102 protein-coding genes, 1 pseudogene and 1 riboswitch (1 of these 104 only partly in view) are annotated in these 111,879 nt (G+C 74.0%); of the genes and pseudogenes, 41 read left to right on the top strand and 62 right to left on the bottom strand.

What is annotated here, in order from left to right:
* Window positions 1-139: 139 nt before the first annotated feature.
* The gene (locus ABZ495_RS12160) at window positions 140-790 is read left to right on the top strand and encodes a TetR/AcrR family transcriptional regulator (RefSeq protein ID WP_359804333.1); all 651 of its coding nucleotides are present in this window, start codon (window positions 140-142) and stop codon (window positions 788-790) included.
* Between the two features lie 6 nt (window positions 791-796).
* Here ABZ495_RS12160 and ABZ495_RS12165 read toward each other — a convergent pair whose 3' ends face one another.
* Complete coding sequence (locus ABZ495_RS12165) at window positions 797-2,182, bottom strand: sulfite oxidase (protein ID WP_359835581.1); 1,386 nt, start codon at window positions 2,180-2,182, stop codon at window positions 797-799.
* A gap of 392 nt (window positions 2,183-2,574) precedes the next feature.
* Between ABZ495_RS12165 and ABZ495_RS12170 the strand changes: the two genes are divergently transcribed.
* From ABZ495_RS12170 to ABZ495_RS12185, 4 genes are all read left to right on the top strand, one after another.
* Window positions 2,575-3,366 (top strand): alpha/beta fold hydrolase, encoded by a 792-nt coding sequence (locus ABZ495_RS12170; protein WP_359804331.1) that lies wholly within the window; start codon window positions 2,575-2,577, stop codon window positions 3,364-3,366.
* Between the two features lie 60 nt (window positions 3,367-3,426).
* On the top strand, window positions 3,427-3,813 hold the full coding sequence (locus ABZ495_RS12175; RefSeq protein ID WP_329490632.1) for a MerR family transcriptional regulator: 387 nt from the start codon (window positions 3,427-3,429) through the stop codon (window positions 3,811-3,813).
* Between the two features lie 163 nt (window positions 3,814-3,976).
* Window positions 3,977-5,614, top strand: a complete 1,638-nt coding sequence (locus ABZ495_RS12180; protein WP_359804330.1) for a BCCT family transporter — start codon at window positions 3,977-3,979, stop codon at window positions 5,612-5,614.
* Window positions 5,615-5,749: 135 nt separating this feature from the next.
* Window positions 5,750-5,929, top strand: a complete 180-nt coding sequence (locus tag ABZ495_RS12185) for a hypothetical protein (RefSeq protein WP_359804329.1) — start codon at window positions 5,750-5,752, stop codon at window positions 5,927-5,929.
* A gap of 120 nt (window positions 5,930-6,049) precedes the next feature.
* On the opposite strand, the gene ABZ495_RS12190 is transcribed toward ABZ495_RS12185, so the two are convergent.
* Window positions 6,050-7,741 carry a DUF2398 family protein gene (locus ABZ495_RS12190; RefSeq protein ID WP_359835582.1) on the bottom strand — a complete coding sequence of 564 codons (1,692 nt, stop codon included), beginning with the start codon at window positions 7,739-7,741 and terminating at the stop codon, window positions 6,050-6,052.
* A gap of 225 nt (window positions 7,742-7,966) precedes the next feature.
* Here ABZ495_RS12190 and ABZ495_RS12195 point away from each other — a divergent pair, with 225 nt between their 5' ends.
* Window positions 7,967-8,731, top strand: coding sequence for a lysoplasmalogenase (locus tag ABZ495_RS12195; protein WP_359804327.1), 765 nt, complete (start codon window positions 7,967-7,969; stop codon window positions 8,729-8,731).
* Window positions 8,732-8,811: 80 nt separating this feature from the next.
* Here ABZ495_RS12195 and ABZ495_RS12200 read toward each other — a convergent pair whose 3' ends face one another.
* The 7 genes from ABZ495_RS12200 to ABZ495_RS12230 all read right to left on the bottom strand — a co-directional run bounded on the left by ABZ495_RS12200 (window position 8,812) and on the right by ABZ495_RS12230 (window position 16,403).
* A complete protein-coding gene (locus ABZ495_RS12200; protein ID WP_359804326.1) occupies window positions 8,812-9,426 on the bottom strand; it encodes a hypothetical protein in 615 nt (204 codons plus the stop codon).
* Window positions 9,427-9,596: 170 nt separating this feature from the next.
* On the bottom strand, window positions 9,597-10,400 hold the full coding sequence (locus tag ABZ495_RS12205) for an exodeoxyribonuclease III (protein WP_359804325.1): 804 nt from the start codon (window positions 10,398-10,400) through the stop codon (window positions 9,597-9,599).
* A 131-nt stretch (window positions 10,401-10,531) separates the two neighbouring features.
* A complete protein-coding gene (ggt, locus tag ABZ495_RS12210; protein WP_352295148.1) occupies window positions 10,532-12,319 on the bottom strand; it encodes a gamma-glutamyltransferase in 1,788 nt (595 codons plus the stop codon).
* Between the two features lie 94 nt (window positions 12,320-12,413).
* Window positions 12,414-13,475, bottom strand: coding sequence for an ROK family glucokinase (locus tag ABZ495_RS12215; protein WP_359804341.1), 1,062 nt, complete (start codon window positions 13,473-13,475; stop codon window positions 12,414-12,416).
* Between the two features lie 41 nt (window positions 13,476-13,516).
* On the bottom strand, window positions 13,517-14,359 hold the full coding sequence (locus ABZ495_RS12220) for an ATP-binding cassette domain-containing protein (protein ID WP_359835584.1): 843 nt from the start codon (window positions 14,357-14,359) through the stop codon (window positions 13,517-13,519).
* The gene (locus ABZ495_RS12225) at window positions 14,356-15,387 is read right to left on the bottom strand and encodes an ABC transporter permease (protein ID WP_359804323.1); all 1,032 of its coding nucleotides are present in this window, start codon (window positions 15,385-15,387) and stop codon (window positions 14,356-14,358) included. Before ABZ495_RS12225 ends, ABZ495_RS12220 begins: the two co-directional genes overlap by 4 nt.
* Entirely contained in the window at window positions 15,384-16,403 is a 1,020-nt protein-coding gene (locus ABZ495_RS12230; RefSeq protein WP_329490622.1) for a substrate-binding domain-containing protein, read from the bottom strand. The genes ABZ495_RS12225 and ABZ495_RS12230 overlap by 4 nt, the downstream gene beginning before the upstream one ends.
* A 356-nt stretch (window positions 16,404-16,759) precedes the next feature.
* Here ABZ495_RS12230 and ABZ495_RS12235 point away from each other — a divergent pair, with 356 nt between their 5' ends.
* Window positions 16,760-17,851, top strand: a complete 1,092-nt coding sequence (locus ABZ495_RS12235) for an alpha/beta hydrolase-fold protein (RefSeq protein WP_329490621.1) — start codon at window positions 16,760-16,762, stop codon at window positions 17,849-17,851.
* Between the two features lie 62 nt (window positions 17,852-17,913).
* Here ABZ495_RS12235 and ABZ495_RS12240 read toward each other — a convergent pair whose 3' ends face one another.
* Window positions 17,914-19,506, bottom strand: a complete 1,593-nt coding sequence (locus ABZ495_RS12240) for a helix-turn-helix domain-containing protein (RefSeq protein ID WP_352295142.1) — start codon at window positions 19,504-19,506, stop codon at window positions 17,914-17,916.
* A 424-nt stretch (window positions 19,507-19,930) separates the two neighbouring features.
* Here ABZ495_RS12240 and ABZ495_RS12245 point away from each other — a divergent pair, with 424 nt between their 5' ends.
* The 5 genes from ABZ495_RS12245 to ABZ495_RS12265 all read left to right on the top strand — a co-directional run bounded on the left by ABZ495_RS12245 (window position 19,931) and on the right by ABZ495_RS12265 (window position 26,741).
* Window positions 19,931-20,818: an FAD binding domain-containing protein gene (locus ABZ495_RS12245; protein WP_359835586.1), complete on the top strand. Its 888-nt coding sequence runs from the start codon at window positions 19,931-19,933 to the stop codon at window positions 20,816-20,818.
* On the top strand, window positions 20,815-21,300 hold the full coding sequence (locus ABZ495_RS12250) for a (2Fe-2S)-binding protein (RefSeq protein WP_359835588.1): 486 nt from the start codon (window positions 20,815-20,817) through the stop codon (window positions 21,298-21,300). The genes ABZ495_RS12245 and ABZ495_RS12250 overlap by 4 nt, the downstream gene beginning before the upstream one ends.
* Complete coding sequence (gene pucD, locus ABZ495_RS12255) at window positions 21,297-23,669, top strand: xanthine dehydrogenase subunit D (RefSeq protein ID WP_359804321.1); 2,373 nt, start codon at window positions 21,297-21,299, stop codon at window positions 23,667-23,669. Before ABZ495_RS12250 ends, pucD begins: the two co-directional genes overlap by 4 nt.
* Before the next feature lie 319 nt (window positions 23,670-23,988).
* Complete coding sequence (locus ABZ495_RS12260; RefSeq protein ID WP_359835590.1) at window positions 23,989-25,473, top strand: NCS2 family permease; 1,485 nt, start codon at window positions 23,989-23,991, stop codon at window positions 25,471-25,473.
* A gap of 83 nt (window positions 25,474-25,556) precedes the next feature.
* The gene (locus ABZ495_RS12265) at window positions 25,557-26,741 is read left to right on the top strand and encodes an XdhC/CoxI family protein (RefSeq protein WP_359835591.1); all 1,185 of its coding nucleotides are present in this window, start codon (window positions 25,557-25,559) and stop codon (window positions 26,739-26,741) included.
* Window positions 26,742-26,765: 24 nt separating this feature from the next.
* Here ABZ495_RS12265 and ABZ495_RS12270 read toward each other — a convergent pair whose 3' ends face one another.
* The 17 genes from ABZ495_RS12270 to ABZ495_RS12350 form a co-directional block, all read right to left on the bottom strand.
* Complete coding sequence (locus tag ABZ495_RS12270) at window positions 26,766-27,059, bottom strand: hypothetical protein (protein WP_329490613.1); 294 nt, start codon at window positions 27,057-27,059, stop codon at window positions 26,766-26,768.
* A 109-nt stretch (window positions 27,060-27,168) separates the two neighbouring features.
* The gene (locus ABZ495_RS12275) at window positions 27,169-27,789 is read right to left on the bottom strand and encodes a LysE family translocator (protein ID WP_329490612.1); all 621 of its coding nucleotides are present in this window, start codon (window positions 27,787-27,789) and stop codon (window positions 27,169-27,171) included.
* Between the two features lie 48 nt (window positions 27,790-27,837).
* The gene (locus ABZ495_RS12280; protein ID WP_359804318.1) at window positions 27,838-28,041 is read right to left on the bottom strand and encodes a cold shock domain-containing protein; all 204 of its coding nucleotides are present in this window, start codon (window positions 28,039-28,041) and stop codon (window positions 27,838-27,840) included.
* 98 nt (window positions 28,042-28,139) lie between these two features.
* Window positions 28,140-29,054, bottom strand: a complete 915-nt coding sequence (locus ABZ495_RS12285; RefSeq protein WP_359804317.1) for an SDR family oxidoreductase — start codon at window positions 29,052-29,054, stop codon at window positions 28,140-28,142.
* A 177-nt stretch (window positions 29,055-29,231) separates the two neighbouring features.
* Window positions 29,232-29,648, bottom strand: a complete 417-nt coding sequence (locus ABZ495_RS12290; protein ID WP_359804316.1) for a PIN domain nuclease — start codon at window positions 29,646-29,648, stop codon at window positions 29,232-29,234.
* Window positions 29,641-29,838, bottom strand: coding sequence for a type II toxin-antitoxin system VapB family antitoxin (locus ABZ495_RS12295; RefSeq protein WP_359804315.1), 198 nt, complete (start codon window positions 29,836-29,838; stop codon window positions 29,641-29,643). The genes ABZ495_RS12290 and ABZ495_RS12295 overlap by 8 nt, the downstream gene beginning before the upstream one ends.
* A gap of 78 nt (window positions 29,839-29,916) precedes the next feature.
* A complete protein-coding gene (locus tag ABZ495_RS12300) occupies window positions 29,917-31,638 on the bottom strand; it encodes an SDR family oxidoreductase (protein WP_359804314.1) in 1,722 nt (573 codons plus the stop codon).
* Window positions 31,635-32,519, bottom strand: a complete 885-nt coding sequence (locus ABZ495_RS12305) for a M24 family metallopeptidase (RefSeq protein ID WP_359835593.1) — start codon at window positions 32,517-32,519, stop codon at window positions 31,635-31,637. Before ABZ495_RS12305 ends, ABZ495_RS12300 begins: the two co-directional genes overlap by 4 nt.
* 14 nt (window positions 32,520-32,533) lie before the next feature.
* Complete coding sequence (locus ABZ495_RS12310; RefSeq protein ID WP_359804312.1) at window positions 32,534-33,622, bottom strand: PDR/VanB family oxidoreductase; 1,089 nt, start codon at window positions 33,620-33,622, stop codon at window positions 32,534-32,536.
* A 19-nt stretch (window positions 33,623-33,641) separates the two neighbouring features.
* Window positions 33,642-34,556: a metal-dependent hydrolase gene (locus ABZ495_RS12315; RefSeq protein WP_329490604.1), complete on the bottom strand. Its 915-nt coding sequence runs from the start codon at window positions 34,554-34,556 to the stop codon at window positions 33,642-33,644.
* 204 nt (window positions 34,557-34,760) lie between these two features.
* Window positions 34,761-35,540, bottom strand: a complete 780-nt coding sequence (locus ABZ495_RS12320) for an IclR family transcriptional regulator C-terminal domain-containing protein (protein ID WP_359835595.1) — start codon at window positions 35,538-35,540, stop codon at window positions 34,761-34,763.
* Window positions 35,541-35,805: 265 nt separating this feature from the next.
* Complete coding sequence (locus ABZ495_RS12325) at window positions 35,806-37,266, bottom strand: catalase (protein WP_359804311.1); 1,461 nt, start codon at window positions 37,264-37,266, stop codon at window positions 35,806-35,808.
* A 54-nt stretch (window positions 37,267-37,320) separates the two neighbouring features.
* Window positions 37,321-38,586, bottom strand: a complete 1,266-nt coding sequence (alc, locus tag ABZ495_RS12330; protein WP_359835597.1) for an allantoicase — start codon at window positions 38,584-38,586, stop codon at window positions 37,321-37,323.
* Window positions 38,583-39,962 (bottom strand): allantoinase AllB, encoded by a 1,380-nt coding sequence (allB, locus tag ABZ495_RS12335; RefSeq protein WP_359835599.1) that lies wholly within the window; start codon window positions 39,960-39,962, stop codon window positions 38,583-38,585. Before allB ends, alc begins: the two co-directional genes overlap by 4 nt.
* Window positions 39,963-40,076: 114 nt before the next feature.
* Window positions 40,077-41,219 (bottom strand): glycerate kinase, encoded by a 1,143-nt coding sequence (locus ABZ495_RS12340; protein WP_359835601.1) that lies wholly within the window; start codon window positions 41,217-41,219, stop codon window positions 40,077-40,079.
* Between the two features lie 349 nt (window positions 41,220-41,568).
* Window positions 41,569-42,456 carry a 2-hydroxy-3-oxopropionate reductase gene (locus tag ABZ495_RS12345; protein WP_329490598.1) on the bottom strand — a complete coding sequence of 296 codons (888 nt, stop codon included), beginning with the start codon at window positions 42,454-42,456 and terminating at the stop codon, window positions 41,569-41,571.
* A gap of 58 nt (window positions 42,457-42,514) precedes the next feature.
* Window positions 42,515-43,357: a TIM barrel protein gene (locus ABZ495_RS12350; RefSeq protein ID WP_359804307.1), complete on the bottom strand. Its 843-nt coding sequence runs from the start codon at window positions 43,355-43,357 to the stop codon at window positions 42,515-42,517.
* Between the two features lie 228 nt (window positions 43,358-43,585).
* On the opposite strand from ABZ495_RS12350, the gene ABZ495_RS12355 reads away from it, so the two are divergent.
* The 7 genes from ABZ495_RS12355 (at window position 43,586) to ABZ495_RS12385 (ending at window position 49,492) form a co-directional block, all read left to right on the top strand.
* Entirely contained in the window at window positions 43,586-43,840 is a 255-nt protein-coding gene (locus ABZ495_RS12355) for a thiamine-binding protein (RefSeq protein ID WP_329490596.1), read from the top strand.
* Window positions 43,837-44,217: a helix-turn-helix domain-containing protein gene (locus tag ABZ495_RS12360; protein ID WP_329490595.1), complete on the top strand. Its 381-nt coding sequence runs from the start codon at window positions 43,837-43,839 to the stop codon at window positions 44,215-44,217. The genes ABZ495_RS12355 and ABZ495_RS12360 overlap by 4 nt, the downstream gene beginning before the upstream one ends.
* A 225-nt stretch (window positions 44,218-44,442) precedes the next feature.
* A complete protein-coding gene (gene uraD, locus ABZ495_RS12365) occupies window positions 44,443-44,946 on the top strand; it encodes a 2-oxo-4-hydroxy-4-carboxy-5-ureidoimidazoline decarboxylase (protein WP_359804306.1) in 504 nt (167 codons plus the stop codon).
* A gap of 84 nt (window positions 44,947-45,030) precedes the next feature.
* Window positions 45,031-45,366: a hydroxyisourate hydrolase gene (gene uraH, locus ABZ495_RS12370; RefSeq protein ID WP_329490593.1), complete on the top strand. Its 336-nt coding sequence runs from the start codon at window positions 45,031-45,033 to the stop codon at window positions 45,364-45,366.
* Between the two features lie 26 nt (window positions 45,367-45,392).
* A complete protein-coding gene (gene pucL, locus ABZ495_RS12375; RefSeq protein WP_329490592.1) occupies window positions 45,393-46,307 on the top strand; it encodes a factor-independent urate hydroxylase in 915 nt (304 codons plus the stop codon).
* Between the two features lie 391 nt (window positions 46,308-46,698).
* Window positions 46,699-48,036 carry a nucleobase:cation symporter-2 family protein gene (locus ABZ495_RS12380; protein WP_359804340.1) on the top strand — a complete coding sequence of 446 codons (1,338 nt, stop codon included), beginning with the start codon at window positions 46,699-46,701 and terminating at the stop codon, window positions 48,034-48,036.
* 70 nt (window positions 48,037-48,106) lie between these two features.
* Entirely contained in the window at window positions 48,107-49,492 is a 1,386-nt protein-coding gene (locus ABZ495_RS12385) for an 8-oxoguanine deaminase (protein ID WP_329490591.1), read from the top strand.
* A 227-nt stretch (window positions 49,493-49,719) separates the two neighbouring features.
* On the opposite strand, the gene ABZ495_RS12390 is transcribed toward ABZ495_RS12385, so the two are convergent.
* Window positions 49,720-50,106: a gamma-glutamylcyclotransferase gene (locus ABZ495_RS12390; protein WP_329490590.1), complete on the bottom strand. Its 387-nt coding sequence runs from the start codon at window positions 50,104-50,106 to the stop codon at window positions 49,720-49,722.
* 145 nt (window positions 50,107-50,251) lie between these two features.
* Window positions 50,252-51,904: a malate synthase A gene (aceB, locus tag ABZ495_RS12395; protein WP_359835603.1), complete on the bottom strand. Its 1,653-nt coding sequence runs from the start codon at window positions 51,902-51,904 to the stop codon at window positions 50,252-50,254.
* A gap of 202 nt (window positions 51,905-52,106) precedes the next feature.
* Here aceB and ABZ495_RS12400 point away from each other — a divergent pair, with 202 nt between their 5' ends.
* Window positions 52,107-52,904 (top strand): IclR family transcriptional regulator, encoded by a 798-nt coding sequence (locus ABZ495_RS12400; RefSeq protein ID WP_329490588.1) that lies wholly within the window; start codon window positions 52,107-52,109, stop codon window positions 52,902-52,904.
* Window positions 52,905-53,128: 224 nt separating this feature from the next.
* Window positions 53,129-53,629 carry a hypothetical protein gene (locus ABZ495_RS12405; protein ID WP_359804303.1) on the top strand — a complete coding sequence of 167 codons (501 nt, stop codon included), beginning with the start codon at window positions 53,129-53,131 and terminating at the stop codon, window positions 53,627-53,629.
* A 66-nt stretch (window positions 53,630-53,695) separates the two neighbouring features.
* On the opposite strand, the gene ABZ495_RS12410 is transcribed toward ABZ495_RS12405, so the two are convergent.
* The gene (locus ABZ495_RS12410) at window positions 53,696-54,970 is read right to left on the bottom strand and encodes a glycoside hydrolase family 16 protein (RefSeq protein WP_359804302.1); all 1,275 of its coding nucleotides are present in this window, start codon (window positions 54,968-54,970) and stop codon (window positions 53,696-53,698) included.
* Window positions 54,971-54,974: 4 nt separating this feature from the next.
* A riboswitch (cyclic di-AMP (ydaO/yuaA leader) is annotated at window positions 54,975-55,098 on the bottom strand.
* A 415-nt stretch (window positions 55,099-55,513) separates the two neighbouring features.
* Here ABZ495_RS12410 and ABZ495_RS12415 point away from each other — a divergent pair.
* On the top strand, window positions 55,514-55,843 hold the full coding sequence (locus ABZ495_RS12415) for a hypothetical protein (RefSeq protein WP_359835605.1): 330 nt from the start codon (window positions 55,514-55,516) through the stop codon (window positions 55,841-55,843).
* A gap of 91 nt (window positions 55,844-55,934) precedes the next feature.
* Here the strand turns inward: ABZ495_RS12415 and ABZ495_RS12420 are convergent, their stop codons facing one another.
* Together ABZ495_RS12420 and ABZ495_RS12425 are read right to left on the bottom strand one after the other, a co-directional pair.
* On the bottom strand, window positions 55,935-57,077 hold the full coding sequence (locus ABZ495_RS12420; protein WP_359835606.1) for an alpha/beta hydrolase-fold protein: 1,143 nt from the start codon (window positions 57,075-57,077) through the stop codon (window positions 55,935-55,937).
* Window positions 57,078-57,377: 300 nt separating this feature from the next.
* Complete coding sequence (locus ABZ495_RS12425; protein ID WP_329490582.1) at window positions 57,378-57,998, bottom strand: TetR family transcriptional regulator; 621 nt, start codon at window positions 57,996-57,998, stop codon at window positions 57,378-57,380.
* 300 nt (window positions 57,999-58,298) lie between these two features.
* Between ABZ495_RS12425 and ABZ495_RS12430 the strand changes: the two genes are divergently transcribed.
* The 3 genes from ABZ495_RS12430 (at window position 58,299) to ABZ495_RS12440 (ending at window position 60,758) form a co-directional block, all read left to right on the top strand.
* The gene (locus tag ABZ495_RS12430) at window positions 58,299-59,063 is read left to right on the top strand and encodes an SDR family NAD(P)-dependent oxidoreductase (protein ID WP_359804300.1); all 765 of its coding nucleotides are present in this window, start codon (window positions 58,299-58,301) and stop codon (window positions 59,061-59,063) included.
* A 160-nt stretch (window positions 59,064-59,223) separates the two neighbouring features.
* Window positions 59,224-60,324, top strand: a complete 1,101-nt coding sequence (locus ABZ495_RS12435; protein ID WP_359835608.1) for an FHA domain-containing protein — start codon at window positions 59,224-59,226, stop codon at window positions 60,322-60,324.
* Between the two features lie 41 nt (window positions 60,325-60,365).
* Window positions 60,366-60,758, top strand: coding sequence for a hypothetical protein (locus ABZ495_RS12440; RefSeq protein ID WP_329490579.1), 393 nt, complete (start codon window positions 60,366-60,368; stop codon window positions 60,756-60,758).
* A 597-nt stretch (window positions 60,759-61,355) separates the two neighbouring features.
* On the opposite strand, the gene ABZ495_RS12445 is transcribed toward ABZ495_RS12440, so the two are convergent.
* From ABZ495_RS12445 to ABZ495_RS12465, 5 genes and pseudogenes are all read right to left on the bottom strand, one after another.
* Window positions 61,356-62,315 carry a phosphotriesterase gene (locus ABZ495_RS12445; RefSeq protein WP_359804298.1) on the bottom strand — a complete coding sequence of 320 codons (960 nt, stop codon included), beginning with the start codon at window positions 62,313-62,315 and terminating at the stop codon, window positions 61,356-61,358.
* Window positions 62,312-62,728, bottom strand: coding sequence for a carboxymuconolactone decarboxylase family protein (locus ABZ495_RS12450; protein WP_359804297.1), 417 nt, complete (start codon window positions 62,726-62,728; stop codon window positions 62,312-62,314). The genes ABZ495_RS12445 and ABZ495_RS12450 overlap by 4 nt, the downstream gene beginning before the upstream one ends.
* A 14-nt stretch (window positions 62,729-62,742) precedes the next feature.
* On the bottom strand, window positions 62,743-63,363 hold the full coding sequence (locus ABZ495_RS12455) for a DUF4865 family protein (RefSeq protein WP_359835610.1): 621 nt from the start codon (window positions 63,361-63,363) through the stop codon (window positions 62,743-62,745).
* A 77-nt stretch (window positions 63,364-63,440) separates the two neighbouring features.
* Window positions 63,441-63,566, bottom strand: a pseudogene (locus tag ABZ495_RS12460) (TetR/AcrR family transcriptional regulator); the annotation flags it as partial.
* Between the two features lie 137 nt (window positions 63,567-63,703).
* The gene (locus ABZ495_RS12465; RefSeq protein ID WP_359835612.1) at window positions 63,704-64,723 is read right to left on the bottom strand and encodes an LLM class flavin-dependent oxidoreductase; all 1,020 of its coding nucleotides are present in this window, start codon (window positions 64,721-64,723) and stop codon (window positions 63,704-63,706) included.
* A 418-nt stretch (window positions 64,724-65,141) separates the two neighbouring features.
* Here ABZ495_RS12465 and ABZ495_RS12470 point away from each other — a divergent pair, with 418 nt between their 5' ends.
* Entirely contained in the window at window positions 65,142-66,131 is a 990-nt protein-coding gene (locus tag ABZ495_RS12470) for an aldo/keto reductase (protein ID WP_359804294.1), read from the top strand.
* 250 nt (window positions 66,132-66,381) lie between these two features.
* Here the strand turns inward: ABZ495_RS12470 and ABZ495_RS12475 are convergent, their stop codons facing one another.
* The 6 genes from ABZ495_RS12475 to ABZ495_RS12500 all read right to left on the bottom strand — a co-directional run bounded on the left by ABZ495_RS12475 (window position 66,382) and on the right by ABZ495_RS12500 (window position 72,386).
* Window positions 66,382-67,458: an LLM class flavin-dependent oxidoreductase gene (locus ABZ495_RS12475; protein WP_359835614.1), complete on the bottom strand. Its 1,077-nt coding sequence runs from the start codon at window positions 67,456-67,458 to the stop codon at window positions 66,382-66,384.
* A gap of 4 nt (window positions 67,459-67,462) precedes the next feature.
* A complete protein-coding gene (locus ABZ495_RS12480) occupies window positions 67,463-68,368 on the bottom strand; it encodes an ABC transporter substrate-binding protein (RefSeq protein WP_352291142.1) in 906 nt (301 codons plus the stop codon).
* 55 nt (window positions 68,369-68,423) lie between these two features.
* Window positions 68,424-69,197 carry an ABC transporter ATP-binding protein gene (locus ABZ495_RS12485; protein WP_359835616.1) on the bottom strand — a complete coding sequence of 258 codons (774 nt, stop codon included), beginning with the start codon at window positions 69,195-69,197 and terminating at the stop codon, window positions 68,424-68,426.
* Entirely contained in the window at window positions 69,194-70,000 is an 807-nt protein-coding gene (locus ABZ495_RS12490; RefSeq protein WP_329492337.1) for an ABC transporter permease, read from the bottom strand. The genes ABZ495_RS12485 and ABZ495_RS12490 overlap by 4 nt, the downstream gene beginning before the upstream one ends.
* Window positions 70,001-70,128: 128 nt before the next feature.
* A complete protein-coding gene (locus ABZ495_RS12495; RefSeq protein ID WP_359835618.1) occupies window positions 70,129-71,151 on the bottom strand; it encodes an ABC transporter substrate-binding protein in 1,023 nt (340 codons plus the stop codon).
* A gap of 152 nt (window positions 71,152-71,303) precedes the next feature.
* Window positions 71,304-72,386 (bottom strand): ABC transporter substrate-binding protein, encoded by a 1,083-nt coding sequence (locus ABZ495_RS12500; protein WP_359835620.1) that lies wholly within the window; start codon window positions 72,384-72,386, stop codon window positions 71,304-71,306.
* Between the two features lie 555 nt (window positions 72,387-72,941).
* On the opposite strand from ABZ495_RS12500, the gene ABZ495_RS12505 reads away from it, so the two are divergent.
* Window positions 72,942-73,724 carry an IclR family transcriptional regulator gene (locus tag ABZ495_RS12505; protein WP_359835623.1) on the top strand — a complete coding sequence of 261 codons (783 nt, stop codon included), beginning with the start codon at window positions 72,942-72,944 and terminating at the stop codon, window positions 73,722-73,724.
* 76 nt (window positions 73,725-73,800) lie between these two features.
* On the opposite strand, the gene ABZ495_RS12510 is transcribed toward ABZ495_RS12505, so the two are convergent.
* The 6 genes from ABZ495_RS12510 to ABZ495_RS12535 form a co-directional block, all read right to left on the bottom strand.
* Entirely contained in the window at window positions 73,801-74,619 is an 819-nt protein-coding gene (locus tag ABZ495_RS12510; protein ID WP_359835625.1) for a winged helix-turn-helix domain-containing protein, read from the bottom strand.
* A gap of 82 nt (window positions 74,620-74,701) precedes the next feature.
* Entirely contained in the window at window positions 74,702-74,830 is a 129-nt protein-coding gene (locus tag ABZ495_RS12515) for a hypothetical protein (RefSeq protein WP_329490566.1), read from the bottom strand.
* 660 nt (window positions 74,831-75,490) lie between these two features.
* On the bottom strand, window positions 75,491-76,039 hold the full coding sequence (locus tag ABZ495_RS12520) for an ATP/GTP-binding protein (protein WP_329492336.1): 549 nt from the start codon (window positions 76,037-76,039) through the stop codon (window positions 75,491-75,493).
* 70 nt (window positions 76,040-76,109) lie between these two features.
* Entirely contained in the window at window positions 76,110-76,439 is a 330-nt protein-coding gene (locus tag ABZ495_RS12525; protein WP_329492335.1) for a DUF742 domain-containing protein, read from the bottom strand.
* 146 nt (window positions 76,440-76,585) lie between these two features.
* Window positions 76,586-77,005, bottom strand: coding sequence for a roadblock/LC7 domain-containing protein (locus ABZ495_RS12530; protein WP_329490565.1), 420 nt, complete (start codon window positions 77,003-77,005; stop codon window positions 76,586-76,588).
* Complete coding sequence (locus ABZ495_RS12535; RefSeq protein ID WP_359835627.1) at window positions 77,002-79,959, bottom strand: nitrate- and nitrite sensing domain-containing protein; 2,958 nt, start codon at window positions 79,957-79,959, stop codon at window positions 77,002-77,004. The genes ABZ495_RS12530 and ABZ495_RS12535 overlap by 4 nt, the downstream gene beginning before the upstream one ends.
* A 571-nt stretch (window positions 79,960-80,530) precedes the next feature.
* Here ABZ495_RS12535 and ABZ495_RS12540 point away from each other — a divergent pair.
* The 3 genes from ABZ495_RS12540 to ABZ495_RS12550 all read left to right on the top strand — a co-directional run bounded on the left by ABZ495_RS12540 (window position 80,531) and on the right by ABZ495_RS12550 (window position 84,923).
* Window positions 80,531-82,360, top strand: coding sequence for an AMP-dependent synthetase/ligase (locus tag ABZ495_RS12540; RefSeq protein ID WP_359804287.1), 1,830 nt, complete (start codon window positions 80,531-80,533; stop codon window positions 82,358-82,360).
* A gap of 213 nt (window positions 82,361-82,573) precedes the next feature.
* On the top strand, window positions 82,574-83,722 hold the full coding sequence (locus ABZ495_RS12545) for a polysaccharide deacetylase family protein (RefSeq protein ID WP_359804286.1): 1,149 nt from the start codon (window positions 82,574-82,576) through the stop codon (window positions 83,720-83,722).
* 322 nt (window positions 83,723-84,044) lie between these two features.
* Window positions 84,045-84,923 (top strand): nitroreductase/quinone reductase family protein, encoded by an 879-nt coding sequence (locus ABZ495_RS12550; protein WP_359835630.1) that lies wholly within the window; start codon window positions 84,045-84,047, stop codon window positions 84,921-84,923.
* A 123-nt stretch (window positions 84,924-85,046) separates the two neighbouring features.
* Here the strand turns inward: ABZ495_RS12550 and ABZ495_RS12555 are convergent, their stop codons facing one another.
* The 4 genes from ABZ495_RS12555 to ABZ495_RS12570 all read right to left on the bottom strand — a co-directional run bounded on the left by ABZ495_RS12555 (window position 85,047) and on the right by ABZ495_RS12570 (window position 88,417).
* Window positions 85,047-85,826, bottom strand: coding sequence for an SGNH/GDSL hydrolase family protein (locus tag ABZ495_RS12555; RefSeq protein WP_359804338.1), 780 nt, complete (start codon window positions 85,824-85,826; stop codon window positions 85,047-85,049).
* A 319-nt stretch (window positions 85,827-86,145) separates the two neighbouring features.
* Window positions 86,146-86,508, bottom strand: coding sequence for a glyoxalase (locus ABZ495_RS12560; RefSeq protein ID WP_359835632.1), 363 nt, complete (start codon window positions 86,506-86,508; stop codon window positions 86,146-86,148).
* Window positions 86,509-86,512: 4 nt separating this feature from the next.
* Entirely contained in the window at window positions 86,513-87,322 is an 810-nt protein-coding gene (locus ABZ495_RS12565; RefSeq protein WP_359835634.1) for a hypothetical protein, read from the bottom strand.
* A gap of 204 nt (window positions 87,323-87,526) precedes the next feature.
* Window positions 87,527-88,417, bottom strand: a complete 891-nt coding sequence (locus ABZ495_RS12570) for a hypothetical protein (RefSeq protein ID WP_359835635.1) — start codon at window positions 88,415-88,417, stop codon at window positions 87,527-87,529.
* A gap of 546 nt (window positions 88,418-88,963) precedes the next feature.
* Here ABZ495_RS12570 and ABZ495_RS12575 point away from each other — a divergent pair.
* On the top strand, window positions 88,964-90,133 hold the full coding sequence (locus tag ABZ495_RS12575; protein WP_359804281.1) for an exonuclease SbcCD subunit D: 1,170 nt from the start codon (window positions 88,964-88,966) through the stop codon (window positions 90,131-90,133).
* Window positions 90,130-93,180, top strand: a complete 3,051-nt coding sequence (locus tag ABZ495_RS12580; protein WP_359804280.1) for an SMC family ATPase — start codon at window positions 90,130-90,132, stop codon at window positions 93,178-93,180. The genes ABZ495_RS12575 and ABZ495_RS12580 overlap by 4 nt, the downstream gene beginning before the upstream one ends.
* Before the next feature lie 67 nt (window positions 93,181-93,247).
* Here the strand turns inward: ABZ495_RS12580 and ABZ495_RS12585 are convergent, their stop codons facing one another.
* Window positions 93,248-93,469, bottom strand: coding sequence for a hypothetical protein (locus tag ABZ495_RS12585; RefSeq protein ID WP_359835637.1), 222 nt, complete (start codon window positions 93,467-93,469; stop codon window positions 93,248-93,250).
* A gap of 252 nt (window positions 93,470-93,721) precedes the next feature.
* Between ABZ495_RS12585 and ABZ495_RS12590 the strand changes: the two genes are divergently transcribed.
* On the top strand, window positions 93,722-94,324 hold the full coding sequence (locus ABZ495_RS12590) for a DUF1990 domain-containing protein (RefSeq protein ID WP_359835638.1): 603 nt from the start codon (window positions 93,722-93,724) through the stop codon (window positions 94,322-94,324).
* Window positions 94,325-94,499: 175 nt separating this feature from the next.
* On the opposite strand, the gene ABZ495_RS12595 is transcribed toward ABZ495_RS12590, so the two are convergent.
* Window positions 94,500-94,937: a YjbQ family protein gene (locus tag ABZ495_RS12595; RefSeq protein WP_329490552.1), complete on the bottom strand. Its 438-nt coding sequence runs from the start codon at window positions 94,935-94,937 to the stop codon at window positions 94,500-94,502.
* 254 nt (window positions 94,938-95,191) lie between these two features.
* Window positions 95,192-95,458, bottom strand: coding sequence for a hypothetical protein (locus ABZ495_RS12600; RefSeq protein WP_329490551.1), 267 nt, complete (start codon window positions 95,456-95,458; stop codon window positions 95,192-95,194).
* Between the two features lie 799 nt (window positions 95,459-96,257).
* Here ABZ495_RS12600 and ABZ495_RS12605 point away from each other — a divergent pair.
* Window positions 96,258-98,456 (top strand): CDP-glycerol glycerophosphotransferase family protein, encoded by a 2,199-nt coding sequence (locus ABZ495_RS12605; protein WP_359835640.1) that lies wholly within the window; start codon window positions 96,258-96,260, stop codon window positions 98,454-98,456.
* A 162-nt stretch (window positions 98,457-98,618) separates the two neighbouring features.
* Here ABZ495_RS12605 and ABZ495_RS12610 read toward each other — a convergent pair whose 3' ends face one another.
* Window positions 98,619-98,831, bottom strand: coding sequence for an EF-hand domain-containing protein (locus ABZ495_RS12610; protein WP_329490549.1), 213 nt, complete (start codon window positions 98,829-98,831; stop codon window positions 98,619-98,621).
* Window positions 98,832-99,068: 237 nt separating this feature from the next.
* Here ABZ495_RS12610 and ABZ495_RS12615 point away from each other — a divergent pair, with 237 nt between their 5' ends.
* Complete coding sequence (locus ABZ495_RS12615) at window positions 99,069-99,737, top strand: lysophospholipid acyltransferase family protein (protein WP_359804277.1); 669 nt, start codon at window positions 99,069-99,071, stop codon at window positions 99,735-99,737.
* 41 nt (window positions 99,738-99,778) lie between these two features.
* Here ABZ495_RS12615 and ABZ495_RS12620 read toward each other — a convergent pair whose 3' ends face one another.
* Window positions 99,779-101,596: an ABC transporter ATP-binding protein gene (locus tag ABZ495_RS12620; protein ID WP_329490547.1), complete on the bottom strand. Its 1,818-nt coding sequence runs from the start codon at window positions 101,594-101,596 to the stop codon at window positions 99,779-99,781.
* Window positions 101,597-101,839: 243 nt separating this feature from the next.
* A complete protein-coding gene (locus ABZ495_RS12625) occupies window positions 101,840-102,613 on the bottom strand; it encodes an SDR family oxidoreductase (protein ID WP_329490546.1) in 774 nt (257 codons plus the stop codon).
* A 189-nt stretch (window positions 102,614-102,802) separates the two neighbouring features.
* Here ABZ495_RS12625 and ABZ495_RS12630 point away from each other — a divergent pair, with 189 nt between their 5' ends.
* The 4 genes from ABZ495_RS12630 to ABZ495_RS12645 all read left to right on the top strand — a co-directional run bounded on the left by ABZ495_RS12630 (window position 102,803) and on the right by ABZ495_RS12645 (window position 105,942).
* On the top strand, window positions 102,803-102,991 hold the full coding sequence (locus tag ABZ495_RS12630) for a hypothetical protein (RefSeq protein ID WP_329490545.1): 189 nt from the start codon (window positions 102,803-102,805) through the stop codon (window positions 102,989-102,991).
* Between the two features lie 94 nt (window positions 102,992-103,085).
* A complete protein-coding gene (locus ABZ495_RS12635; RefSeq protein WP_359835642.1) occupies window positions 103,086-103,898 on the top strand; it encodes a hypothetical protein in 813 nt (270 codons plus the stop codon).
* On the top strand, window positions 103,895-104,833 hold the full coding sequence (locus tag ABZ495_RS12640) for a hypothetical protein (RefSeq protein ID WP_359835644.1): 939 nt from the start codon (window positions 103,895-103,897) through the stop codon (window positions 104,831-104,833). Before ABZ495_RS12635 ends, ABZ495_RS12640 begins: the two co-directional genes overlap by 4 nt.
* A gap of 5 nt (window positions 104,834-104,838) precedes the next feature.
* Window positions 104,839-105,942: a serine hydrolase domain-containing protein gene (locus ABZ495_RS12645; RefSeq protein WP_359835646.1), complete on the top strand. Its 1,104-nt coding sequence runs from the start codon at window positions 104,839-104,841 to the stop codon at window positions 105,940-105,942.
* A 53-nt stretch (window positions 105,943-105,995) separates the two neighbouring features.
* Here ABZ495_RS12645 and ABZ495_RS12650 read toward each other — a convergent pair whose 3' ends face one another.
* The 3 genes from ABZ495_RS12650 to ABZ495_RS12660 are packed head-to-tail and all read right to left on the bottom strand — an operon-like array spanning window position 105,996 to window position 109,464.
* Window positions 105,996-106,889 (bottom strand): SDR family oxidoreductase, encoded by an 894-nt coding sequence (locus ABZ495_RS12650; RefSeq protein ID WP_329490541.1) that lies wholly within the window; start codon window positions 106,887-106,889, stop codon window positions 105,996-105,998.
* Window positions 106,886-107,833: an alpha/beta hydrolase gene (locus tag ABZ495_RS12655; protein ID WP_359804272.1), complete on the bottom strand. Its 948-nt coding sequence runs from the start codon at window positions 107,831-107,833 to the stop codon at window positions 106,886-106,888. The genes ABZ495_RS12650 and ABZ495_RS12655 overlap by 4 nt, the downstream gene beginning before the upstream one ends.
* Entirely contained in the window at window positions 107,830-109,464 is a 1,635-nt protein-coding gene (locus ABZ495_RS12660; protein WP_359804271.1) for an NAD(P)/FAD-dependent oxidoreductase, read from the bottom strand. The genes ABZ495_RS12655 and ABZ495_RS12660 overlap by 4 nt, the downstream gene beginning before the upstream one ends.
* Window positions 109,465-109,665: 201 nt before the next feature.
* Between ABZ495_RS12660 and ABZ495_RS12665 the strand changes: the two genes are divergently transcribed.
* Together ABZ495_RS12665 and ABZ495_RS12670 are read left to right on the top strand one after the other, a co-directional pair.
* A complete protein-coding gene (locus tag ABZ495_RS12665; protein WP_359804270.1) occupies window positions 109,666-110,529 on the top strand; it encodes a MerR family transcriptional regulator in 864 nt (287 codons plus the stop codon).
* 410 nt (window positions 110,530-110,939) lie between these two features.
* Window positions 110,940-111,879: the 5' portion of an MFS transporter gene (locus ABZ495_RS12670; RefSeq protein ID WP_359835648.1), read on the top strand. It continues 431 nt past the right edge of the window; the window shows 940 of its 1,371 coding nt (coding positions 1-940); it begins with the start codon at window positions 110,940-110,942; the stop codon falls past the right edge of the window.

Here is a 111,879-nt window from a genome sequence, read left to right on the forward strand (position 1 = left end):
ACGAGACCAACCACAAAAAGTTGATTTACGCAGGCCTTCTGTAAATCCCGTCCGCCGTCCACCGGTGGACGGCGGACGAACGCGGGGCGACCGGTCGGCGTCATACTCCTGAGCGGTTCCGAGCCGTATCATGGTGCGGGTGACCAAGGTTGACCTGTCACCACGACCGGTGGAGGCGATGTCTCCACGTCAGCTCGAACGCCGCGAGTCCCTGATCGCGGCCGCGCTCGCCCTGGTGAACGAGATCGGTGTCGAGCGGCTGCAGATGAAACAGGTCTGCGAGCGGTCCGGAGTCGCCCTCGGGACGGCGTACCGCTACTTCTCCTCCAAGGACCACCTGCTGGCCGCGGCCATCGCCGAATGGCACCGGCTGCTGCTGGCCGACCTGGTGGCGGAGCTGCGCGGACCGCGGGCCGGGCTGGGGGCCACCGACCGGGTGGTGCGCTTCGTACGCGGAGGCATGCGCGCCTACCAGCGCCAGCCCGAACTGGCCCGGCTCCGGGTGGCCGTCGCCGCCTCCACCGACCCCTTCGCCAGCGAGGCGCTGCAGGGCATGGCCCGGGCCGACAGCACCGCGCTCCAGGCGGTGATGGCCGAGGTGCCGGCCGCCGCGAGCGACCTGGTGCGGCACATCGTCGGCCATGCCTGGCAGGGCGAGCTGACCGCCTGGGTGACCGGCCGCACCACGCTCGGCGACGCCCGGCGGCGGCTGGAGGACGTGGTGCGGCTGGTGCTGACCCCGTACGAGACGCCGTACGAGGCGCCGTACGAGGCCAGCCCCACCGGCTGAGCTGCGTCAGGCGACCGTCACCGGGTGGACCACCACCGCGTCGAACAGGTAGCCCTCGCGGTTGAACACGGACGTCGCGGGCTGGGTGTTGCCGCGGCGGTCGGTCGCGCGCGCCCGCAGCTCGTACGGGCCGGTCCGGTCCGGGCGCCAGTCGAGGCTCCAGCGCGTCCAGTTGTCGGCGCGCGGCTCGTCCCGCAGCTCGGCGCGGTGCCAGCGCCGGCCGCCGTCGGTGCTCACCTCGACCCGGCGGACCGGCGCCGCGCCCGACCACGAGCGTCCGTACAGGCGGTGCTCGCGGCCCGCCGCCAGCACCGCGTCACGGGCGAGTTCGAAGGCGCTCTTCACCACCTGGGTGGTGACCGGCGCACTTCCGCCGGCCGGGTAGTCAGGACCGAACATCCGGTAGAAGTCGGTGTTCCAGGGCGAGTACAGCGGCTGGTCGGCGACCTCGATCGAGCCGACCCACTTGATCGAGGCGATCCCGATCCAGCCCGGCACCACCAGCCGCAGGGGCGCGCCGTGGTCGGGCGTCAGCGGTTCGCCGTTCATCTCGTAGGCGAGCAGCACGTCGTCCAGCGCCTTCGCGACCGGCAGCGGGCGGCGCACCCGGCCGAAGTCGACGCCACCGCTCACGTACGCGGGGTCGAGGCCGCTGGGCAGCACGTCCACCGCGTCCCGGGTCAGCCCGGCCCGGTGCAGCACCTCGGACAGCCGCACGCCGCGCCACTGGGCGGAGCCGACCCCGCCGAGCGTCCAGGGGGTGCCGGGCACGGGCTGGTTCTGCTGGGTGGCGTAGAAGCTGCGGCCGTTGCCGGCGCACTCGATCAGGGCGCTGATCCTGGTCGAGGGAAGGGCGCGCAGGTCCGCCAGGCCGAACTCGACCGGCCGCCCGGCGTCCGGGCCGCCGCGCAGGCCGCTGCCGAAGAGCCGCAGCCGCCAGCTGTCGGCGTCGATGACCGGGGTACTGGTGTGGTTGCGGACGAAGAAGCGCTCCACCGGGACGTGCCGGCCGATCGCGCCCTCCGCGTCGCGCAGCGCGTCCCAGCGCATCTCGGCGTTGGTCCCGCGCGGGAGGAACCACTCGGCGGGCAGCGGCTTCACGATGCCGGGCACGGGGGACACCGTACCCGCGAGGGCCGTGGGCGGCTCGGCAAGCGCTCCCGGCGCGGCGGTCGCGGTCCGCGCCCGGGCGCGGTCCGGGACGACCAGCCCGCCGGCGGCGGGTGCGGCGAGCACCCCGGCGGCGGTGAGCATCCGCAGCAGGGTCCGGCGCTCGACGCCGTCGGCGCGGGCCTCGCCGGCCGACCACTGCCGGCGGCGGAGCCGGTCGTAGGCGGCCTCGCCGGGGATCGGGCTCGCGGGGGTGGTCCGAAGGGGGTTCGCGGTGGGCACGGGCACACTTCCGTTCGGTTGCGGCGGACGGTCGGGCGGGCCGCGCGGCCGGGCGGGCGGGGACGGGGGCGCCGACGGCGCGGGTCCGCTCCGGCCCGGCGCGGGGCGCGCGGGCGGGGCTCAGCGACAGCGGTCGGTGCGTCTGGCGCGGCGGGCGACGGCCCGGCGGGCAGCGGCGCTCCGGACCGGGGCGGCGGTCCGCCCGGTCGGTCTCGCGGCGCTCGGGCCTCCGGTCACGCCCGGATCATACGATCGCGAACCGTGTCGCGTCCGCCGATCCCGCCGATCGACGCCGCGCGGACGGTTCGGCCCGCACCGGTCTTGACCTTCACACCGGTGTGAACTCCTAGCGTGCCGGTCACCGAGCCATCCAGGTGAACAGGAGCCCCGCCATGACCGAGCCGTCCCCCGCCACCCCGCCCGCGCTGGCCCGGATCGTCCGGGGCTCCGGCCCGGGCCTGCTGCTCGCGCACGGCGCCGGCGGCAGCGCCCGGGACAACTGGGGGCCGCTGCTGGACGACCTCGCCGCCCTCCGCACCGTCGTCGCACCCGACTTCCCCGGCTCCGGCGACACCCCGTTCGAGCCGGCCGGGCCCTCGCTCGACGAGCTGGCGGACCGGCTGGTCGCCACCGCCGTCGAGGAGGGCCTGGAGAGCTTCGACCTGGCCGGGTACTCGCTCGGGGCCGCCGTCGCCGTCCGCGCCGCCACCCGGCACCCGGCCCGGGTCCGCTCGCTGCTGCTGCTCGCCGGGGTGGCCGGCGGCGACCACCGGCTCCGGCTCACCGCCGAGCTGGCGGCCGGCCTGGCCGACCACCCGGAGCTGCTGGCCCGTTTCGTGCTCGCGGTCGCCTTCGGCGAGACCTGGGTCGACGCGCTCACCGCCGAGCAGCTCGCGGACCTGCGCGCCGTGCTTCTCGCCCCCGTCCCGGCGGGCTACCGCCAGCAGTTCGGCCTGGCCGGCCGGGTGGACGTGCGCGGCGACCTGGCCCGGGTCACCGTGCCGACGCTGGTGATCAGCACCACCGAGGACATGCTGGTCGCGCCGAGCCAGCACCGCGCCCTGGCCGAGGGCATCCCGGGCGCCCGGCTGGTCGAACTCGCCAGTGGCCACCTCCCGGTGGTCGAGCGCCTGCCCGAACTGCGCGCGCTGCTGCTGGACTTCGTGACCGGTCGGCCGGCGTAGCGACGGCCCCGCCGCGTCCGGGCCGGGAACAGCCCGGCCCGGACGGGCGTTCGCCCGGTCATGCGCATCGGAGAACTCGCCCGCCTGACCGGGGTGTCCACCCGCCTGCTGCGGTACTACGGGGAGCAGGGGCTGCTCGAACCGGACCGGTCGGCCGCCGGCTACCGCGAGTACCGCGAGGGAGACCAGATCCGGGTGCGGCAGATCCGCGGCCTGCTCGCGGCGGGCCTGTCCACCCGGGTGATCGCCGAGATCCTGCCGTGCGCGAGCGGCCCCGTCCCGGCCCTGGAGGCCTGCCCCGACCTGCTCGCCACCCTCCGCGGCGAGCTGGCCGAACTCGACACCCGGATCGCCGAGCTGACCCGCAGCCGGCAGGCCCTGGCCGGGTACCTGGACACCGCCGCCCCGACCACCGGGCCCTCCGCCCGCGCGTACGCGGCCGCCTGACGACCCGCGGCCCGGTGCGCCGATCCTCGCCCTGACGGCCCGTCCGGTCGCCTCTCCCCGGCGTGCCCTCCCCCCGGCACCCCCGAGGACTGGACATAGTACGACATGTATCTATTTTCCGATCGTGTCGCCGACCGTCCAGTACGCCAGGAGAGGGACCTTCATGAGCAGCCAGCCACCAGGCCCGGACGAACCCGCCGCGACCCTCCCCGTCGACCGGACGGTGTTCGGCGTCAGTGCCGTGCTGGTGCTGGGGGTGGTCGCCTGGGGCGTCTTCGCCGAGGACTCGCTCGGCCGGACGTCCGACACCGCGCTCGGCTGGGTGCTGCACAACTTCGGCTGGCTGTTCGTGGTCGCCGCCGACGTCTTCCTGGTGCTCACCGTCCTGCTCGCGTTCAGCCGCTTCGGCCGGATCCGGCTCGGCCGCGACGACGACGAGCCGGAGTTCTCCACCCTCGCCTGGGTCGCGATGATGTTCAGCGCCGGCATGGGCATCGGCCTCATGTTCTACGGCGTCGGCGAACCGCTCCAGCTCTACGCCGCGCCGCAGCCCGGCTCCGGCCTGGAGCCGCAGAGCCCGGCCGCCGCCCAGCAGGCGCTGGAGTTCTCGCTCTTCCACTGGACCCTGCACCCCTGGGCGATCTACGCGGTCGGCGGCCTGGCACTCGCCTACACCACCTTCCGCAAGGGCCGGGGCAACCGGATCTCCGCCGCCTTCGTCCCGCTGATCGGCGAACGCGGCGCGAACGGCTGGCCCGGCCGGGCGATCGACCTGCTGGCGGTGTTCGCGACCGTCTTCGGCTCGGCGACCAGCCTCGGCCTGGGCGCCCTCCAGGTGGCGGACGGCCTCGGCTTCATCTCCTCCGTCGAGAACACCGAACGCACCCAACTGGTCATCATCGGCTCGCTGACCGCCGCCTTCGTCCTCTCCGCCTTCTCCGGCGTGCACAAGGGCGTCAAGTGGCTCTCCACCTCGAACGTCGTGCTGGCCTCGCTGATCATGCTCTTCGTCTTCGTGTTCGGCCCGTCGGTCTTCGTCCTGGACGCGATCCCGTCCACCGTCGGCGGCTACCTCTCCGACCTGGTCGCCATGTCGACCCAGACCGGCGCCTTCACCGACGAGAGCTGGCTCGGCTCCTGGACGATCTTCTACTGGGCCTGGTGGCTCTCCTGGGCGCCGTTCGTCGGCACCTTCATCGCCCGCATCTCGCGCGGCCGGACCATCCGGCAGTTCCTCACCGGCGTGCTGCTGGTCCCCAGTGGGGCGACGGTGGTCTGGTTCTGCGTGATGGGCGGGACGGCGATCCGGCTGAACTCCACCGGCGAGGCCGACCTGGTGGCCACCATCCCCCAGGGCGCCGAGGCCTCGCTGTTCGAGATGCTGCGCTCGCTCCCGCTCGGCTCGGTGACCAGCGTGATCGCGGTCCTGCTGGTGATGACCTTCTTCATCACCAGTGCCGACTCCGCCTCGCTCGTGCTCGGCTCGCTCTCCAGCCGGGGCTCGCTGCACCCGCGCACCTGGCTGGTGGTGGTCTGGGGCGTGCTGATGGGCGGGGTCGCCGCCGCGCTACTGCTGGCCGGCGGGCTCACCGCGCTGCAGAACGCCACCATCCTGGTCGCGCTGCCGTTCGTGGTGGTGATGCTGCTGCTCTGCGTCGCCCTGGTGAAGGAGCTGCGCGAGGATCCGGCGGCCGGGCCCTCGCGGTTCCACGCCGCGCACGGTCTGCGGGACGCCGTCCGGGTGGCCGTCGGCGAGGCGATGGCCGACGCCCGGCGGGGGCCGCGACCGCCGTCCCGGTGACCGCCCCGGATCTGCCCCGCCCCGGGGCGGGGCGGGGCGGGGCGGGGCGGATCCGGCACGAACCGACGCTTGGCCCCCATCCGGACTTCACCCGCGCGTACCGCTCGTTCACGCCGCCCTGGAACGCTCCCTGTCATGAACGCCAACCCTCCGGCGACCCTCCAGGATCCGCGCTTCCCGCTCCCGCAGCGCCACCGCCGCTTCCTGGCCTGTACCGCCGTTCTCGCCTCCATCGCCCTCGGCACGCTCGGTGTGGGAGCCACCGTCGAAGCCGCCCAGCACGGCCCGCTCACGGCGGCCACCGCCCGACGATGACCCGCTGATCCCGCCGCCCTCCGCGCCCGACCCCAGGCACCGCCGTCCGGCCCACCGGCCACGGACGCGGTGCTTCTGTCGTTCCCGGCGCGCGACCCGCTCGACGGCGGGCCGGTGCGCTCAGGCCCGCTGCTCCGCCCGGGGGCCTGACGGGACCCCCACCGGGGTCTCCCGGCGGGAGTGCCGGCCCGTCCCCGGGGCCGGCCGCAGATCGGGCGCCGGAGCGAAGCGGGCGGCGGGGGCGCGCAGCAGCCAGCCCGGCGGCCGGGTGCCGCGCGGCGCGGGGGTGATCAGGCCCATCCGGTGCAGCAGGTCGAGGGCGTCGCGGCGCAGCGCGGTGCGGTCGGCGAGGTAGTCGCGCCGCCAGCCGGCCGGCAGCCCGTACTCGTCGGCGATGTCCCCGAGGACGCCGTCTATCAGCGCGTCCGGGATCGGGACGTCCGCGCCGGTGGCCTCGCCGGGGAGCGGCCGGACCTCCTCGACCAGGCGCTCGACCAACAGCAGGGCGGCCTGGGCGAGGGTACCGGCCCCGGGCAGGGCGAGGTCGGTGAGTTCGTCGGCGGGGTCGAGCAGGGCGACCCCCTCGGCCCGCAGTTCGGCCTCCAGGCCGAGGAACTCGGCGAGCGCCGCCGGGCCGGTCCGGCGGTGGAGGTCGAGCCAGTCGCGCTGGTCCGCGGGCAGGTCGGCGGCGAGCACGGCGGGGGTCTCGGCGAGGCGGCGGCGCACGGCGGTGCCAGGCTCGGCCCCGGCGGCGCGGCGGATCAGGTCGGCGGCGTCGTCGGCGAGGGCGGGCGGACCCGCGGGTACGGCGCGGGCCAGCTCCCGGTCGACCGTCAGGACGACGCCGTCCGCGCTCCGGTCGGCGGGTATCTCGCCGAGCACCTGCCAGTCGGCCAGTGCGGCGAGCGCCATCGCGAGGTCGGCGGGCGTGGCGGCCCGACCGGGCGCGGCGTCCCGCATCGCCGCCAGCAGGGGACCGAGCGGGAGCCGTTCGGGGGCGTCCACCAGCAGGGACAGCGCGAGGGCGAGCTGGGCGTAGCCGCCGGGGGTGAACGGCGCGCCGGTGCCGGGGTGTTCGAGCCGGCGGGCGGCGCCGGGGCCGAGCCCGGCCTTGTAGAGGCGGGCGTGCCAGGGGCCGACCACCAGGCGGTAGCCGAGCAGGGTGTCGAACTGGCCGGTCAGCCAGTCGCGGTGACGCCGGATCAGCGGGAACCCGTCGGCGTGCGGCCCGGAGGCGGTGACCAGCGGGTGGGCGAGCAGCAGCCGGGCGGCGATCCGGCGCTCGGCGGCGGCGGAACGGTCCTGCGCGCCGGCGGCCGAGCGGGTCGGCTCGGGCTTGCGGTGCTTTCCGGGCAGACCCGGCTTGGCTCCTGAGCGGACGACGGGCAGCGCCCCCTCGTCCCGCCGGGCCCGGCGCTGGCGGCGCGCCGGCCGCGGCTCGCGCACCCGCAGCGCGGCGGGGGCGTGCGCGGTGGGACCGTGCCACCAGCTGACGGCGTCACCGGCCGCCGCCTCCGGACCGGTCACCGGCTCGGCCGGGACGCCGAAGTGGCGGGCCGGGTAGAGGCCGAAGGTGGCGACGCAGAGGTCGTCGGCGGTCCCGGGATCGGCCTCGGCGAACCAGTGCGCCAGCCGGAGCAGCCCCGGATCGGGCGAGAGGACAGCCCCTCCGGTCTCCTGCGGAGCGTCAGGACCGGCTTCGCGTACGGCGACGACGGCGACGGTGGTGCCCTGCCCCGCCCCGCCCGTGCGCCCGTCCGACGTGCCGCCGGCCACCCGCGTGGTGCCGGCCGCGTACTCCTGCTGCTCCATGTCGTGGACCAGACTAGACGGTGGGCGCGGCCGCCGGTGGCCCCAACCGGAGCTCGCGGCGAATTGGTCCGCGCGTACCCCGCCGGAGCGGCCCCGGCCGTCGGCGCGCGCCGGCCTACGCCCGGGTAGTACTCGCGGGTAACCCGGCCTTCCCCGGACGGACCCGGTCGCCTAGGGTGCGGACGAACGGGCCGCCCGCCCCCACCCACCGGAGGACACCGCCGCATGAGCATCCGCACGACAACCCGCGCCGTCCTCGGCGGGCGCCTGCGCTCCGCCACCGGGCTGCTCACCGGCTTCGCCGCCACCTCGGCGGCCCACCTGGGCGCGCTGCTCACCGACACGCCCGCCCTGCGGCACGCCACCAAGCCGACGCTGATGCCGCTGCTGGCCGCGCACAGCGTCACGGCCGCCACCGCGGCCGGGCGGGAGGCGCCGAAGCTGCTGGCGCCCGCGCTGCTGCTCAGCGGCGGCGGGGACGTCCTGCTCCAGCTCGGCGACGACACCGCGTTCCTGGCCGGGATGGGCTCCTTCGCGGCGGCGCACGTCTGCTACGTGACGATGTTCGTCCGGCAGGGGGCGCTGACGGACCGGCGGCGTGCGCTGATCGTCACGGCCGCGTACGCGACGGCCTGGGCCGTGATGGTGGGCCGGCTCTGGCCGGACCTCGGCAGCCTCCGGGCGCCGGTGGCCGGGTACAGCCTGCTGCTCGCCTCGACCGCCGTCACCTCGGCCGGGCTGGGGTGGCGCACCGGCCTCGGCGGGGCGCTCTTCCTGCTCTCCGACACCCTGATCGCCACCAAGCTCGCGAAGTGGCGCGAGCTGCCCGGGCACCAGTTCTGGATCATGGCGACGTACCTCCTGGCCCAGTACCTGCTGGCCTCCGGCCTCCTGCGGGCCGCGGAGGCGCCGGAGACCCCGCGGGCTCCCCGGGCGTCCACGGCGGCCGGGGTCACCGGGGGCTCCGCGGCCCGGGCCGCGACGGCCTGAGACGGGCCGGTGCCGCCGGACCGACCGGTCCGGCGGCACCGTGGGGCGGGCCCGAGGGCCCCCGGGTGCGGGGCGCGCCTTCAGGCGGACCCGGCGCCGCCGCGTCGCCGCAACAGCCAGAATCCGCCGATACCACCGACCACCAGCGCCGCGCCGCCCGCCAGCTCGGCGGGGTCGGCCGCGACCGAGCCGCCGAGACCGGTCTGCACGGCGCCGTGCGGAGCGACCTGCTGGCTGCCCGCACCGGACTGGCCGAGCGAGCCGGCCCACTCCCCGGCCGCCTTGCCCCACTCGCCGAGGCTCTGGCCGGGCGAGGAGGAGGCTCCGGAGGACGCGGCGACGGTGGTCACCGTGACGCTGGTCGAGAAGGCGGCGCCGTCGGGGCAGGTGCCGTCGACCTTGCTGTCGCCGCCGGCCTTGCCCGCCAGCCGCGCGGAGCCGGTGTGCCGGCCGTCCGATCCCAGGGTGAGGGTGGCCGGGCCGCCCTCGAAGGCCTGGGAGCTCGCGGTGATGGTCTTGGCGTCGGGCTTGTCGGACTTCTCGCAGGAGACCGTGACCGTCACGGTCTGGCCCGGTGCGGCCTGGGACGGGCTGACCGTGGCGGCGCCGTCCTTGGCCAGCGCGAGGGGGGCCGTCAGGCCGGTCAGCACCGTCGCGCCGATCAGGGCGGCGGCGGCCGTACGCGTGGGGCGCATACCGGAACCTCCGGGATTCTCGGGCGCGGCCGGGGACTCCGAAGTCCACGTGATCGAACAACCACACCCAGTCATTCACCGACGGTAGGCACACACCCGGCGCCCGGCCACCGCTCTGGCCCGTTCGGGCGAGCCGCCGCTACGGGGCGTGACGCCGGGCCCGGCCGGGCTCAGAGGTCCAGGTCGACCACGACCGGGGCGTGGTCCGACGTCCCCTTGCCCTTGCGGGCCTCGCGGTCCACATAGCTGTCCGTGACGGCGTCGGCGAAGGGCTTGTTGGCGTAGGTGAGGTCGATCCGCATGCCCCGGTTCTTCGGGAAGGCCAGCTGGCGGTAGTCCCAGTAGGTGTACGGGCGGTCGTACTTCAGCGGGCGGGGCACGACGTCCTGCAGACCGGCCTCGCCCAGGGCGGCGAGGGCGGCGCGCTCGGCGGGTGTGACGTGCGTCAGGCCCTCGAAGGCCGCCACGTCGAAGACGTCCTCGTCGGTCGGGGCGATGTTGAAGTCCCCGAGGACGGCGAAGGGGCGCTCCCCCGCGGCGTCCTCCAGCGAGGCCAGGCGCAGGGCCTCCAGCCACTCCAGCTTGTAGCGGTAGTGGGCGTGGTCCACCTCGCGGCCGTTGGGCACGTAGACCGACCAGACCCGGACCGGGCCGCAGGTGGCGGCGATGGCCCGCGGCTCGGTGTCGGGCAGCAGGGCGCCGTCGGCGAGGAAGCCGGGCTGGCCGGGGAGGTCTCGCACCACGTCCTCCAGACCGATCCGGGAGACGACGGCCACGCCGTTCCACCGGCCGGTGCCGTACGCGGCGGTCTCGTAACCGAGCTCGCGGACCGGCTCGTACGGGAAGGCGTCGGTGGAGCACTTGAGCTCCTGGAGGCAGAGCACGTCCGGCTTGGCGCTCTCCAGCCATTCCAGCAGCTTGGGCAGCCGCGCGGTGACGGAGTTGATGTTCCAGGTGGCGATGCGGACGGTCACGGCGGGCGGCCTTCCCGGTGGTACGGACGAGGGTGGGCGCCCGGCAGGACGCCCACCCCGAATCTACCGCCCGGCACCGACAGGCCCGTGGGCCCGCGGGCCCAGGGGCCACCGCCGTCAGGCGTCGGGCGTCAGGGCGCGGGGCGCACCACCGCCGCCGCGCCGCCGCCGCGCCGCACCGGCTCGGCGGCCGCCACCCAGCGGCCGTCCGGCAGGCGCTCGACGCCGGTCGCGGCGCCGATCTCGGGCGTGCTGGTGAACACGTGGCCGAGCGCCTCCAGCCGGGCCCGCTCGGGCAGGTCCAGGAAGGCCGGCTCGGCCTGGGTGGCGGCCGTGTTGCGCTGGCTGGCCCGCGGCGCGGCGATCGCCTGCTCCAGGCCGAGGCCCCGGTCCAGGCGTCCGAGCAGGACCTGGAGGGTGGTGGTGATGATGGTCGCGCCGCCGGGCGAGCCGGCCGCCAGCACCGGCTCGCCGTCGCGCAGCACGATGGTCGGCGAGAGCGAGGAGCGCGGGCGCTTGCCCGGCCCGGCGAGGTTCGGGTCCGGCACCCCGGGGGTCAGCGGGGTGAAGTTGAAGTCGGTCAGCTCGTTGTTGAGCAGGAAGCCCCGGCCGGGGACGGTGATGCCGCTGCCGCCGGTCTGCTCCAGCGTGAGGGTGTAGGAGACGACGTTGCCCCAGCGGTCGGCCACGGTCAGGTGACTGGTGCTCAGGCCCTCGTAGGGCTCGGGCTGGGCCGCGCCGGTGTTCGCGCAGTCGGCCGGGTGGCGCGGGTCGCCGGGGGCGAGCGGGCTGGTGAGCGCCCGGTCGGGGCTGATCAGGCAGGCCCGCGAGGCGACGTACCGGGGGGAGAGCAGCTCCTTGGCCGGGACGTCGGAGAAGGCCGGGTCGCCGACCCAGCGGTTGCGGTCGGCGAAGGAGATCCGGGAGGCCTCCAGGAAGTGGTGGTAGTACTGCGTGTCGTCGTACCGGCCGACGTCGCCGTCCTCCAGGATGCCGAGCGCCTCGCCGACGGTGGTGCCGCCGGAGCTGGACGGGGCGATCGAGTAGAGGTCGTAGTCGCGGTAGGCCACGTGGGTGGGCTGCTGGCGGCGCACCTGGTACGCGGCCAGGTCGGCGGCGTCCACCTTGCCGGGGCGGGCGTTGCGCCCGGAGGCCGGGTCCACCGGCGGGTGCTGGATGGTCCGGACGATGTCGGCGCCGAGGTCGCCCCGGTAGAGCGCCGCGGTGCCCTGCTCGCCCAGCTGGCGGTAGGTGGCGGCGAGCTCGGGGTTGCGGAACGTGGAGCCGACCGCGGGGAGCTTGCCGCCGGGCAGGAAGAGCTTCGCGGTGGCGGGGAAGTCCTTGAACCGGTCCTGGTTGAGCGCGGTCTGGTCCTGGAAGGTCTGGTCGACGGTGAAGCCCTGCTCGGCGATCCGCCGGGCCGGCTTCAGCGCGTCGGCGAAGGAGCGCTTGCCCCACTGCCGCACGGCCGTCTCCCAGGTCGCCGGGGAGCCGGGCACGCCGACCGACAGCCCGCTGGTGACGGCGTCCGCGAAGGCCAGCGGCTTGCCGCCCTCCAGGAAGAGCGACGCGTCGGCCGTCCGGGAGGCCGTCTCGCGGCCGTCGATGGTGGACACCCGGCCGCTGTCGTGGTCGTAGTAGACGAAGTACCCGCCGCCGCCGATGCCGGCCGAGTACGGCTCGGTGACACCGAGCGCCGCCGCGACGGCGACGGCGGCGTCCACCGCGTTGCCGCCCTTGCGCAGCACCTCGATGCCGGCCGCCGTGGCGTCGGCGTCCACGCTGGCCACCGCGCCGCCCCAGCCCACCGCCTCGGGCACCTTCGGCGGCGGGGCTGCCGCCCCGGCCGGCCCGGCGGCGGAACAGACCAGGGCGGTGGCAAGCAGGAGCGGCGGGGCGATTCGGGCCAGAGCTCTCATCCGGAGGCCTCCTGAGTAGACGTCAACTCCGTTGTTTCACAGGAGGCATGGCCCGGACAACAGGGCGCCGCGACTACCGGCGGGTAGTCCGGCGCTACAGCACGCTGCGCTCCACCCGGCGCCGCTTGATGGTGCGGAAGCGGCGGGCGACCTGGCGGGCGAGGTCGGCGGCGCCGACCAGGCCCGCCTCGTTGCCCAGGGCCGCGTGCGCGATGGTCGCCTCCGGCCGGAAGCCGCGCCCGGTGAGGGTGCGACGGAAGGCGTCCCGGGCCGGGGCGAGGAGGAGGTCGCCGGCCTCGGAGACGCCGCCGCCGACCACGAAGCGGCCCGGGTCCAGGGCGGCCGCGAGGTTCGCGATGCCGACCCCGAGCCAGGTGCCGACCTCGTAGAGCAGCTCGACGGCGGTCGCGTCACCGGCCCGGGCGGCCTCGGTGACCAGCGGGCCGGTGATGCCCTCGACCGCGCCGCCGGCCCTGGCCAGCAGCAGCTGGACCACCGGCGACTCCTCGGCGACCAGCTCGCGCGCGTCGCGCACCAGGGCGTTCCCGGAGGAGTACTGCTCCCAGCAGCCCCGGTTGCCGCACGGGCAGCGGTGGCCGCCGGGCACCACCTGCATGTGCCCGAACTCCCCCGCCAGCCCGTACTTGCCCCGGTCGACGTAGCCGTCGCGGACCACCGCGCCGCCGATGCCGGTGCCGAGGGTGAGCATCACCATGAGGTCCTCGCCGCGCCCGGCGCCGAACCGCCATTCGGCCCAGGCCGCCGCGTTGGCGTCGTTCTCGACGATCACCGGGAACCGCAGCCGCTCGCTGAGCGCCTGCTGGAGCGGTTCGTTGCGCCAGTTCAGGTGCGGGGCGAAGAGCACCCGGGAGCGCTCGGCGTCCACCCAGCCGGCCGCGCCGATGCCCACCGCGTGGACGTCGTGGCGGTCGGCGAGTTCGAGCACCAGCTCGACGATGACGTCCTCGACGACCCGGGGGCTCTTGCTCTTGTCGGGGGTGTCGGTGCGCAGCTTCTCCAGCACCTTGCCCTCGCCGTCCACCACACCCGCGACCACCTTGGTGCCGCCGATGTCGACGCCGATGGTGGGCAGCCGCAGGAGGCCGGCGGGCAGGGCCCGGCGGCGGCGCTCGGCCCGCGGGCCGAGGCCGAGCAGGCTGGGCAGGACCGGTGGCCGGGAGGCGGCGTTGGGGGTGGTCACGGCTGCGGACGCTCCTCACGGGGATCACGGGAGTCACGGGAGTCACGGGGTTCACGGGTGTCGGTGCCCGGCCGGGCCAGCTCGTGCGAGAGCTCCTCCAGGTCGGAGCCGCCGGCCATCTCGGTGGTGAGCTCCTCCAGGCCGATCTCCGCCCGCGGGTGGCTGCCGGCCATCCGGCCCCGCTTGAGCAGGGTGAAGTGGTCGCCGACCAGGTAGGCGTGGTGCGGGTTGTGGGTGATGAGCACCACCCCGAGGCCGGCGTCGCGGGCGGCGGTGACGTACTTGAGCACCACCCCCGACTGCTTGACGCCGAGCGCGGCGGTCGGCTCGTCCAGGATCAGCGCCTCGGCGCCGAAGTGGACGGCCCGGGCGATCGCCACGCACTGGCGCTGGCCGCCGGAGAGGGTGCCGATCGGGCGGTCGACGTCGTGCAGGTCGATGCCCATCCGGGCGAGCGCCTCCCGGGTGGTGGCGCGCATCCCGTCGGCGTCCAGGCGCAGTCCGCCCCAGCGCCGCAGGCCCCGTTCGGAGCCGAGGAAGAAGTTCCGCCAGACGGGCATCAGCGGGACGACCGCGAGGTCCTGGTAGACGGTGGCGATGCCGCGGTCCAGCGCCTCGCGCGGGGAGCCGAAGCGGACCTCCTCGCCGCCGACGGTGAAACGGCCCTCGTCGTGCCGGTGCAGCCCGGCGATGATCTTGATCAGGGTGGACTTGCCGGCGCCGTTGTCGCCGAGCACGCAGCTGATCTCGCCGGCCCGCAGGGTGAGCGAGACGTCCTGGAGCGCCCGGACGGACCCGTAGGTCTTGCCGACGCCTTCGAGGCGGAGCAGCTCGGTCATCGCGGTCCCCGTTCGGCGCGGCGCTTGACGAAGGTGTTCAACAGGGCGGCGAGCAGCAGCATCGCACCCAGGAAGAACTTGAACCAGTCGGGGTTCCACTGGGCGTAGATGATGCCCTTGCTCGCCATGCCGAAGATCAGCGCGCCGAGCGCCGAGCCGACCACCGAGCCGTAACCGCCGGTGATCAGGCAGCCGCCGATGACGGCCGCCACGATGTAGATCAGCTCGTTGCCGACGCCCTCGCCGGACTGCACGGTGTCGAAGGAGAACAGCAGGTGCTGGCCGAGCACCCAGGCGCCGAAGCCGACGCCGAGGTAGAGCACCGTCTTGGTCCGGGCGACGGGCACGCCAACCGCCCGCGCCGCGGCCGCGTCGCCGCCGACCGCGAAGATCCAGTTGCCGAAGCGGGTCCGCAGCAGCACCCAGCTGCCGACCAGCAGCAGGCCGAGCCACCACCAGACGGTGGCCTTGATCGTCAGCCCGCCGACGGTGACCTCGGAGGCGAACAGCCAACGGCAGGCGCCGAAGCCCTCCATGTCGGAGATCGGCTTGGTCGAGACGGTGCCGGAGACCAGCTTGGTGACGCCGAGGTTGGCGCCGGTGAGCATCAGGAAGGTGCCCAGGGTGACGATGAAACTGGGCAGCTTCGTCCGGCTGAGCATCCAGCCGTTGAAGCCGCCGACCGCCAGCGTCACCAGCAGCGAGACCAGCACGCCGACCCAGGTCACCGCGGTGAGCTGGTAGGACACCATCGACGAGGTCAGCGCGGCGGTGGTGACCAGCACGCCGGCCGACAGGTCGAACTCGCCGCCGATCATCAGCAGCGAGACCGGGACGGCCATGATCCCGATGGTGGAGGCCGCGTACAGCACGGTGCCCAGCGAGGAGACCCGCAGGAACGGTTCGGCGACCGCGGCGAAGACCAGGAAGACCGCGGCGGCGGCGATCAGCGCCCCCAGTTCGGGGCGGGCGAGCACCCGCCGCAGCGCCGCCGGGCGGTCCTGGACGAGGAGGTCGGTGGTGCTCAACGCGTCCCCCTCGCGACGTACTCGGCGAGGGCGTCGGCGTCGTCGCGGGTGAGGATCTGCGGCCCGGTCAGCACGGGCTTGCCGCCGCCGAGCATGTCCAGGTTGGAGCGGTAGAGCCAGAGCAGGTCGACGCCCTCGTAGCCCTGGAGGTAGGGCTGCTGGTCGACGGCGAAGCCGACCGAGCCGGACTTGAGGCCGGCCACCACCTGGGTGCCCAGGTCGAAGGTGTCGAGCTCGACGGGGCGGCGGGCGTCCTGGATCGCCTGCAGTCCGGTGGCGGCCATCGGCCCGGAGAGGGTCAGCACGGTGTCGATGGCCGGGTCGGCCTGCAGCTTGGCGGAGACGGCGGCCCGGGCGTCGGGCATGTTGACGCCGTCCACGTAGAGCACCTGGAAGGCCCCGCCGGCCTTGGACTGGGCGCCGGAGCAGCGCTGCTCCTGGCCGACGTTGCCCTGCTCGTGGATCACGCAGAGGACGTTCTTGCGGCCCCGGCCGGCGAGCTCGGTGCCGGCCGCCTGGCCGGCGGTGGACTCGTCCTGGCCGATGTGGGTCAGCGCGCCGAACCGGGCGGAGTACTCCTGGCCGGAGTTCACGGTGATCACCGGGATGCCGGCCGCCTTGGCCTTGCCGAGCACGTCGCCGAGCGCGTCGCCCTTGGCGAGGGTGACCAGCAGGCCGTCGACCTTCTGGTCGATGGCGGCCTGGACCAGCTGGACCTGGTTCTGGGTCTGGGCGTCGTTGGAGTACAGGAAGGTGATGTTGTCCTTGGCGGCGGCCTGCTCGGCGCCCTTGCGCACGGTGTCCCAGAAGGCGTCGCCGGCGCCGGCGTGGGTCACCATGGCGATCTTCCAGCGCGGGGTGGTGACGGCACTGCCACCGGCGGCCGCGGCCTGGCTGCGGGCGTGCTCGGCGCGGAGGCCTCCGGTACTGCTGCAGCCGGCCACGGCGGCCAGCACGGCGAGGACGGCGCAGGCGGGCCGGAACCGGCGGAAGGGGCGAAAGCGGGTTGTGCTCATCCCCATAGTCTCGCTGCCCGCCGCGCGCGGCATCGCACCGCCTCGCCCGCCGCCCGGATCCGCCCGGGCGGTATCGTGCCCCCGGTGGCGTTCCTGGGAGTCCGCTGGGTGCAGCGTCCGGGTGCGGGCCGTCAGGGTGGCAGACTGGTGCGGGCCCCAAGAGGGAACAGCGCCGAAACGTGATGTTCCTCTCAGGTTCCTTACAGATTCGGACGGCAACCGATCCCGCGTTCCCGACCGTCTGATGCCATTGGAGCGCGTTCCGGGCGAGTGGGGCCCCGGACGGCTTTGAACCCGGATACGAGAATTTGATGCAACTGACAGGCACGCCATTCCTCATCTGCACGATCGTCCTCGTGCCGATCTCCATCGCGGCGGCCCTGCTGCTCTGGGGAAAGGTGCGCGGGCCGAGGCCGGTGCAGGTCCTTTCCAGGCTTGCCATGATCGTCTTTTGCCAGATCACCGCCGTGACGACGGTCTTCGTCATGGTCAACAACGCCAACCTGATCTACGGCAACTGGGACGACCTGCTGGGCACCGGCAACCACGTCCGGGCCGTGCCCTCCGTCCCCCCGGCCGAGGCGGGCGCCGGCGGGGCCCAGGCCGGCGGCGACGCCGCCAAGCAGCCGCCCAAGGTCCACCAGCAGTTCCGCAGCGTGGACGACCCCAAGGTGCCGAACGACGTCCAGAAGACCGACCTCAAGGGCCAGCTGTCCGGCGTGGACGGCGAGGTGCTGGTCTGGCTGCCGCCGCAGTACCACGACCCGGCGTTCAAGGACAAGAAGTTCCCGGTCGTCGAGCTGATCCCGGGCTTCCCCGGCTCCTCCTCCACCTGGTACGGCACGCTCAAGGTCTCCGAGCAGCTCAAGCCGCTGATGCAGGAGGGCAAGGTGGCGCCGTTCATCCTGGTCTCGCCGCGCACCCTGCTGCTGGGCAACAGCACCGACGCCGGCTGCACCGACGTGCCCGGCAAGGTCAACGCGGACACCTGGCTGACCCGCGACGTCCCCCAGATGGTGCTGGACAACTTCCGTGCCGAGCCGTCGGCCGACCGCTGGGCGGTGGCCGGCTACTCGGCCGGTGCCCACTGCGCCGCCAAGCTCTCGCTGGCCCACCCCAACCGCTACCGGGCCGGCATCAGCCTCTCGGGCTACAACGACCCGGCGGTCGAGAAGTCCTCACTGGTCGGCAAGGACGCCCAGCTGCGCGAGGCGAACAACCCGGTCACCATCGTGAAGACCGCCGCCCAGCCGCCGAAGGTCGCCCTGTACATCAGCGGCAACAAGGGCGACGGCTACGAGGACGGCCAGGCGATCGCGGCCGTCGCGAAGGCGCCGACCACCGTCCAGGTCCAGGAGACCACCGGGCCGCACTCCAGCGACGTCTGGAAGAACATGGTGCCGGGCGTCTTCCAGTGGCTCACCTCGATCATCCCCGTGCAGCCGTAGTCACGCGGAAGGGTCCGCCCCGCACACCGACGGTGTGCGGGGCGGACCCTTTCCGTGCGGGCTCAGGCCAGTTCGAGGGCCAGGTAGAAGTCCACCCGGTCCTCCAGCCGGGAGAGGTCACGGCCGGTCAGCTCCTCGATCCGGCCGATCCGGTAGCGCAGCGTGTTGACGTGCACGTGCAGCTGGGCGGCGCAGCGGGTCCACGAGCCGTCCGAGCGCAGGAACGCCTCCAGGGTGCGGACCAGGTCCGCCTGGTGCTCGATGTCGTAGGCGATCACCTTGTCCAGCAGCCGGCTGCGGAACGCCCGGCGGACCTCGTCGGGCACCGCGGCCAGCAGCAGCACGTGCGAGGCCAGCTCCTCCGGGCCGGCCACGCAGACCCGGCCGACCCGGGCGGCGGCGATCCGGCGGGCGTGCCGGGCCTCCTCCAGCGCGCCGCGCAGGCCGCCCGCCTCGGAGGCGGGGGCCGACACGCCGAGGGTGATCCGGCCCTCCGAGCCGAGGCCCGCCTCCAGCGGGGCGAGCAGCTCCCGCAGGGTGTCGGCGGGCACCGCGCTGTCCAGCGCGGGCAGCACCACCACCGCGCCGGTGCCCGCCCCCGCGACCAGGGCGCGGTCGGTGGTGCCGTTGAGAGCTTCCTCCAGGATCAGCCGCACCGCGCCCTCGGGCAGGCCGGTGCCCTCGGCGCTGAGCACCAGCCAGGAGCCGTCCGGCGACTGCGGCTTGGGCTCGGGGTTCTCGTACCGGGCGGCCATCGCCGAGGAGGCGTACAGGGTGCGGCTGATCTCGCCCGGGTCGGCGTCGCGCTGGAGCAGCGTCAGCACCTCGTCGGCGAGGCGGCGGCGCAGCCGGCGGCCCTCGTCGCGGCGGTGCCGCTCGGCGGCGACCAGCCGGGCCAGGTTCTCGGCGAGCTGCTGGCGCTTGGTGGTCCATTCGGTGACGTCGCCGGCCACCGCGAGCACCCAGTCGGCGAGCGGCGCCTGGACGTCGTCGAGGGCCGGGGCGGGCAGCAGCGAGTAGGAGCCGTTGGCCAGCCGGGCCCGGTGCGGGGGGCGGCGGCGCTGGCGCTGGGCGCCGAGGTGGGCGCGGACCAGCTGGTCGCGGTCCTCGGCGGAGAGCCGGTCGGCCGGGCCGGCGATCACCGCGCCGGTGGGCGTGAGCACCCAGCAGTCGAGGTCGAGGTCGCCGCCGAGGAGGTCGAGGACGGCGTCCAGTCCGCCGCCGCCGGCCGCGGAGACCAGCAGCCGGTGGCGGTCGACCAGGGCGGCCAGGTCGGCGGCGCGGTCGGCGGAGACCTGTCGGCCGATGAACTCGGTGACGGTGCCGAAAGCGATGTCGTCGGGTACCGCCAACAGGGGCATCCGGTGCCGGCGACACGCGTCGACGAGGTCCTCGGGGACGGGGCCGACCTCGGCCTCGCCGGCCGCGAGGGCGACCGCGCCACCGGCCACGATGGTCCGCACGAAGCGTTCGGAGTCGGCCGGCCCGGTGCGCCAGAGCATGCCGGTGAGCACCAGCTCGCCGCCGTGCAGGTAGCGGCCCGGGTCGTGCAGGTCCGTGGTCATCACGCCGCTGACCTGCCGGTCGAGCTCTTCCTCGGCCGCGAGCAGGCGCAGTCTCGGGGCTCCGGGGGCGAGCAGGTCGCGGACACGCATCCGGGACTCCTTACGGGCTTGGGGTGGGGGTGAGGGGGCCCGAGCGCGCGGTCCGGGGGTCACAGTGTGCCCGAACATCCGTGCTCGGTGTTACGTCCCAACGGACGCCCGGATCACGGGGTCATAGCTTGGGAATCACGGCCGGATTACGGTCGTAGGCAGCACCCGGAAATCAGCTGGGCTGCGAGATTCTCGTCCTTAGAGGAACGTACAGGATGCCGGGCGGGACCACAGCCGGGGCTTCATGCCATCGGTGACTGCCAGTGGGCCCCGTCACAGAGGTTCACTGGCCACACGCCGCCGGACACACCCCGGTGACCAGGACCCGACGCGGAGGCGACGAAGCGGACAGCGCGGTCCGAACACCGAGTTCCGGGCACTGTGCCCACCCGTCCGGCCGGCAACGACTTGAGGAGACACCCGCATGGAGTTCCTTCGGCCCGCTACCTGGGACGAGGCACTCGCGGCGAAGGCTGAGTACCCGACCGCGCTGCCCATCTCGGGCGGTACGGACGTCATGGTCGAGATGAACTTCGACGTGCACCGGCCATCCGCGATTCTCGACCTGAACCGCATCACCGAGCTCACCGAATGGTCGAACGACGGCGACGTCGTCCGGCTCGGCGCCTCCGTCCCCTACTCCCGGATCATCGACGAGCTGTCCGGTCCGCTGCCCGGCCTCGCGCTGGCGGCCCACACCGTCGGCTCGCCGCAGATCCGCAACCGCGGCGGCGTCGGCGGCAACCTCGGCGGTGCCTCCCCGGCCGGCGACGCGCACCCCGCGCTGCTGGCCGCCGGCCGCGACGTGTTCGTCGAGGCGGACTCCGTGCGCGGCACCCGGATGATCCCGATCGACGAGTTCTACGTCGGCGTCAAGCGCAACAGCCTGGCGGCCGACGAGCTGATCAGGGCCGTGCACATCCCCGTCGCGGACGGCCCGCAGCAGTTCTCCAAGATCGGCACCCGCAACGCCATGGTGATCGCGGTCTGCGCCTTCGGCTTCGCGCTGCACCCGAAGAACGGCACCGTCGGCACCGGGATCGGCTCGGCCGCCCCCACGCCGCGCCGCGCCGTCGAGGCCGAGGAGTACCTGCGGGGCGTGCTCGCCGAGCGCGGCCTGTGGGAGTCCGGCGAGCTGCTGGGCGCCGAGGTGATCCAGCGGTTCGGCGAACTGGTGAAGTCCGCCGCCTCGCCCATCGACGACGTCCGCGGCACCGCCGACTACCGGCGGCACTCGCTGGCCGTGATGGCGCGCCGCACGCTCACCTGGACGTGGAACGACTACAGCAAGCAGATCAGGAGCGCGGCATGAGGGTCACTTTCACCGCCAACGGCAAGCCGGTCGAGGCCGACGACGTCTGGGAGGGCGAGAGCCTGCTCTACGTGCTGCGCGAGCGGGTCGGCCTCCCGGGCTCGAAGAACGCCTGCGAGCAGGGCGAGTGCGGCTCCTGCACGGTCTACCTGGACGGCGTCCCGGTCTGTTCGTGTCTGGTCGCGGCCGGCCAGGTGCAGGACCGCGAGGTCCGCACCGTCGAGGGCCTGAGCGACGAGCAGGGCGAGCTGAGCCTGGTCCAGCAGGCCTTCATCGACGCCGGCGCCGTCCAGTGCGGCTTCTGCACGCCCGGCCTGCTGGTGCAGACCGACGCGCTGCTGGCGAAGGACGCCCAGCCGAGTGACAACGACATCCGTGAGGCGCTGTCGGGCAACCTCTGCCGCTGCACCGGCTACGAGAAGATCATGGACGCGGTGCGGCTGGCTTCCGCCCGCACGTGCGAGAGGGCGACGTCGGAATGAGTACTCGCACCATCCAGGGTCAGAAGAACCTGCAGAACATCAACCAGGCCAGCAAGGACGGCATCGGCGGCTCGCCGCTGCGCCCGGACGGCAACCTGAAGGTCAAGGGCGAGTTCGCCTACTCGTCCGACCTGTGGCACGAGGACATGCTCTGGGGTATGGCGCTGCGCTCGCCGCACCCCCGGGCGAACATCCTCTCGGTGGACATCGCCGACGCGCTGAAGGTCCCCGGCGTGTACGCCGTCCTCACGCACGAGGACATCCCCGGCACCAAGTACTACGGCCTGGAGATCCAGGACCAGCCGGCCCTGGCGATCGACAAGGTCCGCTACCACGGTGAGGCCATCGCGCTGGTCGCGGCCGACCACCCGGAGACGGCCCGCCGCGCGGTGAAGAAGATCAAGGTCGAGTACGAGGTGCTCACCCCGATCACCACCGAGGAGCAGTGCCTCGACCCGGAGACCCACGGCTACGTGCACGAGCCGCACGAGTTCAAGTCGCACGGCTACGGCAACATCTGCCACGAGCAGAAGCTGGTCTCCGGCCTCGGCGTGACCGACGAGGTGCGGGCCCTGGCGGACGTCATCGTCAAGGGCAGCTACGAGGTCGGCATGCAGGACCAGGCCTTCCTCGGCCCGGAGTCCGGCCTGGCCGTGCCGGCCGAGGACGGCGGCATCGACCTCTACATCGCCACCCAGTGGCTGCACGTGGACCGCCAGCAGATGGCCCCCGTGCTGGCCCTGCCGGAGGAGAAGGTCCGCCTCACGCTGGCCGGTGTCGGCGGCGCCTTCGGCGGCCGCGAGGACATCTCGATGCAGATCCACGCCTGCCTGCTCGCCCAGCACACCGGCAAGCCGGTCAAGATCGTCTACGCCCGTGACGAGTCCTTCTACGGCCACGTGCACCGCCACCCGGCGAGGATGACCTACGAGCACGGCGCCACCCGGGACGGCAAGCTGGTCTTCGCCGACTGCCGGATCGTGCTGGACGGCGGCGCGTACGCCTCCGCCTCGCCGGCCGTGGTCGGCAACGCGGCCTCACTCGGCCACGGGCCGTACGTGATCCCGAACGTCAAGATGCACGCCATCGCGCTGTACAGCAACAACCCGTCCTGCGGGGCGATGCGCGGCTTCGGCGCGGTCCAGGCCGCGTTCGGCTACGAGACCCAGATGGACCGGCTCGCCGCCGAGCTGGGCATGGACCCGGTCGAGCTGCGCCAGCTGAACGCGATGTCGGAGGGCGACTTCATGCCCACCGGCCAGCAGATCGACTCGCCCGCCCCCGTCGCCGAACTCCTGCGCCGGGTCAAGGACATGCCGCTCCCGCCGCCGCTGGACACCGAACAGCTGGACGTCCGCCAGCTGCCCGGCGCGCTCTCCAACACCTCGCACGGCGAGGGCATCGTGCGCGGCGTCGGCTACTCGGTCGGCATCAAGAACGTCGGCTTCTCCGAGGGCTTCGACGACTACTCCACCGCCCGGGTGCGCCTGGAGGTGATCGGCGGCGAGCCGGTCGCCATGGTGCACACCGCGATGGCCGAGGTCGGCCAGGGCGGCGTCACCGTGCACGCCCAGATCGCGCGCACCGAGCTGGGCGTCGAGCAGGTCACCATCCACCCGGCCAACACCGAGGTCGGCTCGGCCGGTTCGACCTCGGCCTCCCGGCAGACCTACATGACGGGCGGTGCGGTGAAGCTCGCCGCCGAGGCCGTCAAGCAGGCGCTGATCGAGAAGGGCCGCCGGCGCTACGGCTGGACCCAGCACGACCTGACGCTGGCCGGCGGCAAGGTGGTCTCGCCGTCGACGGGCGCCCTGGTCTCCATGGTCGACCTGCTCGGCGACGAGGCGATCGACCTCACCCGCGAGCACCACCACCGCCCGACCGTCCCGTTCGACAAGGAGACCGGGCAGGGCTTCGGCCACGTCCAGTACACCTTCTGCGCCAACCGCGCCGTGGTCGACGTGGACGTCGAGCTGGGCCTGGTCAAGGTGGTCGAGCTGACCGCCGTCCAGGACGTCGGCAAGGCGCTCAACCCGCTCTCGGTGGTGGGCCAGATCCAGGGCGGCTGCACCCAGGCGCTCGGCCTGGCCGTGATGGAGGAGATCATCGTCAAGGACGGGAAGGTCCGCAACGCGTCCTTCACCGACTACCTGATCCCCACCATCCTGGACACCCCGCCGATCCCGGTGGAGATCCTCGAACTCCCCGACCCGCACGCCCCGTACGGGCTGCGCGGGGTGGGCGAGGCCCCGACCGTCTCCGCGACGCCGTCGATCGTGGCCGCCATCCGCAACGCCACCGGTCTGGCGCTCAACCGGATCCCCGTCCGGCCCGAGCACCTGACCACCGAGGCCCCCGGACCGACGTAGCCACCGGGTCTCCCCCGCACCTCCCCGGGGCGGCGACCGTCTTCCCCGCCGCCCCGGGGCAGTTCCACCCCGAAGTACGGGCACCACACATGCACCAGCCGAAGCAAAGCGAACGCATCCTCCCGCTGCCTCTCCCACGCCGGGGTTCTGCAGCGGTGCGCACCACCCACCCCCGGCCGACGGCCGGTGGAACGCACTGCACCGCAGCACTGCCACAGAGTGCGCCCAGTGAGTCGAATCGTCCCCCTGTGCCAACTTCGTTGACTGGCTGTCAGGTCGGCTCGCCCACCCCAACCCCCTTTGACACTTGGGAGTGGACATGACCAGGATCCCCACGGAGCCCGGCACCACTGAAGACAGACCCACCGAGGACGACACCCCCACGTCGGCCCCGGTCACACCGCCGAAGAACGCCATGGACGCGTACTTCAAGATCACGGCCCGGGGATCGACCTTCGGCAACGAGATCCGCGGTGGCCTCACCACCTTCATGGCGATGGCCTACATCGTCCTGCTCAACCCGATCATCCTGAGCGGCGCCGACGTCAACGGCCTCAAGCTGGACCACGCCCAGCTCACGACCGCCACCGCGCTCGCCGCCGCCGTCACCACGATCCTGATGGGCGTGGTCGGCAACGTCCCCCTCGCGGTCGCCGCCGGCCTCTCCGTCTCCGGCGTGATATCCGCCCTGGTGGTACCGCACACCACCTGGCCCCAGGCGATGGGCCTCTGCGTCGTCTACGGCCTGCTGATCGTCCTGCTGGTGGTCTCCGGACTGCGCGAGAAGATCATGAACGGCATCCCCCTGCCGCTCAAGCACGCCATCACCATCGGCATCGGCCTCTTCGTCTCGCTGATCGGCCTGGTCAAGGCCGGCTTCGTGCACACCGGCGGTCCCACCCCGCTCGCGCTCGGCCCCTTCGGCGAACTCGCCGGCTGGCCCGTGCTGGTCTTCTGCCTCACGGTGCTGACGATCTTCGTCCTGCTGGCCCGCAACGTCCGCGGCGCGATCCTGATCGGCATCGCCGGCGGCACCGTGGTGGCCTTCGTCATCAACGCGGTCGCCGACCTCCCGGCGAAGACCTGGGTCAGCTCCGCCCCGGTGTGGCCGAGCGGCGGCCCGGTCTCCGCACCCGACTTCGGCCTCTTCGGTCACATCGACGTCTTCGGGGCCTTCGGCAGCCACGGCCTCGGCGCGATCAGCGCCTCGGTCGCCGTCTTCACCCTGGTCCTGGCCGGCTTCTTCGACGCGATGGCCACCATCATCGGCGTCGGCACCGAGGCGGGCCTGGCCGACAAGCAGGGCCGGATGCCCGGCCTGTCCAAGGCGCTGTTCATCGACGGCGCCGGCGGTGCCATCGGCGGTGTCGCGGGCTCCTCCGGCCAGACCGTGTTCGTCGAGTCGGCCACCGGCGTCGGTGACGGCGCCCGGACCGGCCTCGCCTCGACCGTCACCGGCGGCGTGTTCGCCCTCATGCTGTTCTTCTCGCCGCTCGCCGCGATCGTCCCCACCGAGGTCGCCTCCGCGGCCCTGGTCGTCATCGGCTCGATGATGATGAGCCAGGCCCGGCACATCGACTGGTCGGACCGCGAGGTCGCCATCCCGGCCTTCCTCACCTGCACCCTGATGCCGTTCACCTACAGCATCACCGCCGGTGTCGCCGCGGGCGTCATCTCGTACACCGTCATCAAGGCCGGCACCGGCAAGTGGCGCGAGCCCGGCCCGCTGATGTGGATCCTCACCGGCGTGTTCGTGGTCTACTTCGCGCTCACTCCGATCAAGTCCTGGCTGGGCGTCCACTAGCAGCACCGCCGCCGTACGGGAATCGTTTCCCGTACGGCGGCACCTCCCGTTCCGTCTTCCGAGGTGTTAAGGAGCTCCCCGACATGCACGACATCGCCGAGCAGCTGCAGGCCTGGCACGCGTCCGGGCGTTCCTTCGCCGTGGCCACGGTGGTCGGGGTCTCCGGCAGCGCGCCGCGCGACCCGGGTGCCGCGCTCGCCGTCGACGCGGCCGGCGAGGCGATCGGCAGCGTCTCCGGCGGCTGCGTCGAGGGAGCCGTCTACGAGCTCTGCCAGGCCGCCATCGAGTCCGGCCGGCCGGTGCTGGAACGCTTCGGCTACAGCGACGAGGACGCCTTCGCGGTCGGCCTGACCTGCGGCGGCGTGCTGGACGTCTTCGTCCAGCCGGTCGTCCCCGGCACCGACCCCGCACTCGACGCCGGCATCACCTACCTCGCCTCCGGCACCCCGGTCGCCCTGGCCCGGGTGATCGACGGCCCCGCCGCGCTGGTCGGCGCCACCGTCGCCGTCACCGCCGACACCCACCACGGGGCTCTCTCCCCCGCGCCCACCACCGTGGCCCCGCTGGAGCGCGCCGTGGTCGCCGAGGCCCGCGCCATGCTGGACGCCGGGCGCACCGGCCGCCTGGTCCTCGCCCTCGACGGACGCCCCTGCGACGACCGGGAGCAGGGCACCGTCACCTTCTTCGTCGAGTCCTACGTCCCCGCGCCGCGGATGATCGTCTTCGGGGCGATCGACTTCGCCGCCGCCGTGGTGCGGATCGGCAAGTTCCTCGGCTACCACGTCACCGTCTGCGACGCCCGGCCGGTCTTCGCCACCGAGCGGCGCTTCCCCGAGGCCGACCAGGTGGTGGTCGACTGGCCGCACCGCTACCTGGACTCCCAGCTGGACCGGATCGACGGGCGGACGGTGCTCTGCGTCCTCACCCACGACGCCAAGTTCGACATCCCCCTGCTGGAGCGCGCGCTGCGGCTGCCGGTCGGCTACATCGGCGCGATGGGCTCGCGCCGCACCCACCGGGACCGCAACACCCGGCTGCGCGAGGTCGGCCTGACCGACGCCGAGATCGGCCGGCTGCGCTCGCCGATCGGCCTGGACCTCGGTGCCCGGACCCCCGAGGAGACCGCCGTCTCGGTCGCCGCCGAGATCGTCGCCCACCGGCGCGGCGGCAGCTGCCTGCCGTTGAGCCGCGGCGAGGGGCCGATCCACCACGACCTGGCGCGGGCGGCCGGTCCGGCCACCGGGGACGCGCGGTCCCACGCGGCCTGACCGCGGCGCGGCCCGGCCCCGCCGTCACCGCACGACGTCGTGGACCTCGCGGATCAGCGGCGGTGCGGCCGGGATGCCGACCTCCTGGAGGATCGGCAGCAGCACCGCCGAGAAGTGCTCGAAGGCCTCCCGGGACTCCCACACTTCGGTGACGTGCCAGCCGCCGCCCGGCGTCGGACCGGACACGTGCAGGACCAGCCCGCGCACCGGCCAGTCCGAGGGCGCGTTCAGCCCGGTGCCGCCGGTCAGCCGGTCCACCGCCTCCTCGTACTGGTCCCGGGTGGTACCGGGGAATTCGAACATCACGATGATGGCCATGCGCTGCTCCCGTCGGATGGGCTCCGTCGCCTCCCATGCAGCCCCGCCCCCGCCCGCCCGGCCATCCGGCGCCACCACCCGGGTGACGTCGGGCAGCGCGCCGGGCGGGCTACTCCGAGAGCGCCAGCCGCACCCCGAAGCCCACCACCACCGCACCCGTCACCCGGTCCAGCAGCCGGCGCGCGGCGGGCCGACTCAGCCAGCCGCGCACCGCCCTGGCGAAGCCCACCAGCACGGCCGACCAGAGCAGCCCCTCCACGACGTGGACGCAGGTCAGGGCCACCCCGGCGGCGAAGTGCGGGGCCCCCGCGGGGATGAACTGCGGCAGCACGGCGACGTAGAAGACGCCGACCTTGGGATTGAGCAGATTGGTGAGCGTGCCGCGCCGCCAGCCGGACCGGACCCCGCCGCCGGTCGGCAGCCGCTCCGGTTCGGCCCCGCCGCCCCGGTTGCGCAGCAGGCCGATCCCCATCCAGACCAGGTACGCGGCCCCGGTCCAGCGCAGGACCTCGTACGCCAGGTGGGAGGCGGTCAGCAGGGCGGTCACCCCGGCCGAGGTGAGGGTGCCCCAGATCAGGGTCCCGGTCTGGATGCCGAGCACCACGCCCCAGGCCTGCCGGCGCTCCCCCAGGGCGGAGGTGCGCAGCACCAGCGCGGTGTCGATCCCGGGCGTGAGCGTGAGCAGTCCCACCACGAGGGCGAAGGACCACAGGGCGGTCGTCATCTCCATGGGCCTTGATCGTAGGGCCTCGGCCGGCCGGAGCGGGCCGACCGCGGGTCAGAGCGGGCGCACCCGCTCGGCCACCCAGCGCCCCTCCTGCTCCATCGGCTCGTACTCCACCCGCCGCCCCTCGGTGAGGACGCGGTCGCCCTCGGCCAGGATCGAGTCGAAGTAGACGTAGAGGGCGGGGCCGTCCTCGTCGGGGGTGATCAGGCCGTAGCCGTGGTCGGCGTGGTAGGACTGCACGGTGCCGGTGGCCATGGGGGTTCCCTCGCTTCCGCTGGGTGATGGAACTCCTGGGTACCAAATGCCCGGCCCGGAGCGGCCACGGCGCGCCCGGCCGCGCGCCGCGGCCTCGCTCAGCGGTAGCCGGCCGGGTCCAGCGGGCCGTCCGCCGTCTCCTGGTCGACCAGGTAGCGCCAGGCGTCCGGGCGGCTGCCGTCCAGGTCGGTGAAGCCGTACTCCTTCGCCAGGGCGCCGCTGGAGAGCGAGCTGCCGTTGAAGCGCGCCACCCCGGGGTCGCAGGCCAGCGCCACCACGGCGCGGCCGACGTAGCCGGGCGACTCCGAGACGCCGAAACCGGGCTGCTTCGCGGTCGCGTCGCGCCAGTTCTCCTCGGTGACGCCGAAGTGCTCCAGCATCATCTCGGAGCGCATCCAGCCGGGGGTCAGCGCGACCGCCGTCGCCCCGCGCGGGGCCAGCTCGTGGCCCAGCGCGAAGGCCATCCGCAGCACCGCGGACTTGGCGAGGTCGTAGCAGAGCGAGTTCCGGTAACGGGTGGCGTTGTAGTCGGCGGTGCCGTCGGTCATCTCCACCACCAGACCGCCCGGGCGGCGCAGCAACAGCGGCAGCAGGTGGTGGTTGGTGATCACGTGCGTCTCGACGGCCAGGCGCAGCAGGCGCAGCCCGTTGTCCAGGTCGTGCTCCCAGACCGGGCTCTCCCACTCGAAGAGGTTCTCGCCGCCCCAGATGTCGTTCACCAGGACGTCGAGCCCGCCCTGCTCGGCCTCGATCCGCCGCGCCACGGCCTCGACCTCGGCGGGGACGAGGTGGTCCGCGCGGACCGCGATCCCCCGGCCGCCGGCCGCGGTGACCAGTGCCGCCGTCTCCTCCAGGGTCTCCGCCCGCCCGTACTCCGAGCGGTGCCCGCCGGCACTGCGCCCGGTCGCGTAGACCGTCGCCCCGGCGGCCCCCAGCTGCACCGCGATCCCCCGCCCGGCCCCCCGGGTCGCCCCGGCGACCAGGGCGACCTTGCCCGTGAGCGGCTGTGCCATGTCCCGTCCTTCGCTCGTGCTTCCTCCGACACCATGGATGCTGCCCCGGGAATCCGGGACTTACCGCGCCGTGCCGTCGGGCGGCGGCATCATGTCTTCGCCGCCGGCCCGTCGATGCGGCCACCCGCGACGACGTACGAGCGCACGCGGCAGGCTCCCGGCGCCGCGGGGGGCGGGTCAGTCGGCCGTACCCGGCGGAACGACCCAGCGGGTGGATTGACCGGTCACGGCGGCGATCATGTCGTAGTCACCGTCGTAGTGCAGGACGGTCGCGCCGTGACGCTCGGCCGTGGCGGCGATGACGAGGTCCGCGACCGACAGGGCCCGCCAGTTGCCGGCGGCCGTCAGTCGTGCCTGCACCTCGATCGCCCGGTCCCAGACCTCGTCCGGCGTCGGAAGCCAGTCGAAGCCGCGCATTCCTTCGCGAATGCGCTCGGCATCGGCCTTCGAGCGGGCGCTGTGCATGACCTCCAGCTCGACGGCCCCGCAGACGGCGAGGAGTCCGGCGTTGTGCAGCGGCTCGATCGCGGCGCGGACGGCAGGTTTCGGGTACCGGGCGAAGGCCGACTTGTCGATCAGGAAGCGCTTACTCACCCGGGTGCGCCTGGCCGGTGAGGTCGGGCAGTCCGCCCTCGGAGAGCCAGGTGAAGAAGGACTCGCGCTTGCGGCGCTTGATCGCGTCCTCCAGGGCCGCGTTGACCGTGGCGACCTTGGTGGTCGTCCCGAAGATCTCCGCGGCCTCGGCGAGGAGCGTGTCGTTGACGTCTATCACGGTGCGAGCCATGGCGGGCCTCCCGAGCGAGCTGGGCCTGTGATATCGATTTCCAGCCTACCCGATATCACAGGCCCACCGGCCGGTCCCTCAGGTCACGTTGAGGCGGGCCGCCAGGCGCAGCAGGCCCGGGGAGAGGCGGCTGAGGAAGCGGGCGGCCTTGGCCTCGGGGGTGACCGGGACGACCGGCTTGCCGGTGCGGACGGCGTGCAGGATCGCGGTGGCGACCTTCTCCGGCGGAAAGCCCCGGCGGGCGTAGAGCTTCGCGGCGCGGGCCTGCTTGGCCGCCTGCTGGTCGGCGCTGGTGGCGGAGAAGGTGGAGGTGCGGGTGATGTTGGTGTTGACGATGCCGGGGCAGATGGTCGAGACGCCGATGCCGTGCCCGGCGAGTTCGGCGCGCAGGCAGTCGGAGAGCATGAACACGGCCGCCTTGCTGGTGGCGTAGGCGGTGAGCGCCTTGGACGGCAGGTAGGCGGCGGCCGAGGCGAGGTTGACGATGTGCCCGCCCCGGCCGCGGTCGGCCATCAGCGAGCCGAAGGCGCGGCAGCCGTGGATCACGCCCCAGAGGTTGACGTCCAGGACGCGCTGCCACTCCTTCTCGGTGGTCTCCAGGAACGTCCCGGAGTGGCCGATGCCCGCGTTGTTGACCACCACGTCGGGGACGCCGTGCGCGGCGGCGACCGCCTCGGCGAAGGCGTCGACGGCGGCACCGTCGCTGACGTCGACCCGGTAGGCGTGCGCCTGGGGGCCGAGCAGGGAGGCGAGTTCGGCGGTGCGCCGGGCGGCGTCGTGGTCGAGGTCGCAGACCACCACCCGGGCGCCCTCCTCGGCGAAGGCGAGCGCGGTGGCCCGGCCGATGCCGCTGCCGCCGCCGGTGATGACGACCAGCGGGCCGTCGCCGGCCGGGTCGGGGGCCTGTCCGGCGTCGACACCGGCGGTGAACTCGCGGACCATCCCGGCCACGGCGGTTCCCTTCTCCAGGAGGGCGGACCAGTGGGTGGCGTGCAGGGAGCGGCGGGTCAGCCTGGGCACCCAGCGCTCCAGCCCCTCGGAGAGGTACTCGCCGACGTAGTGGTCCCGGGTGAGGGTGATCAGCTGGACCGGCACCTCAGTGGGCCGCTCGCGCGGATTGCGCAGGGTGGGGCGCATGTTGGCCCGGTAGAGCTCGATGCCGCGCACCGCGTCCCGCCGCAGGGTGGGCTGCGGGTGGCCGGGCCGCGGGGTGACGGCCTCCAGGTCGCGCAGCACCCGGGGCCAGGCGCGGGCCAGGCCGAGCCGCCAGATGCCAGGGGCGAGGTAGGGCAGGTGGAAGGCCGTGATGTACCAGGAGTGCACGCCCTGCGCGAGCAGTTGCCGCAGGTGGCGCGGGGTGGGGCGGCGGTAGCGCTCGCGCATCCAGTGGCCGATGTGGTCCAGGCAGGGGCCGGACATCGTGGTGTAGGAGGCGAGCCGCCGCTCGGCGCCGGGCGAGGTGACGGCCTCCCAGGACTGCAGCGAGCCCCAGTCGTGGGCGACCACGTGCACCGGGCGGTCCGGGCTGACCGCGTCGGCGACCGCGAAGAGGTCGGCGGCCAGGTGCTCCAGCCGGTAGCCCTCGCGCGAGGCGGGCGCTCCGGACTCGCCGGCGCCGCGTACGTCGTAGCGGACCACGTGGTGGTCGCGGGCGAGGTCGGCGGCGATGTCGTCCCAGACCACGTGGGTGTCCGGGTAGCCGTGCACCAGCAGGACGGTGGGCGCGTCGGGGTCGCCGTCCTCGAAGACGGCGAGCGGCAGCCCGCCGGAGTGGACGGTGCGGCGGCGGGTGGTGGTCATCGGGTCGCCTCCTGGGCGGTCGCCTCGGCGTGGGCAGCGGTCCAGCGCCGCACGTGCGGCAGGTCGTCGTCGAGCCAGTACGCGTCGTCCGCGGTGACCACCAGCAGCTCCTCGAACTTGATGCCCACCGCGCGGAACCCGATGTGCGGCTCCACCGCCCACAGGCCCGGGGTCGGCGCGTGCCGGGAGGACCGGCCGTCCGCCCAGAGCGGGGAGCGGCCCTGGAGGCGCTCGCCGATCAGCTCGCGGCCGAGCGTCTGGAGTGTACGCACCCCGAAGCCGAGGACGTTCACCCCGGCCGGGCCGCGGCTGGTGGTCCGGGTGACCTGGTGGCCGATCACCCGGCCCGGGTAGACCCGGTGGCGGTTGTCGTAGCCGTGCGCGGCGATCTGCGCGTCCACCGCCGCGTACACCTCGTCGAGCGGGCGGCGGGCGCGGACCTCGGTGAGGATCAGCTCGCGGTAGACCCGGAGGTCGGCGGCCAGCCGGTCCCAGACCGGGTTCTCGCCGACCTTGCCGCCGTAGCCGATGTCGGCGGTGTAGCCGTCCACGATCGGCGCGCAGTCCAGGACGTACGGCATGCCGTCCTCCAGCCGGCGGTCGCCGGCGAAGAACTGCAGCGGGGTGCGGAAGTGCCGGAAGGCGGTGCGGTCGCCGAACCAGGCGAAGGGGACGTGGAAGAAGTCCTGCACGCCGGCGGCGACCAGGCACCGGCGCAGCTCGGCGGTGGCCTGCCGCTCGGTCACCCCCGGTTCGATCCAGGCGGCGACCTGTTCGGCGCAGTGGTAGGCGAGTTGCTGGACCTCGCGGAAGCGGTCCAGGTCGTGGTCGGTGAACGGGAAGGCCGGGGTGCGGGGCACGGCCGGGGGGCGAAGCAGCACGGCGGGCTCCAGTGCTAGAGGTCCAGGACGAGGGTCTCGCCCCCGGCGGCCCGGGAGACGCAGGGCAGCAGGGCGCCGGCGGCGCGCTGCTCGGGGGTGAGGCGGCGGTCGCGGTGGTCCGCGGCGCCGGCCACCAGCCGGACCTCGCAGGTGCCGCAGAAGCCCTGGTGGCAGGAGTACGGCAGGTCCGGACGGGCCTCGCGGAGCACGTCCAGGGCCGACCGGTCGGCGGGGACGTCCAGCACCGGGCCGTCCGTGCCGAGCTGGACGGCGAACGGCTCGCCGCCGGTGACCGGGGCGGCGCCGAACCGCTCGAAGTGCAGGGCCCGGGCCGGCGATCCGTCCAGCGCGCGCTGGACGGCGGTCAGCATGGGGGCCGGGCCGCAGCAGTAGACGGCGGCGCCGCGCGGGGCGTGGGCCAGCAGCTCGGCGCCGGTGGGCACCCCGCCGTGCTCGTCGTCGGTGCGCAGGTGGACCCGGCCCGGGTCGAGGCCGCGCAGCAGCTCCGCGTAGGGGAGGGTGTCGGCGCTGCGGCCGACGTGGACGAGGTGCCAGTCCAGGCCGTGCCGCCGGGCCTCGTGGACCATCGGCAGCAGCGGGGTGATCCCGATGCCGCCGGCCAGCAGCAGGACGGCCGGCTCGGCGCAGAAGGCGAAGCCGTTGCGCGGGCGGCGGGCGGTCAGCCGGGTGCCGGGGTGCAGCTCGCGGTGGATCTCCTCCGACCCGCCGCCTCCCCCGGGCAGCCGGCGGACCGCGATCCGGTAGGCCCGCCGGTCGCCCGGGTCGCCGCAGAGCGAGTAGTGCCGCTCGCGGCCCGAGGGCAGCGCGAGGCGCAGGTGCGCGCCGGGCTGCCAGGGCGGGAGCGCCCCGCCGGAGGGGTCGCCGAGCAGCAGCTCGACGACGTCGGTGGCGATCGTCCGACGGGCGGTCACCACCAGCTGCAGCGCCGGGGTGGGGCGGCCGAACGGGCGCCGGGGGCTGCGGCGCAGCAGCGGGCCGCCCAGCGCGGGGGTGTAGCGGTCGCCGAAGGCGGTCAGGCCTCGCATGAACCGGTCCGCGCGGGGGCGGCCGTAGAGGTCCGGGGGCGGGTTGTGCAGGTCCATCCGGGCGACTCTCCTGGCGTCAGTGGGCGGCGGCGCGGGCGGCCGGGGAGGTGGCGAGGTAGCCGAGGGCCTGGCTGGAGGAGCCCTCCTGGGTGGGGTGGTAGCCGGGACGCAGGTAGCGCAGGCCGGAGCGGAGCGAGCGGACCGGGTCGGGCAGCAGGCCGCGCCGGGCGAGCCGCCGGGCCTCCCGCCAGCTGGGCCGGATCCGGCCGTCCAGGGTGGGGTCGGCGGCCAGCAGGAAGCGGGCGCCGCGCACCCAGAGGTGGACCAGCAGCGGCCCGGAGACGGCCATGCCGCGGATCCGGCGGGCGTAGCCGGGGTCGAGGTGGACCATCAGGTCGTAGGCGACGCTGCGGTGCTCGACCTCCTCGGCGCCGTGCCAGCGCAGCAGGTCCAGCATCGTCGGGTCGGCCTTCGCCCGGTCCAGGCCGGGGGAGTTGAGCGCCCAGTCGCCGAGGAAGGCGGTGAAGTGCTCGATCGCGGCGACGAAGGCGACCCGCTCGACGATGTTCTCGCGCCGCCGGACGGGCGGGAGGCCGGGCTTGTCCCCGAGGACGCGCTGGAACAGCCAGGTGACCTGGCGGACGTAGGGACGCGGGTCGAGGCCCTGGCCGAGCAGGTGGTCCAGCACCTCCTGGTGGGCCTCGGCGTGGATGGCCTCCTGGCCGATGAAGCCCAGCACCTCCTCGCGCAGCCGGTCGTCCCGGATCAGCGGCAGCGCCTCCTTGAACACCTTGACGAACCAGCGCTCGCCCTCCGGGAGCAGCAGGTGCAGGACGTTGATGACGTGGGTGGCCATCGGCTCGTCGGGGATCCAGTGCAGCGGCAGCCCGGACCAGTCGAAGCGGACGTCCCGGGGCTCCAGGACGAGGCTGTCGTGGACCCGGGCGGCCGGGGCGGCGACGGCGGGAACGGGTGTGGTGGTGCGGGGCATGGAGGCCCTCCTGACCTGGGGGCGGGGCGGCTCGGCTCGCGCGGCACCAGGCAACTTACTCGCGGGTAGCGCCTGCTACAAGGGTTTCGGCAGCCCTTATCGACATCGAGTCTAATAGGTGATGTGCACCGGACGGCGGCCCTGGAAACACGCGAGCCCCGCCGGGGTCCGGCGGGGCTCGTGGACGGGGGCGGCCCCGAAGGGTCAGACCGCCATCGCGAGCATCAGCGGCGCGGCCCGGGCGGCCAGCAGCTCGGCGGCCGCCTTGAGCCGGTGCACGTTGTCGAGCGGCATCGAGGTGGCCAGGCAGCCGACCGTGCTCCCCGCCGTCACCGGCACGGCGGCGCAGACGGTGCCGAGCGCGTACTCCTGGATGTCCAGCACCGGCACGGTGGCCGGCTGGCGCTCCAGCCGGTGCATCAACTGGTCGGCGTCGACGACGGTCCGCGAGGTGAGCCGGGCCACCGGGTGGCGGGACAGGTGGTCCCGGCGGGCGTCGTGGTCGAGCTGGCTGAGCAGGCACTTGCCGATCGCGCTGGCGTGCGCGGTGGCCCGGAAGTCCACCCACTCCTGCACCGCCGGGGCGTGCTCGGCGGCCGCCACCGCCTCGACCGACAGCTCGCCGTCGTGGTACCGGGTGAAGTACACCGCCGCGCCCAACTCGTCCCGCAGCTCCGCGAGTTTGCGGTCCAGCCGGGCCCGGACCAGCTGCTCCCGGTTGTACTGCCCGAGCAGCGCGAAGGTGCCGCCGAGCACCCAAGCGCCGTCCTGGCACTGGAGGTAGCCCTCGACCTCCAGGATCTCGGCCAGCCGGCGGACGGTGGGCAGGGCCAGGGACGTCTCCCGGGCGAGGGAGACCAGGGTGGCACCGCCGGGGTGCCGGTCGACGGCCTCCAGCAGTCTGAGGGCGTGCTGCAGGGAGGTGAACGGACCGGGCACGCCCTCGTCCAGCATGGCGTGGCGACCCGGGGCTGGTGTCGACATGTCGTCCCCTTCCGATGTCCCCCAGGGAGTTACCCGCGGGTGTTCTCCAGCCTAACCACCCGGGGACGTCGGCCGGTGCCGCTCCGCGGATATTCGTGCAGGTACGGTAAAGAACTTGACCGGCGCCGGTGTCGGGTGCTCTGTGCGGACAGCACAACGGCCCCTCCCCCACTGCCCTGGGGGGAGAGGCTCGGTGTGCGGCCGCCGGGGTGCGGGCCCCGGCGGCCGGTGAGGGTGGTTCACAGCGGACCGGAGGGACGCCGGGTCAGCCCTCGTCGCCGGCGCGGAGCTTGGCCACGGCGGCCTCCAGCCGGCTGCCGTACTCCTCGTCGGCCGCGTGGAAGTGGGCGAGGTTCTTCTCGACGATGTCGTCGCGCGTCACCTGCGCCAGGAAGCCCGCGATGTTGTCGATCAGGCGGGTCTTCTCGCCGGCCGACATCAGCCGGTAGAGCTCACCGGCCTGGAAGAAGTCGTCGTCCTTGGTGTGCGCCGGCGTGGTGTAGGTGCCGGTGTGGCCGTTCAGCGCGACCGGCGCGGCGAGCGCGTTGTCGGTCTGGGCCGGGCCGTCGTACGAGTTGGGCTCGTAGTTCTTGCCGCGGCCGGACTTGTTGACGGCGGCGAAGCCGTCGCGGCCGTAGTTGTTCGCCTCGGTCGCCCGGGGGGCGTTGACGGCGAGCAGCGTGTGGTTGACGCCGAGGCGGTAGCGCTGGGCGTCCGCGTAGGCGAACAGCCGGCCCTGGAGCATCTTGTCCGGGGACGGGCCGATGCCGGGCACGAAGTTGTTCGGCGAGAACGCCGACTGCTCGACCTCGGCGAAGACGTTCTCCGGGTTCTTGTTCAGCACCAGGCGGCCGACCTTGACCAGCGGGTAGTCGGCGTGCGGCCACACCTTGGTCAGGTCGAAGGGGTTGAAGCGGTAGTCCGCGGCCTCGGCGACCGGCATCAGCTGGACGTACAGCGTCCAGCTCGGGAACACGCCGCGCTCGATGGCCTGGTGCAGGTCGCGCTGGTGGCTGTCGGCGTCGGCGCCGAGCACCTCGGCGGACTGGCCGCCGTCCAGCGAGCGGATGCCCTGGTTGGTCTTGAAGTGGTACTTCACCCAGAAGGCGTCGCCCTGCTCGTTGACCCACTGGTAGGTGTGCGAGCCGTAGCCGTTCATGTGGCGGTACGAGGCCGGGATGCCGCGGTCGCCGAAGAGCCAGGTGATCTGGTGGGTGGAGGCCGGCGAGTGGGCCCAGAAGTCCCAGACGTTGTCGGCCTCCTGGACGCCCGTGTACGGGTCGCGCTTCTGCGAGTGGATGAAGTCCGGGAACTTGATCGGGTCCTTGATGAAGAACACCGGGGTGTTGTTGCCGACGAGGTCGTAGTTGCCCTCCTCGGTGTAGAACTTCACCGCGAAGCCGCGCGGGTCGCGCACCGCGTCGCTGGCACCCAGGTTGCCCGCCACGGTGGAGAAGCGCAGGAACAGTTCGGTGCGCTTGCCGACCTCGGAGAGGAAGGCCGCCCGGGTGTACTGCGACACCTCGTCGGTGACCTCGAAGTACCCGTAGGCGCCGGAGCCCCGGGCGTGCACGACGCGCTCCGGGATGCGCTCGCGGTTGAACCGGGCCAGCTTCTCCAGGAGCTGCTGGTCCTGGATGAGCAGCGGGCCGTACTCGCCGGCCGAGGCCGAGTTCTGGTTGTCGGCGACGGGCGCGCCCGACTCCGTGGTCAGGATCTTGGACATGGAGGGTCCTTCAGGGTCGACAAAGACGTGCGTGGAGAGGAGGTTGACGGCGTCTCAGACGCCGAGCAGGCGCCAGACGGCCGAGCGGCGGCGGGAGGAGTGCTCGCCGTCCGGGCCGTCACCCGGCCGCAGCGCGGCGACGGCGGCGGTGGCCGCGGCCCGGTCCGCCAGCGGGCGGGCGGCGGCCAGGTCGGCGGCCTCCGCGCCGGTGAGACCGGCCTCGGTGAGCGCGGCGGCGGCCTCGGCGGCGGGAACGGCGTTGAACCAGCGCAGGGCGAGGGCCGCACGGCCCGACTCGGTCAGCCGGCCGGTGAGGCGCAGCCGGGCGAGGCCGCCGTCCGGGTACACGTTGATCCGGACGTGGGTCGCCGGGCGGCCGACGTCGAGCCGCAGGCGGTGCCGGGTGTCGGGCTGGAGGCGGGTGCGGGGCAGGATCTCGAACCAGCCGTCGGGGTCGGTGGCCGGGTCCCCGCCGTCGGTGGCGTCGTAGCCGGTCAGGTCGGCCCAGCCGGGGGCGTTGGCGACGAAGTGGGTGGTATCCACCTCGGCGGCAAGGACCTCGCCGCCCCCGGCCAGGGCGATCTGCACCCAGTCGTTGGCCTTGTCGCGCCGACGCCGGGTCTCCCAGCCCTCGCCCATGACGGTGGCGCGGCCGGGAGCGTTCAGGTTGTGCGGGGAGGAGAAGTAGCGGTCGGACGCCGCCTCGGCCACGCCGCCGAACTCCTGGGCGGCCAGGTCGAAGGTGAGGCCGTCCAGCTCGCGCGGGTCGGGCAGCACCTCGCCGTGCACCCGCAGCCGGGCGACCCCGCCGTCCGGGAAGATGTTGAGGCGTACGTGGGTGTAGCGGGTGCCGTCGGCTATCGCGAACTCGTGCGCGGTGTCGCCCCGGAGCGGGGTGCGCGGCAGCAGTTCGACCCACTCGGCGGCCGCGAGCTCCGCCGGCGACGGGTGCCCGGGAACGGCGGCGGCCTCGACCGAGGCGCTCTCCGGGTAGTTGCCGGTGAAGTGGGCGGTGTCCACGACGAGGCCGCGGATCACTCCGCCGACGCCGAGCCGGACGACCGCCCAGTCGTGGTCCTCGTCGGTGGGGTGCGGCTGCTCGGGGCCGGCGCCGCGGCGGCGCCTGGACTCCCAGCCGTCCATGATCTGGCCCTTGTGGCCGAAGGTGTGCGCGCGGAACTCCGCGGGCTTGGCGACCAGCAGGTTCTCCGCGTCCGCGAAGGTGTCCTCGTTGGTGGCGACGACGCCCGCGCCGAGCCGCCGGGAGGCCAGGTCGACCAGCTCGGTGAACGGAGCGCTCGGGGTGTTGACGGTGCTCACTGGGTCTCCTGGTGACGGGTGATCCGGCGGCCGAAGGGCTCGGCGGCGGTGTCGACCACCCGGCCGCGCAGCCAGGTGGTGCGGACGGCGCCGGTCAGCGTGCGGCCCGCGTAGGGGGTGACGGGATTGCGGTGGTGCAGCTCGGCGGCGTGCACCGCGAACGCGCCGTCCGGGTCGAAGGCCACCAGGTCGGCGTCGTGGCCGACGGCGATGGCGCCCTTGGTGCCGGTGAGGCCGACCAGGGCGGCCGGCCCGCTCGCCATCCAGCGGACCACGTCGGACAGCGTGTGGCCGCGGCGGCGGGCCTCGGTCCAGATCGCCGGCAGGCCGAGCTGGAGGGAGGCGATGCCGCCCCAGGCCGCCGCGAAGTCGCCGCTGCCGCCGAACTCGGGCAGCAGCTTGAGGTCCGGGGTGGACGGCGAGTGGTCGGAGACGATCGCGATGAACTCGCCGGCGGCCAGCGCGGCCCAGAGCGCGTCGCGGTTGGCCTCGTCGCGGATCGGCGGACAGCACTTGAACGCGGTGTCGCCGTCCGGCACCTCCTCGGCGGCCAGCGTGAGGTAGTGCGGGCAGGTCTCGGCGGTCACCCGGACGCCGTCCGCGCGGGCCTGCCGCAGCAGCGGCAGCACCGCGGCGGAGGAGACGTGCAGGATGTGCACCCGGGCGCCGGTCCGGCGGGCGGTGTCGAGCAGCCGGGCGACGGCCGCGGTCTCCGCGTCGGCGGGCCGGGAGGCGAGGAAGTCGCGGTAGTGCACGCCGGGTTGCTGCGGGGCCGCGGCGAGCACGGCCGGGTCCTCGGCGTGGATGATGGCCAGCGCGCCGATCCGGGCCTGCTCGGCCAGCGCGGCCTCCAGGTCGGCCTGCTCGACGTGCGGGAACTCGTCCACGCCGGACGGCGCCAGGAAGCTCTTGAAGCCGAACACGCCCGCGCGGTGCAGCGGTTCGAGGTCCGGCACGTTGCCGGGGACGGCCCCGCCCCAGAACCCGAGGTCGACCCAGGCCTGGCCCTCGGCGGTCTTCCGCTTGGCCTCCAGGCCGTCCACCGTGGTGGTGGGCGGGATGGAGTTGAGCGGCATGTCGATGATCGTGGTGACCCCGCCGGCGGCGGCGGCCCGGGTGGCGGTGGCGAACCCCTCCCACTCGGTCCGGCCGGGCTCGTTGACGTGCACGTGGGTGTCGACCAGACCGGGGAGCAGGGCGGTGTCGCCGAGGTCGGTGAGTCCGCCGCCGCCGGCCGTGAGCGCGCCGTGCCCGGCGATCCGCTCGATCGTGCCGTTGCGGATCAGCACGTCAGCGGGACGTTCGCCGTCCGGCAGCACGACCCGGCGGGAGCGGATCACCGCCGTCTCGCTGAAGGACGCCTCGCTGGGGGGCATGGGGGACCTCCGAAAACCTGGGTACGAGTGGGGTGTGCCGAAGGAATGCCCGGAGCCTAGGGCCGCCTTCAACAAAACGTCAATGTAGGAAGGTACGAGAGCCGGACGGCCCGCTCAGCCGCGCAGCAGCGCCCTCGCGAGGCGCTCCCCCGCGACCTCGGCCAGCTCCCCGGCCCGGGTCATGCTGTCCCCCGGCTGTTCCGCCAGGTCCGTGAGCGCGTAGGCCGCGGTGAAGCCGGCCGCCCGCCACTCGCGCTCCGACAGCTCCAGCCGTCCGGCCACAGCGGCCACCCGAACCCCCGCCCGGGCGGCCGCCGCGGCAACTCCGGCGGGCGCCTTGCCGTGGAGCGTCTGAGCGTCCAGGCAGCCCTCGCCGGTCACGACGAGGCGTGCCCCACGCACGGCCTCGTCGAAACCCAGCAGTTCGAGCATCAACTCGATGCCGGGTCGCATGGTGGCGCCGAGCAGGGCGAGGGCGGCGAAGCCCACCCCGCCCGCGGCCCCGGCGCCGGGAGCCTCCCGGACGTCGCGGCCGACCGCTTCGCCGACCACGTCGGCGAAGCGGGTCAGCCCCTCCTCCAGTACGACCAGGTCGTCACCGTCGGCGCCCTTCTGCGGCCCGTAGACGGCGGTCGCGCCGCGCGGGCCGAGCAGTGGGTTGTCCACGTCGCAGGCCACCACGACCTCGACGCCGGTGAGCACGTCGGCCAGCGGTCCGAGGTCGAGCCGGGCCAGCTTGCGCAGTGCGGCGCCGCCCGGCGGCAGTTCGGCGCCGTCGGCGTCCCGCAGCCCGGCGCCGAGCGCCTGGACCATGCCCGCGCCGCCGTCGGTGCAGGCGCTGCCGCCCAGGCCGAGCACGATCCGCTTGGCCCCCAGGCTCACCGCCCGGCCGATCAGCTGGCCGACCCCGTAGGAGCCGGCCGCGAGCGGGGCGGTCCGGCCGCCGGGGAGCCTGGCGAGCCCGGAGGACTGCGCCAGCTCGACCACGGCGGTGTCGCCCCGGACGGCGAGCGCGGCGTCCACCGGCAGGCCGGTGGGGCCGGCCACCTTGGCCGGGATCCTGCTGAACCCGGCGGCCAGCGCGGCGGCCAGGGTGCCCTCGCCGCCGTCGGCGACGGGCAGTTCGCGGACCTCGACACCGGGCGCGGCACGGCGGATGCCGGCGGCGATCCGGGCGGCGACCTCGGCGCCCTCCAGGGTGCCCTTGAACTTGTCGGGAGCTACGACCACATGGCCCTGGGTGGGGGTGGCGGGCATGGTGCGGGCCTCACTTCCGGACGGTTCTGGCGCTGGTTCGTCAAGCATGTGCCCCGGGAGGCCGGGACGCGGGGTGCGGCCCCCTCCCCGCCGTTCCCCTCGTCCCGCTTCCGACGTACGAGGGGCTCCCCTCGGCGAGGGAGGGGGCCGGGCGGCGCGCGGGCACGACCGAAGTGCCCCCGACAGGGAGTGCGCGCCGCCGGTTTGGTCGATCGGCAGGAGGCGGATGAGCCCCGGCCCGCCTGCCGATCGGGTCTGGCCTCCTGGTGGCGCGGGCACGACCGGTGAGGTACACGCCACCAGGAGGAGTCTCAGAGGTACCGCGGGGGTACCGCCGGTCCCGCGAGCGTCACGCGAGCTCGCGGCCGGAGAGCCGCTCGACGCCGCGCAGCAGCGCCGAGTGGTCCAGCGAACCGTCGCCGTTGGCGCGGGCGGAGGCGACCAGCTGGGCCACCACCGCACCGACCGGCAGCGCGGCACCCACGGCGCGGGCGGCGTCGGTGACGATGCCCATGTCCTTGTGGTGCAGGTCGATCCGGAAGCCCGGCGCGAACTCGCGGTTCAGCATGTTCGCCTTCTTGCGGTTCAGCACCGTCGAGCCGGCCAGGCCGCCGCCGAGCACGTCCAGCGCGGCCGCGAGGTCGACGCCGGCGTTCTCCAGGAACACCACGGCCTCGGCCAGCACCTGGATGTTGACGGCGACGATGAGCTGGTTGGCGGCCTTGACGGTCTGGCCGGCGCCGGCCGGGCCGACGTGGACGACCGTGGTGCCCAGCACGTCGAACAGCGGCTTCGCCTCGGCGAAGTCCTCGGCCGCGCCGCCGACCATGATCGACAGCACCGCCTCGACGGCCCCGGCCTCGCCGCCGGAGACCGGCGCGTCCAGGGTGCGGACGCCCTTCTCCTTGGCGGCGGCCTCGACCTTGATCGAGGTCTGCGGGGTGATGCTCGACATGTCGATGACGAGCGTGCCGGGCCGCACGTTCTCCAGCACCCCGCCCTCGCCCAGGACGGCCTGCTCGACGTGCGGGTCGGCCGGGACCATGGTGATGACGACCTCGGCGTCCTTCACCGCGTCCGCGATGCTGCTCGCACCGTGGCCGCCGACCGCGACCAGCGCGTCGATCTGCGGCTGGGTGAGGTTGTAGCCGGTGACGTGGTGGCCGGCCTTGACGAGGTTGGCGGCCATCGGGCTGCCCATGATGCCGAGGCCGATGAAGGCGATCTTGCGGCTCATCGCGTCGTTCCTTTGTCCGTGGTGGGGTGGGGTGCGGTGGCTGCCGGAGCGCGGTGCGCTAGCCGGCGCGGTGCTCGCGCGGGAGCCACTCGAAGCTGTCGGCGCTGACGCCGCCCGCCGGGCGGTACTCCAGGCCGATCCGGCCGGTGTAGCCGGCGGCGGTCAGCCGGGCGAAGAGGTCCTCGAAGTCCAGCCCGCCGGTGCCCGGCTCGTTGCGGCCGGGGTTGTCGGCGATCTGCACGTGGCCGAAGCGGTCGGCGTAGGTGTCGATCACGGCCGCCAGGTCCTCGCCGTTCATGGCCAGGTGGTAGAGGTCGCAGAGGAACTTGGCGTTGCCCAGGCCGGTCGCGGCGTTGACCTTGTCGACCACCTCGACCGCGGCGGCCGCGGAGACCAGCGGGTAGTCCGGGGACTCGGGCTTGTTCAGCGCCTCGATCAGCAGGACGGCGCCGATCTCGTGGGCGGCCCGCGCGGCGACGACGAGGTTCTCCAGCGCGAGCGCGTCCTGCTCGGCCGGGTCCACGCCCTCGATCCGGTTGCCGTAGAGCGCGTTGAGCGCCGTGGTGCCGAGCGAGGCGGCCAGCCCGGCGGCGACCGGCACGTTGGCCCGGAAGCGCTCCTTCTCGGCCGGGACCGAGACGGTGCCGCGGGCGCCCTTGCTGAGGTCGTCCAGGAAGTTGAGACCGGTCAGCCGCACGCCGGCGTCGCCGAAGGCCTTGCGGAGCGCGTCCAGCTCGGCCTCGGACGGGGCGTGCTCCGCGCCGAACGGCCACCACAGCTCGGCGGCGGTGAAGCCGGCGGCGGCGGCAGCGGCCGGGCGCTCCAGGAGCGGGAGCTCGCCGAACAGGATCGACAGGTTGACGGTGAAGCTGTGCGCGGAGGCGGCAGTCACGTCAATCACCTCTCATCTCTCTTCCGTCTATCCGCAACTTCCACGATCCGGAAGAGGGATTCTGCTTGGTGGAAGCATGTCCGCCGCGCCGAGCGAGTGTCAAGACCGTCGCAACAATTTGTTGAAGAGGCCGAAACCGATCCCCCACCCCGGGCCCGCGCTGTTCGATCGACCAGCCGCCCCCCGGCGGCCCACCGCCCGATGACCGGCCGCGCTCCCGCTCGCTACAGTGAGCGGGTGCGATTGATGGTGGAGTTCACGACAGAACCGTTCGAACTGGACACGTTCCCGGAGCACGCCGTGGCGGCCCGGAAGGTGGTCGACGAGGCCGGCCTGGCCGTCGCGGTCGGCCCCTTCGGAACCGGCGCGGAGGGCGAGGCCGACCAGGTCCTGGCCGCCGTGACCAAGCTGCTCCGGGAGACCCTGGACGCCGGCGCGACCCGGATCTCGGTCCAGGTCAGCGTGCTGGGCGAGGAGGGCGGTACGCCGTGACCGAGCACGTGGACCACCCCCTCGCCGCCGCGATAAAGCCGCTGCTGGAGGCCGTCGGCGCGACGCCCGTGCCGCTGGCGGAGGCGAAGGCCGAGGACGTCCTGCTGGAGTGGGAGGGCACCCCGGCCCTGGCCGTCCGGCTGCCCCACCTGAGCAGTGCGCTGGACCGGCTGCTGACCGAGATGGCCCGCCAGTTCGACGGCCGGCCGCTGGCCGAGCTGGACCGCTGGGAGAAGCAGCGCGTGGTCGCCCTCCTGGAGGAGCGGGGCGCCTTCACCGTCCGCCACGGGGTGGAGACGGTCGCCTCGGCGCTCGGCGTGAGCCGCTTCACCGTGTACAACTACCTCAACCGCCAGGACGGCACGAAGTCCGGCTGAGCCTGCGACACCCCGGTCGGCCGCGTCGGCCGACCGGGTGTGCCCCGCCGGCCCGGCCAGTCTTCATCAGCCCCCGGCGGGGCACACTTGTCTCATCGCACACGAAACGGCCCGGCAACCGGGGCCGGTTCAAAACGTAACCACCAACCGTTCAACAAAGTGTTGACGGCCCGGTTGGGTGGATCTAGCTTGTGCGGGTGGCACCACTCTTCAGGAGGTCCACCCGTGACCAACCACCCCCACACCCTTGACGCCCTTGCGGCGGCCGACGCCGCCGAGCTGAGAGAGCTCCTGCTGGAGGTCTGCTCCAGCCCCACCTGGGCCGACGCCGTGGCATCGGCCCGGCCCTGGCCGGACCGCGCGGCCCTGCTCGACGCCAACGCGGCGGCCATGGCCGCACTGACGGCCGCCGACCTGCACGACGCGATGGCCGGCCACGCCCGGATCGGCACGCCCAAGGCGGGTGACGCCACCTCCGAGCGCGAACAGGCCGGCATCCGGGGAGTGGACACCGCACTCCTCGACGAACTGCACCGGGCCAACACCGCCTACGAGGCCAAGTTCGGCCATGTGTTCCTGATCTGCGCGACCGGCCGCACCGCGGACACCATGCTCGCCGCCCTGCGGGAGCGCTTCCCGAACGACGCCGCCACCGAGGCGGAGATCGTCCGGGGCGAGCTTCGCAAGATCAACGACATTCGGATCAACCGACTGCTCGACGAGAACTGACCCGTCGTCAGTTACCTTCGACGTACCGACGTACCGACTTAACGACGTACCGTCACATCTGCCATCAGTAAGGTCACTTCACCCATGACTGGCATCTCCACCCACGTGCTCGACACCAGCCTCGGCCGCCCGGCCGAGGGTGTCCCGGTCGAGCTCGCACTGCACACCGAGGGTGGCTGGAAGGTGCTCGGCACCTCCGCCACGGACTCCGACGGCCGGGCCAAGGACCTGCCGGCCGCGGAGGCGGGCTCGGTCGTCCGGCTGCTCTTCGACACCGCCGCGTACTACGCGCGCACCTCCGCGGAGCCGCCGTTCTTCCCCGAGGTCGCGATCGTCTTCACGGTCGCACCCGCGCAGCACCACTACCACGTGCCGCTGCTGCTGAACCCGTTCGGATACTCGGTCTACCGCGGAAGCTAGACCGCTTGATTGATTGGGAGCCTGTCATGGCCCACGTGCTCGGTCAGAACCAGTACGGCAAGGCGGAGAACCGCATCGTCCGCGTCTACCGTGACAGCACCCGTCACGAGATCAAGGACCTGAACGTCTCGGTCGCCCTCTCCGGCGACCTCGACGACGTCCACCTCACCGGCTCCAACGCCAACTGCCTGCCCACCGACACCACCAAGAACACCGTCTTCGCCTTCGCGAAGGAGTACGGGATCGAGTCCGCGGAGCAGTTCGGCATCACGCTGGCGAAGCACTTCGTGGACAACAACGAGCCGATCCACCGGGCCCGGATCCGGATCGAGGAGTACACCTGGGACCGGATCAAGACCCCGGACAACTCCGCCCGCTTCATCGGCTCGGAGGAAGTCGGCCACTCGTTCGTCCGCAACGGCGGCGAGACCCGCACCTGCGAGGTCGTCTACGACGGTGAGACCGTCCAGGTGATCTCGGGCCTCAAGGACCTCGTGGTGATGAACTCCACCAACTCGGAGTTCTGGGGCTACATCAAGGACAAGTACACCACCCTCCAGGAGGCGTACGACCGGATCCTCGCCACCCAGGTGACGGCCCGCTGGAAGTACGGCTTCGACGGCCGGGACGAGGAGCCCCAGCCCAACTGGAACCGCTCCTACACCCATGTGCGGCGCCACCTCCTGGAGGCCTTCGCCGAGACCTACTCCTACTCGCTGCAGCAGACCCTGCACTCGATGGGCACCCGGGTCCTGAACAACCGCGCCGAGGTGGACGAGGTCCGCCTGGAGCTGCCCAACAAGCACCACTTCCTGGTCGACCTGGAGCCGTTCGGCCTCAAGAACGACAACGAGGTCTACTACGCCGCCGACCGGATGTACGGCCTGATCGAGGGCACCGTGCACCGCGAGGGCGTCGTCCCGGTGATCCCGGTCGCCTGACCGTTCCCCACCCATGGACCCCGCCCGGCACCACCGCACCCCCCGGCCTCCCACGGCCGGCCGGCACCGGGCGGTTCGCAGTACCCGCAACTCCTGCACCAGCAGTTTCTCCACCCCCCACCCACCGGAGATCGTGCCCGCCTCACGGCGGCCGGCCCGGGGTACTGGAGAAGCGTCCCGAGGGATCCTTGCTCCGCCGTCCCGCCCTCGGGGGATCTCCAGCGCCGCGGGCGCGCCGAGAGCCAGGGCACAAGAGGGGCTCGACATGGCACTCCGTTCCACCCGCACCACAGACGGCGGTTCCACCCCAGAAAGACCACCCGGTCCGGACGGTGTGTCAACCCACCTCCCCGACACCCCTTCCGGGCCGGGAGTCCACCCCGTGGACGAGATGCTGCCGACGGTGAAGCTGGTCTCCACCGGTCTGCAGCACGTCGCCGCGATGTACGCGGGAGTCGTAGCTCCTCCACTCATCGTCGGCGCCGGCGTGGGGCTCTCCCCCACCGAACTCGCCCTGCTCATCTCGGCCAGCCTGTTCACCGCCGGACTGGCCACCCTCCTGCAGACCCTCGGCATCTGGAAGATCGGCGCGCGGCTCCCGTTCGTGAACGGCGTGTCGTTCGCGGGCGTCGCGCCCATGATCGCCATAGCCAAGGAGCACGGACCGAAGGACGCCCTCCCGGTGATCTTCGGAGCGGTGATCGTCGCGGGGCTCCTGTGCTTCCTCGCGGCGCCGTACTTCTGCAAGCTGATCAGGTTCTTCCCACCGGTCGTCCAGGGCACCGTGATCACCCTCATCGGGGTGTCCCTGCTGCCGGTGGCGGTGAACTGGGCGCGCGGCGGATCGCCGGGCGCCCCGGGATTCGGTTCCATGCGGGCCATCGGCCTCGCCGCGGTCACCCTCCTCGCGGTGGTGCTCTGCAACCGGCTGCTGCGCGGCTTCTGGCAGCAGCTCTCGCTGCTCGTCGGACTGGCGTTCGGCACCCTGCTCGCCTTCCCGCTGGGCCTGGCCGACTTCGGCGCGGTACAGGACGCGAAGGTCTTCGCGCTCCCCTCCCCGTTCCACTTCGGCGCCCCCGTGTTCGACGCGGCCGCGATCGTCTCGCTCTGCATCGTCATGGTGGTCTCGATGACCGAGTCCACCGCCGACATGCTGGCGCTCGGCAAGATCGTCGACCGTCAGGCCGACGAGGCCACCCTCGCCGCCGGCCTGCGGGCGGACGGCCTGGCCACCGCGCTGAGCCCGGTCTTCAACGGCTTCGCCGCCAGTGCCTTCGCCCAGAACATCGGGCTGGTGGCGCTGACGAAGATCCGCAGCCGCTTCGTGGTCGCGGCCGGCGGCGGGATCCTGATCCTTCTCGGGCTCTTCCCGGTGCTCGGGTCGGTCGTCTCGCTGGTGCCGCAGCCCGTCCTGGGCGGCGCCGGGATCGTGCTCTTCGGCACGGTCGCGGCGAGCGGCATCCGCACCCTCGCGGAGGCCGGCATGGAGTCCAGCTCGAACACCATCCTGGTGTCGGTCGCGCTCGGGGTCGGGATCATACCGATCGCGGTACCGACCTTCTACGACGCTTTCCCGGAGGCCGTCCGCACCCTGCTGCACTCCGGGATATCGGCCGGCAGCGTGATGGCCGTCCTGCTCAACCTGCTCTTCCACCACGTCGGGGTCGCCCGCCGGTCGCCGGCCGACGGGAACCCCGCCACGACGGTGCCGACGGCGACACCGTCCTGACCGGTTGACGGGGGGCGCGTGCCGCTCATCGCGCGCTCCTCGTCAACCCTCCCCCCATAGGAGTAACACCATGGCAGTCCAGCCCCCACCCGCCGACCAGCGGATCGTGATCGAGAACGTCGCGATCGCGACGGTCGACGCCAACGACACCGAGTACGCCCGCGGCCACGTGGTCGTCCTCGGCAACAGGATCGAGTCGGTCGGCGACGGCCCCGCCCCGCAGTGGCTGGACAACGTGGTACGCCGGATCAACGGCGAGGGCCACCTCGTCACCCCCGGACTGGTCAACACCCACCACCACTTCTACCAGTGGATCACCCGCGGGCTCGCCCAGGACAACATCCTCTTCGACTGGCTGGTCGCCCTCTACCCGACCTGGGCCCGGATCGACGACAAGCTCGTGCACGCCGCCGCCCAGGGCTCGGCCGCCGCACTGCTCAAGTCCGGCTGCACCACCGCCGCCGACCACCACTACGTCTTCCCGAAGGACGGCGGCGACATCCTCGGCGCCGAGATCGAGGCCGTCCAGGAGCTCGGCATGCGCTTCACCGCGCTGCGCGGCTCCATGGACCGCAGCAAGAAGGACGGCGGCCTGCCGCCGGACCACGCGGTCGAGAACACCGAGGAGATCCTGATCGCCTCCGAGGCGGCCGTGGACAAGTACCACGACGCCTCCTCCGACGCGATGCTGCAGATCGCCATCGCGCCCTGCTCGCCCTTCTCGGTCTCCACCGAGCTGATGCGCGAGGCCGCCCTGCTGGCCCGCCGCAAGGGCGTCCGGCTGCACACCCACGGCTCCGAGACCGCCGAGGAGGAGGCGTTCTGCAAGGAGCTGTTCGGGATGGGCCCGACCGACTACTTCGAGTCGGTGGGCTGGCTCGGCGAGGACGTCTGGATGGCGCACTGCGTCCACATGAACGACTCGGACATCGCCAAGTTCGCCGAGACCGGCACCGGTGTCGCGCACTGCCCGTCCTCCAACGCCCGCCTCGCCGCCGGCATCGCCCGGGTCCCCGACATGCTGAAGGCCGGCGTCCCGGTCGGCCTCGGGGTGGACGGCACCGCCTCCAACGAGTCCGGCGAGCTGGGCACCGAGCTGCGCAACGCCCTGCTGATCAACCGCCTGCACGGCTACCCGACCGCGCTCACCGGCCGCCAGGCGCTACGCCTCGGCACCATGGGCGGCGCCCGGGTGCTCGGCCGGCAGAACGAGATCGGCTCGATCGAGGCCGGCAAGCTGGCCGACCTCGCGCTGTGGAAGATCGACGGCATCATGCATTCCTCGATCGCCGACCCGGTCGCCGCGCTCACCCTCGGCGCCCTGCCGCCGCTGGCCGCCCTCTTCGTCAACGGCAACGCCGTCGTGGAGAAGGGGCAGCTGACCACGGTGAACGAGGACCGGATCGCGCAGGCCTGCGCCCGCGCCGCCAAGGAGCTCGCCGCCCGCCCCGTGTAACCCCCCTGAACTCCGGGCCGCCCAGGGACGGTGCGTCACCCGGACTCCGTGCGCCACCGCTCAGGACGGCGCACGGACCCCAGCCCCGGACCCACGGCGAGGGTCCGGGGCTGTGGCGTGCCCGGGCGGAGGCGGCCCCTCCGCGTCGGCGGCCCGGCCCGATCGGGATCCGGACACGACGGAGGGCCTGCGCCGGTCGGCGCAGGCCCTCCGGGCGTGGTGGGGTGTCAGGCCGTGCGGCCCAGGGTGGCGAGGTAGCGGCGCCAGCCGCCGTAGCGGGTGATCTCGCGGTGGACGCCGCGGTCGGCCTCGCCGCGGGCGAGCAGCATGGAGAGGCAGGGCGAGCCGTCGGCCAGCGTGATGACGCCGAGTTCGAGCTCACGGGGCTCGCCGGGGAGGATCACGTCACGCAGGTGTTCGAGGGTGATGTCGTACAGCTCGCCCTCGATGGCGGTGTCGACGGACGGGTCGGCGAGCAGTCCGGGGCAGACGTCCCCGATGGAGAAGAAGCGGTAGCCCGGCGCGGTGCGGACCGGGCCGACCAGCGCGTCGGCCACCGAGGGGTGGAAGGGGCCGCCGACCATGGCCTGGCCGTTGAAGAAGATGCGTGCCACGGGGATCGATGCCTCCGGAAACGGCCGTTCCGCACGGCGACGAAGAGGACAGCTGGATTCGTCGCCGTACGGAACGGAGCAATGGGGCGCGGCGACTGCTACAAGCCGGCAGGCGGCAGCGGGCACACGCGCGGATAGATTGGACTCAGCCCAGCAGGGGCAGCGCGGGCAGGGTCAGGAAGTCCGCGAACTCCTCGGCCAGGGCGACCTGTTCGAAGAGCTTGGCGGCCTCGCGCCAGCGCCCACCGGCGTAGGCCTCGTCGCCCAGCTCGGCCCGGAGCGCGGCGAGCTCCTCGGCCACCAGACGGCGCACCAGGTCGGCGGTGGCCTTCTCGCCCGTGTCGGAGAGCACCACGCCGTTGTGGATCCACTGCCAGATCTGCGAGCGGGAGATCTCGGCGGTGGCGGCGTCCTCCATCATGTTGAAGATGGCGACGGCACCGAGGCCGCGCAGCCACGCCTCGATGTAGCGGACCCCGACCTGGACGGCGTTGTGCAGGCCGGCGTGGGTGCAGTGGCCGCCGGCGCCGGCGATGTCGAGCAGCTGGGCGGGCGTGACGGGCTCGGCCGGGCCCGGGTCGTCCTTCTGGTTCGGGCGCTCGCCGAGGACGGCGTCGAAGCAGGCACGGGCGACCGGGACGAGGTCCGGGTGGGCGACCCAGGAGCCGTCGAAGCCGTTGCCGGCCTCGCGGTCCTTGTCGGCCCTGACCTTCTCCAGGGCGGCCGCGTTGACCTCGGGGTCGCGGCGGCTGGGGATGAAGGCGGCCATCCCGCCGATCGCGTGCGCGCCGCGCCGGTGGCAGGTCCGCACCAGCAGCCGGGTGTAGGCGGCCATGAACGGGGAGGCCATGGTGACGGAGTTGCGGTCCGGCAGGATGTAGTGCTCGCCGGCGTCGCGGAAGTTCTTGACGATCGAGAACAGGTAGTCCCAGCGGCCGGCGTTGAGCCCGGCGGCGTGGTCCCGCAGCTCGTAGAGGATCTCCTCCATCTCGAACGCCGCGGTGATGGTCTCGATCAGCACGGTGGCCCGGACGGTGCCGTGCGGGATGCCGAGCGCCGCCTGGGCGTGGGTGAAGACGTCGTTCCAGAGCCGGGCCTCCAGGTGGCTCTCCGTCTTCGGGAGGTAGAAGTAGGGGCCGGAGTTCGGGTCCTCCGCGCCGCGCGCGAGCAGCCGCGCCGCGTTGTGGAAGAAGTAGAGGCCGAAGTCGAGGAAGGCCCCGGCGACCGGCCGGCCGTCGACCAGCAGGTGGTTCTCGTCCAGGTGCCAGCCGCGCGGGCGGACCACCACGGTGGCCAGCTCGGCGGCCGGCCTGAGGGTGTAGGCCTTGCCGGCCGAGGAGGTGAAGTCGATCCGGCCCTCGAAGGCGTCGATCAGGTTGATCTGGCCGCCGACCACGTTCTCCCAGGTCGGCGAGGTGGCGTCCTCGAAGTCCGCCAGCCAGACCCGGGCGCCGGAGTTGAGGGCGTTGATGACCATCTTGCGGTCGGTGGGGCCGGTGATCTCGACCCGGCGGTCCTGGAGGGCGCGGGGGGCCTCGGCCACCGTCCAGTCGCCCGCCCGCACGGCGGCCGTCTCGGGGAGGAAGTCCAGGGTGCCGGCCTCGGCGATCTCGGCACGGCGGGTCCTGCGGCGTACCAGGAGCTCCTGCCGGCGGTCCTCGAACGCGCGGTGGAGGCCGACGACGAAGGCGACCGCCTCCGGAGTGAGCACCTCCTCGGCCCGGTGGACTCGCGGACCGGCGACAGTGACGACCGGAGCGGCGGGGGAGGCGCCGGCGGGTCCCTGATCTGTAGCCATGAGCAGGACACTCCTAAGACGGTTGAGCATGGCGAAGGCAGTTCCGGTGGGAACGTCCTTGATCTGAACCGAGGGGAAACCCCACCTGTCGGAGGGTTCGATTCTGTAAGGTGGAGACTAGTTTCCGCGATACAGAATTTCAACGGTTTGTTGAGGTGATCGCTGGGACTCTACTCCTCCCCCGACAGCGAAGGGAACGCCGGTGGTTGCGACCCCCGACACAGCATCGACGACGGGTCCGGACCGCGCGAGCGGCGGCGTGCAGTCCGTCGAGCGCGCCTTCCTGCTGCTGGAGGCGCTGGCCGACTCCGGCGGCGTGGCGACGCTCAGTGAGCTCTCCACCTCCTCCGGGCTGCCGATGCCCACCATCCACCGCCTGGTTCGTACCCTCGTGCAGCAGGGCTATGTCCGCCAGGACACCGCGCGCCGCTACACCCTGGGCCCCCGGCTGATCCGGCTCGGTGAGACGGCCGGGCGACTGCTCGGCAGCTGGGCCCGCCCCTACCTGGCCGAACTGATGGAGGCCACCGGCGAGACGGCGAACCTGGCCGTGCTGGAGGGCGGCGAGGTGGTGTACGTCGGACAGGTGCAGTCGCGGCGCTCGATGCGGATGTTCACCGAGGTCGGCCGCCGGGTGCAGCCGCACTGCACGGGCGTCGGCAAGGCGCTGCTGGCCCAGCTGCCCGAGGAGGAGGCGCGGGCCGTGCTCGGCCCGAACCCGCTGCCGGCGCACACCTCCTACACCGTGACCGACCCGCAGGAGCTGCTGGTCCAGTTGGCGCAGGCGCGTGAGCGCGGCTACGTGGTGGACGACCAGGAGCAGGAGATCGGGGTGCGCTGCATTGCGCTCGCGGTGCCCGGCGCGCCGACCCCGACGGCGCTCTCCGTCTCCGGCCCGGAGGCCCGGATCCGGGCACTGGAGGAGCAGGCCGGCGCGGCCTCGCTCGTCCCCGTGATGCACCAGATCGCGGCCCGGCTGGGGCAGGTCCTCGCCCCCTGACGCGGCGTCATCACCACCGCCCCGCAAGGGACACCGGCGCGGCTCGCCCGGAGTTCGCCCGTTCGGGCGGCCCGAGGGCGGGTCGGACCTGCCTGGGAGGACCGATCGCTCACGCTGAGTCCGTGCGCGCCCCGCGACGGTGCGGGGCGCCGGAAGACAAGGGCAGGGTGAGCGCGATGTCGCGTAGTACGTCCGTACGGGGAATTCTGGGCAGGTCACTGACGGTGGGATGCGCCCTGGTGGCGATGGTCGGCGGGACCGCCCTGGCGTGTCCGACCGACGACCCCGCACCGAGCGCCGAACCGGCGGTCGCGGCGGCGAAGCCGTCCGACTCCGACCTGGAGGTGATCCGGCTGGACCCGGACCCCGTCGCGCCCGGCGGTACCACGACGCTGCACGCCTTCATCGCCAACGACGGGCCGGACCGGACCGCCTCCGCGTTCACCGTGGTGATCACCCTGCCGGAGGGCGTGACGGCCGAGGCCCCGTTCTTCCCGGACAACTGCTACGAGTTCCAGAACGGCCACCGGGTGCGCTGCACCTTCCCGGCCGGGCTGAAGCGATACCGGACCGCGACCGCACTGATCCCGCTCCGGGTGGCCTCCACCGTCCCCCTCGGCGATCTGGACGGCGGCTACGTGGCGGTGCGCAGCGACGACGACCGGAACGAGGCGAACAACCGCCAGCCGTTCACGGTCCACGTCGTGGAGAGCACCCGCGGCTGAGCGGGGCCACCGGAGCCGCGTGGGGGTCGCCCGGATCCCGTCCAGGCGGCCCCCGCGCGTGGCTTCCTAACGGTAGACCCGGACGTAGTCCGCGGCGAAGGTGATCGGAGTCGTGCCCGTCGGCGCGGCGTGGTACTGCCCGGCGCTCAGGGACAGGTTGAGGATCAGGTACGCGGACCAGTTGGCGCCGACGCCCTTGCCGTCCGAGAACACCTTCGTACCGTTGACGTACCAGTCGACCGAGGTGGCGCCGTAGTGGGTGCCGATGGTGACCCAGCCGTCCTTCGCGATCGCCTTGGCGTCGGTGTAGTACAGGTGGCCCGGGTTGACGTGGTTGGTCAGCTCCAGCAGGTTCGGGTTGTCGGGGTGGTACTCGAAGGAGTCGATCTCCCCGTTGCCGTTCTTCCAGGTCCACAGGGCCGGCCAGGCCCCCGTGCCGGCCGGGAGCTTGACCCGGGTCTCGGCGTAGTCGCCGGTCTTCACCTGGAAGCCCTCGCTGGAGTACTCGGTGGTGAGCAGCCCGGTGTCCCAGGACTTCTTGCCGTTCTCCAGCGTGTTGGCGCCCGGCTTGGCGGTGAACGTGGCGACGCCGTCGGCCACCGAGACGTTGTTCTTGTTCAGCCAGTCCAGCTTGTTGTCGTCCGGGTTGTGGTTGCCGTAGTGGTAGGCGCTGCTCTTGTCACCCGTCCAGCGCGAGCCGTAGGCGATCGGGCCGTTGAACTCGTCCGACCAGGTCAGCGACTTCCCGGCGACCGGGGCGCCGGTCGCCGGCGCGGTGGGGGCCGGGGCGGTGGGCGACGGCGTGGCGGTCGCGGTGGGCGACGGCGTCGGGGTGGGCTTGGGGGTGGCGGTCGGGTTCGGGGCGGGGGCGACGGTCGCGTCGGAGACCGCGAGCTGGCGCGAGGGCAGGTTGTGCCAGGCACCGCCGAGGTCCTGCCAGAAGCCGAACTGGGTGTACGTCCCGGCGGGCAGGGTGCGGGCACCGGTGGTGATCGACAGGCCGCTGGGGCAGATCTGCGCGTTGGAGACGTTGCCGGGGAAGTCGAGGTTGCGCCCGGCCGCGTCGCGGACGCCGACGCCGACGGTCTTGGCCGTGAAGCAGGACGAGGAGTGGACGGTCAGCGCGGCCGTGGTGGCCTTGCCCGCGACCATGGTGGCCGGGGCGAGCCTGTCCTGGGTGACGGTCGGCGCGGTGGCCGCCTGGGCGCCGGTGAGCGCCGGGACGCCGAGCAGGCCGGCGCCGCTGATGGCGAGCGCTCCGGTGGCGGCGAAGGCGGCCTTGCGGCCTCGGTGGGAGGGGCGGGCGTGGCGCGGGGTCGCGCGCCGGGCAGGCTTCTGCATGGCGGAGTCCTCTGTAGACGCCTGCGAGGTGAGCTGTCGGGTTCGGGCTGAGGTTGCCCGGCCGCCTGTGGGAGCGGCTTCACCCCTAGCCTCGGTCCGCACGCGCGAGCGCGTGGGCCGGGCACTGACCTGGGTCCCCCGCTCCCGTCCGCTGCGGTGCTCGACTGCCGACCGGCGGGTGGACAGGACTCGGCGTCCCGACGGCGGGGTCCGCGAAGGCGGACTCGTGCAGGCTAGGCAGGCCGCTCGAATGTCGACAAGCCGACGGGGGGTGTTGTCGCGCAGCTCACAGTGCGAGCCGTCCGGAGTGGATCAAGTCACCGGGGAAGTTGATCAGTTGGAGACGGGGCGGGCGCGGGGCGGCCGACGGGGCCGGCGGCGGGTCGGCGAGCGGGTGGCGGAGGTCCGGCCGGGCGGGCGCGGCGCCGGGGCGGTGTCCGCTCCGGGGCCGGGTGCCCGCATGTCCGCCGCGAAGGTCGGCCGGTCGGATAGGTTGGGAGTCCAGCCCTACCGCACAGACGAGAGACGAGGACCCGCTCCGCCATGACCGCGCCCCTGCCCGCCTTCGCCGGCCGTACCTACCTCTTCCAGGTCGACAACGGCGCGGCCTTCCGCAACGCCTACTCGCCCGACGGCAAGCGGCTGCGCTGGGAGGGCCTCGGCGAGTCGGCGGGCCAGTGGGAGGACGTCGCGCTGCACGTCGCCGAGATCGGGCCGGAGCTGTACTTCGTCAGCTGGACCGAGCAGAGCGGCATCACCGTCAGCCACGTGATGGACCTCGGCAGGCTGACGGTGCGCGCGTTCTGGACGTACGAGGGCGAGGGCGGCCGGGTCGGCGAGCTGCACACCGGGACGCTGGAGCCGGTGGCCTGAGACCGGTCCGGGGCGCCGGTGTCCTGGCGTCCTGGTGACCGGGCGCGCTGGTATCCGGGCGTTCTGGCCGGGCGGGCGGGCCCGGCGGTGGTCAGACCGTGTGGCTCGGCACCTTGAGGTGCTGGGAGAGCCACTCCAGCGAGGACGGCAGTAGCCTGCTCCAGGTCTCGAAGTTGTGGCCGCCGGTCTTCATCATGCTGTAGGAGACCTTCATGGGCGCGTGCGCGGCGGCCACGAAGGCCTCGGTGTCCCGGCGGTAGTCGCCGTCGCCCTCCCTGGTCCCGGCCAGCAGGACGGACACCTCGGGCTGCGGCAGGTTCTTCAGCCGCCACATCAGGTCCGCCTCGTTGCGACGCTGCTGGCTGCCCCGGAAGAGGTCCCCGGTGGTCGGGTCGTCGGCGGCCTGGTAGTAGCCGGAGAGCGAGACGGCGGTCGGGAAGACCTCCGGGTGCCGCATGGCGAGCTTGAGGGCGCAGTAGCCGCCGGTCGAGTTGCCCATGAAGCCCCAGGCCTGCGGATCCGAGGAGACCCGGTAGGTCGCCTGGATCGCGGCCGGGACGTCCTTGGTGAAGTACGTCTCCGACTGCGCGCCGCCCGGGATGTCCTCGCACTCGGTGTCCTGCGGGAGGGCGGGCGACGGGCGCATCAGCACCATCACGGTCGGCTGCATCCGACCCTCCTGGAGCAGCTTGAGCGCCGCGCCCGGGTAGTTCAGCCGGGTCACCAGGTTCTTGGCGATCCCGGGGAACCCGGTGCTCACGATCACCGCCGGGAACTGCCTCTGCGCGTACTCCGGCTGGAAGTACTGCGGCGGCAGGTAGACGTACCCGTCGGTGGAGAGCCGGGTGCCGGCGCCGTCGATCCGGACCTCGCGGATCTCGCCGGACTGCTTGGGGTCGCGACCGAGCGCCCCGCCGCCCTGGACCGACGCGTGCCCGATGGTCTCCACCTGGAGGCGCCCGGAGGCGTCCGCCTTGTTCTGGATGACGACCGGGCCGTTGTCGCCGGTGCCGAGCAGATCGTCCCAGCTGCTGTAGAAGGCGAAGTAGTTGTTGGCCACCAGGCCCAGCGCGGCGAGCACGGTGAGCTGGGTGGCGAGCAGCGCGCCGATCCGGCCGAGCACCGCCTGCCAGGTCGTCTTCGACAGTCTCGGCCACAGCCAGACCGTGCCGGCCATCATCACGACGGCGATCAATACGGTCAGCGCCAGCACCTTGTGGCTCGTCAGACCCATGTCCTACTTGCTCCCACGCCTCGAACTCCCCCGTCCCCGTTGTCAGGACAACTGTCAGGACAACCGGAACGGCCGCCCCGGTTCCCCCGTCCACCACGGAAGCCACCACCGAGGCGCGATCAACAACCCTAGCGGCCCGCCGGGCCCCCGTGGACCCGCCGACCAGCGGGTATGGCGGCCGGGGCGCTGCCGGGACCGCGGAAGAGCGGGCTGGCACGAGCGGAGTGACGGGCAGTGTGACGAGCGGGGTGGCGGGCGGTGTGGCGGGCGATGCGACGGGCGGCCCGGGCTGACCTCGCGTCAGCTGACGCTGCTCCAGAGGCGCAGGCCGGCCGTCAGTTCGCGCATGCACCGGGCGCCCAGCTCCTGGGGCGAGCCCGGCCCGGCGGCGGGGGCGTCGGAGAAGGCCCACTCCTCCAGGGCCACCCGGATGGCGGTGGTCGCGGCGGCGGCCGCGAGCCGGATCTCCAGCTCGTCGGTACCCCGGGGGCAGCGGGCGGTGAGCACCGCGCGCAGCCGCTCCTCCGAGTCGGCGTGCACGCGCTGCCAGACCGAGTCGAGCCGGGGATCGCGAAGCAGGTCGCGGGTCCAGTGCATGGCCTCCACGCCCGGGGTGTCGGTGGGCGTCAGCGACTCGACCGCCGAACGCTCCAGCGCCTCGCGGACCGGCAGATCGGCCGAGCTCTCCGCGAAGAGCAGCACCCACCGCCGGCCGCCGGCCGCCAGCAGCGGGGCGACGGCGTCCTCCTTCACGGAGAAGTAGCGGTAGAAGGTGCGCACCGAGATGCCGGAGGCGAGCGCGATCTCCTCGGCGGTGGTCGCCTCGGCCCCGCGCTCGGCGAACAGCGCGGCGGCGGTACGGGCGATCTCCAGCCGGGTGGTGTCACGGCGGCGTTGGTTCAGGGTGGGGCGTCCGATCACAGCACTCAGCGTACGCGGACCGACGCACGCGGTGGCGCGATATGCCGGGGTGGCGCGTTGTGCCGGGATGGCGTGTTGTGCCGGGGTGGCGTGTTGTGCCGGGGTGGCGCGACACGCCCGGGTGGCGCGGCGTGCCTCGGCGGCGTTCCGCGCCGGGCGGGCGTCAGCGGTATGACGTCCAACCGAATCTGTATGGCACATCGTGCCACTTTGGCCCGACGCGACTTATTGGCACGATGTGCCACTTCGTCGTACCGTGTCAATCGAGGTCGCGAGACCACGAACGAACGGAGAACCACCATGGAGCGCTTCAGCGGGCGGAACGTCCTGATCACCGGCGGCGGCTCGGGGATCGGCCAGGCCACCGTGCACCGGATCCTCGCCGAGGGCGGGCGGGTCGTCGCGGTCGACGTCAATGAGGACGGCCTGAAGGCCACCCTGGACCGGGCGACCGGTGACGGGACCGCCGACCGGCTGACGACCTCGGTCGTGGACATCTCGGACGAGGACGCCGTCCGCGCGGGCGTGGCCGAGGCGGTGGCCGGACTCGGCGGGCTCGACGTCCTGGTCAACGCGGCCGGGATCCTGCGCTCCTCGCACACCCACGAGACCAGCCTGGAGTTCTGGAACACGCTGATCGCGGTCAACCTGACCGGCACCTTTCTGATGACCCGCGAGGCGCTGCCGGCCCTGCTCGCCGACGGGCGGGGCGTGGTGGTGAACTTCAGCTCCACCTCCGCGACCTTCGCGCACCCCTACATGGCCGCGTACGCCGCGACCAAGGGCGGCATCCAGTCGTTCACCCACGCGATCGCCTCGGAGTACGCCAAGCGGGGACTGCGCGCGGTCTGCGTCGCCCCGGGCAGCATCGACAGCGGCATGACCAACAACCCGGGCCTGCCCGCCGACGCCGACTTCAGCCTGCTCGCCAAGCTCTCCCCCGCGCTCGGCCAGGGCTTCGCCGGGCCGGAGACGGTGGCCGGCGTGATCGCCATGCTGGCCTCGGACGATGGCGCCTTCGTCACCGGCACCGAGATCCGGATCGACGGCGGCACCCACATGTGACCCCGACCGGGCGGCTGGCCGACCCGGTGGGCCCCGGGGGCTGTCCCGGGGCGCCGAGGTGGCCTTTACTGGAGGTGAGGGCACCCGAGCCGGCGGACGGACGCCGCACCGTGTCGCCGCCGCCGGTGGTTCAGCAGCCCGCCCGGCAGGAGGCCGTGCCATGAGCTCACCGTCGCGGGAACAAGCCTTACCCCGTCTGGTCGTCGACACCCCCGGCCGGCTCCGGGGCGAGGTCTTCGAACTGACCGACCGGCCGCTGCTCGTCGGCCGGGACGCCACCTGCCAGATCCGGGTGGGCGAGCCCGGCGTCAGCCGGCGCCACGCCGTGGTGCAGCGGTCGGCCGGTCACACCACCGTCGAGGACCTGGCCTCCACCAACGGCACCCGGCTCAACGGCCACCCGGTGCACGGACAGGAGGAGCTGCACGCCGGGGACGTCCTGGACTTCGGCCCCTTCGAGGTGCACTACGAGGACCCCTGGGAGGCCGCCACCGCCATCCTTCCCGGCCCCGGCACGGGGGACCCGGCGCAGAGCCCGGCGGAGCGGCCCGCCGATGTCACCCGGACCGCCGCGCTGCCGCTCCAGCCGGAGCCGTCGGAGCGCCACGAGTACCAGGAACGCCAGGAGTACCGGCAACCGCAGGAGCAGCCGCGCGGGCTGCGGGGTCCGCTCGTGCCGCCGTCGGCGCCGCAGCAGCAGCAGTACCCACCACAGCAGTACCCTCCGCCGCCGCAGTACCCGTCGGCGCGGCCGCCACCGCCAGGCCACCGCCCGCCACCGCCCGGGCCGCCCGACCGCCCGGCGGCACCGCCGTACGGGGCGGAGCGCAGGTTCGAGGTGGGGCAGCAGCAGGCGGGCAACCTCAGCAACGTCGCGGGCGACCAGTACAACTACGTCACGCAGGCCCGGCGGGAGAGCTTCTTCCGCGAGATCGCGGCCACCCGGACCAGGGCGCGGCACCTGGTGGTGGCGGGCTTCCTGCTCTTCGTGGTCGGCGGCGCGGTCTACGGCTGGGCGATCATCCGCTTCATCGCCGAGACCAACGACGCGGCCAACACCGACAGCCCCGACCTGACCGTGCCCAATGTCCTCGGCCCGGAGATCGGCGGTATGCCGGTGGGCGCCATCGGCTTCGGGGTGGCCGCGATCGGCAGTGTTCTGATCCTCGTCGGAATCGTCCTGCACATCGTGGTCACCTCCCGTCGCCGGCGCTTCGAGTCGGCGGAAGCGCAGCGGCTCCAGGCGCCACCGCCCCGCTGAGACTCCCCAGCGTCCAAGGACCGACTCCCCGGAGGGACGCCATGGTCTTCAACATCGGCAACCAGCAGGGCGGCGTGATCAACAACGTCGCCGGTGACCAGACGGTCCGGGGCGGCCAGACGGGCCACTTCACGGCGGCCGGGCAGGACGTCCGCGCGCTGGTCGGCGAACTCCGCTCCGCCGCCGAGCGGGCGCAGCTTCCCCCGGCGGTCGCCCCCGAGGTCCGGACCGAGCTCGACGCGCTGGACACGGAGGTCGCGCGACCGGAGCCCGACCGCGAGGCGGTCGCGGGCCGGCTCACCAGGATCACCCGCCTGCTCGGCTCGGCCGGTGCACTCGTCGCCGCCGGTACCGGCCTGCTCGGGCCCCTCTCGGCCCTGGCGGGCTGGCTCGGCGCACTGGGACAGCCGATCCTCCGGGCACTCGGCGGCTGACCCGGCCCCCGGCCGGGCGGTCGCACGCCAACGCGGGCCGCCCGGTCCTCAGCGGTCGGTCCGGGGACGGCGCAGCCCGTACCGGTCCGCCGAGCCGCTCTCCGCCTTCTCCTCCTCGGCCCACCGGCTCGGCACATCGGGCCGGCCGATCCTCCGAGCACTCGGCCCCGGCCGGGCGGTCGCACGGCAACGCGGCGCCGCGTGGCCCGCAGCAGAGGGCCGACGGGACGACCAGTACCCTCTCCGCAGCCCTGACCGGCCTACTCGGACCGCACTCCACCCCGGCGAACGGCTCGACGCTGCGGACGGCTGTGCCGAACGCGCCGACCCCACCGGCCCGGCAGCACGAGCCCTCGACGAACGCCCACGAGCCGCCCGCCGCGCTCGCCGCGACCGGTATGGGTTCGCCCGGCCATCGGGCAGCCCACCCGAGTCCCGGTCGAGCGGCCCCGCCGGGCAGGCAACGCAGCGGGTCGGGGAGCAGCCCGCGGCACAGCCGGTGCACCTGTCATCGGCTCGGACCGCCCCACCCCGGCGGGGTGGCGGCCACTGCGGCCCGGCGGCGCAGAGCGCTCAGTGGGGCGCTCAGTGGGGCGCTCAGTGGGGCGCCCAGCGGACGGTCAGGGCCTGGGCGGGGTTGGTGACGAGGAGGCGTCGGGCCAGGTCCGGGCCGAACTCGCGGTCCAGGCGCGGAGCGAGGGCCGTGAGCAGGTGGGTGGGTCCAGGGCTGTGCCGGGCGGTGCGGGTGGTGGTGTCACCGCCGAGGAGCAGCCGGTCGGCGTGGCCGGCCTCGACCAGCGCGGCGACGGTGTCGAACAGGTGGTGGTCGGTGGCGTGATGGGTTCGGGAGGGACCGTCCAGGGCCAGGTAGGCGCCGGAGGCGGCGAGGTGCCGGTGCAGCCGCAGGTCGGGCAGCCGGTTGAGGTGGCCGAGGATGACCCGGTGGGCCGGCACGCCGTGCTGCCCGCAGAGCAGGTCGAGGACGTCCGAGGCGGCGGTCCCGAGTTCGTGGTGGACGGCGATCGGCGCGCCGGTGGCGTGGTGCGCCTCGGCCGCCGCCGCCATCACCCGGCGGGTGTGCGGGCCGAGGCCGTGGTAGTCGCCCGCCACCTTGATCAGTCCGGCCCGGACGCCCGCGGGCGCGGCGCGCAGACCGGTGGTCAGCTCGGCGGTGAACAGCTCGGCGAGCCCTTCGTAGCGCTCGGCCAGCCACTGCGGGTCGTAGTGGACGTCCTGGTGCAGGCCGGTGGCCGCGACCAGGTGGACGCCGGTCGCGCGGGCGAGACCGGGGAGCGCGAAGGCGCCGCGGCCCATGCCGTGCGGGGTCCACTGGACCATCGCCCGGCCGCCGGCCGCCGCGAAGTCGCGCAGCACCCGCTCGGCGGCCGCCGGGTCGTCCAGTTCCTCGCCGGGCAGCCGGGGGCTGCGCAGGAACAGGTGGTCGTGGGCGTCACAGACGCCGAACTCGGCCGGGTCGAGGTCACCCAGAACGGTGCGGACGGCACCGCCCCCGGCGCCGGCGGCAACCTCGGCGGCACTGTCGACAGAAGCACTCACGCGGCCCGGCCCCCGGTCTCCGCCTCGGCGAAGGCGGTCTTCGCCACCCGCAGGGCGGCCAGGGCCTTGGGCACGCCGACGTAGGGCGCGAGGTGGACCAGCACCTCGGTGATCTCCTCTCTGCTCAGCCCGACCCGCAGGCTGTTGCGGACGTGGTCGGCGAGCTGCGGCTCCACCCCGCCGAGGGCGGTGAGCGCGGCCAGGTTGGCCACCTGGCGGTCGCGCAGCGCCAGCCCGGGCCGCTGGTAGGTGCCGCCGAAAAGGCTGGTGACGATCCAGTCGGCGAAGCCGGGCGCCAGCGCGTCCAGGCCGGTCAGGGTGGCGGCCTGGGTCTGCGGCCCGGCGAGTTCGTCCAGGAGCGCGTAGCCGGCGGCGCGGTCGAGCGGGGCGGGGACGAGGTCGGCGGGGTTCACGGGGTGTGGTCCTTTCACCAGTGGCGGCCGGCGGGCAGCCGGTCGAGTTCGGGGGTCGACAGGTGCAGCACCCGGTAGCGGGTGCCCGGGGCGTCCTCCGGGACCGGGCCGCTCCAGAGCGCGATGCGCAGCAGTTCCCAGCGGTCGGGGTCGACGGCGACGGCCGCCGTGTGCAGCGCCGGGTGGTCGGGCAGGGACGCGAGGGCGGCCTCGACCGCCTCGGCCGGGTCGGCGCCGTCCGGGAGTAGTTCGAGGTGGCGGCTGGCGAAACCGGCGGACCCGTCCGCGTCACCGCGCAGCAGACCGCCGCGCGGCGGTCCGTCCCGGCGCGGACCTCGGTGGCGCAGACCGGCGCCGAGCCAGTGCCGGACGGCCGGACGGCCGAAGTCGGCACTCAGGCCCCGGAAGCCCGGGCCCCAGAGGAAGCTGTTCATGCCCTCGGCGGTCCGCCAGAGGTAGAGCGGGGCGTACTGGTTGACGGGCGAGTCGTCGCGGCCGCGCTCGCGCACCAGGTACGCCTTGAGGCCGAGGCCGGGGTAGGCGTCGAGCAGGTGGCCCTTCTCGGCGACCCGCCGGTGGATGATCCCCGTGTCGTAGTCGGCGGGGAGGGTGATCTCGTACTGCATGGCGTGCACGTCGGGCTCCTGGTGGGGGCTTCGGACAGGGCGGGGCGGCTCACCTCGGCCGGTAGGCGGTCTCGGCCGGTGCGGTACGCGGCGAGCAGTCCGAGCGCGTCCCGGACGGCCCGGTCGAACGGCCCGGCCGTACCGGCGGCGCGGGCGAGCACGTAGCCGCCCTGGACGACGGCGACCACGGCCGCGGCGGTGTCGGCCGGGTTGCCGTTGCCATGCGGCGACTGTACCTACTGGTACGTCCAATGTACATACCAGTAGGTACAGAGCCGCGATGGCGGCTGCCGGAGCCCCGGGAAGCGGGAGCCTCACCGGGTGACGGTGGTGCGCGCGGGGTCGCCGGTCAGGGCAGCTCGCGGCGGATCACCGGGGCGACCTCGGCGGCGAACAGCTCCAGCTGCTCGTGCTGGACGTCCTCGGTGAGGGCGTCCACGCCGATGCCCACCACCTCGTTGCCGAACGCCTCGTGGTAGCGGTGGATCTTCTCGATCACCTGCTGCGGGCTGCCGACCAGCGCCGAGCCGCGTTCCAGCGCGTCCTCCAGCGACTCGAACGGCGAGTTGTTGTGCCTGCCGGCCGCCGAGCCGAGCAGGGCGTCCCAGTACGGGCGGAAGCCCTCGATCGCGTCCTGCGAGCGCTTGGCGACGAACAGGCCGCCGAAGCTCGTCCCGACCCGGGCGTCCTTGGGGTCGCGGCCGTAGTGCTCCCAGCGCTCGCGGTAGTGGTCGACCAGCGCCTTGTACTTGGCCAGCGGATGGAAGGAGTTGGCGGAGAACAGCGGGTCCCCGAAGCGGGCGGCGAGGTCCGTGGACTGTTCGCTGGTCGCGCTGCCGTGCCAGACCGGGATCGGGTCCTGGTACGGACGCGGCGAGGTGGTGACCTCCCTGAGTGGCGGGCGGGTGCTCCCCTCCCAGCTGACCTTCTCCTCCCGCCAGAGCCGGTGCAGCAGTCCGTAGTTCTCGGCCAGCGCGTCCCACTGGCGGTCCTCCGGCAGCCCGAACAGGTCGAAGTGGCGCGGGTCGTTGCCCTTGCCGATGATCAGTTCGAGGCGGCCGCCGGAGAGTTGGTCGAGCACCGCGTAGTCCTCCGCGACCCGGACCGGGTCCAGGATGCTGAGCACCGTGACGGTGGTGAAGAGCCGGATCGTGGAGGTACGGGCGGCGATGGCGCTGAGCAGCACGGGGGGCGCCGGGGAGAGGAACGGTTCGCCGTGCCGCTCCCCCACGCCGTAGCCGTCGTAGCCGAGCCGTTCGGCGGTGACGGCCTGGTCGATGACGTTGTGCAGCTTCTCGTAGGTCGTGCGCCGCACTCCGGTGACGGGGTCGGGTCCGTTGGAGACGAGGGACGAGACGGTGAACCGCATGGCGGTCTCCTTGTGGGGCGTTCGGTGGTCGCTCGGCGGGGTGCGCCGGCGCTCGGCGGGGATCCACCGGGGAGGTCCGGGGATCCGGAGGGAACCGGGGATCCGGAGGGAACCGGGGATCCGGGAGGAACGGGGATCCCGGGGGGAACGGCGGCGCGGCGCACCCGGGCCCCGGCGGCCCCGCACCCAGGGGCCGATCGCGCTCACACGGGAGCGGCGGCGGGACGGGAGGGGAGCTTGGGCGGCGGCGGCGTCAGCGCGAGCCGCGGACGGGGCGACAACAGCGCGGGAGAGCTGCGCAGATGGTCATACCGGCTCCCCTTCGCCTCGCACACACACGATCCACCGCGAGCATATGCACCGGTCAGGGGCGGGGCAAGAGCTTGATCGGGGCGACGGTCCTGGCAGGATGTCCGACATGACGTACCTCGCCGCGGATGACCGCTATGCCTCGATGACCTACCGCCGGGCCGGCCGCAGTGGCGTCCAGCTGCCCGCCGTCTCGCTCGGCCTGTGGCACAACTTCGGTGACGCCCAGCCGCTGGAGGTGCAGCGGGCGGTGCTGCGCCGCGCCTTCGACCGGGGCGTCACCCACTTCGACCTGGCGAACAACTACGGCCCGCCGTACGGCAGCGCCGAGCGCAACTTCGGCTACCTCTTCGCGCAGGACTTCCGCCCGTACCGGGACGAGATGTTCATCGCCAGCAAGGCGGGCTGGGACATGTGGCCCGGCCCGTACGGCGACGGCGGCAGCCGCAAGTACCTGCTGGCCAGCCTGGACCAGTCGCTGGGCCGGATGGGCCTGGACTACGTGGACGTCTTCTACTCGCACCGCCACGACCCCGACACCCCGCTCGAAGAGACGATGGGCGCGCTGGACTCGGCCGTCCGCTCGGGGAAGGCCCTGTACGCGGGGATCTCCAACTACCCGGCCGAGCAGCACCGGGAGGCCGTCGCGATCCTGCGCGAGCTGGGCACCCCGGCTCTGCTGAACCAGTCCGCCTACTCGATCCTCGACCGCTCCGTGGAGGAGGGGGTGCTGGACGCGGTCGGCGACACCCGGACCAGCCTGATCGCCTACTCCCCGCTCGCCCAGGGGCTGCTGACGGACCGCTACCTCTCCGGCGAGGTGCCCGCCGGGTCGCGGATGTCGGTCGGGCGGTTCCTGAACAAGGAGGCGCTGACCGGCCCGAAGCTGGAGCAGCTGCGCTCACTGAACAAGGTCGCCGAGCGGCGCGGGCAGACCCTCGCCCAGCTGGCGCTGTCCTGGGTGCTCCGCGACGACCGGGTGGCATCGGTGATCATCGGCGCGAGCAGCGTCGCCCAGCTCGACCAGAACATCGACGCGCTGAACGGCGGCCCGCTGACCGCCGAGGACCTCGCGGAGATCGACGCGCTCAGCCGCTGAGCCGTCCCGGCCGCCTGATCCGGCAGTCCCGGCAGTCCCGGCAGTCCGTACAGTGCCGGCCCGAGCTTCCTCGGGCGACACCGCGTGACCTGCCGGGACTTCGGGCGTTGTACCGTCCGCACACGTCCTTCGAGACCCTGGAGTCCCCGTGCGGACGCTCCTCCTGCGCACTCTCGCGCGCTTCGCCCGACAGCTGGCACTGACCTCGCCGGTGCCGTTCCCCGTACTGCCGGGCACCTTCGCCCCTCCGCTAACGGCGGCCCACGCCGAGCGCGGGTAGCACCGTCTCGGCGACCCGGTGCGCCTCTTCGAGCAGCGGGTTGCCGGAGAGGATGAAGGTGTCCACACCGAGCGACTCGAACTCCTGGAGACGCTCGACCACCTGGGCGGTCGAACCGACCACCGCCGTACCGGGGCCGGGGCGGAACAGGCTCATCCCGGGCCACAGGTTCGGGTGGCTCTCCAACTCCCTTGCCCGCGCGGGCACTCGGCTCCCGTGCTGGCGGAACTGGCGCTGCCAGCCGACCCCGTCCTCACCGGTCGCCCCGCCGAGCTGCCGGGCGTAGGTGGCCTCGCTGGTGACGTCGAGCAGCCGGTCGGCGGCGGCCCAGGCCTCGTCCTCGGTGTCGCGGACGATCAGGTGCAGCCGCAGGCCGATCCGCAGGGTGCGCCCGTACGCGGCGGCGCGCTCGCGGACCAGGTCCAGCTTCTCCCGGAGCTGCTGGGGCGGTTCGCCCCAGGTCAGGTAGACGTCCACGTGCTCGGCGGCCATCTCGATGCCGGCCGCCGAACTGCCGCCGAACCAGAGCGGGATGCCGCCCGGCTGGACCGGAGCGAGTTCGCGCAGGCTCGCGCCGGCGTTCTTCAGCTCGTAGAACTCGCCTTTGTGGTCGAAGACTTCACCGGAGGTGAGGCGCCGGACGATCGACCAGTACTCGGCGCTCAACCGGTACCGGTCGTCGTGCCCGACGTCCAGGCCGTACTCGCGCAGCTGCGCGGTGGAGCCGTTCACGACGTTGAACCGGAGCCGGCCGCCGTGCAGATGGTCGAAGCTGAGCGCCATCTTCGCCAGCAGGGTGGGCGAGATGAGCCCGGGGTGGACGGCCAGCAGCGGCTTGAACGCGGGGGTGGTGGCGGCGGCCAGCGCGTTGCCGAGGTCCCAGACGTCGTAGAGGTCGGTCGCCAGCAGCGCGCCTGTGTAGCCCAGGCGCTCGACGCTGCCCGCGAGTTGCTGGAGGTAGCGGAGGTCGACCGGGCGTCGGCCGGCCGGTTCCCAGGGGTAGTGGCCCTCGCGCGGGATGATGTACCAGAGGACTTCGGAGGCCATCGGGTCAGACCGCCTTGGCGAGTGCGGCGGCCACCGGGGCCTCCAGCGCGGGCAGATGGGCGTCGGCGACGGTCAGCGCGCGGTCGATGAAGCCGACGCCGTGGAAGATGTCCGCGGCCTCCTGCTGCTCGGCGACGAACCCGGCGGTGGCGGGCTCCAGCCGCCACGGCAGGGCGGTCAGCGCCTGCTCCCAGTCCTCCACCGCCCCGCCCAGGTCGGCGGCGGCGATCGCGGCCGCCTCGGCCGGGTGGGCGGCCACCCAGGCATCGGCCCGGCGCAGCGCGGCCGCGATCGCCGCGACCACCTCGGGGCGCTCGGTGGCGAAGTCCCGGCGGGTGAAGAACACCGAGCGGTCGGTGATGACGTCACCGGTGCGGATCAGCTCGCGGAACCGCCCGCTCCGGCGGGCGGCGGCCAGTTCGGCGCCCTGGGCGATCCAGCCGAGGATCTCGCCGTCGCGCAGCCGCTGCGCCTGGTCCTCGTCGGCGGCCGGGCGGACCGGGGTGATGTCGGTCGCGTAGGAGAGGCCCTCGGCGTGCAGCGCCTTGGCCAGCAGGTGGGTCTGCCAGGAGCCGACGGCCAGCACGACGGTGCCGCCCCTCAAATCGGCGACGGAGGCCACCGGGCCGTCGGCGAGCACCAGCAGCGCACCGTGGTCGGGGCGGGGAGCGGAGACCGCCGCGTACACCAGGTCGTGGCCGGCGGCCTGGGCGGTGACCGGCGGGGTGGAGCCGGTGCCGCCGAAGTCGATGGTGCCGTCGGCCAGCAGGGCGCCCGTACGGGTTCCGTCGGCGTAGTGGTGGAAGACGCCGGTCTCACCGAGCGGGGCCAGCTCCTCGGCCAGGTGGTCCAGCCGGGAGAGGTAGTAGAGCGAGGGGTTGCTGGCGTGGACGCCGAGGGTGATGGCCATGGTGATCTCCGGTGTACTGGCAGGGGCTTGGGGGTGGGGAATGCGAAGTGCGGGGTCAGTGGACGCCGAGGTCGGCGAGCAGGCGGCGGCGCAGCTCGGCGAAGGCCGGGTCGGCCGGGTCCCGCGGGCGCTCGACGGCGACCCGCTCGTCGCGGACCAGCCTGCCGTCCCGCAGGACGGCGACCCGGTCGGCGAGCCGGACGGCCTCCTCCACGTCATGGGTGACCAGCAGGACGGCCGGGCGGTGGCGGCGGACGAGGTCACCGACCAGGTCCTGCATCCGTAGCCGGGTGAGGGCGTCCAGGGCGGCGAACGGCTCGTCCAGGAGGAGGAGTTGCGGCTCCCGGACGAGCGCCCGGGCGAGCGCCGCCCGCTGCGCCTCACCGCCGGAGAGGGTGGCCGGCCAGGCGTCGGCGTGCTTCTCCAGCCCGACCTCGGCGAGTGCCCGCAGGGCGGTCTCCCGGGTCGCGGCGCCGCGCGGCAGCCCGACGGTGACGTTGGCGAGCACCCGCTTGGACGGCACCAGGCGGGGCTCCTGGAAGACCACCGTGCGGACCGGCGGAACGAGCACCGTACCGGCGTCGGCCCTGTCCAGGGCGCCGAGGATCCGCAGCAGGGTGGTCTTGCCGGTTCCGCTGGCGCCGAGCAGGGCGACGAACTCGCCCCGGGCGATGGACAGGTCCACCCCGTCGAGGACGGCCCGGGTGCCGAAGACCCGGCGCAGGCCGCGCAGGTGGACGGCGGGGGCGCCGTCCCCGGCCGCGACGGCGCCGGTGGTCGGGGGCACGGCGGCGACGGTCGGGGTCGCGGTGGTGGTCGGGGTGCTCATCGGCCTGCTCCTTGGGTGGCCTTGCGCCAGGGCATCAGGAAGCGCTCCAGGAGGCGGACCACACCGTCCGCGGTGAGGCCGAGCAGCCCGTAGATCAGGATGCAGACGGCGAGGACGTCGGTGCGCGAGAAGTTCTGCGCCTGGGCCATCAGATAGCCGATGCCCTCGGTGGAGTTGATCTCCTCGGCGGCGATCAGCGCGATCACACTGAGCGTCATCGAGAGCCGCAGCCCGGAGAGCAGCGAGGGCAGCGCACCGGGCAGCACCACGGTCCGGACGATCGCCCAGCGGCCGAGACCGAAGCTGCGCATCGCCTCGATCAGCTTGCGGTCGGTGTTGCGCACGCCCCCGGAGGTGGAGACGTACATCGGGAAGCTGGTCGCGACCCCGATCAGGGCGATCTTCGCCGTCTCGGTGATGCCGAACCAGACCATGAAGAGCGGGACCAGGGCGAGGAACGGCACCGTGCGCAGGACCTGCACCGCGGAGTCCAGCAGCTCCTCGCCCAGCCGGAAGAACCCGGTGACGACGCCGAGCACCAGCCCGGCGCCGGCCCCGAAGACCAGGCCGAGGCCGGCCCGGGTGAGCGAGACGGTGAGCGCGTCGGTGAGCTGGCCGTTGCCCCAGAGCTCGCCGACCGCGTCGGCGACCTGGGCGGGCGAGGCGAGCACGTCCTGGGTGAGCGCCCCGGTGGCGGAGGCCAGCGCCCAGCCGCCGAGCAGGGCGAGCGGGCCGATGGTGCGCAGGATCAGCGCGACGGCGCGGGGGCGGGGCGCGGGCAGCCGGGTGCGCGGGGCGACCAGACCGGCTTCGAGGGCCGCGACGGTGCCGTCGTCGGCGGTGGCGGCCCCGGTGGCGGCATCCCCGGTGGCGCCTACGGTGGCGTCCCCGGTGGCCTCCCGGGTGACGGCGGGCGCGTCGGTCACGGTGCTCACTTGGCACCGTCCGCGAGGGTGGCGATGTCGATCAGGTACGGCTTCACGTCGACCAGCTGCTTGGTGACCTTCTGGTCGGCGAAGAACGCCGCCACCGTGGCGAAACGGGCGGTGTCGGCCTCGGTGATCACGTCGGCGGTGGCGCTCTGCCGGGTGACGGCGACCGCGATCTCCCTCTCGGCGGGGGTGACGGCGGTCGGCCCGGAGTCGGTGAACACGTTGAGGTAGCCCGCCGGGTCCGCCTTCTCCTTCAGGCCGCCCTCGTGCAGGTAGGCGTAGAAGGCCTTGACCACCTCGGGGTGCTTCTCGGCGAAGCCGTTGCGCACCGCCCAGACCGCGTAGTTGTCGGAGCCGACCTCCTTGCCGTTGACCAGGAAGTGCGCGCCGGAGTTGGCGATCGACGGGGTGGAGAAGGTGTTCCAGGTCGCCCAGGCGTCCACCTGGCCGGAGTTGAAGACGCCCGAGGTCTGGTCGGCGCGCAGGTAGACGCGTTCGACCCGATCGGCCGGCACGCCGCTCTTCTCCAGGGCCTTGAGCAACAGGTACTCGCTGGTGCCGCCCTGGCTCACCGCGACCTTCCGGCCGGCCAGGTCCTGGACGGACTTGATGGGCGAGTCGTTCTTCACCAGGATGCCCTCGCCCACGCCGTCCGGCGCCGTCTGGGCGAACAGCTTGAAGCCTGGCTTCTGCGCCAGGGCGGCGACGGCCGAGGTGATCGACCCCAGCGCGACGTCGAGCTGGTCGGCGGAGAGCGCCTGGGCGGCGGGGGCGAACGGGCCGGCGCTCCCCGTCCAGGCGACCTTGGCGTGGACGGCGGCGAGGGCCCGGTCGAGCGAGCCGTCCTTCTTGCCCAGGGCGAGGAAGCCGCTGTTGCCCGGGTCCGGCAGGCGCAGCACCACCTCGGCCCTGCCTCCCCCGTCGGCGGAGGCCTTGGCGCCACCGGCGGACGAACCGCAGGCGGCCAGGGCGGTGGTGGTGAGCAACGCGGTGGCGGCGAGGGCGAGGCGGCGGGTCTTCACGGTCAGCTCCAGGGGAATCGGCAGGCCGGCGGGCGCGGCAGAGGGCAGGACAGCGGCGGGGGGGCAGGACAGCGACGGGCGCGGCAGAGGGCAGGACAGCGACGCGGACAGAGCGGCGCGGCGGGCGGGGCGGCGGCGTGGGGTGAGCGGCCTCAGGCCGGCCCGGCCGCGGCGCGGCGGGCGGCGAGCAGGGCGCGGGCGGCGCGCAGCGGCTCGGGGTCCGCCCAGGCGGCGACGTCGACGGGGGCGCCGAGGAAGCCCTGGTGGCGCAGGAAGCGCTCCTGCTGCTCCAACAGGCCGAGGCGCTCCTGCGAGAGGTCGAGGTGCAGGGTGCGGTGCCCGCCCGCCGCGTAGGCGCCGGCGACGCCCTCGGCGCCGGCGCCGGTCTCGGCCCTTAGGATCCGGGCCACCTCGGCGGGGTTCCCGGCGGCCCAGTCGGCGGCCTCCAGCAGGACGGCCAGGAAGCGGACGACCAGGTCCGGACGCTCGTCCAGCAGCCGCTGGTGGACGGTGACCGGGCGCGGTGTGCCGTTGTTGACCCGGCGGCGGCGGTCCGGCACGGCGTCCAGCTCGATCGCGACCTCGGCGCCGAACCGGCGGGCCGCCTCGACGGCCAGCGCACCCTTGACGTACACCGCGTCCACCACGCCGTCGCGCAGCGCGGCCAGTTCGGCGGCCCACTGCCCACCGCCCGGGGCGGCCGGGACGTCGACCAACTCGGCGTCGTCCAGGGTGAGTCCGGCCGTGGCGAGGGCCCCGTGCAGACCGGCCAGGGCCATCGCCCGCCAGAAGTCGATGCCGATCCCATGGCGTGGGACGGCCAGTCGCAGCCCGCGCAGCTGCCCGGGCGAGCCGATCCCGCTGCCGGCCCGGACCAGGACGACCTGACGCTCCTCGATCCAGGTGAGACCGATCAGCCGGGTCCGCTCGCCGCGCGAACGGGCCCAGAGCGCGGGCACGTTGCCGCCTTCGCGGAACAGGCCGGTGAGGGCGTGGGTGTAGTGGTGGTCGGCGGCCACCTCCGGCGGGGCGTCCTGGAGCGAGCGGACGGTGATGCCGTCGGCGGCGAACTCCCGGGCGAAGCGGCCCTGGTCGGCGGCGATGCCGGTGGCGGTGGGGACGGGGCAGCGGGTGAACCAGAGCGTGGCCGGGGCGTCGGCCGCGACACCGGCCGCGGCGGCGGGTGCGGCGTCGGAGGGGGCGGCATCGGCGGTGGAGCGGGCGTGGCTGGGCACGGTGACGGGTCCTCTGGCTGGGCGGATGCGGGCAGCGGCGGGGCGCGGCACCGGACGTGGTCGGTCGGAGGGAGAGGGTTGAGCGGAGGGCTGAGCAGCGGGCTGCACGGGGGCCGACCGGGGAAGCGGGTGGGGAGCGGGCGGGCGGTCCGACCGTGACGCGGCCGGGCGACGGGCCCATGGCGGTGCGGGAGGGCACCGACCTGGGAGGGCCCGGGGCGCGGTGCGGCGTTTCGACCGGCTCGGGGGCTACGGCGGGTCAGCGACAACAGGTGCAGGGGGCGGAGCACCGGTGGGTCGTCACGGCGCTGCTCCTTCCTGCCGGTTGGGTGGCCCGGGCGACAACTCGGACTCCGGACGGGGCCGTCCGGGGCGATGTGCCGAGCGTTCCACGGCGAGGGAGCGCGAAGCAAGCTTTTGCCACATCGTGGGATCACTTGTTCATCAACGCCATCCCATTGCAATGCCACCGACACAATTCCGCAGCAGCGGCTGCCATAGTCTGGAACCGACCCCGGTGGACCCGCCGGGGCGCCGGACCGAACGCGAGGTGCCATGGCCGAGGCCGCCACCGCCGTCCAGAGCCCGCCGGCCGGTGCACAGGCCGTCCAGCGGGCCCTCGGGCTCCTGCACTGCTTCCACGACAACGGCCCCGACCTGAGCGCCTCGGACCTGGCCCGCCGGATGGACCTCTCGGTCTCCACCGCGCACCGACTGGCCCGCACCCTGGTCAGCGCCGGCTTCCTGGAGCAGGACGAGCAGACCGCCCGGTACCGGCTCGGCCCGGCCGTCGCCGAACTCGGCCAACTCAGCTTCCACCAGCGGGGGCTGCACCTGGCAGCACCCGAACTGGACCTGCTCGCCAAGCGCACCGGGGCCACCGCGGACCTCGCGATCCGCAGCGGCCCGCACGCGGTCATCCTGGTCGGCGCCTCCGTGCGCCCGGACACCGGGCTCGGACTGCGGCGCCCGCTGCACTCGACGGCGCTGGGCAAGGTCCTGCTGGGCTGGCCGCGCCCCGGCGAGCCGCAGCCTTCGACGATCGGCCCGCTGCTGCCGTTCACCGACCGGACCATCACCGAACCCGCCCGGCTGGACGCGGAGTTGGCGAAGGTACGGGCCGCCGGCTACGCGCTCAACGACGGCGAGTCGGCGGCCGGGGTCCGCACCGTGGCCGTCCCGGTACTGGACGGCGCCGGGCAGGCCCGGTTCGCACTGGCCGTCCGCTCGACTCCGGCGCACCTGACCGACGACCGGCTGGACTGGTTCCTGGGGCACGCGCGGACCTGTGCCGCCGCACTGGCCGTCCTGCTGCTGCCGCCCGACCAGCGAGCCTGATCGGTCGTCATTCATGCGTCACGGGCCGGGCGTTCGAAGGAACGCCCGGCCCGTGACGACGGAATTCAGCAGCGGGTCACGCCACCGGGGTGTACTTGTAGCCGACCCGGCGGACCGTGACGATGCTGTCGCGGTAGGCCGCGCCGAGCTTGCGGCGCAGGCGCGCCACGTGCACGTCCACCGTGCGGCCGTCGCCCACGTGGCCGTAGCCCCAGACGGCGGAGACCAGGTGGTCACGGGTGTGCACCCGCTGCGGGTGCTCGGTCAGGTGCGCCAGCAGCTCGAACTCCAGGTAGGTGAGGTCGAGCAACCGCCCGTCGACGTAGGCGTTGCGCCGCTCGGTGTCGACCGAGATGCCGTGACCGGCGGGCCGAACCGGACGGGCGGCCTGCGGCTGGACCTGAGCGCGGGGCTGGGTCGGGTCCGGCGCCTGCGCGGCGAGGAGCGGGGCGCCCTGGACGTGCTGACCGGGGCCGACCGCGGCGGCGCCGCCGAGCGGCGCGCCGCCCTCGGCGGGCACCAGCACCAGGTAGCCGACCATCGGATGGCCGGCCGAGGCGCCGAACTGCGCGCCGTACTGGGCGAGCAGGGCCTGCGGCAGCGCCCCCTGCGGGAGCGCGGCGACGACGGTGGCCCCCTCCGGCAGCGCGGCGAGCAGGGCCTGCGCGACCTGGCCGCCCTGCGGCGCCGGGGCCGCGACCGGGGCGGGCGCCGCGAAGTGCGACGGCGCCTGGCCGACCTGGTGGTGCGGCCCCGACTGGTGCTGGGGGGCGGCGGGGTGCGGCGGGATCGTGGCGCCGTGCCATCGTTCGGCGCTCGACGGGACGGAGCGGACCGCGCGCAGGTGCGGGGTCGCGGCGGGAAGGGGAAGGGTGGCCGTGGAGGAGGAAGACATGGTGCCGCTCATTTCGCGCGTGACGGACGGGGTGGAGTCGTCTGCGCGTCGACCGGGTGTACTGCCGGGGGCTGAACCGAGGTCAGCGGACGGCGGGCCGGGACGCGCTGGGCGAGCCCGGACACGTCTGGTCGAACAGGTGCGGCTGCCGGGACGGCCAGAACGGCTCAAGGTCGAGGTGACCTCGGCTGCTGTCCACGACGTTGCTCATGCGCCCATTCAACCATGTGAACGGACCGTTGCACCGCACGCGGTGCGACGCTCCCGGCACGCCGACGGTCACGGCGGCAGCAGGGGTGGTGATGGGGCTGGCGAGGTTCACTGGTGGTCTCCGCGAGAGCGGGCATGGGAAACGGCGGCACGGCCGGACACCGGCGTCCGGTGCGGCTGGGCCTACGGATTGACGGAGCGTCAGAGGCACGCTTCACGACCGGGCGGGCCGCGAAGTCCGTCGGGCTACCGGGAGGCCGGCCGGTCCGTCACCGACAGCAGGCGCTGCAGATCAGCGCGTGGTCGATGTACCGGCGGATCGTCAGGGCCGGCGTGACCGGGGCCGGCGCGGCCGCGGCGCGGCGGTGGTCGACGGTCACGGTACTGCCCTCCCCCTGGTCCTGGACGCGGTCGCGTGAGCGGTGCGTCGTGGTGCGCCGCCGGGCTTCCCGCGGCGTTCCGGTGTGCTCCGAGGCATCCCGAACCGCAGGGCCGGGCGGCCTTCGTCCAGAGCCTTCCACGCCGGACCCGGTCTAGGCAACCTACCGACCGGCGGACGTCCGGCATACGGACGCCCGAATGAGACGACGGCTCCTGGCGGCCGCCGGCGACCGCCCGGGCTCCCCGGCGTCTGCGCCGGGCCTGATCGGCAGAGCACCGGTCAGGACCGGCCCGCGCCGCCCCTTCGCTGTGCGCCGACGTGCTCGACCAGGGCGACCAGCACGTCCTTGCCGTCCTCGCGCCGGCGGGCGTCGCAGAGCAGCACCGGGATCCCCGGGTCCAGGTCGAGCGCGTCCCGGACCTCCTCGGCGGCGAACAGCTCGGTGCCGTCGAAGCAGTTGACGGCCACCACGAAGGGGATGCCGCGCTGCTCGAAGAAGTCCACCGAGGGGAAGCAGTCCGCCAGTCGGCGGGTGTCGGCGAGCACCACCGCACCGAGCGCACCGCGCGCCAGCTCGTCCCAGACGAACCAGAACCGGTCCTGCCCCGGGGTGCCGAACAGGTAGAGCGCCAGCCCGGCGCGCAGGTCGATCCGGCCGAAGTCCATCGCCACGGTGGTGGTCCGCTTGGCCTCCACCCCCGCGGTGTCGTCCACCGGGCGGCCGAGTTCGCTCAGCTCCTCCTCGGTGCGCAGCGGGCGGATCTCACTGACCGAGCCGACCAGCGTGGTCTTGCCCGCGCCGAAGCCGCCCGCGACCAGGATCTTCACCGCGACCGCCGGACCACCCCGCCAGGGCGGGTCGTTGACCGTGGCACCGGCGGCGGCGTTCTCGTGGTGGTCAGAGCGCACGGAGTCCATTGATCACGTCTCGCAGCAGGCGCTCGTCCGGCAGCTCGGCGAGCGGAACGGGTCGGGTGACGCTGATCAGCTCGGCGTCGTAGAGGTCGCCGAGCAGCACGCGGACCACACTGACCGGCAGGTCGGTGTAGGAGCCGAGCTCGGCGACGGACAGCGGTTCGCGGCGGCACCAGGTCAGGATGGTCTGGTGCTCCGGGTCGAGCACCAGCGCGGGCACCGCCCCGGCCCGGGGCCCGGGTTCGGCGACGGTGATCAGCGAGATCAGGTCGAACAGGCCGTCCTCGACCGGGCGGGTACGGCCCCGGGTCATCGAGTACAGCCGCACCACCGGACCGGCCTCGTCGTCGAACCACCGGTCGTCGACCGGGGTGCGCGGCTGGAACAGGTCGACCCCGGACTCGTCCCCGGCCGGGTCGTCCTGTTCCAGCTCGGGCTCCTCCTCCGCCATCGGGCCGCTCATCTCCCCGGCGGGGCGGCTTCGGTGCGCGGCTCGGCGGCCATGTGCTCGCCGACCCGCTTGACCAGCAGGGCCATCTCGTAGGCGATCTGGCCGATGTCGGCCTCGGCCTCGCTCAGCACCGCCAGGCAACTGCCGTCGCCGGCCGCGGTGATGAAGAGGAAGGCCTCGTCCAGCTCGACCATGGTCTGGCGGACGCCGCCGACCTTGAAGTGCCCGCCGGCGCCCTTGGCCAGGCTGTGGAAGCCGGCCGCGACGGCGGCCAGGTGCTCGGCGTCCTCGCGGTCGAGGTCGCGGGAGGCCCCGGTGGCCAGCCCGTCACTGGACAGGATCACCGCGTGCCGCAGGGCCGCGACGCGCCCCACGAGATCGTCGAGAAGCCAGTTGAGGTCCCCGGACGACTGCGTCGAAGTGGTCATGAATCTCTTCCTTCCGCTGGAGCGGGTGGTGCGGGTGGTGCCTTCACTGCGGGTGGTGCCTTCACTGCGGATGCTGCAGGTGGTGCCGGTACCGCGGGTGTCGAGGGTGCTGTCCGTGCGGAGCGCGGGGCGGGCGACGCGCCCGGTACCCAGCGGGCGAGCGGGGCCCGGTCGCCGGGCGGCGGGGCGGGCAGGGCCGCCGGGGCCGGGGCCGGTGCGATCGCGCGCCGGTTCGGGTCCGGCGGCTGCCACGGGGGCACGGCGGCCGGCCGGGCGGGCGGGACGGGGGCCGCCGAACCGCGGCCCCGGGTGAAGCCGCGCTGGAAGGAGGCGAACGTCGCCCGCGCCTCCTCCGGCGAGCGCTCGCGGGCGGTCTCGGCGGCCGACCGGCCGGGCTCCTGGACGGCGCGCTCCCGGAGCTGGGGCGCGAGGCTGGCCTGCCGAACGCGGCGCGGCAGCGGACCGGGTCCGCCGGCGGGAGGACCGTCGGCCGCCTGCCCGGCGGAGGGCTGCTCCGCCGGGGGCTGCGCTGCCATGGATCGCCCGGCCTCGGGCAGCCCGGCTTCCGGCCGCCCGACCGGGGGCCGACCGACCGAGGAGAGCCTGGCGGAGGGGAAGGCGGCCGGCGGCTGCTGCCCGACCGGCGTGCGGTCCGGCCCACCGGCGGCACCGGCGTCCTGCGGTCCGGCCTCGGCGCCCTCCGGCGCGGCCAGGCCCTCCCGGCGGTGACGGCCCGGGCCCCGGACCGCCTCGTCCGGCGAGGCCGTGACCAGCGTCGGCCCGGTCCTGTTCCGCGCCCGCCGCGGCAGACCGCCCGGGGTACGGGTGGTGTCGGGCGCCGACGGCCGCGGGCCGCCGCTCCCCCGGTGGCGTCCGCCCTGGTCGGACGCGGTCCCGGCGGCCCGACCGGCCTCCGGCCCCGGCCCGCCGTCGGCCGCGCCGCTCGCACCGCCCGCCGTACCCGCGCCGCCCGGCGGCGGCACCACGACCAGATCGCGCTCGCCCTGCCCGGCCGGCACCGCACGCCGGCCGGGAGCCGCCCCGGCCGGCGGCCCGTCCGACGCCTCCGCCAGCAGCTCGCGCGGGATCAGCACCACCGCGGTCGTCCCGCCGTACGGCGACGGCCGCAGGTGGACCCGGATGCCGTGCCGGCGGGCCAGCCGGCTGACCACGAAGAGGCCCAGGCGGTCGGTGTCCGCGAGGTCGAACTCCTGCTCCACCGCGAGGCGCTCGTTGATCTCGGCGAGCGCGAGTTCGCTCAGCCCGAGCCCCCGGTCGTCGATCTCCAGCGCGAAGCCGTGGGCCACCACCTCGCCCTGGACGGTCACCTGGGTGCTCGGCGGGGAGTACACCGCGGCGTTCTCGACCAGCTCGGCGATCAGGTGGGTGACGTCCGCGACCGCGCTGCCGAGCAGCCCGGTGCCGGGGAACGGCCGGACGATCACCCGCGCGTAGTCCTCGACCTCGCCGACGGCGGCACGGACGACGTCCACCATCCGCACCGGCTTGCGCCAGGCCCGGCCCGGGGAGCCGCCGGCCAGGATGATCAGGCCCTCGGCGTGGCGGCGCATGCGGGTGGTGAGGTGGTCGACCTTGAAGAGGTCCTCCAGCTCCGCCGGGTCCTCGGTGCGGCGCTCCATGGTGTCCAGCAGCGTCAGCTGGCGGTGCAGCAGCACCTGGCTGCGGCGGGCCAGGTTGACGAAGACCGCGGAGACGCCGCGCCGCAGGTCCGCCTGTTCGACGGCGGCCTCGACGGCGGCCCGCTGGACGGCGTTGATCGCCCGCCCGACCTGGCCGATCTCGGCCGAGCCGAACTGCAGCTCCGGCGCCTCGGTCGCGACGTCCACCGCCTCGCCCTTGCGCAGCCGCAGCATCACCGAGGGCAGCCGGGTGCCGGCCAGCTCGTTGGCCGCGTTGCGCAGGCCGATCAGCTCGCGGGCCAGGCCCCGGCCTATTCGGTAGGAGATCATCACCGACAGCACCACCGCGACCAGGCCGATCGCACCGGCGATGCCGCCGCGCCAGAGCAGCCCGATCGCGTACGAGCGCTCCCGGTCGCCGATCGCCCCGGCCAGCCGGGTGTTGATGGCGGCGAGGTCCCCCAGCGCGCGGTCGGCGGTCTCCCGCCAGGAGTCGCCGTTGATCGCCTGGACCACCCGCTCCGGCCCGCCCGCGCCCACGAAGTCGGCCTCGGCGCGGGACAGCGCCGCCCAGGCCTCGCCGCCGCGCAGCGCGATGTAGTCGCTCTGGTCGGCCGGGTCGAGCTCGGCGATGTAGACGGTGAACAGCGCCTGCTGGTTGTGCAGGGCGTCGATCGCGACCTGGTACTGCTCGGCGGTGGGCCGACCGGAGGCGGTGCTCAGGCCCTCCATCGCCGCGTCCTCCTGGGAGAGGTACTCGCGGGCCCGGGCCAGCTCGATCAGGATCGTCCCCTGGCGCGGCAGCTGGCCGCTCTGGCGGGCGACGAAGGCGGACCGGAAGCCGAAGGTGGGCTTGACGAGGTCGCTGTACTGCCCGAGCGCGAACTCCCAGTTGAGCGAGGAGCGGTTGATCTGGCTGCGGAGCGGGGTCAGCTGGTCGGCGGCCGCGAGGATCTGCAGGTACCGGCCGCGCTGCGCCGCGTCGAGCTTGCCCCCGTCGTCGGTCTTCTTCAGCCGCAGCGTCACGAGGTCCCGGTCGGTGACGGCCTGGGCCTGCTCGAAGGCGTCCCGGGCGGCCCGCGAGCTCGGGTCGGCCAGCCGCTGGACGGCGGCGCGGCGCTCGTTCTGCAGGTCGTACGCGTACTGGTCGACCGGCTTGCCGAACTCCTTGTACGTACTGCTGACCGCCAACTGGCTCCAGACGTCACCGGTGGTGGCGAGCGTCGCGTACACCCACAGGGCGGTGAGCGCGACGATGGGCACCAGGAGCAGCGCGATGATCTTCGCGCGGATCGAGCTGCTGCGCAGACGCATGGAGTCCTCGGTCGGGAAGTGCCAGGCGCGGACGGGGAGCGGTTCGAAGGGGCGGTCGGCAGAGGCGGGCTGGCGGTGACGGTACGGCGGCGGTGGTGCGGGGTGGTGCGCGACCTAGGGCGAGGCCTTCGGGTGGGGCTGTCGTTCGGGGTCGTTGTTCGGGGCTGTGGACCAGGGTGGCTCACGGCTGTCAACCAGGGCTTTCGTCCTGGTTTCCGGCGGTCGGACCAGGCCGGTCGGCGAGGCCTCGGCCGCAGGTCTGCGAGAGCCTACTACGCCCTGACCACTCGTTCGAGGGTCGAACCCGCCCTCTCCCGACCCCCGGCCCGATGATGTCCGAATGATCCCTGTCATCCTGGATTCACCCCTCGGCCGCCCAGCCCCGGCCATCCCCCGCCGCGGCACTTTCCCTACGGGCCGGTGCCGATCTCGTCGCGTCACGGTCACACCCCTGGGCAGTGACAGAGCAATCCGATAGTTTCGCTCCACCTGCCCGACCGTTCAGCGCGCCGCCGATCCGGACGCCCGTACGGGCCCGGCAGGCAGGGGCCACAACGGGATCGGGGGCAATGTGCGCGAGTTCAGCTCCCCCGCACCGACCGGACCACCGGCCACCGGCGGGCTGGCCGACTCGCTCTACGACACCGCCGAACGCAGGTCCGGCCTGGTCCAGCTGGCCCGCCGGACGGACGGCGACCCGCAGTGGCACGAGGTCACCGCGACCGCCTTCCGGGACGAGGTGCTGGCGCTCGCCAAGGGCCTGCTGACCCGGGGCGTCCGGTACGGCGACCGGGTCGCGCTGATGTCCCGCACCCGCTACGAGTGGACGCTGTTCGACTACGCGCTCTGGTCGATCGGCGCGATCACCGTCCCGATCTACCCGACCGCGGCGCCCGAGCAGGTCCGCTGGATCCTCGCCGAGACCCAGGCGGTGGCCTGCCTGGTCGAGGACGAGGACCACGCCATGACGGTCGGCGCGGTCTGCGACGCGCTCCCCGACCTCACCGGCATCTGGCAGTTGGACCGGGGCTGCGTCGACTCGATCACCGAGGACGGCCGCGGGGTACCCGACTCGCTCGTCCACCGCCAGCGGCTCGGCGTCGCGGCCGAGAACGTCGCCACCATCGTCTACACCTCCGGGACGACCGGCCGCCCCAAGGGCTGCATGCTCACCCACGCCAACCTGGCCTCGGCGGCCGACGCCCTGCTGGACGGCTGGGCCGAGGTCTTCGCGGACACCGGCGGCGGCCAGCCGTCGACCCTGCTCTTCCTCCCGCTGGCGCACGTCTACGGCCGGATGGTGCAGATCGCGGCGATCCGCGGCGGCTTCCGGATCGGGCACATCCCCGAGGTCTCCACCGAGGCCCTGCTGCCCGCGCTCGCCGCGTACCGGCCGACCTTCCTGCACCTCGTCCCCTACGTCTTCGAGAAGGTGTTCCAGCAGGCCCGGCGGGCGGCCGAGGAGGCCGGGCGGGGCGAACTCTTCGAGCAGGCCCGGCAGGTGGCCGTCGAGTGGGCCACCGCCCGCGAGCAGCGCGCGCTGGGCCACGGCCCCGGACCGGGCCCCCGGCTGCGGCTGCGCCACCTGGCGTACGAGCGGACCGTCTACCCGCGACTGCGGGCCGTGCTCGGCGGCCGGGTGCGCGGCGTGATGTGCGGCGGCTCGGCCCTCAACCGGGAGCTCGCCCTCTTCTTCACCGGCATCGGCCTCAGCCTGTACGAGGGTTACGGCCTCACCGAGACCTCCGCCGCGATCACCGCCAACCCGGCCGGCCGGCAGAAGCTCGGCACGGTCGGCCGCCCCGTCCCGGGGGCCTCGGTGGCCATCGCCGACGACGGCGAGGTGTGGGTGCGCGGCTCCGGCGTCTTCGGCGGCTACCTCAACCACCCGAGCTGCACCGAGGAGTCGCTGTACGACGGCTGGTTCGGCACCGGCGACCTCGGCCGGCTGGACGAGGACGGCTACCTCACCCTCACCGGGCGCAAGAAGGACCTGATCGTCACCAGCAGTGGCAAGAACCTCGCCCCGGCCACGCTGGAGGAGCGGGTGCAGGCGCATCCGCTGGTCTCGCAGTGCCTGGTGGTCGGCGACGACCGCCCGTACGTGGCCGCGCTGATCACGCTCGACCCGGCCGCCCTGGCGCACTGGCTGAAGTCGCACGGCCGGGAGCAGTTGGACCCGTGGGCGGTGCTCTCCGACGAGCAGTTGCACGCGGAGATCCAGCGGGCGGTGGCCGCGGCGAACACCGCCGTCTCCCGCGCCGAGTCGATCCGCGCGTTCCGGCTGCTGCCGCGCGAGTTCGGCGTCGACCAGGGCCTGATGACGCCCTCGCTGAAGCTGCGCCGGGCGGCGATCACGGAGTACTACCGGCCGGACATCGACGAGCTGTACAGCTCCTGACGGTCCGTCTCGTCCTCTTCGCGGTACGGATGACAGCGGGCTCACGGCACGTCACTCCCTTGACGATCCGAGTGGTCCAGTCCATTGTTTTGCCTCGGTCTGAGTGCGGCACGCCCACGGCTCCCGCCCCTCGGGGAGCGCTCCACCCCGTTCCACACGCCCTCCCCACGGGCGTGTCCTCCACTGCCCCCACGCAGGAGTCCACACGTGTCCATGTCCTCACGCCTGTCGGCGCTCGCCGCCTGCACGCTGCTCGCCGTCTGCGGTCTCGCGGCCCCGGCGTCGGCCTCGACCTCTACCTCGGCCGATTCCGCCGGACCCGCCGGGGCCGCGGCGCCCGCCGTCAATCTGGCCACCAACCCGGGCTTCGAGATCCCCGCCTCCTCGCTCGCCGACTGGGGCAGCGTCCCCGGCTGGCGCTGCACCGGCGGCCCCGCCGAGGCGTCCGCCACCACCACCGCCCCGCACTCCGGCGGCTCCGCCCTCGCCGTCACCCCGGCGAACGACGACTCCAACGGCGAGTGCGCGCAGACCGTCTCCGTCCGGCCCGGCACCACGTACACCGCCTCGGCCTGGGTCCGCGGCGCCTTCGTCCACCTCGGCGTCACCGGCACCGGGCGCGATGTCGCCCCGGCCTGGACGGCGACCACCAACGGCGGCTGGCAGAAGCTGACCACCCGGTTCACCACCGGTCCCGACGCGCGCACCGTCCGGCTGTACGTCCACGGCTGGTACCAGCAGGGTCCGTTCGCCGTCGACGACGTCCGGGTGGACGGTCCGGCGCCCGCTCCGGCCACCGCCGCCGGCTCGGTGCCGACCAGCGACCGGGTCGTCTTCTTCACCGTGGACGACGGCTGGCAGCGCACCCCCGAGGCGGAGCGGTTCATCGCCGACCACCAGCTGCCGATCACCGCGTTCCCGCTGCCCATGCCGGCCGCCACCGACCCCGACTTCTTCCGCCGCGTCACCGCCGTGCCCGGCTCCTCCATCCAGGATCACAGCGTCTCCCACCCGGATCTGACCACGCTCAGCCCGGCCGAGCAGCAGGTCGAGATCTGCGACGCCCGCGACGCCCAGGTCCGCACCTTCGGCACCGCCCCGACCGTCTTCCGCCCGCCGTTCTTCGCCTGGAACGCCGACACCCTGCAGGCCGCCGCCAACTGCGGCATCCAGCACGTGCTGACCGCCGACGCCGACTTCAGCTGGGGTGCCTCCAACATCTGGCACGAGGGCACCCTGTCCCCCGGCGACGTCGTCCTGATGCACTGGACCGACACCCTCGCCGGAGACCTCCAGCGCGCCCTCGCCGCCGCCGCCACCGCCGGGCTGAAGCCGGCCGGCCTGGCCTCCTACCTGCGGTAGCCCCGAGCCCGCGTCGCCGCTCCCCCGGGGGAAGAGCGGCGGCGCGCGCCGCCCTCGATCCTGATCGAGCTCGTTGACACGGGGTGGGCGGGTGACTGTAATGGGGGGCGTGCAGCGCGGTGTCGGCCAAAGAGAACTGGGCCGGCCGGCGACCGGGCGGGCACCTTCGACCGAGGGACGATGCGCGATGAGTTCTCACTCCGCTTCCCTGATCTGACCCAAGCGGCCGCGGCGCTGCCCGCACGCCCGCTTCGGTCCGTTGCGCTCGTGCGATGCGGCGCCGTGGCCTCCACTCCCCATGCACCGGAGACTCCACAGGCGTATGCCCATGTCTTTCAACCAAGCGATCATCGAGGAATTCCGAACCAACGGCGGCGAGGTCGGCGGCCCCTTCGAGGGCGGCGACCTGCTGCTGCTCACCACCACCGGCGCACGGACCGGACAGGACCACACCGTGCCGCTCGGGTACGTCCGCGCGGACGGTCAGCTGCTGGTCGTCGCCTCGGCGGCCGGGGCGCCGGACCACCCCCAGTGGTACCGCAATCTGCTCGCCCACCCCGTGGTCCGGGTGGAGCTCGGCACCGAGGTGTTCGAGGCCGTAGCGGTGCCGGCCGAGGGCGCCCGGCGGGACCGACTGTTCGAGGCGGTGGTCCGGGCGGCCCCCGGGTACGGCGACTACCAGGCGCACACCGCACGGGTGCTGCCGGTGGTGGCACTGGAACGGTCCGGGGCCGAGCCGCGCGAGGTGGCCGACCTGGCGGGAAAACTGCTGGAGGTGCACACCTGGCTGCGTGCCCAGCTGCGGCACGTCCGGGCCGAGACGGAGGCCCACTTCGCGGCCGGGCCCGCCGGTGACGGCCGGCCGCCAGGCCTCGGGCTGCAGATCCGGCAGCACTGCCTCGCGCTCTGCGCCGGGCTGACCCACCACCACACCGGGGAGAACGCCGCGATCTTCCCCGCGCTGGCGCGGAGCCACCCGCACCTGCGGGAGACGCTCGCCCGGCTGGGCGACGAGCACCGTTCGGTCGGCCGGATCAAGGACGGGCTGGTGAAGCTGCTCGCCGGGATCGGGGTGGCCGAACCCGAGCGGTTCCGGGCGGAGCTGGCCCGGATGTCGGCCGAGCTGGAGGCGCACCTGGACCACGAGGAGCGGGAGCTGCTGCCGGTGCTCGCCGGCATCCCTTTCCCACCGGGGCGGTGAGCCGGGGGGGGCGGTGAGCAGGTGCGCTGAGCAGGTGCGCTGAGCCGGTGCGCTGAGCGAGGCGCCGGCCGGTCCCGCCCCGGAGGTGGGCGGGACCGGCCGGCGCACCGGCTGCCGCGCCGGCTAGACCTGCGCGGAGAACACCGGGAGGTAGCCGCCCGACTGCCCGGCGGCCTTCGGGTGGTAGCTCTCCTCGATGGGCAGGGTCGTGCTGTTCAGCCAGGTGGTGCCGGAAGCGCAGATCTCGTGCCCGGTGAAGGCGCTCCGGACGTCACCGAAAGCGAAGCCGGCGTCGGCCGCCCGCTTGGCGATGACACCGTCGAGGACGTCCGCCGCGCTGTTGATGGCGGCGCGCTTGGTGTCGCCGATGCCGAAGATGCAGCTGCCGCCGACCTTGTAGAGGTGCGGGTAGCCCAGCACCACCACGCGGGCGTTGGGCGCCTTGGCGTGGATGGCCGCGTAGACCTGGTCGAGCTGGCCGGGCAGGGTGTTGTTGGCGTAGGTCTTCGCGGCGGCGACGGCGTTGAGGCAGGCGCTCTCCGAGTCCAGCACGCAGGTCTGCATGGTGCTGGCGAAGCCCGCGTCGTTGCCGCCGACGCTGATGCTGACGAGCGTCGTGCCGGAGTTCAGGACCGAGAGCTGGTTGTTGAGGACGTCACCGGTTCTGGCACCGGAACAGGCGACGAAGGAGAAGGACGAGGGCGCGTGCGCGTTCTTCCAGAGGTAGGCGTAGGCGTTGGTGCTGCGCTTGCAGCTGCCGCTCTCGCTCGTGTAGCTGCCGGAGCCGAGGCCGGAGGCGTAGGAGTCGCCGAGGGCGGCGTAGTTCACGCCGGCCGCGTGGGCGGACGAGGCTGCGAAGAGGGTGGTCATCGTGAGGAGAGCCGCGAGGGCGGCCATGGACATGGCACGGGTGGGGCGTAGCATGACACCTCCAGGGAGTGACGTGAGTCACATCTGTGATACCAGGCAGTAGGGTGCTCGGTAAGTGGTCATGCCAAGACAATTGACGGGAAGTCTGACGACGGTGGAGTGAACTCGGCGGCGGGATACGGCAAGTGCGCTGGTCAGGCCCCGGCGGCGCCGTCGGCGGCGCCGGTGTCGGGGTACCCCGATCGAGGGACAGTCACGAGGCCGTCGCGCACTCACCCGCCGGTGCCGGGGCCGGGAATCCGGGGCGGACGGCCGCCGGACGCCGCGCGGGAGCGGACACCGAGGCCTGCCGCTAGACGCAGACGATCTCCAGCTCGAAGCCCTGACCGTTGATCAGGTGCACCGCCTCGCCGGTGTCCACCCGGACCGTCCACCCGGCCGCGAGGGCGGCGGCCACCGCCGCGCGCGAGCCGTGCACGGCGAGGTGGTTGAGCCCGGCGCGCAGGCGCTGATGACCGCCGGGGAGCAGCGCGGTCGACTGCTCGATCACCAGGTAGGCGGTGCCCAGACGCCAGCTGCGGCCCCGGGGCCACTGCTGGAACGGCTCGCAGCCGAGGGCGAGCAGCACCGGGGACCACTGCGCCTCGGCGGCGGCGAGGTCGTCCACCCAGAGCTCGACGTGGTGGAAGAGCCCTGCCGGATGCGGCACCGTCACTCGGTCACCCTCCGCTCGCACGACGGCCGGGGGCGGGAGAGGCGGGGCTGGGGGCGTCGGGGTCGGGGGCGTCGGCGGGGGCGGCGCCGGCACCGGGGCCGGGGCCGGGGCCGGGGCGTGGGCCCGCGCCGGGGCCCGCGCCGAACCCCGGGCCCGGGCCCGGGTCACCCGTGGCGGCGCTCAGCCGGAGGGGTGCCGGGCCCGGGTGGGCGGCGCCGGGGAAGACCTCGCAGCCCTCGGCCGGCAGCTCCTCGATCGCCTCGTTGGCGGCCGAGGGCACCCCGAGCCACCGGACGCCCGCCGCGACCGCCGCCCGTGCCTGGCGCAGCCCCGGTTCACCCCAGCCGAGCAGCTCGACCGCGAGACCGGGCGCGACGAGCAGCCGCCGGTAGTGCCGCCCCGACGCCGGGTCCGCCGCGCTGGGACCGACGGCCCGCAAAGCGGCGGCCATCCGGACCCGGGCGCACTCGTGGCCACCGTTCGCCGAGCCGACCCGGTCGTAGAGGTAGCCGAGGTAGTGGGGCGTGCCGATCACCGCCTGGGCCTCCTCGGCCGCCTCGCGGGCCAGGGCGGAGCCCGGGTCGCCGTCGTCCTCGGGCTCCAGCGAACCGCCGGGGAGCGAGACGATGCCGTCCTTGGGGTTGACCAGGGTCAGCACCCGGCCGTCGGGCGCGAAGAGCCAGCCCCACGACTGCTTCACCGACAGCCCGGCCGGCACCCGCTCGCCCGGCCGCCACGGCCAGCCCGCCGTGGGACGCCGCCGCACCTTGCCCAGCAGCTCGGCGATCTCCGCGCTGTACTCGATCCGGCTCATGCGTCCCCCTTTCGGTGTCGGGCTCGCCGGACCGACGGTGCGCGGGGAGGACCTGCGTGCGCGGTACAGGGCGGAGCGGCGGAGGCGGCGGTGTGGGGCACCGCGCGCTTCTCCTGTTGATCTTCCCCGAAATCTTCCCCGAACAGGCGGTCGATGAACAGTCCCCAGCGCCGCTTGGTGGACACGGAGGCCTCACCCGGGTGGTCAGCCCAGCGGCCCACCCCCCTCCGGACCCCGGTCGCCGGAGGGCGGCGCGGCCCCCGGCGGCGCGGCGGGGAGCGGGAAGCCGGGCAGCGGTACGGCTCCGGGCGGGAACGGCACCCCCAGCGCGGCATCGTCGGCGAGCGCGTCGACCACCTCCCGGGCGGTCATCGGCCTCAGCCGGCCGGCCGCCAGGGCCCAGCCGCGCACCACCGGACCACCGGGCGCCGCAGGGTCCCCGTGCAGCAGGAGGGCGCCCGCGCCGCCGAGTGCCACCCCCGCCGCCAGGGTGGCGCAGAACGCCTCGGCGTCCCGGCCGCCGAGGAGGACCCGCCCGCCGTCGCCGCGCACGTCCGCCGCGGCGGTGAGGTGCTCGCCGTCCTCCGGGCCGTGGCAGCGCAGGGTCAGCAGGTGGCCGCCCTCCCCGGCGCCCTCGGCCAGCGCCAGGTACACCCCGGTGACGTGGTGCATCACCGCCACCAGCCGCGACTGCCCGGACGGGCCGTCGCCGACCGCGTCCAGCAACGCGGCGCAGGCGATCGAGATCCGCACCCGGGCCAGGTGGTCGTCGACCAGGACCGGGAGCAGCTCGGTCAGCTGCTCCCCGCCGTAGACGAAGGGCTCGCCGGCCAGCTCGGGGTCGGCCGCGTAGGCGACGCGGGCCGCCGCCGATCCGGGGTCGAGGCCGAAGGCCTCGCAGTAGTCCCGGTAGTCGGCCGGCTCGAACACCCTCAGGTGCACCTCGATGCCCTGCCCGCGCAGGGCCCGGAGCCGGGCCTGCGTCCGCCACAGGTAGTCCCGGAAGCCGAGCGGGCCGAACAGCCCGAGCCGGGCCAGCTCGGCGAAGTCGGCGGCGTGGACGGCCAGCGCCAGCGCCACCGGCTGCGGCGGCACACCGCGCGAGCCGCCCCGCTGCCGCGCCCGGACGCCGGGGCCGCCCGGCCCGGCCCCGCCTCCCCCACCGGCCGCCCGACCCCCCGGACCGCGGCCACCGCCCCGGCCGCCCGACGAGGGGCCACCCGGCGGGCCGCCGGCGAACGGGCCGCCCGGCCCCGGCCCGGACCGGACACGCGCCGGCGGCGGCGCTCCCGCAGCCGCCACGCGCCGCATCGCGCGCCGGGCGCGCCCGCCGGCCGCCGGGCGCCCGGGCCGGTCCCGCCCGACCGGCTCAGGCACGGCGGACGCCGACACGACAGGCACGGGCACGGACCCGGGCACGACGGACCCGACCACGCGGCGGCCGTCGACATTCGGGGACTGCACGGACATAGGCCCTCCCAGGGGCTCGTGCCGCCGCCCCGGGCTCGGAGCGGCCGGCGATCGAGAACATACACACCGTCACTGACAACGCACCCTGAGCGATCGGCCGGAGCCCCCGAGGACGGGTGTGACGTCCGATCCGGCCCGCGTTGTCAGTGCCGGACGTTATGGTCGGGGACCATGCGACTGCTGCATACCTCCGACTGGCATCTCGGGCGCTCCTTCCACCGGGAGAGCCTGCACGACGCCCAGCGCGCCTTCCTGGACCACCTCGTGGCGGTGGTCCGGGCCGAGCGCGTCGACGCCGTGCTCGTCGCCGGCGACGTGTACGACCGCGCGCTGCCCGGTCTGGAGGCGGTCGCCCTGTTCGACGACGTGCTGCACCGGCTGGCCGACCTGGGCGTGCCGACGGTGTTCATCAGCGGCAACCACGACTCGGCCCGCCGGCTCGGGGTGGGCGCGGGCCTGATCGGCCGGGCCGGCGTCCACCTGCGGACCGACCCGGGCGAGTGCGCGGTGCCGGTCCTGCTGGCCGACGAGCACGGGCCGGTCGCCGTCTACGGTCTGCCCTACCTGGAGCCGACGCTGGTCCGGGAGCGCTTCGGGCTGGCGCGCGGCGGCCACGCGGCGGTGCTCGGCGCGGCGATGGACGCCGTCCGGGCCGACCTCGCGAGCCGCCCCGCGGGCACCAGGTCGGTGGTGCTGGCCCACGCCTTCGTCACCGGCGGCGCACCCAGCGACAGCGAGCGGGACATCGCGGTCGGCGGAGTCGCCTCCGTCCCCGCGTCCGTCTTCGACGGTGTGGACTACGCCGCGCTGGGCCACCTGCACGGCTGCCAGACGCTCGCCCCGCACCTGCGCTACAGCGGCTCGCCGCTCGCCTACTCCTTCTCCGAGGCCACCCACCGCAAGACCATGTGGCTGGTCGACCTCGCGGCGGACGGCTCGGTCGCCGCCGAGCGGATCGACTGCCCGCGGCCGCGACCGCTGGCCCGCCTGCGCGGCCGCCTCGACCAGCTGCTGACCGCCCCGGAGCACGCCGAGCACGAGCGGTCCTGGGTCCAGGCCACCCTGACCGACCCCGGCCGCCCGGCCGAGCCGATGGAGCAGCTGCGCCGGCGCTTCCCGCACACCCTGCAGCTGCTCTTCGATCCCGAGGAGAGCGAGGCCGCCGCCTCCCCCTCGTACGCGGCCCGGGTCAGCGGCCGGGCGGACCTGGAGATCGCCGAGGGCTTCCTGCGGCACGTGCGCCCCGGCGCCGAGCCGGACGCGGACGAGCTCGGCTGGCTGCGCGAGGGCTTCGAGACCGTCCGGGAGAGCGACGACCGCAAGGCGGAGCTGCCGCGATGAGACTCCACAGCCTCACCGTCACCGCCTTCGGACCGTTCGCCGGCACCGAGACGGTGGACTTCGACGCGCTCGCCTCCGGCGGTCTCTTCCTGCTGCGCGGGGCCACCGGCGCGGGCAAGAGCAGTGTGCTGGACGCCGTCTGCTTCGCCCTCTACGGCGAGGTGCCCGGCGCCAGGCGGGCCAGCCGGCTGCGCAGCGACCACGCCGAACCGCTGCGGCTCACCCAGGTCCGGCTGGAGCTGACGCTCGGCGGGCGGCGGTTGGAGATCACCCGGCTGCCCGAGCAACTGCGCCCCAAGAAGGTCGGCCGGGGGACGACCGTCGAACGCGCCCAGACGCTGCTGCGCGAGTGGGCCGCCGACAGCGGCGACGGCACGCCGGGCTGGCGGGCGGTCAGCAAGTCGCACCAGGAGGCCGGGGAGGAGATCCACCGGCTGATCGGGATGAGCCGGGAGCAGTTCTGCCAGGTGGTGCTGCTCCCGCAGGGGGACTTCGCCCGCTTCCTGCGCGGCGACTCCGAGGAGCGCGGCAAGCTGCTCAGGCGGCTGTTCGACACCGAGCGGTTCCAGCACGTCGAGGCCTGGCTGGCCGAGCAGCGGCGCTCCCAGGAGGCCGCCGTCCAGACCGGCCGCCGGCGCCTGCGGGACTTGGCCAGCAAGGCCGAGCAGGCGGCCGGTCCGCAGGCCGAGCCCGCCGCCGGCTGGGTGCCCACCGAGGAGGAGTCGGCGCACCCCGCCGCGGACCTCACCGCCGGGGTGCTCGGCTGGGCCGCGATCCTGCGCGGCGGCGCCGCCGAGCAGCTCGCCGTCGCCGAGTCCGCGTTGGCCGGCGCCGAGGCCGGCCATCGCCGGGCCCAGGCGGACCGTGGGAACGCGGAGGAGCTGGCCGGCCGGCAGCGCCGCCACCGCGAGGCCGCCCTGGAGGCGGCCCGCCTCGCCGAGGGCGCACCGGCGATGGAGCGTGACTCCGCCAGGCTGACGGCCGCCCGGGCGGCCGTCGGGGTGGAGTCGCTGCTGCACCTGCGCGAGGCCGCCGAGGCCGCCCACCGGGCGGCCCACGAGGAGGAGCGCCGCCGGCGCGCCGCGCTGGCCGGCGCCCCGGACGGCGAGGGCCCGGCGCTGGCCCGCGCGGAGGCCGAGGAGCTGGCGGCGGCCGAGCACCGGCTGCGGGCCGAGGTGGTCCGGCTGGAGACGGCCCGGGCCGAGGAGCGGCGCTGCGCGGAGTTCCGCCGCGAGCAGGCGTCGCTGGAGGCCGACCGGCGGCGCGCCGAGGAGCTGGCCGAGGAGGCCGCCGACTGGCTGGCCGACTTCGACGGCCGGCTCGCCACGCTCCAGGAGGAGCAGTCCGCCGCCCGGGCCGCGGGTGCCCGGGTCGAGCAGCTGGACGTCCGGCAGGCCGAGCTCGCCGGGCGGCTGGCCGCCGCCCGCCGCCGGGACGAGCTGCGGGCATCGATCGCCGTGGCCGAGCCCCGGGCGCTCACCCTGCGCACCGAGGCGCTCGACGCCCGCGAGCACAGCCAGAACGTCCGCGAGCGCCGACTGACCGGCATGGCCGCCGAGCTGGCGGCGCAGCTGCGGTCGGGCGAGGCCTGCCGGGTCTGCGGATCGCCCGAGCACCCGGAGCCGGCCCTCCCGGCGAGCGGCCAGGTCGGCGCGGAGGAGGAGGACGCCGCCCGGGCCGCCCAGGCGCGGGCCGAGCAGGCGGCCGACACCGCCGAGCGGGAGCTGGCGGGCCTGCGGGTGAGCGAGGCGACCGCCGCCGGGGCGGCCGGGCCGGAGAGCGTCGCGGCCCTGGCCGAGGCGCTGGGCGCGCTGGAGCGCGAGCACCGCGAGGCGCTGCGGGCCGCGGAGGGCCTCGACCCGGTCACCCGGGAGCTGGAACGCCTGGCCCAGGACCAGGCCCGCCAGCTCGCCGCACTGCGCGACGCCGGTGAGCGCACCGCCGCGCTGACCGCCCGGATCCAGACCCTCGGCAGCGAGCAGGAGGAGCTGACCCGCCGGGTGACCGCGGCCCGGGGCGACGCGGCGTCGGTGTCCGCCCGGGCCTCGGCGCTGGCCGGCCTCGCCGGGAGCGTGGCGGCACTCGCCGGAGCGGCCCGGGCCTGCACGGACGCGGCGCTGCAACGGAAGAAGGCCGAGGACGAGCTGGCCAGGGCAGCCGTCGCGGCCGGGTTCCCGAGCCCGGAGGAGGCGACGGCCGTCCTGCTGCCTCGGGAGGAACGCGAGCGGCTGGAGGCCCGGCTGACCCGGCACCGCTCGGCACTGGCCGCGGCGGAGCGGGAGCTGGCCCGGCCCGAGCTGGCCGAGGCCGCCGGCCGCCCGCCGGCCGATCTGCCCGGCACCCAGGCCGAGCTGCTGGCGGCCACCGACCGGCTCCGCCGGGCGCACGCCGGCCACGAGGCGGCGCAGGCGCGCTGCACGGCACTGGCCGGGATCGGGCGGCAGCTGGCGGAGCTGGCCGCATCACTGGCCCCGGCCCTGGACCGGTACGCCCGGATCAACCGGCTGGCCTCCGTCGCCGCCGGCACCTCCACCGAGAACCGGCTGCGGATGCGGCTGGAGTCGTACGTCCTGGCGGCCCGGCTGGAGCAGGTGGCGGCGGCGGCGAGCGCCCGCCTGGTACGGATGTCGGGCGGCCGGTACACCCTGGTCCACAGCGACGGCCGGGGCACCGGCAACAAGCGCTCGGGCCTCGCACTGCGGGTGGTGGACGCCTGGACCGGGACCGAGCGGGACACCTCGACGCTCTCCGGCGGCGAGAGCTTCTTCGCCTCGCTCGCCCTGGCGCTCGGTCTCGCCGACGTGGTCACCGACGAGGCCGGCGGCATGCCGCTGGACACGCTCTTCATCGACGAGGGCTTCGGCACGCTGGACGAGCAGGCACTGGAAGAGGTGATGGACGTCCTCGACGGCCTGCGCGAGCGGGACCGCGCGGTCGGCATCGTCAGTCACGTCGCCGATCTGAGGAGCCGGATCCCGGCGCAGCTGATGGTCCGCAAGGGCCGCCGGGGCTCCACCCTCGCCCTCGCCGGGCGGGAGGACGCCTGAGGGGAGGCCCGGGGGCCGCGGGGCCCGGGGCGCCACGGCCGCGCCGGGCCCGGTCGGGTGCGCTCCGTCAGCCGGAGCAGGCGATCCGCTGCGCCTGCTGCCAGGTGCAGACCGGGCAGAGCGTGACACCGGGGTGGTCGGCGGGCAGTTCGGTCGGCTCCCCGCACAGCACGCAGTCCGCGCGCGGCCCGATCAGCTCCGGGTCGTGCGTCAGGGCGGCCTCCGGCCCGGCGCCACCGGGGACGAGTGCGCAGACCGGGTCCGTTTCGTTCTTCACCGCTTCGCTCATGCCGCCTTGATACTCCGCGCCCCCACCCCTCGGCAAGGCCGGCCCCGGCCGGACGGGCCCGGAGCGCTGGGCGGGCGGCCCCGCCGGCGACGCCGAGGCACCGGCGGCCGGGCGGGCGGAGCTACCGAGCCAGTACCAGCGCCGCCCAGGCCCGGCCGGACGGGCCCAAGGCGCCGCGAGTGCCACGACGGGCGACCCGTCCGCCCACCCCCACCCCCGTCCCGACGGCCGGGCCCGGTTACCGTGAGGCCCATGCCCGCCTCCTCCGCCTCCCCCGCCTCGCTCCACCGGCGGTTGCTCGCCGCTCGCGCCGCCGCCCCGACCTACCCGGAGGTGGGCGCCACCCGCGAGGCCCGGCTCCCCAAGGGCTACGCCCAGCTGCGGCGGCGGATCCACCTCGGGCACGGTCCCGACGTCCTGGAGCGGGCCGGGCGGTACGTGCTCGGCTGGGGCTGCCAGCTGGGCAGCGGCTTCGCCGTCCATCCGTACGCGCCGGCCGAGGAGGGCGCGACCGTCCTCCTGCGGCTGAGCCTGCCCGGGCTGCGGCGGCCCCGGCTGGTGATCCCCTGCCGGGTGGTGTGGACGGTGGACGAGCCGGACCGGATCGGCTTCGCCTACGGCACCCTCCCCGGGCACCCGGAGTGCGGCGAGGAGGCGTTCCTGGTGACCATGGACACCGCGGGCGAGGTCTGGTTCGAGGTGACCGCGTTCGCCCGGCTCGCCTCCTGGTACGCGCGGCTCGGCCGCCCGGTGGCGGTGCTCTGCCAGTACCTGGCCATCGAGCGCTACCTCGCCGCCGTCGCCACGGCGGCCTCCCCCGCCGGGGCGGCCACCCCACCGCAAGCCACGCCATAGGCCCCCGGCAGGACGGCCGGGCCGACGACGACTCCGATCCTCCCCGCACCCGGCCGGGCCGACGACCGCGCAGCCACCCGATAGCCGACCCGCCGACCACGACCGCGGCCGGCCACCCCACCGGAAGCCACGCCACGGGCCCCCGGCGGGACGGCCGGGCCGGGGTACGGGCCGGTCAGCCCAGGAAGGAGAGCCGGACCGTCCGGCGCGGGTTGTCTCGATTGGTGTCGATCAGGACGACGGACTGCCAGACGCCGAGCGCCAGTTGGCCGCCGATCACGGGCAGGGTGGCGTGCGGGGCGACCAGGCCCGGGACGACGTGGTCGCGGCCGTGACCCGGGCTGCCGTGCCGGTGACGCCAGCGGTCGTCGGCGGGCAGCAGTTCGCGCAACGTCGTGAGGAGGTCGTCGTCGCTGCCCGAGCCGGTCTCCAGCACGGCGATTCCGGCCGTGGCGTGCGGCACGAAGACGTTGAGCAGGCCGTCACGGCCGGCTGCCCGGTCGTTCAGGAACTCGGCGCAGCGGTCGGTGATGTCGAGGGCGACCTCGTGGCTGCCCGTGGTGATCTCGAAGGTGGTGGTGTGGAAGGGCGTGGAGTGGATGTTGTCCGCCATGAACGCCATCCTCACGTACCGCCGGGGGCACCGGGGCCCGCCTCGCCGACTCGCCGTGCTGGTGGGGGCAGGAGGCCGCACGGTGGACGGTTCGGGCTGCTCCCGGCCGGGCGGCCGGCCCCGGGCCCGGTTTGGGCCCGAGGGCTTGGGCCCGAGGAGCCCGAGGTCGGCCGAAGGACCCCGGGTACGCCGAAGACCCGACGGTCCCTGAGGTCCGCCGGGTCGGATGCCGGTGGGCGCGAGGGCTGGAGGCCCTAGCCGCGACCGCCGAACAGGCTCCGCCGCAGCCGGCGCAGCGGCGCCAGCAGCGACACCCGCGCATGGCGACGCGGCTCGGTCGGGGCACTGGAGCCGCGCGGCGTCAGTTCCCTTATCAACCCGAGTGCCTCGGCGGTGTCCACCGCCGGGAGTGCGGGCGCGCCGAGCACTGCCAGATGACGCTCGATCCGACGGCCGGTCGCGCCGACGCCGCACTGGATCGCCGGCACGCGGGGCCGGGACCGCACTTGCATGTGTTCCATCAGTTTTTCCCACCCCTACGAGGCGCCAGGGCCGTGAGGCGAAGACTATCCGTGACAGACGGCCTTCGCGCAACCGTCCTGGTGTGCTGCCACCGTATCGTGCGGCGTCAACTGACGCCGCACCAGGGGCCGCCCGGAGCGGTTACGACTGAGCATCAATGATGGTGCACGACCGGCCGCGCGTCACGGGTGCCTCGGGGGTACGCACCCGGCGCTTGCCGGGGAGGTACGCGCCCGGCGTGCGGGATCACCGTCGATCACGACCGGCGGGCCCCGGACGCGACCGGCGGTCGCCCCGCACGCCACCGGAGCGCCACCGACCACTCGGACGAGACAGTTCAGAAAGTGAACACAATCGAGGGATTGACGTGGGGGAAACCTCCAAGCAATATCTTCATCGACCGCGCGAACACGGATCCCGCTCAAGCACCGCTCAATCGTGCGTTCGACTGATGAAGAATTCCGGCTCCCCCGAGCCACTGCCCGGCCACCTCGACGCTGCGGTGGCCAGGCCCGGGAGGCGCTGGGACGGGCGGCCGGCCGTGAGGGTCGGCCGGGCCGCCACCAGGCTGCCGGTGCCGCCCCGTACGGGGCCCGGCACCGGCGGTTCCGGGCCCGCGGACGGCCTCCGGTACGGCCCGGTAGCGAGGCACCGGACCGAAGCCCGCCCCCACGCTCCCGCGACGCATCTCACACCCCCGCACCGCACCCCCGCCCGGCACCGCGCACCGCACCCCCACCCCGTGCCCCGCCCCCGCGCGAATCCGCTCCCCGGCGGCGCTCGGTAGACTCGGCCAGCGTGCCAGTCCTCCTCAGCATCGTGCTCCCGGTCCACGGAGTCGAGCGCTACCTGCCCCGCTGCCTCGACTCGATCCTGGAAGCCACTCCCCTCGGGGAGTCGCGCTTCGAGGTGATCGCGGTCGACGACCTCTCCCCCGATCGCTGCGGCGCGATCCTGGACGAGTACGCCGCCCGCGACCCGCGGTTGCGCGTGCTGCACCTCACCGAGAACCAGGGTCTCGGCGGTGCCCGGACCGCCGCCCTCCCCGAGGTGCGCGGCGAGTACGTCTGGTTCGTCGACAGCGACGACTGGCTGCCGGACGGCACCGTCTCCGCGCTCCTCGACGAGCTCGCGCAGGAACGCGCCCGCGAGACCCCGGCCGACGTCCTGCTCACCGACTTCACCCACGTCTACCCCGACGGCGGGACCGAGCCGAACCCCTGGCGCCACGTCCTGGTCGGCTCGCCGCTGGCCGACGGCTGCACCCTCGCCGAGCACCCCGCGCTGTTCCGGACCGTGATGTCGGTGTGGAACAAGGTCTTCCGCCGCGACTTCCTGCTCGGCCTCGGCGTCTCCTTCGGGCGCGGCTTCTACGAGGACATCTCGGTCACCTACCCGGCCCTGCTGGCCGCCGGACGGCTGCGCTACCTCGACCGGGTCTGCTACTTCTACCGGCGTGGCCGCCCCGGCGCGATCACCAGCACCGCCTCCCCCAAGCACGCCGACGCCTTCGCCCAGTACGACGCGATCTTCGCGTTCCTGGACCGCCCGGACCGGCCCGGCCGCCCGGTGCCGGACACCCTGCGCACCCTCGTCTTCGAGCGGACCGTCCAGCAGGCGCTGACCGTCCACGACACCCCCGGGCTGGTCCCGGCCGGGCTGCGCAAGGACTTCTTCCGGCGGATCGCCGAGCACTTCGCCCGCCACCGCCCGGCCGGCTACCAGTTCCCCGGCGGCCTGCGCGGTGTGCAGTACCGCCTGGCGGCGCGCGGTGCCCGGGTCGCCTACGCGGAACTGCGCCGCACCGGCCGGCTGCCGCGCGAACTCAAGCGGGGGGCGCGGGCCGTCGCCCCGGCGGTGAAGAAGGGGGTGCGCAGCGGCGCCCGCTTCACCGCGTACAACGCGTTCCGCCGGCTCCCGCTGGACGAGCACCTGGCGGTCTACGCGGCGTACTGGCACCGGGGTTACGCGTGCAGCCCGGCGGCGATCTACGAGAAGGCCAGGGAACTCGCCCCGGACGTACGGGGCGTGTGGGTGGTGGAGAACCGGAAGCAGGCGGCCACGCTGCCGGCCGGGGTGCCCTACGTGATCGTCAACACACCGGCCTACCTGAAGGCGATGGCGACCGCCAAGTACTTCGTGAACAACGTCAACTTCCCGCGCACGATGGTGAAGCGGCCGGGGACGGTGCACGTCCAGACGCAGCACGGCACGCCGCTGAAGGCGATGGGGATGGACCTCCGGGACCACCCGGTGGCCGCCGACGGGATGGACTTCGACCGGTTGCTGGAGGCCGTCGACCGCTGGGACTTCCTGGTCTCCTCCAACCCGCACACCAGCGAGCACTTCGCCCGGGCCTTCCCCGGCCGCTACGAGATGCTGGACACCGGCTACCCGCGCAACGACCGGCTGGCCGTCAGCACGCCGGCCGAAGTGGCGGCGATGCGCGAACGGTTCGGGCTGGCACCGGACACCACGGCGGTGCTGTACGCGCCGACGCACCGCGAGGGCCGGGGCGGGTACGTCCCGCTGCTGGACGTCCGCGAGCTGGCCCGGCGGCTGGGCCCAGGCTTCACGCTGCTGGTGCGCACGCACTACTTCCACGCCGGGGGCCCGGGCGACTTGGCGGCGGGTGAGGACGCGGCCGCGATCGTGGACGTCTCGGCGCACCCGACCGTGGAGGACCTCTACCTGGCGGCGGACGTCCTGGTCACCGACTACTCCTCGATGATGTTCGACTACGCCGTGCTGGACCGGCCGATCGTAATCTTCGCGCCGGACTGGGAGGAGTACCGGCGGGTGCGCGGCGTCTACTTCGACCTCTTCGCGGAGCCGCCGGGCGCGGTGACGGTGGATGCCGACGGGCTGGCCTCGGCGCTGCTGGCCGGCGACCCGGAGCCGGCGGCGCGGGCGAAGTTCCGCGAACGGTTCTGCCCGTGGGACGACGGCGGGGCGAGCGAGCGGGTGGTCCGCCGGGTGTTCCCGACCCGGGCCTGAGCAGACGCCGGCCGGGCCGCCCGGAGGGCCGGACCGACCGGCCCGGGAACGCGGCGGGCGGGACCCCGGGATTCCCGGAGCCCCGCCCGATGCGGGCTCGGCCCGGTCCGGACTCGGCCCTGAACGGGCTCGGCCCGGTACCGGCTTCGGCCCGAAGCCGGCTCAGCCCTGACGCGCGGCGAGGAACTCGTCGAAGGTCAGCTCGCCGTCGTGGTTGGTGTCCATCTGCTTGATGATGGCCTCGGCCATCGAGATCGACGTGGTCAGGTCGCCGAGCTCGCGGGCGACCTTCGCGTACTCGACGGCGGTGATCCGGCCGTTGCCGTTCACGTCGTACTTGTCGAACGCCGCGCGGATGGTGTCGACGTCTGCCATGGGTGGCCCCTCCTGAGGAACTGCATGCCTGCGATGATCCGCATGACTGCTGATGTGCGTTTCCGACGGCCGTACCCTACCCGGCCGTGGTGAGCGCCACGGTTGCCGGGAGTGGACGGGCTCGGGGGTGGGTGTCGTAGTCTGCGGGTCTGATCCCGGCCCGGCCGGGGAACGAACGCCGATCGTCGTCTGTTCAGGCCCGGGCTCGTCTCGGGCGTGCTCGTCCTGGGAGGGACCATGCTCGATCTCGTCACCAAGCTGGTGCTGAAACCGCTCGCGCGGGGGATCTGGCGGCCGACCATCGAGGGCCTGGAGAACGTGCCGCGCAAGGGCGGCGTGATCCTGGCCAGCAATCACCTCTCCTTCATCGACAGCGTGGTGATCCCGCTGACCGCGCCGCGCCGGGTGCACTTCCTGGCCAAGGCCGAGTACTTCACCGGTACCGGGATGAAGGGCGCGCTCTCCAAGGGCTTCTTCGAGGCGATCGGCGCGGTGCCCGTCGAGCGCGGCACCTACCGCTCCGCGCAGGCCTCGCTGGAGTCGGCCCTGGAGATCCTGGAGGACGGCAAGGCCTTCGGCATCTACCCCGAGGGCACCCGCTCGCTCGACGGCCGCCTCTACCGCGGCAAGACCGGCGTGGCCTGGCTGGCCCTCACCGCCGGCGTCCCGGTGGTGCCGGTGGCGCTGGAGGGGCCCGACCAGATCCTGCCGATCGGCAAGCGCGTCCCGCGCCTGCGCAAGGTGACGGTCCGCTTCGGCGAGCCGCTGCACTTCGACGAACTGCACGGGCAGGCCCGGTCGCTCAAGGCCCGCCGGCAGGTCACCGACGAGGTGATGCGGGCGATCCAGCAGCTGTCCGGCCAGGAGATCGCGGAGACCTACAACGAGATCCCCAAGGCCGCCTGACCGTCACCCGAGCCCGGGCCACGGACCGGCCGCCCCGGCGGCTACCGCTTTTCGAGCACCGGGACCGGCGCCTCACGGCGCAGCAGGGCCGCGTACCGGCCGTCGGCCTCGACCAGTTCGTCGTGGGTGCCCTGTTCGACGACCTCGCCCCGGTCCAGCACGACGATCCGGTCGGCGGCCCGGACGGTGGAGAGCCGGTGGGCGATGGTGATGGTGGTGCGGTCGGCCGCGAGGGTGTCGATGGCCTGCTGGACGGCCTGCTCGGTGCGGTTGTCCAGCGCGCTGGTGGCCTCGTCCAGGATCAGCACGGGCGGGTTGCGCAGAACGGTCCGGGCCAGCGCGAGACGCTGCTTCTCCCCTCCCGAGAAGCGGTAGCCGCGCTCCCCGACCAGGGTCGCGTAGCCGTCCGGGAGTCCGGCGATGGTGTCGTGGATCTGCGCGGCCCGGGCGGCGGCGACGAGTTCCTCGTCGGTGGCGTCCGGCTTGGCGAAGCGCAGGTTGTCGGCGACCGAGGCGTGGAAGAGGTACGTCTCCTGGGAGACCACGCCGACCGCCCGTGACAGCGAGTCGAAGGAGAGCTCGCGGACGTCCACCCCGTCGATCGTCACCCGGCCGCCGGTGACGTCGTAGAGGCGGGGGACGAGGTAGCTGAGCGTGGTCTTGCCGGAGCCGGTCTCGCCGACCACGGCGAGCGAGCTGCCGGCCGGGACCTTGAGCTCCACCCCGGCGAGCGTGGGCCGCTCCTGCTCGGGGTCGTAGCGGAACTCGACGCCCTCGAAGCGGACCTCGCCGCGGATCTTCTCCAGGACGGTCGGCCGCTCGGGCTCGGCGATCTCCACCGGGAGGTCGAGGTACTCGAAGATCCGCTGGAACAGCGCCAGCGAGGTCTGCACCTGGACACCGGTGGAGAGCAGGCTGATGGTCGGGCGGAACAGGCCCTGCTGGAGCGAGACGAAGGCGACCAGGGTGCCGACCGAGACGATCGGCGAACCGCCGGCCGAGGCCAGTCCGGCCGCCCAGTAGATCACCGCGGGCATCGCGGCCATCACGATCTGGATGGTGTTCATCCGCCAGCGCCCGGCCATGCTGGAGCGCACCTCCAGCTCGGCCAGCCGGTCGGACTGCCCGGTGAAGTCCGCGGCGAGCGAGTCGGAGCGGCCCATGGTGCGGCCGAGCAGGATGCCGCTGACCGAGAGGGACTCCTGCACGGCCGAGCTCATCGCGGCGAGCTGCTTCTGCCGCTCACCGGTGATCTTCTTGCGCTCGTTGCCGACCCGGCGGCTGATCCAGACGAAGACCGGCAGGAGCAGCAGCGAGACGACGGTGAGCCGCCAGTCCAGCGCGACCATCGCGACCACCGAGGCGATCACGCTGGTGAAGTTGGAGACCAGCGAGGTGGCGGTGGAGGTCACGGTGGACTGCATGCCGCCGATGTCGTTGGCGATCCTGGACTGCACCTCGCCGGTACGGGTGCGGGTGAAGAACGCCAGCGACATCCGCTGGAGGTGGCCGTAGACGGCGGTGCGCAGGTCGTGCATCACACGCTGGCCGACGGTGGTGGAGATCAGCGTCTGCAGCACGTTGAAGATGCTGTTGACCACGGCGGCGGCGATCATGCCGAGCGCGAGCAGGCTGAGCAGGCCGGTCCGGCCCTGCGGGATGGCGGTGTCCAGCACGGCCTTCAGCAGGAACGGCGTGACCACCGAGACGACCGCGGAGGCCGCCACCAGCACACCGACCACGGTCAGCCGGCCGGAGTACGGGCGGAACAGCGCGAGGATGCGGCGCCACTGGGCCGGCGGGCGGGGCTCTCCCTCGGCCTGGGCGGGCGGGGTCCAGCTGATGCCGTCGGGCCTCAAGGGCGGGCCTCCTGGGGTCGGACGCGCGGGCGCGCGGCGGGCACGGCGCCGCCGGGGGCCGCGGCGGGCGTGGCGGGCGTGGTGGACACGGCGGTCGGGCGGCCACCGGCATAGCGAGAATAGCTCATAGTTAGCTAAGCTAATAGTGAGACTGTTCCTATTCCCATGGCCGCCCCTGGGGGACCGGCGCCGCCCGGCCCCGCCCGCCACGCGGCCCGCCGGCCCGCCCGCCGAACCGGTGCGTCAGTCGGTCCGGTACGTCCGCGCCGCCTTCGAGGAGACCCCGCCGAGCTTGCCCGACGGCAGCACCCGGGCGATCGCGACCGCGAGCTTGTAGCGCTTGCTCGGCACGGACAGCGAGCGGCCGCGCGCCAGGTCCCTCATGGCCTCGGCGACCACCCGCTCGGCGGACAGCCAGCCCCAGGAGGGGATGTTGCCGGTGCCCATGCCGGCCCGCTCGTGGAACTCGGTGTGGGTGAAGCCCGGGCAGAGCGCCATCAGCCGCACGCCGGTGCCGCCGAGGTCGCGCATCACGCCCTGGGTGAAGCTCACCACCCACGCCTTGCTGGCCCCGTACGTGCCGCGCGGCAGGAACGCCGCCACCGAGGCGACGTTGACGATCGCGCCGCGGCCGCGCTCGCGCATGCCGGGCAGCGCCGCCGTGGTGAGCCGCAGGATCGCCTCGACGTGCACCTTCAGCATGTCCAGCTCGTCCTGGAGCGGGACGGTCAGGAAGGCGCCCTTGTTGCCGAAACCGGCGTTGTTCACGAGCAGGTCCACCGGGTGGGCCGGGTCGGCCAGCCGGGTCTCGACGGCCGCGATACCGGCCTCGGTGGCCAGGTCCGCGGTGAGCACCTCGGTGTCGATGCCGAACTTGGCCCGCAGGTCGGCGGCCGCGCGCTCCAGCCGCTCGGTGTCCCGGGCCACCAGGACGAGCCGGTAGCCGCTCCGGGCGAGCCGGCGGGCGAACGCGGCTCCGATGCCGGCGGTCGCGCCGGTGATCAAGGCAGTGGTCATGCAGCGACCGTATCTACTCGCGGGTATCCGCGACACCCCGGGCGCTCTCGCTGCGCGCCGGTGAGGTACCTCTCGGTGACGGTGGTCACGGAGCGTACTGCGGTGGCGCCGGATGGTTCGTGCTCCTATGGTCGATGAAGGGGGGCATCGCCGGACCGGGCGATGGAACTTCGATGAGGAGGCACTCAGATGCTTACTCAGACCACGCGGACGACGCTCGCCACCCAGGCCGAGCTCGACGCACTAGGCATGTTGATCACGGAGGACGAGGCGACCGTCAGCGACGCGCCCACGTACCGCCCCGAAGCCGCCGCCCTGCTGCTCCTGGCAGGAGCGCTGCTGCTGTCGCCGAAGCCGCCGAAGGAGAAGACCCGGTAATCCGGGACCGACGGCACCCGGCACCGCGCGGAGTCCGCGGGCGCACAGCGGGCCCGTGACACCGCGAAGCCCTCTTCAAGGAGAAGTACGCACCATGCCAACCGCCGATCTCTCGCTCCGCGACGAATACGCCGCAGCGGTGGAGCGGCTGGCAGGCCGCACCCTCGACGCCCTCCGTGGTGTCGAGGGCGCGGTCGCGCCCGCCGCGCCCGACACCGGCCCCGCGCCGCGTCCGGTCCTCGCCGCCGCCCGGGTGCTCGGGCCGGACGTGCTCGCACCGCAGGTGCTGGGTGTGGCCGGGGCCGACGAACAGGCCGTCCTGCTGCTGACCGAAGCCCACCGGGCCTTCCCCCTCGCCGGCTTTCCGGCGCCCACCGAACCGGGGTCCCCCGTCTCCGCCCGGTCCGCCGGCGACGACCGGGCGGCTGGTGCCGTCCTCGTCGCCGCGTGGCGGGACTGGGCCACCACCGTGCTGCTCGCCCGGGCGCCCGGACCCGCCGCCGACCTGCTGTTCCCCGAACCGGCCGGCGACACGGCGCACGACCGCGGTGTGCCCCACCCCGGTCACGCCCCGCGGCCGGAGCCCCACGCCTGGCAGGCCTGGTCGGTCCGGATGGCCCAGCTGTCCGCCCTCGCCCTCCCCGGCCTCGACGGCCCCGTGCACGACGCGGCCCGCGAGCACGGTCTCGCCCTCGCCCGCGGCGCCGTCCGTTCGCTGCTGCGCTGCGACTACCGGGTCGCCGCCCGGCTGACCAGATGGCTCGCCTGGCTCGCCGCCGACAGACGGCCGCTGCCCCTGGAGGTCGAACCCATGCTGGACCGGATCCGGGCCGTGGGTGACGGCAGTGCCCGCACCGCACTCGAACTCGCTGTGGCCGAACACCTGCTGAGCGGAGCGGCTTCATGACCGATAACCAGCTCCTCTCCTCCGCACAGCAGTTGGGATCGCGTGCGATGGCCTGGCTGCACGACTGCCACGAGCGCGGCTTCGGCCGACTCCCCGACGACGTCACCATCGACCTGGCCGATCCGAACAACGCCTACAAGCCGCTCGCCGAGTCCGCCCTCGCCGCGTCACTCGTCCTGCGCGACGGCGTCACCGGCCCCCACGACGCCCGCATCGCCCGCGAACTCCTGGACTTCGGCTGGTCCCAACTGCGGGAGGGGAACCTCCTGTACGAGCGGCTGCTGCGCTACCCCGTGATGACCGACCCGCTGGAGACGTACGTCCACTTCGCCCGGTCCGGCTACCGGCACGCCCCGCTGGAGGAGCTCCTGGAGTCCCTGACGAAGGTCCGCGGGATCCAGGCCATCGAGATGATGCCCAACCGGCGGCTCGCCCTCGCCAACGCGCGCCGAGTGATCGGACTGCGCAATCAGCCCGACGACTGGGACGCCCTCACCTCCCGGACCTGGCTCGGCGCGACACCGGAACCCTGGGCCATCGACTGGCTGACCGGCTACCACATCACCCACGCCGTCTTCCACCTCACCGACTGGGGTGCCCGGCCCGAGGGCATGCCCGAACCGATGCGCGACTACGTCCGCACCTGGCTGCCGGTCTGGGTCGACACCTGGCTGGAGGTCGGTCAGTGGGACCTCGTCGGCGAACTCCTGGTGGTCGACTCGTGCGTCGGGGAGCCCGTCACCGGCACGCAGGGCTGGGAGGCGCTGGCCGCGATCCAGCGCGAGGACGGGCTGATCCCGCGCGAGAGCGCCGAGCCGGTCTCGGACGACCCCGAGCAGGCCTTCCGCGACCACGAGCACACCGCCGTCGTCGCCGTGGTGGCCGGCACCGTCACCCTGTCGCGGGCACTCGGCGGCGCCGCGGTCGCGGCCTGAACGCGATGACCGACCCGGACACGATGACCGGCCCGCCCTCCGCCGCCCGCCGGGCGGCGGAGGGCGGCCTGCACGGCTTCAGCGGCCCGGGTGCGGACCAGGCCCCCGCCCTCGTCCGGGCCGCCGCGCCGTACGCCACCGCCGTGACGCTGGCCGTGGCCCGCGGGGACCGGACCGCCGTCCACTGCCACGGCCGGACCGCCCTCGACGGGGAGCCCTGCACGCCCGAGACCGTCTACGAACTCGGCTCCGTCACCAAGACGTTCACCGCCCTGCTGCTCGCCGTCATGACCGCACGGGGCGAAGTCGCCCTGGACGACCCGCTGCAGCGGCACCTCCCGACGGGCTGGTGCCCGCCGGACGTCCGGCACGGCGGCCCGATCCGGCTGCTGCACCTGGCCACCCACACCTCGGGCCTGCCCAAGCTCCCGCCCGGACTGCTCGCGACCGCCCTCCCCAGCTGGGCCCGCAATCCGTACGCGGGCTTCGACGACCGACGGCTGCGCGCCGGCGTGGCCCGAACCAGCGTGCGCCACGCGCCCGGTACGCGCTACGGGTACTCCAACTACGGGGTCGGCCTGCTCGGCCGGCTGCTCGCCGAGGCGGGCGGCACCGGCTACGCCGAGCTGCTCGCCGACCGCCTCTGCCGCCCCCTCGGCCTGCGCACCGCCACCTGCTCCCCCGACGCCCCGCACCGCGCCACCGGCCACCGGCGCGGTCGCCCGATCCCGCCGTGGCTCATCCCCGGGCTGCCGGGCGCCGGCGCCGTCCGGGCCGGCGGCGCCGATGTGCTGCGCTTCCTCCGCGCCCACCTGTCGCCGGAGGAAGGCGAGTTGGGGCACGCGCTGCGCGACGTCCAGCGCCCATGGCTTCGGCTCTCCCGATCGGGCGACCGAATCGGCCTGGTCTGGAACCTGCGCAGGACGCCGGACGGCCGCGATCTTTACTTCCACTCCGGCGCCACCCGCGGGTTCACCGTCGTCGTCGGCTTCTGCCCGCAGACCGCGACGGCGGTGGCCGCCCTCACCAACACCGGTCCGGCGCTCGACGGGCGCTTCGTGCAGTCGGCGTACGACACTCTGAAACAGCTCGCGAAGCCGGCGAACTGAGCGGTGCCCCGGCCCGGCCGGCCCGGCGGGACGGGGCCGGCCGGGCCCGGCGGTCAGGGCTTCTCGGGGTGCGCGGCGCTGTCCGCGGCGCCGCCCGCGCCGACCGGGCGGAGGCGGGAGGCCGCGGTGGCGGCCAGCTGCGGGGCGAGCCGGGCGATGTCGCGGGAGCCGACGGCGGCGATCAGCGAGGGCAGGATCCAGCGGACCGGCTGCATGCCGCGCAGCCAGGGCTGGGCGTAGACGTGGGCGGAGCGGCGGGCGATGCCGGCGACCAGGCGGTCCACGGCCGGGCCGAGCGGGTACGTCTTGTTGGCCGGCCAGGGCAGGCGGTCGCGCATCTGCTTGAGGACGGCGTCCTGGTCGGCGCCGCGGACCATGTCGGTGTCGGTCCAACTCAGGTAGCCGACACCGACCTTGACGCCCTGGTGGGCGACCTCGGCGCGGATCGAGTGGGCGAAGGCCTCGACGCCGGACTTGCTGGCGCAGTACGCGCTCATCAGCGGGGCGGGCGTGAGCGCGGCGAGCGAGGCGATCTGGAGCAGGTAGCCGCGGCTCTCGGCGAGGGCCGGCAGGAAGGCCCGCGCGGTGGCCACGCTGCCGAGCAGGTTCACCTCGATCACCCGGCTGAACGCCCGGTGGTCGCTGTCCAGTAGCGGGCCGCCGATGGCGATGCCCGCGTTGGCGACCACCACGTCGATCCGGCCGTAGTGCTCCTTGATCCGGCGGGCGGTCTCGGTGAGCGCGTCGATGTCGGTGACGTCGGCCTCCCAGGCGGTGGCGCCCGGGCCGCAGAGTGCGGCGACCTCCTTGAGCTCGGCCGGTTCCAGCCCGAGCAGGGCCACCTTGGCGCCCTGCAGGGTGAGCTTGCGGGCCAGGGCGGCGCCGACCCCGCGCGCGGCACCCGTGACGACGACGACCTGTGCGGACAGCGGCAACGTGGCACTCATGCGGTCAGGCTCCTCTGGGGGGAAGGACGGTGGGCGGCGGGCAGGTGGGCGGTCGCGAGCCGCTCGATCTCGGCGGCGACCTCGGCGGGCCGCTCGATCGGCACCATGTGGCCGGCCCCGGGCAGCAGGAGCAGCCCCTGCGGGTCGGGCAGCGCGGCGACGATGCGGTGCGCGTGCGCCGGCGGGGTCAGCCGGTCGTCGGTGCCGACCACGACGGCGGTCGGCACGGTGAGCCGGGCCAGCCCGGCGCGGACGTCGAGCGAGTCCAGGACGCCGGCCCAGCGGGCCCGGACGGCGGTCGGACAGGCGTGCACCACCCGGGCCGTCGCCTCGACCCGGTCGGCGGGCGAACCCGCCCCCATGGTGACGTACTTGAGCACCGCACGGCTGACCGGGCCGACCGGACCGAGCGGCAGCCGGGAGCGCAGGCCCTGCCGGTGCAGGAAGCGCCGCAGCCGTGCCGGGCGCACCGCCTCCGGCAGCACGAGCAACTCGGTCACCAGGTCGGCCGGGCCGGTGGAGACCAGCACCGCGGCGGCGGTCCGCTCGGCGACCTCGGGGCGGCCGGCGGCGGCCATCACGGTCATGCCGCCCATGCTGTGGCCGACCAGGACGGCCCGCTCCCCCGCCGGAACGGTCCGGGCGAGCACGGCGGAGAGGTCCTCGGCGAGCGCCCGGGTCGAGTAGCGGAGCCGGCTGGGCGGGACCTCGCTACGGCCGTGGCCGCGCTGGTCGTAGGCCACCACCCGGTAGCGGTCGGCGAGCCGGTGGATCACCGGCGCCCAGAAGACGGTCGAGCAGGTCCAGCCGTGGGCGAGCACCACGGTCGGGGCGCCGGGCTGCCCGTGGATCTCGGCGTGCAGCCGGCTCCCGTCGGCCGAGCGGATCACCAACTCCTCGGCGGGGGCGGGCGGGACGCAGTCGGCGGGGATCGCGGGGCTCATGCCAGCGCCTCCTCGGGCGTCCCGGCGCTCCGGTCGGCCGGCACGGTCCGCATGATCAGCTCGTACTCGGCGAGGTCGACCTTGCGGGTGGCCCGGCGGAAGGAGGTGGTGGAGCCGGGCCAGAGCACGGTGTTCTTGCCGCTGCTGTCCAGGTACCAGCTGCGGCAGCCGCCGGTGGTCCAGACGGTCCGGTCCATCCGGTGCTGGAGTTCGAGGTTCCAGTGCCGCTGGGCGCGGGCGGTCGGCTGCATCGCGGTGGCGCCGACCGAGCCGAGCGTGGTGAGGGCGTCGACCAGGTAGTTGAGCTGGGACTCGATCATGAGGATCATCGAACTGTTGCCGAGGCCGGTGTTGGGGCCGATCACGAAGAACAGGTTCGGGAAGCCGTGCACGGTGGAGCCGCGCAGCGCCTCCATACCGTCCTTCCACTCCTCCGCCAGGCTGGTGCCGTTGGCCCCGAACACCCGGGCGCCGATGGGCATGTCGGTGACGTGGAAGCCGGTGCCGAAGACGATCGCGTCGACTTCGTGCTCGCTGCCGTCGGAGGCGACCAGGGTCGAGCCGCGCACCTCGCGCAGGCCGGCGGCGACCACCTCGGTGTTGGCGGCGGCCAGCGCCGGATAGTAGGTGTTACTGAGCAGGATGCGCTTGCAGCCGATCCGGTAGTCCGGCGTGAGCTTGGCGCGCAGCGCCGGATCGGTGACGCTCTGGGCGATGTGCCGCTCGGCGAGCTGCTGGACGAGCTTCAGCAGGCCGGGCCGGCGGACGAACGCGTCCACCTGGAGCTCGCGGAGCGCGAAGAGGGTGCCCCGGCGGAGCTTGGCGGTGAGGGGCAGCCGGGTGTGCAGCCACTTCTCGGCGTCGGTGATCGCGCGGTCGCGGCGCGGCAGGACCCAGGCCGGGGTGCGCTGGAAGACGGTCAGCCGGCCCACCTCGGGCTGGATGTTGGGAATGATCTGGGCGGCGGAGGCGCCGGTGCCGACCATCGCGACCCGCTTGCCGGCGAGGTCGAAGTCGTGGTCCCAGCGGGAGGAGTGGAACACCTTGCCGGTGAAGGAGTCCAGGCCCGGCAGGTCGGGGATCTGCGGGTCGGCGAGCGGCCCGGCGGCGGAGACCACGGCGTCGGCCGTCCACTGGCCGGCCGTGGTGGTGATCCGCCAGCGGGTCCGGTCGGCCTCCCAGCGGGCCTCGGTGACCTCGGCGTTGAACCGCAGGTGCGGGCGGATGCCGAAGACGTCGGTGACCTTCTCCAGGTAGGCGCGGATGTCGGGCTGGCCGGAGAAGCTGCGCGGCCAGTCGGGGTTGGGCGCGAAGGAGAAGGAGTACAGGTGGGAGGGGACGTCGCAGGCGCAACCGGGGTAGCTGTTGTCCCGCCAGGTGCCGCCGACCGAGTCGGCGCGCTCCAGGATGACGAAGTCGGTGATCCCGGCGCGGCGCAGCCGGACGCCGGCGCCGATGCCGCCGAAGCCGGAGCCGATGACGGCCACCCGGACGTGCGGGGCGTCGGGTGCGGCCGGGGTGGCTTCCGGGGCCGGGGTGGTGTCCGGGGCGGTGTCGGCCGGGCCGGTCGAGGCGTCGAGCGGGGCCCGGTCGGACGCGTCGGGGCGGGGGCGCTTCGTGCTGGATGCCATGCGGCGTCCTCCTGAGGGTGGGGGCCGTGAGGTGCGCACTGCCGCGACGTGCCGTCGTGCGTCCTGCCATCGTGCCGTCATGCCGTCGCGATAACCATGCCAGCAATCACTGGCACGATTGGCAGAGTAGCCCCTGTCGCCGACGGGGGGAAGAAGCCCGGCCACGTCACTTCGGCGATCGCCGGTCCTATGCTGAGCGCCGTGGACAAGGTCAGAGCGGGTGCGGGCGACGGACGACGCGAGTACCGGGTGGAGGAGCTGGCCGAGGCGGCCGGCATCACCACCCGGACGCTGCGTTTCTACCGCGAGCGCAAGCTGCTCCAGCCGCCGCGCAAGGAGGGCCGGATCGCCTGGTACGGCGAGGCCCATCTGCACCGGCTCGGCGTGATCGCCGAACTGCTGGAGCGCGGCCACACCCTGGGCGGCATCGCCGAGCTAATCGGCGCCGGGGAGAGCGGCCGGGACGTCGCCGAGCTGATCGGCCTGGAGGCCGCGATCATCGCGCCCTGGTCGGACGAGACGCCCGTCCACCTCGACTGGGACGAGCTGAAGACCGCCTTCGGCGACCAGCTCACCGAGGAGAACACCGCCGAGTCCGTCGCCCAGGGCTACATCTCGGTCGAGGAGGACGGGATCACCCACGTCAGCCGCCGGCTGATGGACGCCACCACGGCCCTGGTCGCCGAAGGCGTGCCGCTCGCGGTCGTGCTGGAGGCCAGCCGCCGCGCCCAGGAGCACGTGGACGCGATCGCCGAGATCTTCATCGCGCTGGCCCGTGACCAGCTCCTGGGCCCGCTCGCCGCCGACACCCCGCTGCCCCCCGGTGAGGCGGCCCGCCTCACCGAGCAGATCCTCCGGGTGCGGCCACTGGCCCGGACGGTCACGGACGCCCAGTTCGCCCTGGCCATGGACCGGCGGGTGCACGCCGAGTACGACGGGCTGCTGCGCCAGCGCCGGGAGCAGCGGGAGGACGGCGGTACGGACGACCGGCAGGACGGCGGAGCGGACGACCGGCGGGACGCGGACGGCCGGGGCGACCCCGGCACGCCCCGCGCGCAGGCGTAGCCGCACCCTCCCGCGGGCAGGGATCCCGGGCGGGTCTACCAGGTGGACGACGGCCTCTGGATGCTCGGCATCGGCTACACGGGCGCGGGGCAGATCCTGGACCGGATCCGCGCCGCGCTGGTCGGCTGAGCCGGTCCGGCCGCACCACGGTCCGGCCACCCTCGGACCGCCCTCGGACCCGGCGCACCGAACCGGGCGGGTCGCGCCGCGCCGGGCGACCCTCCGGCCGCCCTTGGGCGGTCCTCCAAGGTGACCGAACGCTCCGACTCGACTGCGCTGGGTGATCGTACGGTTACCCGGGTGATCATCCAGGTCGTACGGTCGGAGCTCACCCGCGGGCCGCCGGTACCGGCTCGGGCCGGTGGTGGGAGGCGGGCGCCCACCCCGGCTCCGCGTGGGGGTGCAGCACGATGTCCGTGGTCACGAGGTTCCGTTCGGCGGCGCAGCTGACGGGCGGTGGGGTGCTGCTCTGGTCGCTGCTCGGCCGGCTGCCGAACGCGATGTGCCCGATCGGCACCCTGCTGCTGGTCACCCGGAACGCCGGCAGCGTCTGGCGCGGCTCGGTGGTGGCCGGGGCGCTGGCCCTCGGTCAGGCGGTCGGCGGGCCGCTGGTCGGCCGGCTCGCGGACCGGCGCGGGCAGCGCACCGTCGGCCTGGTCACCGCGCTCGTCAACACGGTCGCGGTGCTCGCCCTGGTGGCCGCGTCCGAGGGCGGTCTGCCGCTCGCCGCGCAGATCGCGCCGGCCGCGCTGATCGGCCTCTCGGTCCCGCTGGTCGGGCCGCTGTCACGCAGCCGCTGGGTCCGGCTGGCGGGCGGGGACGCGGAGTTGACGTCCTCGATGCTCTCGCTGGACGGCATCGTGGACGAGGTCAGCTTCACCACCGGGCCGGCCCTGGTCGGTCTGCTCGCCACCCTGGTCTCCCCCGCCGCCGGGCTGCTCACCGCGGCGGCGCTGGTCGGCGTCGGCGCCACCCTGTTCGCGCTGCACCCGACCGCGCCGCCCGGTACCGGACCGGACGCCCGGCGGCGCTCCGCCGAGCCCCTGATGAGCCCTCCGTACGTGCTGCTGCTCGCCGGGATGGCGCTGCTGGGCGCCTGCTTCGGCTCGGTGCAGGTCGGGGTCACCGCCACCACGGACGCGCTGGGCCGGCCCGGTGCGGCGGGGTTGATCTACGGCTTCATGGGATTCACCAGTGCCTTCGCGGGCATCGCCACCGCCGCGCTGCCGGCCCGTTGGGAGCTGGCGGCCCGGTTGCGGGCCGGAACGGTCCTGCTGTTCGCCACCTCCGTCCTGCTGCTCTTCTCCGGCGGCGGCGTACTCGCCCTGGCCGGAGCCGTCGGGTGCCTGG

It is taken from the genome of Kitasatospora sp. NPDC005748 (assembly GCF_040630735.1).
GTDB lineage: Bacteria > Actinomycetota > Actinomycetes > Streptomycetales > Streptomycetaceae > Kitasatospora.

What these genes read in the sequence shown, in the direction of transcription:
- ABZ495_RS12470 (WP_359804294.1), top strand. Translation starts at nt 65,142, where the DNA reads ATGACGTACCTCGCCGCGGATGACCGCTATGCCTCGATGACCTACCGC.
- ABZ495_RS12320 (WP_359835595.1), bottom strand. Translation starts at nt 35,540, where the DNA reads ATGTCGACACCAGCCCCGGGTCGCCACGCCATGCTGGACGAGGGCGTG.
- ABZ495_RS12555 (WP_359804338.1), bottom strand. Translation starts at nt 85,826, where the DNA reads ATGTCCATGGCCGCCCTCGCGGCTCTCCTCACGATGACCACCCTCTTC.
- ABZ495_RS12250 (WP_359835588.1), top strand. Translation starts at nt 20,815, where the DNA reads ATGAGGGTCACTTTCACCGCCAACGGCAAGCCGGTCGAGGCCGACGAC.
- ABZ495_RS12645 (WP_359835646.1), top strand. Translation starts at nt 104,839, where the DNA reads ATGACCGACCCGGACACGATGACCGGCCCGCCCTCCGCCGCCCGCCGG.
- allB (WP_359835599.1), bottom strand. Translation starts at nt 39,962, where the DNA reads ATGCCCCCCAGCGAGGCGTCCTTCAGCGAGACGGCGGTGATCCGCTCC.
- ABZ495_RS12580 (WP_359804280.1), top strand. Translation starts at nt 90,130, where the DNA reads ATGAGACTCCACAGCCTCACCGTCACCGCCTTCGGACCGTTCGCCGGC.
- ABZ495_RS12550 (WP_359835630.1), top strand. Translation starts at nt 84,045, where the DNA reads ATGCCCATGTCTTTCAACCAAGCGATCATCGAGGAATTCCGAACCAAC.
- ABZ495_RS12420 (WP_359835606.1), bottom strand. Translation starts at nt 57,077, where the DNA reads ATGGGTCTGACGAGCCACAAGGTGCTGGCGCTGACCGTATTGATCGCC.
- ABZ495_RS12585 (WP_359835637.1), bottom strand. Translation starts at nt 93,469, where the DNA reads ATGAGCGAAGCGGTGAAGAACGAAACGGACCCGGTCTGCGCACTCGTC.
- ABZ495_RS12590 (WP_359835638.1), top strand. Translation starts at nt 93,722, where the DNA reads ATGCCCGCCTCCTCCGCCTCCCCCGCCTCGCTCCACCGGCGGTTGCTC.
- ABZ495_RS12170 (WP_359804331.1), top strand. Translation starts at nt 2,575, where the DNA reads ATGACCGAGCCGTCCCCCGCCACCCCGCCCGCGCTGGCCCGGATCGTC.
- uraH (WP_329490593.1), top strand. Translation starts at nt 45,031, where the DNA reads ATGACTGGCATCTCCACCCACGTGCTCGACACCAGCCTCGGCCGCCCG.
- ABZ495_RS12530 (WP_329490565.1), bottom strand. Translation starts at nt 77,005, where the DNA reads ATGACCACTTCGACGCAGTCGTCCGGGGACCTCAACTGGCTTCTCGAC.
- ABZ495_RS12660 (WP_359804271.1), bottom strand. Translation starts at nt 109,464, where the DNA reads ATGGCATCCAGCACGAAGCGCCCCCGCCCCGACGCGTCCGACCGGGCC.
- ABZ495_RS12220 (WP_359835584.1), bottom strand. Translation starts at nt 14,359, where the DNA reads ATGACCGAGCTGCTCCGCCTCGAAGGCGTCGGCAAGACCTACGGGTCC.
- ABZ495_RS12195 (WP_359804327.1), top strand. Translation starts at nt 7,967, where the DNA reads ATGAGCATCCGCACGACAACCCGCGCCGTCCTCGGCGGGCGCCTGCGC.
- ABZ495_RS12475 (WP_359835614.1), bottom strand. Translation starts at nt 67,458, where the DNA reads ATGGCCTCCGAAGTCCTCTGGTACATCATCCCGCGCGAGGGCCACTAC.
- ABZ495_RS12435 (WP_359835608.1), top strand. Translation starts at nt 59,224, where the DNA reads ATGAGCTCACCGTCGCGGGAACAAGCCTTACCCCGTCTGGTCGTCGAC.
- ABZ495_RS12535 (WP_359835627.1), bottom strand. Translation starts at nt 79,959, where the DNA reads ATGCGTCTGCGCAGCAGCTCGATCCGCGCGAAGATCATCGCGCTGCTC.
- ABZ495_RS12595 (WP_329490552.1), bottom strand. Translation starts at nt 94,937, where the DNA reads ATGGCGGACAACATCCACTCCACGCCCTTCCACACCACCACCTTCGAG.
- ggt (WP_352295148.1), bottom strand. Translation starts at nt 12,319, where the DNA reads ATGAGAGCTCTGGCCCGAATCGCCCCGCCGCTCCTGCTTGCCACCGCC.
- ABZ495_RS12285 (WP_359804317.1), bottom strand. Translation starts at nt 29,054, where the DNA reads ATGGCACAGCCGCTCACGGGCAAGGTCGCCCTGGTCGCCGGGGCGACC.
- ABZ495_RS12190 (WP_359835582.1), bottom strand. Translation starts at nt 7,741, where the DNA reads ATGGAGCAGCAGGAGTACGCGGCCGGCACCACGCGGGTGGCCGGCGGC.
- ABZ495_RS12415 (WP_359835605.1), top strand. Translation starts at nt 55,514, where the DNA reads ATGACCGCGCCCCTGCCCGCCTTCGCCGGCCGTACCTACCTCTTCCAG.
- ABZ495_RS12345 (WP_329490598.1), bottom strand. Translation starts at nt 42,456, where the DNA reads ATGAGCCGCAAGATCGCCTTCATCGGCCTCGGCATCATGGGCAGCCCG.
- ABZ495_RS12200 (WP_359804326.1), bottom strand. Translation starts at nt 9,426, where the DNA reads ATGCGCCCCACGCGTACGGCCGCCGCCGCCCTGATCGGCGCGACGGTG.
- ABZ495_RS12615 (WP_359804277.1), top strand. Translation starts at nt 99,069, where the DNA reads ATGCTCGATCTCGTCACCAAGCTGGTGCTGAAACCGCTCGCGCGGGGG.
- ABZ495_RS12510 (WP_359835625.1), bottom strand. Translation starts at nt 74,619, where the DNA reads ATGTCTTCCTCCTCCACGGCCACCCTTCCCCTTCCCGCCGCGACCCCG.
- ABZ495_RS12635 (WP_359835642.1), top strand. Translation starts at nt 103,086, where the DNA reads ATGCCAACCGCCGATCTCTCGCTCCGCGACGAATACGCCGCAGCGGTG.
- ABZ495_RS12260 (WP_359835590.1), top strand. Translation starts at nt 23,989, where the DNA reads ATGACCAGGATCCCCACGGAGCCCGGCACCACTGAAGACAGACCCACC.
- ABZ495_RS12630 (WP_329490545.1), top strand. Translation starts at nt 102,803, where the DNA reads ATGCTTACTCAGACCACGCGGACGACGCTCGCCACCCAGGCCGAGCTC.
- ABZ495_RS12280 (WP_359804318.1), bottom strand. Translation starts at nt 28,041, where the DNA reads ATGGCCACCGGCACCGTGCAGTCCTACCACGCCGACCACGGCTACGGC.
- ABZ495_RS12325 (WP_359804311.1), bottom strand. Translation starts at nt 37,266, where the DNA reads ATGTCCAAGATCCTGACCACGGAGTCGGGCGCGCCCGTCGCCGACAAC.
- ABZ495_RS12410 (WP_359804302.1), bottom strand. Translation starts at nt 54,970, where the DNA reads ATGCAGAAGCCTGCCCGGCGCGCGACCCCGCGCCACGCCCGCCCCTCC.
- ABZ495_RS12545 (WP_359804286.1), top strand. Translation starts at nt 82,574, where the DNA reads ATGTCCTCACGCCTGTCGGCGCTCGCCGCCTGCACGCTGCTCGCCGTC.
- ABZ495_RS12640 (WP_359835644.1), top strand. Translation starts at nt 103,895, where the DNA reads ATGACCGATAACCAGCTCCTCTCCTCCGCACAGCAGTTGGGATCGCGT.
- ABZ495_RS12240 (WP_352295142.1), bottom strand. Translation starts at nt 19,506, where the DNA reads ATGCGTGTCCGCGACCTGCTCGCCCCCGGAGCCCCGAGACTGCGCCTG.
- ABZ495_RS12515 (WP_329490566.1), bottom strand. Translation starts at nt 74,830, where the DNA reads ATGAGCAACGTCGTGGACAGCAGCCGAGGTCACCTCGACCTTGAGCCG.
- ABZ495_RS12565 (WP_359835634.1), bottom strand. Translation starts at nt 87,322, where the DNA reads ATGAGCCGGATCGAGTACAGCGCGGAGATCGCCGAGCTGCTGGGCAAG.
- ABZ495_RS12295 (WP_359804315.1), bottom strand. Translation starts at nt 29,838, where the DNA reads ATGGCTCGCACCGTGATAGACGTCAACGACACGCTCCTCGCCGAGGCC.
- ABZ495_RS12600 (WP_329490551.1), bottom strand. Translation starts at nt 95,458, where the DNA reads ATGGAACACATGCAAGTGCGGTCCCGGCCCCGCGTGCCGGCGATCCAG.
- ABZ495_RS12270 (WP_329490613.1), bottom strand. Translation starts at nt 27,059, where the DNA reads ATGGCCATCATCGTGATGTTCGAATTCCCCGGTACCACCCGGGACCAG.
- ABZ495_RS12505 (WP_359835623.1), top strand. Translation starts at nt 72,942, where the DNA reads ATGGCCGAGGCCGCCACCGCCGTCCAGAGCCCGCCGGCCGGTGCACAG.
- pucD (WP_359804321.1), top strand. Translation starts at nt 21,297, where the DNA reads ATGAGTACTCGCACCATCCAGGGTCAGAAGAACCTGCAGAACATCAAC.
- ABZ495_RS12340 (WP_359835601.1), bottom strand. Translation starts at nt 41,219, where the DNA reads ATGCCCGCCACCCCCACCCAGGGCCATGTGGTCGTAGCTCCCGACAAG.
- ABZ495_RS12525 (WP_329492335.1), bottom strand. Translation starts at nt 76,439, where the DNA reads ATGACCCGGGGCCGTACCCGCCCGGTCGAGGACGGCCTGTTCGACCTG.
- ABZ495_RS12575 (WP_359804281.1), top strand. Translation starts at nt 88,964, where the DNA reads ATGCGACTGCTGCATACCTCCGACTGGCATCTCGGGCGCTCCTTCCAC.
- ABZ495_RS12655 (WP_359804272.1), bottom strand. Translation starts at nt 107,833, where the DNA reads ATGAGCCCCGCGATCCCCGCCGACTGCGTCCCGCCCGCCCCCGCCGAG.
- ABZ495_RS12385 (WP_329490591.1), top strand. Translation starts at nt 48,107, where the DNA reads ATGGCAGTCCAGCCCCCACCCGCCGACCAGCGGATCGTGATCGAGAAC.
- ABZ495_RS12465 (WP_359835612.1), bottom strand. Translation starts at nt 64,723, where the DNA reads ATGCGGTTCACCGTCTCGTCCCTCGTCTCCAACGGACCCGACCCCGTC.
- ABZ495_RS12180 (WP_359804330.1), top strand. Translation starts at nt 3,977, where the DNA reads ATGAGCAGCCAGCCACCAGGCCCGGACGAACCCGCCGCGACCCTCCCC.
- ABZ495_RS12185 (WP_359804329.1), top strand. Translation starts at nt 5,750, where the DNA reads ATGAACGCCAACCCTCCGGCGACCCTCCAGGATCCGCGCTTCCCGCTC.
- pucL (WP_329490592.1), top strand. Translation starts at nt 45,393, where the DNA reads ATGGCCCACGTGCTCGGTCAGAACCAGTACGGCAAGGCGGAGAACCGC.
- ABZ495_RS12480 (WP_352291142.1), bottom strand. Translation starts at nt 68,368, where the DNA reads ATGGCCATCACCCTCGGCGTCCACGCCAGCAACCCCTCGCTCTACTAC.
- ABZ495_RS12625 (WP_329490546.1), bottom strand. Translation starts at nt 102,613, where the DNA reads ATGACCACTGCCTTGATCACCGGCGCGACCGCCGGCATCGGAGCCGCG.
- ABZ495_RS12380 (WP_359804340.1), top strand. Translation starts at nt 46,699, where the DNA reads ATGCTGCCGACGGTGAAGCTGGTCTCCACCGGTCTGCAGCACGTCGCC.
- ABZ495_RS12440 (WP_329490579.1), top strand. Translation starts at nt 60,366, where the DNA reads ATGGTCTTCAACATCGGCAACCAGCAGGGCGGCGTGATCAACAACGTC.
- ABZ495_RS12310 (WP_359804312.1), bottom strand. Translation starts at nt 33,622, where the DNA reads ATGGACCTGCACAACCCGCCCCCGGACCTCTACGGCCGCCCCCGCGCG.
- ABZ495_RS12230 (WP_329490622.1), bottom strand. Translation starts at nt 16,403, where the DNA reads ATGAGCACAACCCGCTTTCGCCCCTTCCGCCGGTTCCGGCCCGCCTGC.
- ABZ495_RS12265 (WP_359835591.1), top strand. Translation starts at nt 25,557, where the DNA reads ATGCACGACATCGCCGAGCAGCTGCAGGCCTGGCACGCGTCCGGGCGT.
- ABZ495_RS12315 (WP_329490604.1), bottom strand. Translation starts at nt 34,556, where the DNA reads ATGCCCCGCACCACCACACCCGTTCCCGCCGTCGCCGCCCCGGCCGCC.
- ABZ495_RS12175 (WP_329490632.1), top strand. Translation starts at nt 3,427, where the DNA reads ATGCGCATCGGAGAACTCGCCCGCCTGACCGGGGTGTCCACCCGCCTG.
- ABZ495_RS12300 (WP_359804314.1), bottom strand. Translation starts at nt 31,638, where the DNA reads ATGACCACCACCCGCCGCCGCACCGTCCACTCCGGCGGGCTGCCGCTC.
- aceB (WP_359835603.1), bottom strand. Translation starts at nt 51,904, where the DNA reads ATGGCTACAGATCAGGGACCCGCCGGCGCCTCCCCCGCCGCTCCGGTC.
- ABZ495_RS12650 (WP_329490541.1), bottom strand. Translation starts at nt 106,889, where the DNA reads ATGAGTGCCACGTTGCCGCTGTCCGCACAGGTCGTCGTCGTCACGGGT.
- ABZ495_RS12430 (WP_359804300.1), top strand. Translation starts at nt 58,299, where the DNA reads ATGGAGCGCTTCAGCGGGCGGAACGTCCTGATCACCGGCGGCGGCTCG.
- ABZ495_RS12485 (WP_359835616.1), bottom strand. Translation starts at nt 69,197, where the DNA reads ATGAGCACCCCGACCACCACCGCGACCCCGACCGTCGCCGCCGTGCCC.
- ABZ495_RS12245 (WP_359835586.1), top strand. Translation starts at nt 19,931, where the DNA reads ATGGAGTTCCTTCGGCCCGCTACCTGGGACGAGGCACTCGCGGCGAAG.
- ABZ495_RS12275 (WP_329490612.1), bottom strand. Translation starts at nt 27,789, where the DNA reads ATGGAGATGACGACCGCCCTGTGGTCCTTCGCCCTCGTGGTGGGACTG.
- ABZ495_RS12610 (WP_329490549.1), bottom strand. Translation starts at nt 98,831, where the DNA reads ATGGCAGACGTCGACACCATCCGCGCGGCGTTCGACAAGTACGACGTG.